107 protein-coding genes are annotated in these 114,120 nt (G+C 73.7%); 40 read left to right on the top strand and 67 right to left on the bottom strand.

Annotated elements, in window-relative coordinates:
* A partial coding sequence (locus QSK00_RS27355; protein WP_285591427.1) for an integrase core domain-containing protein occupies positions 1-107 on the top strand: 107 nt, incomplete at its 5' end.
* 21 nt (positions 108-128) lie between these two features.
* Here QSK00_RS27355 and QSK00_RS27350 read toward each other — a convergent pair.
* The 3 genes from QSK00_RS27350 to QSK00_RS27340 all read right to left on the bottom strand — a co-directional run bounded on the left by QSK00_RS27350 (position 129) and on the right by QSK00_RS27340 (position 4,063).
* Positions 129-797 (bottom strand): hypothetical protein, encoded by a 669-nt coding sequence (locus QSK00_RS27350; RefSeq protein WP_285596124.1) that lies wholly within the window; start codon positions 795-797, stop codon positions 129-131.
* A gap of 63 nt (positions 798-860) precedes the next feature.
* Positions 861-2,885, bottom strand: a complete 2,025-nt coding sequence (locus QSK00_RS27345; RefSeq protein WP_285596121.1) for an ATP-binding protein — start codon at positions 2,883-2,885, stop codon at positions 861-863.
* Positions 2,885-4,063, bottom strand: a complete 1,179-nt coding sequence (locus QSK00_RS27340) for an AfsR/SARP family transcriptional regulator (protein WP_285596120.1) — start codon at positions 4,061-4,063, stop codon at positions 2,885-2,887. The genes QSK00_RS27345 and QSK00_RS27340 overlap by 1 nt, the downstream gene beginning before the upstream one ends.
* Positions 4,064-4,186: 123 nt before the next feature.
* On the opposite strand from QSK00_RS27340, the gene iaaH reads away from it, so the two are divergent.
* Entirely contained in the window at positions 4,187-5,662 is a 1,476-nt protein-coding gene (iaaH, locus tag QSK00_RS27335; protein ID WP_285596117.1) for an indoleacetamide hydrolase, read from the top strand.
* 207 nt (positions 5,663-5,869) lie between these two features.
* Here iaaH and QSK00_RS27330 read toward each other — a convergent pair whose 3' ends face one another.
* From QSK00_RS27330 to QSK00_RS27315, 4 genes are all read right to left on the bottom strand, one after another.
* Positions 5,870-6,046 (bottom strand): YciI family protein, encoded by a 177-nt coding sequence (locus QSK00_RS27330; RefSeq protein ID WP_285596115.1) that lies wholly within the window; start codon positions 6,044-6,046, stop codon positions 5,870-5,872.
* Between the two features lie 111 nt (positions 6,047-6,157).
* Positions 6,158-9,001, bottom strand: coding sequence for a vitamin B12-dependent ribonucleotide reductase (locus QSK00_RS27325; protein WP_285596113.1), 2,844 nt, complete (start codon positions 8,999-9,001; stop codon positions 6,158-6,160).
* 62 nt (positions 9,002-9,063) lie between these two features.
* Complete coding sequence (gene nrdR, locus QSK00_RS27320; protein ID WP_285596111.1) at positions 9,064-9,564, bottom strand: transcriptional regulator NrdR; 501 nt, start codon at positions 9,562-9,564, stop codon at positions 9,064-9,066.
* A gap of 396 nt (positions 9,565-9,960) precedes the next feature.
* A complete protein-coding gene (locus tag QSK00_RS27315) occupies positions 9,961-10,548 on the bottom strand; it encodes a hypothetical protein (protein WP_285596109.1) in 588 nt (195 codons plus the stop codon).
* Between the two features lie 221 nt (positions 10,549-10,769).
* Here QSK00_RS27315 and lexA point away from each other — a divergent pair, with 221 nt between their 5' ends.
* Positions 10,770-11,552 carry a transcriptional repressor LexA gene (lexA, locus tag QSK00_RS27310; RefSeq protein ID WP_285596107.1) on the top strand — a complete coding sequence of 261 codons (783 nt, stop codon included), beginning with the start codon at positions 10,770-10,772 and terminating at the stop codon, positions 11,550-11,552.
* A gap of 19 nt (positions 11,553-11,571) precedes the next feature.
* On the opposite strand, the gene QSK00_RS27305 is transcribed toward lexA, so the two are convergent.
* From QSK00_RS27305 to miaA, 4 genes are read right to left on the bottom strand one after another with little or no spacing between them, the layout of a single operon-like run.
* Positions 11,572-12,531, bottom strand: a complete 960-nt coding sequence (locus tag QSK00_RS27305) for a hypothetical protein (RefSeq protein ID WP_285596105.1) — start codon at positions 12,529-12,531, stop codon at positions 11,572-11,574.
* A 56-nt stretch (positions 12,532-12,587) separates the two neighbouring features.
* A complete protein-coding gene (gene hflX, locus QSK00_RS27300; protein WP_285596103.1) occupies positions 12,588-14,168 on the bottom strand; it encodes a GTPase HflX in 1,581 nt (526 codons plus the stop codon).
* A gap of 56 nt (positions 14,169-14,224) precedes the next feature.
* Positions 14,225-15,088, bottom strand: coding sequence for a diaminopimelate epimerase (gene dapF / locus QSK00_RS27295; RefSeq protein WP_285596101.1), 864 nt, complete (start codon positions 15,086-15,088; stop codon positions 14,225-14,227).
* Positions 15,089-15,098: 10 nt separating this feature from the next.
* The gene (gene miaA, locus QSK00_RS27290; protein WP_285596098.1) at positions 15,099-16,010 is read right to left on the bottom strand and encodes a tRNA (adenosine(37)-N6)-dimethylallyltransferase MiaA; all 912 of its coding nucleotides are present in this window, start codon (positions 16,008-16,010) and stop codon (positions 15,099-15,101) included.
* 143 nt (positions 16,011-16,153) lie between these two features.
* On the opposite strand from miaA, the gene QSK00_RS27285 reads away from it, so the two are divergent.
* Entirely contained in the window at positions 16,154-17,923 is a 1,770-nt protein-coding gene (locus QSK00_RS27285; protein ID WP_502872085.1) for a DUF349 domain-containing protein, read from the top strand.
* On the opposite strand, the gene QSK00_RS27280 is transcribed toward QSK00_RS27285, so the two are convergent.
* A complete protein-coding gene (locus QSK00_RS27280) occupies positions 17,920-18,357 on the bottom strand; it encodes a VOC family protein (RefSeq protein WP_285596096.1) in 438 nt (145 codons plus the stop codon). The two genes, QSK00_RS27285 and QSK00_RS27280, sit on opposite strands and share 4 nt — an antisense overlap.
* Before the next feature lie 39 nt (positions 18,358-18,396).
* On the opposite strand from QSK00_RS27280, the gene QSK00_RS27275 reads away from it, so the two are divergent.
* The gene (locus QSK00_RS27275) at positions 18,397-19,134 is read left to right on the top strand and encodes an SDR family NAD(P)-dependent oxidoreductase (protein ID WP_285596095.1); all 738 of its coding nucleotides are present in this window, start codon (positions 18,397-18,399) and stop codon (positions 19,132-19,134) included.
* A gap of 150 nt (positions 19,135-19,284) precedes the next feature.
* Entirely contained in the window at positions 19,285-21,183 is a 1,899-nt protein-coding gene (locus tag QSK00_RS27270; RefSeq protein ID WP_285596093.1) for an HNH endonuclease signature motif containing protein, read from the top strand.
* A 19-nt stretch (positions 21,184-21,202) separates the two neighbouring features.
* Here QSK00_RS27270 and QSK00_RS27265 read toward each other — a convergent pair whose 3' ends face one another.
* From QSK00_RS27265 to QSK00_RS27220, 10 genes are all read right to left on the bottom strand, one after another.
* A complete protein-coding gene (locus QSK00_RS27265; RefSeq protein ID WP_285596090.1) occupies positions 21,203-21,457 on the bottom strand; it encodes an NUDIX hydrolase in 255 nt (84 codons plus the stop codon).
* A gap of 165 nt (positions 21,458-21,622) precedes the next feature.
* Entirely contained in the window at positions 21,623-22,636 is a 1,014-nt protein-coding gene (locus QSK00_RS27260; protein ID WP_285596088.1) for a D-alanine--D-alanine ligase family protein, read from the bottom strand.
* Positions 22,629-23,909: an ATP-grasp domain-containing protein gene (locus QSK00_RS27255; RefSeq protein WP_285596087.1), complete on the bottom strand. Its 1,281-nt coding sequence runs from the start codon at positions 23,907-23,909 to the stop codon at positions 22,629-22,631. The genes QSK00_RS27260 and QSK00_RS27255 overlap by 8 nt, the downstream gene beginning before the upstream one ends.
* A gap of 26 nt (positions 23,910-23,935) precedes the next feature.
* Complete coding sequence (locus tag QSK00_RS27250; RefSeq protein WP_285596085.1) at positions 23,936-24,718, bottom strand: O-methyltransferase; 783 nt, start codon at positions 24,716-24,718, stop codon at positions 23,936-23,938.
* The gene (locus tag QSK00_RS27245) at positions 24,715-25,929 is read right to left on the bottom strand and encodes a sedoheptulose 7-phosphate cyclase (RefSeq protein ID WP_285596083.1); all 1,215 of its coding nucleotides are present in this window, start codon (positions 25,927-25,929) and stop codon (positions 24,715-24,717) included. Before QSK00_RS27245 ends, QSK00_RS27250 begins: the two co-directional genes overlap by 4 nt.
* An 86-nt stretch (positions 25,930-26,015) precedes the next feature.
* On the bottom strand, positions 26,016-26,678 hold the full coding sequence (locus tag QSK00_RS27240) for an HAD family hydrolase (RefSeq protein ID WP_285596081.1): 663 nt from the start codon (positions 26,676-26,678) through the stop codon (positions 26,016-26,018).
* 127 nt (positions 26,679-26,805) lie between these two features.
* Entirely contained in the window at positions 26,806-27,072 is a 267-nt protein-coding gene (locus QSK00_RS27235) for a hypothetical protein (RefSeq protein WP_285596078.1), read from the bottom strand.
* 142 nt (positions 27,073-27,214) lie between these two features.
* Positions 27,215-28,072, bottom strand: a complete 858-nt coding sequence (locus QSK00_RS27230; RefSeq protein WP_285596076.1) for a 5-oxoprolinase subunit C family protein — start codon at positions 28,070-28,072, stop codon at positions 27,215-27,217.
* Positions 28,069-28,677, bottom strand: a complete 609-nt coding sequence (locus tag QSK00_RS27225) for a 5-oxoprolinase subunit B family protein (protein WP_285596075.1) — start codon at positions 28,675-28,677, stop codon at positions 28,069-28,071. The genes QSK00_RS27230 and QSK00_RS27225 overlap by 4 nt, the downstream gene beginning before the upstream one ends.
* Positions 28,677-29,930: an NRAMP family divalent metal transporter gene (locus QSK00_RS27220; RefSeq protein WP_285596074.1), complete on the bottom strand. Its 1,254-nt coding sequence runs from the start codon at positions 29,928-29,930 to the stop codon at positions 28,677-28,679. Before QSK00_RS27220 ends, QSK00_RS27225 begins: the two co-directional genes overlap by 1 nt.
* A gap of 92 nt (positions 29,931-30,022) precedes the next feature.
* Between QSK00_RS27220 and QSK00_RS27215 the strand changes: the two genes are divergently transcribed.
* Positions 30,023-31,966, top strand: a complete 1,944-nt coding sequence (locus tag QSK00_RS27215) for a potassium transporter Kup (protein WP_285596073.1) — start codon at positions 30,023-30,025, stop codon at positions 31,964-31,966.
* Between the two features lie 14 nt (positions 31,967-31,980).
* Here the strand turns inward: QSK00_RS27215 and QSK00_RS27210 are convergent, their stop codons facing one another.
* Positions 31,981-32,433 carry an Rv2732c family membrane protein gene (locus tag QSK00_RS27210; RefSeq protein ID WP_285596071.1) on the bottom strand — a complete coding sequence of 151 codons (453 nt, stop codon included), beginning with the start codon at positions 32,431-32,433 and terminating at the stop codon, positions 31,981-31,983.
* A complete protein-coding gene (gene miaB / locus QSK00_RS27205; protein WP_285596069.1) occupies positions 32,430-33,980 on the bottom strand; it encodes a tRNA (N6-isopentenyl adenosine(37)-C2)-methylthiotransferase MiaB in 1,551 nt (516 codons plus the stop codon). Before miaB ends, QSK00_RS27210 begins: the two co-directional genes overlap by 4 nt.
* A 40-nt stretch (positions 33,981-34,020) precedes the next feature.
* Here miaB and QSK00_RS27200 point away from each other — a divergent pair, with 40 nt between their 5' ends.
* Complete coding sequence (locus QSK00_RS27200; RefSeq protein ID WP_285596067.1) at positions 34,021-34,959, top strand: TAXI family TRAP transporter solute-binding subunit; 939 nt, start codon at positions 34,021-34,023, stop codon at positions 34,957-34,959.
* On the opposite strand, the gene QSK00_RS27195 is transcribed toward QSK00_RS27200, so the two are convergent.
* Genes QSK00_RS27195 through QSK00_RS27185 form a run of 3 tightly spaced genes read right to left on the bottom strand, consistent with a single transcriptional unit; the run spans position 34,946 to position 38,207 of the window.
* Positions 34,946-36,088 (bottom strand): PrsW family glutamic-type intramembrane protease, encoded by a 1,143-nt coding sequence (locus QSK00_RS27195; protein WP_285596065.1) that lies wholly within the window; start codon positions 36,086-36,088, stop codon positions 34,946-34,948. The genes QSK00_RS27200 and QSK00_RS27195 overlap by 14 nt on opposite strands.
* A gap of 31 nt (positions 36,089-36,119) precedes the next feature.
* Positions 36,120-37,544 (bottom strand): sensor histidine kinase, encoded by a 1,425-nt coding sequence (locus QSK00_RS27190; protein ID WP_285596063.1) that lies wholly within the window; start codon positions 37,542-37,544, stop codon positions 36,120-36,122.
* 3 nt (positions 37,545-37,547) lie between these two features.
* Positions 37,548-38,207: a response regulator transcription factor gene (locus QSK00_RS27185; RefSeq protein WP_285596061.1), complete on the bottom strand. Its 660-nt coding sequence runs from the start codon at positions 38,205-38,207 to the stop codon at positions 37,548-37,550.
* Positions 38,208-38,337: 130 nt separating this feature from the next.
* Here QSK00_RS27185 and QSK00_RS27180 point away from each other — a divergent pair, with 130 nt between their 5' ends.
* The 4 genes from QSK00_RS27180 (at position 38,338) to QSK00_RS27165 (ending at position 41,541) form a co-directional block, all read left to right on the top strand.
* Positions 38,338-39,066 (top strand): amino acid ABC transporter ATP-binding protein, encoded by a 729-nt coding sequence (locus tag QSK00_RS27180; protein ID WP_285596129.1) that lies wholly within the window; start codon positions 38,338-38,340, stop codon positions 39,064-39,066.
* A 9-nt stretch (positions 39,067-39,075) separates the two neighbouring features.
* The gene (locus QSK00_RS27175) at positions 39,076-39,963 is read left to right on the top strand and encodes a glutamate ABC transporter substrate-binding protein (RefSeq protein WP_502872084.1); all 888 of its coding nucleotides are present in this window, start codon (positions 39,076-39,078) and stop codon (positions 39,961-39,963) included.
* Positions 39,964-40,024: 61 nt separating this feature from the next.
* Entirely contained in the window at positions 40,025-40,699 is a 675-nt protein-coding gene (locus tag QSK00_RS27170) for an amino acid ABC transporter permease (RefSeq protein WP_285596058.1), read from the top strand.
* Positions 40,696-41,541, top strand: coding sequence for an amino acid ABC transporter permease (locus QSK00_RS27165; RefSeq protein ID WP_285596056.1), 846 nt, complete (start codon positions 40,696-40,698; stop codon positions 41,539-41,541). Before QSK00_RS27170 ends, QSK00_RS27165 begins: the two co-directional genes overlap by 4 nt.
* Before the next feature lies 1 nt (position 41,542).
* Here QSK00_RS27165 and QSK00_RS27160 read toward each other — a convergent pair whose 3' ends face one another.
* Positions 41,543-42,967: a wax ester/triacylglycerol synthase domain-containing protein gene (locus QSK00_RS27160; RefSeq protein WP_285596055.1), complete on the bottom strand. Its 1,425-nt coding sequence runs from the start codon at positions 42,965-42,967 to the stop codon at positions 41,543-41,545.
* Between the two features lie 134 nt (positions 42,968-43,101).
* Here QSK00_RS27160 and QSK00_RS27155 point away from each other — a divergent pair, with 134 nt between their 5' ends.
* Complete coding sequence (locus tag QSK00_RS27155) at positions 43,102-43,701, top strand: dihydrofolate reductase family protein (protein WP_285596053.1); 600 nt, start codon at positions 43,102-43,104, stop codon at positions 43,699-43,701.
* 43 nt (positions 43,702-43,744) lie between these two features.
* Here the strand turns inward: QSK00_RS27155 and QSK00_RS27150 are convergent, their stop codons facing one another.
* The 6 genes from QSK00_RS27150 to QSK00_RS27125 all read right to left on the bottom strand — a co-directional run bounded on the left by QSK00_RS27150 (position 43,745) and on the right by QSK00_RS27125 (position 49,554).
* Positions 43,745-44,599 carry a succinate dehydrogenase/fumarate reductase iron-sulfur subunit gene (locus tag QSK00_RS27150; protein WP_285596050.1) on the bottom strand — a complete coding sequence of 285 codons (855 nt, stop codon included), beginning with the start codon at positions 44,597-44,599 and terminating at the stop codon, positions 43,745-43,747.
* A gap of 3 nt (positions 44,600-44,602) precedes the next feature.
* Positions 44,603-46,525 (bottom strand): fumarate reductase/succinate dehydrogenase flavoprotein subunit, encoded by a 1,923-nt coding sequence (locus QSK00_RS27145; protein ID WP_285596048.1) that lies wholly within the window; start codon positions 46,523-46,525, stop codon positions 44,603-44,605.
* The gene (sdhC, locus tag QSK00_RS27140; RefSeq protein ID WP_285596046.1) at positions 46,525-47,361 is read right to left on the bottom strand and encodes a succinate dehydrogenase subunit SdhC; all 837 of its coding nucleotides are present in this window, start codon (positions 47,359-47,361) and stop codon (positions 46,525-46,527) included. The genes QSK00_RS27145 and sdhC overlap by 1 nt, the downstream gene beginning before the upstream one ends.
* Before the next feature lie 188 nt (positions 47,362-47,549).
* A complete protein-coding gene (locus QSK00_RS27135; protein ID WP_285596044.1) occupies positions 47,550-48,131 on the bottom strand; it encodes a regulatory protein RecX in 582 nt (193 codons plus the stop codon).
* Positions 48,131-49,177, bottom strand: coding sequence for a recombinase RecA (gene recA / locus QSK00_RS27130; protein WP_018334625.1), 1,047 nt, complete (start codon positions 49,175-49,177; stop codon positions 48,131-48,133). Before recA ends, QSK00_RS27135 begins: the two co-directional genes overlap by 1 nt.
* 182 nt (positions 49,178-49,359) lie before the next feature.
* Positions 49,360-49,554, bottom strand: a complete 195-nt coding sequence (locus QSK00_RS27125; protein WP_285596041.1) for a DUF3046 domain-containing protein — start codon at positions 49,552-49,554, stop codon at positions 49,360-49,362.
* 114 nt (positions 49,555-49,668) lie between these two features.
* On the opposite strand from QSK00_RS27125, the gene QSK00_RS27120 reads away from it, so the two are divergent.
* Entirely contained in the window at positions 49,669-49,803 is a 135-nt protein-coding gene (locus tag QSK00_RS27120) for a hypothetical protein (protein WP_285596040.1), read from the top strand.
* A 55-nt stretch (positions 49,804-49,858) separates the two neighbouring features.
* Here QSK00_RS27120 and QSK00_RS27115 read toward each other — a convergent pair whose 3' ends face one another.
* On the bottom strand, positions 49,859-51,634 hold the full coding sequence (locus tag QSK00_RS27115; RefSeq protein WP_285596039.1) for a DUF262 domain-containing protein: 1,776 nt from the start codon (positions 51,632-51,634) through the stop codon (positions 49,859-49,861).
* Between the two features lie 146 nt (positions 51,635-51,780).
* On the opposite strand from QSK00_RS27115, the gene QSK00_RS27110 reads away from it, so the two are divergent.
* A complete protein-coding gene (locus QSK00_RS27110; RefSeq protein WP_285596038.1) occupies positions 51,781-56,526 on the top strand; it encodes an ATP-dependent helicase in 4,746 nt (1,581 codons plus the stop codon).
* Between the two features lie 312 nt (positions 56,527-56,838).
* Positions 56,839-57,777 (top strand): zinc ribbon domain-containing protein, encoded by a 939-nt coding sequence (locus tag QSK00_RS27105; protein ID WP_285596036.1) that lies wholly within the window; start codon positions 56,839-56,841, stop codon positions 57,775-57,777.
* Here the strand turns inward: QSK00_RS27105 and QSK00_RS27100 are convergent.
* Positions 57,768-58,754, bottom strand: a complete 987-nt coding sequence (locus QSK00_RS27100) for an adenosine deaminase (protein WP_285596034.1) — start codon at positions 58,752-58,754, stop codon at positions 57,768-57,770. The two genes, QSK00_RS27105 and QSK00_RS27100, sit on opposite strands and share 10 nt — an antisense overlap.
* A gap of 177 nt (positions 58,755-58,931) precedes the next feature.
* Here QSK00_RS27100 and QSK00_RS27095 point away from each other — a divergent pair, with 177 nt between their 5' ends.
* Positions 58,932-59,492: a hypothetical protein gene (locus QSK00_RS27095; RefSeq protein WP_285596032.1), complete on the top strand. Its 561-nt coding sequence runs from the start codon at positions 58,932-58,934 to the stop codon at positions 59,490-59,492.
* Positions 59,493-59,501: 9 nt separating this feature from the next.
* Here the strand turns inward: QSK00_RS27095 and QSK00_RS27090 are convergent, their stop codons facing one another.
* Together QSK00_RS27090 and QSK00_RS27085 are read right to left on the bottom strand one after the other, a co-directional pair.
* Entirely contained in the window at positions 59,502-60,092 is a 591-nt protein-coding gene (locus QSK00_RS27090; protein ID WP_285596030.1) for a hypothetical protein, read from the bottom strand.
* A gap of 102 nt (positions 60,093-60,194) precedes the next feature.
* Complete coding sequence (locus tag QSK00_RS27085; RefSeq protein ID WP_285596028.1) at positions 60,195-60,992, bottom strand: IclR family transcriptional regulator; 798 nt, start codon at positions 60,990-60,992, stop codon at positions 60,195-60,197.
* Between the two features lie 141 nt (positions 60,993-61,133).
* On the opposite strand from QSK00_RS27085, the gene QSK00_RS27080 reads away from it, so the two are divergent.
* From QSK00_RS27080 to QSK00_RS27065, 4 genes are all read left to right on the top strand, one after another.
* Positions 61,134-62,999 (top strand): alpha/beta hydrolase, encoded by a 1,866-nt coding sequence (locus QSK00_RS27080; RefSeq protein ID WP_285596026.1) that lies wholly within the window; start codon positions 61,134-61,136, stop codon positions 62,997-62,999.
* Positions 63,000-63,093: 94 nt separating this feature from the next.
* Positions 63,094-63,816 carry a CPBP family intramembrane glutamic endopeptidase gene (locus QSK00_RS27075; protein ID WP_285596024.1) on the top strand — a complete coding sequence of 241 codons (723 nt, stop codon included), beginning with the start codon at positions 63,094-63,096 and terminating at the stop codon, positions 63,814-63,816.
* Positions 63,817-63,913: 97 nt separating this feature from the next.
* Positions 63,914-65,626, top strand: a complete 1,713-nt coding sequence (locus QSK00_RS27070) for an MFS transporter (protein ID WP_285596022.1) — start codon at positions 63,914-63,916, stop codon at positions 65,624-65,626.
* A gap of 78 nt (positions 65,627-65,704) precedes the next feature.
* The gene (locus tag QSK00_RS27065) at positions 65,705-66,586 is read left to right on the top strand and encodes a DNA-formamidopyrimidine glycosylase family protein (protein WP_285596020.1); all 882 of its coding nucleotides are present in this window, start codon (positions 65,705-65,707) and stop codon (positions 66,584-66,586) included.
* 31 nt (positions 66,587-66,617) lie between these two features.
* Here QSK00_RS27065 and QSK00_RS27060 read toward each other — a convergent pair whose 3' ends face one another.
* The 5 genes from QSK00_RS27060 to QSK00_RS27040 form a co-directional block, all read right to left on the bottom strand.
* Positions 66,618-68,096, bottom strand: coding sequence for a M28 family peptidase (locus tag QSK00_RS27060; RefSeq protein ID WP_285596018.1), 1,479 nt, complete (start codon positions 68,094-68,096; stop codon positions 66,618-66,620).
* A gap of 109 nt (positions 68,097-68,205) precedes the next feature.
* Entirely contained in the window at positions 68,206-69,030 is an 825-nt protein-coding gene (locus QSK00_RS27055) for a PspA/IM30 family protein (protein WP_285596016.1), read from the bottom strand.
* Positions 69,031-69,154: 124 nt separating this feature from the next.
* Positions 69,155-69,682, bottom strand: a complete 528-nt coding sequence (locus tag QSK00_RS27050; RefSeq protein ID WP_285596014.1) for a helix-turn-helix domain-containing protein — start codon at positions 69,680-69,682, stop codon at positions 69,155-69,157.
* 157 nt (positions 69,683-69,839) lie between these two features.
* Positions 69,840-70,427 (bottom strand): CDP-diacylglycerol--glycerol-3-phosphate 3-phosphatidyltransferase, encoded by a 588-nt coding sequence (gene pgsA, locus QSK00_RS27045; RefSeq protein WP_502872083.1) that lies wholly within the window; start codon positions 70,425-70,427, stop codon positions 69,840-69,842.
* On the bottom strand, positions 70,424-72,037 hold the full coding sequence (locus tag QSK00_RS27040; RefSeq protein WP_285596010.1) for a MiaB/RimO family radical SAM methylthiotransferase: 1,614 nt from the start codon (positions 72,035-72,037) through the stop codon (positions 70,424-70,426). The genes pgsA and QSK00_RS27040 overlap by 4 nt, the downstream gene beginning before the upstream one ends.
* A 118-nt stretch (positions 72,038-72,155) precedes the next feature.
* On the opposite strand from QSK00_RS27040, the gene QSK00_RS27035 reads away from it, so the two are divergent.
* Positions 72,156-72,671 carry an amino-acid N-acetyltransferase gene (locus QSK00_RS27035; RefSeq protein WP_285596007.1) on the top strand — a complete coding sequence of 172 codons (516 nt, stop codon included), beginning with the start codon at positions 72,156-72,158 and terminating at the stop codon, positions 72,669-72,671.
* Positions 72,672-72,676: 5 nt separating this feature from the next.
* On the opposite strand, the gene QSK00_RS27030 is transcribed toward QSK00_RS27035, so the two are convergent.
* The 5 genes from QSK00_RS27030 to QSK00_RS27010 form a co-directional block, all read right to left on the bottom strand.
* The gene (locus tag QSK00_RS27030; protein ID WP_285596005.1) at positions 72,677-73,978 is read right to left on the bottom strand and encodes a hypothetical protein; all 1,302 of its coding nucleotides are present in this window, start codon (positions 73,976-73,978) and stop codon (positions 72,677-72,679) included.
* Between the two features lie 87 nt (positions 73,979-74,065).
* Positions 74,066-76,726, bottom strand: a complete 2,661-nt coding sequence (locus QSK00_RS27025; RefSeq protein ID WP_285596003.1) for an FtsK/SpoIIIE family DNA translocase — start codon at positions 76,724-76,726, stop codon at positions 74,066-74,068.
* Between the two features lie 550 nt (positions 76,727-77,276).
* Complete coding sequence (locus QSK00_RS27020) at positions 77,277-78,464, bottom strand: MFS transporter (protein WP_285596001.1); 1,188 nt, start codon at positions 78,462-78,464, stop codon at positions 77,277-77,279.
* An 83-nt stretch (positions 78,465-78,547) separates the two neighbouring features.
* Positions 78,548-79,516: a LysR family transcriptional regulator gene (locus QSK00_RS27015; protein ID WP_285596000.1), complete on the bottom strand. Its 969-nt coding sequence runs from the start codon at positions 79,514-79,516 to the stop codon at positions 78,548-78,550.
* A gap of 25 nt (positions 79,517-79,541) precedes the next feature.
* Positions 79,542-80,198, bottom strand: a complete 657-nt coding sequence (locus QSK00_RS27010) for an HAD family hydrolase (RefSeq protein ID WP_285595997.1) — start codon at positions 80,196-80,198, stop codon at positions 79,542-79,544.
* Between the two features lie 77 nt (positions 80,199-80,275).
* Between QSK00_RS27010 and QSK00_RS27005 the strand changes: the two genes are divergently transcribed.
* Positions 80,276-80,839, top strand: a complete 564-nt coding sequence (locus QSK00_RS27005) for a DUF5709 domain-containing protein (protein WP_285595995.1) — start codon at positions 80,276-80,278, stop codon at positions 80,837-80,839.
* Positions 80,840-80,844: 5 nt separating this feature from the next.
* On the opposite strand, the gene QSK00_RS27000 is transcribed toward QSK00_RS27005, so the two are convergent.
* Entirely contained in the window at positions 80,845-81,201 is a 357-nt protein-coding gene (locus QSK00_RS27000) for a TraR/DksA family transcriptional regulator (protein ID WP_285595993.1), read from the bottom strand.
* Positions 81,202-81,402: 201 nt separating this feature from the next.
* Between QSK00_RS27000 and QSK00_RS26995 the strand changes: the two genes are divergently transcribed.
* From QSK00_RS26995 to QSK00_RS26965, 7 genes are all read left to right on the top strand, one after another.
* Complete coding sequence (locus tag QSK00_RS26995; protein ID WP_285595991.1) at positions 81,403-82,782, top strand: protein kinase family protein; 1,380 nt, start codon at positions 81,403-81,405, stop codon at positions 82,780-82,782.
* Between the two features lie 125 nt (positions 82,783-82,907).
* On the top strand, positions 82,908-83,852 hold the full coding sequence (locus QSK00_RS26990) for a fumarylacetoacetate hydrolase family protein (protein WP_285595989.1): 945 nt from the start codon (positions 82,908-82,910) through the stop codon (positions 83,850-83,852).
* A complete protein-coding gene (locus QSK00_RS26985) occupies positions 83,849-84,853 on the top strand; it encodes a cyclase family protein (protein WP_285595987.1) in 1,005 nt (334 codons plus the stop codon). The genes QSK00_RS26990 and QSK00_RS26985 overlap by 4 nt, the downstream gene beginning before the upstream one ends.
* A gap of 5 nt (positions 84,854-84,858) precedes the next feature.
* Positions 84,859-85,968: an FAD-dependent monooxygenase gene (locus QSK00_RS26980; RefSeq protein WP_285595985.1), complete on the top strand. Its 1,110-nt coding sequence runs from the start codon at positions 84,859-84,861 to the stop codon at positions 85,966-85,968.
* Between the two features lie 42 nt (positions 85,969-86,010).
* Positions 86,011-86,946, top strand: coding sequence for a VOC family protein (locus QSK00_RS26975; protein ID WP_285595983.1), 936 nt, complete (start codon positions 86,011-86,013; stop codon positions 86,944-86,946).
* Entirely contained in the window at positions 86,946-87,953 is a 1,008-nt protein-coding gene (locus tag QSK00_RS26970; protein WP_285595981.1) for a fumarylacetoacetate hydrolase family protein, read from the top strand. The genes QSK00_RS26975 and QSK00_RS26970 overlap by 1 nt, the downstream gene beginning before the upstream one ends.
* Positions 87,950-89,026, top strand: a complete 1,077-nt coding sequence (locus QSK00_RS26965) for an amidohydrolase family protein (protein ID WP_285595977.1) — start codon at positions 87,950-87,952, stop codon at positions 89,024-89,026. Before QSK00_RS26970 ends, QSK00_RS26965 begins: the two co-directional genes overlap by 4 nt.
* On the opposite strand, the gene QSK00_RS26960 is transcribed toward QSK00_RS26965, so the two are convergent.
* A complete protein-coding gene (locus QSK00_RS26960) occupies positions 89,023-89,277 on the bottom strand; it encodes a TetR/AcrR family transcriptional regulator C-terminal domain-containing protein (RefSeq protein ID WP_285595975.1) in 255 nt (84 codons plus the stop codon). The two genes, QSK00_RS26965 and QSK00_RS26960, sit on opposite strands and share 4 nt — an antisense overlap.
* A gap of 242 nt (positions 89,278-89,519) precedes the next feature.
* Here QSK00_RS26960 and QSK00_RS26955 point away from each other — a divergent pair, with 242 nt between their 5' ends.
* Positions 89,520-90,353, top strand: a complete 834-nt coding sequence (locus QSK00_RS26955; RefSeq protein ID WP_352231174.1) for an FAD-dependent oxidoreductase — start codon at positions 89,520-89,522, stop codon at positions 90,351-90,353.
* A 13-nt stretch (positions 90,354-90,366) separates the two neighbouring features.
* Here the strand turns inward: QSK00_RS26955 and QSK00_RS26950 are convergent, their stop codons facing one another.
* Positions 90,367-91,110 (bottom strand): trans-aconitate 2-methyltransferase, encoded by a 744-nt coding sequence (locus QSK00_RS26950; protein ID WP_285595973.1) that lies wholly within the window; start codon positions 91,108-91,110, stop codon positions 90,367-90,369.
* Positions 91,111-91,115: 5 nt separating this feature from the next.
* Positions 91,116-91,691, bottom strand: a complete 576-nt coding sequence (locus QSK00_RS26945) for a hypothetical protein (RefSeq protein WP_285595972.1) — start codon at positions 91,689-91,691, stop codon at positions 91,116-91,118.
* 142 nt (positions 91,692-91,833) lie between these two features.
* On the opposite strand from QSK00_RS26945, the gene QSK00_RS26940 reads away from it, so the two are divergent.
* Positions 91,834-92,679, top strand: coding sequence for an SAM-dependent methyltransferase (locus tag QSK00_RS26940; RefSeq protein ID WP_285595971.1), 846 nt, complete (start codon positions 91,834-91,836; stop codon positions 92,677-92,679).
* Positions 92,680-92,682: 3 nt separating this feature from the next.
* On the opposite strand, the gene QSK00_RS26935 is transcribed toward QSK00_RS26940, so the two are convergent.
* Positions 92,683-93,132 (bottom strand): anthrone oxygenase family protein, encoded by a 450-nt coding sequence (locus QSK00_RS26935; protein ID WP_285595969.1) that lies wholly within the window; start codon positions 93,130-93,132, stop codon positions 92,683-92,685.
* Positions 93,133-93,211: 79 nt separating this feature from the next.
* On the opposite strand from QSK00_RS26935, the gene QSK00_RS26930 reads away from it, so the two are divergent.
* Both QSK00_RS26930 and QSK00_RS26925 read left to right on the top strand, forming a co-directional pair.
* A complete protein-coding gene (locus QSK00_RS26930) occupies positions 93,212-93,775 on the top strand; it encodes a TetR/AcrR family transcriptional regulator (protein WP_285595967.1) in 564 nt (187 codons plus the stop codon).
* 9 nt (positions 93,776-93,784) lie between these two features.
* Positions 93,785-94,162, top strand: coding sequence for an NUDIX hydrolase (locus QSK00_RS26925; RefSeq protein WP_285595966.1), 378 nt, complete (start codon positions 93,785-93,787; stop codon positions 94,160-94,162).
* A gap of 40 nt (positions 94,163-94,202) precedes the next feature.
* Here the strand turns inward: QSK00_RS26925 and QSK00_RS26920 are convergent, their stop codons facing one another.
* The 3 genes from QSK00_RS26920 to thyX form a co-directional block, all read right to left on the bottom strand.
* Positions 94,203-95,882: a ribonuclease J gene (locus QSK00_RS26920; RefSeq protein ID WP_285596127.1), complete on the bottom strand. Its 1,680-nt coding sequence runs from the start codon at positions 95,880-95,882 to the stop codon at positions 94,203-94,205.
* 429 nt (positions 95,883-96,311) lie between these two features.
* Entirely contained in the window at positions 96,312-96,944 is a 633-nt protein-coding gene (locus QSK00_RS26915) for a TIGR03085 family metal-binding protein (protein ID WP_285595965.1), read from the bottom strand.
* Between the two features lie 44 nt (positions 96,945-96,988).
* A complete protein-coding gene (gene thyX / locus QSK00_RS26910) occupies positions 96,989-97,741 on the bottom strand; it encodes an FAD-dependent thymidylate synthase (RefSeq protein ID WP_285595963.1) in 753 nt (250 codons plus the stop codon).
* A 43-nt stretch (positions 97,742-97,784) separates the two neighbouring features.
* Here thyX and QSK00_RS26905 point away from each other — a divergent pair, with 43 nt between their 5' ends.
* The 3 genes from QSK00_RS26905 to QSK00_RS26895 all read left to right on the top strand — a co-directional run bounded on the left by QSK00_RS26905 (position 97,785) and on the right by QSK00_RS26895 (position 99,790).
* Entirely contained in the window at positions 97,785-98,114 is a 330-nt protein-coding gene (locus QSK00_RS26905) for a YrhK family protein (RefSeq protein WP_285595961.1), read from the top strand.
* Between the two features lie 69 nt (positions 98,115-98,183).
* Complete coding sequence (locus QSK00_RS26900) at positions 98,184-98,867, top strand: toxin-antitoxin system HicB family antitoxin (RefSeq protein WP_285595959.1); 684 nt, start codon at positions 98,184-98,186, stop codon at positions 98,865-98,867.
* Positions 98,864-99,790 (top strand): DUF4097 family beta strand repeat-containing protein, encoded by a 927-nt coding sequence (locus tag QSK00_RS26895; protein ID WP_285595957.1) that lies wholly within the window; start codon positions 98,864-98,866, stop codon positions 99,788-99,790. Before QSK00_RS26900 ends, QSK00_RS26895 begins: the two co-directional genes overlap by 4 nt.
* Before the next feature lie 66 nt (positions 99,791-99,856).
* Here the strand turns inward: QSK00_RS26895 and QSK00_RS26890 are convergent, their stop codons facing one another.
* From QSK00_RS26890 to QSK00_RS26880, 3 genes are read right to left on the bottom strand one after another with little or no spacing between them, the layout of a single operon-like run.
* Positions 99,857-100,612 carry a succinate dehydrogenase/fumarate reductase iron-sulfur subunit gene (locus tag QSK00_RS26890; RefSeq protein WP_285595955.1) on the bottom strand — a complete coding sequence of 252 codons (756 nt, stop codon included), beginning with the start codon at positions 100,610-100,612 and terminating at the stop codon, positions 99,857-99,859.
* Positions 100,609-102,591, bottom strand: a complete 1,983-nt coding sequence (locus QSK00_RS26885; RefSeq protein WP_285595953.1) for a fumarate reductase/succinate dehydrogenase flavoprotein subunit — start codon at positions 102,589-102,591, stop codon at positions 100,609-100,611. Before QSK00_RS26885 ends, QSK00_RS26890 begins: the two co-directional genes overlap by 4 nt.
* Positions 102,592-102,593: 2 nt before the next feature.
* Complete coding sequence (locus tag QSK00_RS26880; protein ID WP_285595952.1) at positions 102,594-103,283, bottom strand: succinate dehydrogenase cytochrome b subunit; 690 nt, start codon at positions 103,281-103,283, stop codon at positions 102,594-102,596.
* 77 nt (positions 103,284-103,360) lie between these two features.
* On the opposite strand from QSK00_RS26880, the gene QSK00_RS26875 reads away from it, so the two are divergent.
* Positions 103,361-104,332 (top strand): LysR family transcriptional regulator, encoded by a 972-nt coding sequence (locus QSK00_RS26875; protein WP_285595950.1) that lies wholly within the window; start codon positions 103,361-103,363, stop codon positions 104,330-104,332.
* Here QSK00_RS26875 and QSK00_RS26870 read toward each other — a convergent pair.
* Positions 104,329-105,648 (bottom strand): winged helix-turn-helix domain-containing protein, encoded by a 1,320-nt coding sequence (locus QSK00_RS26870; protein ID WP_285596125.1) that lies wholly within the window; start codon positions 105,646-105,648, stop codon positions 104,329-104,331. The genes QSK00_RS26875 and QSK00_RS26870 overlap by 4 nt on opposite strands.
* Before the next feature lie 107 nt (positions 105,649-105,755).
* On the opposite strand from QSK00_RS26870, the gene QSK00_RS26865 reads away from it, so the two are divergent.
* Entirely contained in the window at positions 105,756-106,022 is a 267-nt protein-coding gene (locus QSK00_RS26865; protein WP_285595948.1) for a DUF8836 family protein, read from the top strand.
* A gap of 4 nt (positions 106,023-106,026) precedes the next feature.
* Here the strand turns inward: QSK00_RS26865 and QSK00_RS26860 are convergent, their stop codons facing one another.
* Positions 106,027-106,518, bottom strand: coding sequence for a beta-class carbonic anhydrase (locus tag QSK00_RS26860; RefSeq protein ID WP_285595946.1), 492 nt, complete (start codon positions 106,516-106,518; stop codon positions 106,027-106,029).
* A 99-nt stretch (positions 106,519-106,617) separates the two neighbouring features.
* On the opposite strand from QSK00_RS26860, the gene QSK00_RS26855 reads away from it, so the two are divergent.
* Positions 106,618-107,202: a GNAT family N-acetyltransferase gene (locus tag QSK00_RS26855; RefSeq protein WP_285595944.1), complete on the top strand. Its 585-nt coding sequence runs from the start codon at positions 106,618-106,620 to the stop codon at positions 107,200-107,202.
* A gap of 77 nt (positions 107,203-107,279) precedes the next feature.
* Here QSK00_RS26855 and dapB read toward each other — a convergent pair whose 3' ends face one another.
* The 6 genes from dapB to QSK00_RS26825 form a co-directional block, all read right to left on the bottom strand.
* Positions 107,280-108,029 (bottom strand): 4-hydroxy-tetrahydrodipicolinate reductase, encoded by a 750-nt coding sequence (dapB, locus tag QSK00_RS26850; RefSeq protein WP_285595942.1) that lies wholly within the window; start codon positions 108,027-108,029, stop codon positions 107,280-107,282.
* Positions 108,026-109,318 (bottom strand): M16 family metallopeptidase, encoded by a 1,293-nt coding sequence (locus QSK00_RS26845; protein WP_285595940.1) that lies wholly within the window; start codon positions 109,316-109,318, stop codon positions 108,026-108,028. Before QSK00_RS26845 ends, dapB begins: the two co-directional genes overlap by 4 nt.
* A gap of 95 nt (positions 109,319-109,413) precedes the next feature.
* Positions 109,414-111,726, bottom strand: a complete 2,313-nt coding sequence (locus QSK00_RS26840; RefSeq protein WP_285595939.1) for a polyribonucleotide nucleotidyltransferase — start codon at positions 111,724-111,726, stop codon at positions 109,414-109,416.
* Positions 111,727-111,939: 213 nt separating this feature from the next.
* Entirely contained in the window at positions 111,940-112,209 is a 270-nt protein-coding gene (gene rpsO, locus QSK00_RS26835; RefSeq protein WP_285595937.1) for a 30S ribosomal protein S15, read from the bottom strand.
* 149 nt (positions 112,210-112,358) lie between these two features.
* Positions 112,359-112,883 carry a 2'-5' RNA ligase family protein gene (locus QSK00_RS26830; RefSeq protein WP_285595935.1) on the bottom strand — a complete coding sequence of 175 codons (525 nt, stop codon included), beginning with the start codon at positions 112,881-112,883 and terminating at the stop codon, positions 112,359-112,361.
* Positions 112,883-113,824: a bifunctional riboflavin kinase/FAD synthetase gene (locus QSK00_RS26825; RefSeq protein WP_285595933.1), complete on the bottom strand. Its 942-nt coding sequence runs from the start codon at positions 113,822-113,824 to the stop codon at positions 112,883-112,885. Before QSK00_RS26825 ends, QSK00_RS26830 begins: the two co-directional genes overlap by 1 nt.
* Positions 113,825-114,120 lie beyond the last annotated feature (296 nt).

The following is a 114,120-nucleotide window of genomic DNA, read 5'->3' as shown; positions in this document are numbered from 1 at the left end:
ACCATCAGCGGCTGGCCGCCCTGGACACCTGGGTCCACGACTACAACACTCGCCGCGCCCACTCCGCCCTCGGCGGCCAGCCACCAAACACCCGCCTCGCCTGCTAACAACGTGACGGGTCACGACATCTAGGCGCGCGAGAGTGCCGTTCGTGCGGAACGGGTCGGTCCCGAATCGACCGCGCGGGCGGCCCGGACCGCGAGGACACCCAGCCCCACGGTGCCGACGGCCTCGAACAGCTCGACCTGCAACCCGGTGAGGACGGGTGCCTCGGGCAACGGGACCAGCACGCCGAGCGCGGACAGGACGAACGCCGCCCCGATCCACCAGGGCACGCCCGACCCGCGGCGCAGCAGCGCGATCCCGGTCAGCAGCACCCCGGCGACGAAGACGAGCCCGCCCACCACCTGCAGCAGCAGGAACGAGCCCGAGGCGATGATGGAGCCGTCGTCGGGAATGGCCTGGGGCACCTCGCGCGCGACGAAGCCCTCGACGACCAGGTGCGACTGCGCGGACAGGGCGTTGCCCACGAAGTACAGCGTCAGCCCGGCGACGCCGAGCAGGCCGACCCGCGGCGCGAGCCACGCGGTGACGGCCGGGAGCCCGAGCATCAGCAGGATCGCGCCGCCGTAGAGCAGCAGGTAGGCCGGTGGACCGCCCGGCGCCGTGATCGACGCGGCCGAGTGGGACTGCCCGTCGACGACGGGGTGCAGCAGGCCGCCGGCGAGCCCGGTGATCCCGGACAGGGCGAGGGCGGTGCCGCCGAGGGTGAGCAGGTGGCGGTGGGTGACGGTCATGGTGACTCCTCGATCGGTGGACGACGGGGACGCTGCCCGCCACCACTTGCGATCGACTTGCGGTCAGCCCAGGGCCCGGGCCTCGGCGAGCCAGTGCGGGGCGTCCAGACGGCGGGCGAGCGCCGCGGCGGCGGCCGCGTGCGGCCGCGGGTCCTCCCCGAGGCAGAGCGCGGCCCGGGCCAGGACGAGGTCGACGGGGCCGAGCACGAGCTGCCCGTTCACGGTGCGGACGAGCTGACCGGCCCACGGCGCGAGGTCGTCGCGGGTGCGGCGCACGACCGACGCGTCGTCGAGCCGGCAGGCTGCGAGGCACTGGAACGCCGTCTCCAGCAGCCAGGTCGCCTCGCGGGGGTAGGGCGGGAGCGGCCACAGCGCGCGGGCCTCCTCCTCCTGCCCGGCGTCGAGTCGCGCGAGGACCCGGAGCACGGCGACGAAGCCCGCCCCACCTGCCGTCGCGATCGCCTCCAGCTCGTCGACCATGCCCGAGGAGTCGCCGGCGGCCGCGGCCGTCGTCGTCATGACCCAGGCCCGGATGAACCGGCCGTTCGGGTCCCCGGAGGCCGTGATGCGCCGGGTGAGTTCGTCGAACGCGGCGTGGGCCGCCCCGACGCGGCCGTGGACGAGGTCGAGGGTCGCGTCGAACACGGCGACCGAGAGCGCCAGGACGGGGAGCTGCCCGGCCCCGGCGGTCGCGGTCGCTCCGTCGAGGTGGGAGCGCGCCGCGTCGAGGTCGCCGGTCCCGATCGCCGCCGCGGACAGGATCAGGTGGGCGAGCGCGCGGTGGTCCCCCAGGCGGGCCCGGGTTGCGACGGCGAGCATCTCCTCGCCGACGCGGCGCTGGTAGTCGGGGTCGGCGACGCCGAAGGTGTGCAGGTGGGCGAGGTTGAGCGCCCGGCAGAGCAGGCGCGGGTCGTCGAGGGCGCGGGCCAGCGCGAGCGCCTCCTCACCCGCGGTCCGGCCGAGGTCCACCAGCCAGGGCTGGGACTCGTGCGCGAGGGCGATCCACAGCTCCGCCCGGAGCCGTCGATCGGTCGGGTCGACGGTGGCGAGCAGCTGCTGCACGCGGGCGACGGCGGCGTCCTGGTCCGCGATCGCCGGTCCGGTCGCCCACAGGGCCGCCACGTCCCACGACCACGCCCACGCCTCGTCGGTGGGGTTCCCGGTGCGCCGGGCCGCCTCGATCGCGCGCGTCCGCTCGGCCAGGGCGGCGGACAGGTCCCCGGACGCCGCGAGTGCGCGGACCAGTTCCCGCTGGGCGCGCAGCCGGCTCGCGCCGTCGCCGGCCCCGAGGTCGTGGGCGCGCAGGGCCGCCCGCCACCACCGGACGGCCTCCTCGACCGCACCCGCCTCGTGGGCCGCCGCCGCGCCGGTGACGAGGTGCGGCAGCACCCGGCCCGCGGTGGCGGCGTCGAGCGCGAGCTCGGCGTGGTGGGCGAGCGCGTGGCTGCCCGACGGGTGGCGGGTCGCGAGCGCGTCGAGCAGGGCCCGGTGCAGCCGGGCCCGGCGCAGGGGCGGCATGCGCGCCGCGACGGCGTCCCGGACGAGGGCGTGGGTGAACCGCAGGGTGCTGTCGCCCTCGAGCAGGCCCGCGACGACCCCGGAGTCGAGGTCGTCGAGCAGCTCGTCCTCGGACAGCGGGCCCCGCAGCGCGTCGACCTCGAGCATGAGGTCGACGTCGACCTCGCGGCCGAGGACCGCCGCACGCGTCAGGGTGGCGACCGCCCGGGCCGGCAGGCGCGCGATCCGCCGGCCGAGGACGTCCCCGACGCCCGCCGGGAGCTCCCGCGTCGCCACGTCGTCACCCTCGGTGCGGGCGAGGTCGCCGAGCTCCCGCAGGAAGAGCGCGTTGCCGGCGGCCCGGGCGAGCAGTGCCCGCCAGGTGCGCTCGGCGAGATCCCGCCCGGCGTGCCGCTGCAGCAGGCGCCGCCCGGACTCGGCGTCGAGCCCACCCAGCCGGAGCCGGTCGCGGGTCTGGGCCGCGAGGAGCGCCAGGGTGCCGCGGAGGTCGTCGGACACCTCGTCGTCGCGGTAGGTCGCGACGACCAGCAGGGGCGCGGCACCGCTCGCCACGAGGTGGCGCAGCACCATCAGGTTCCCCCGTCCGCGCCGTGGACGTCCTCGCACACCACGACGGCGCCTCCGACGACGGGGGCGACGGCCGCGGCCAGCGCGAAGGCGCCCGCCGGGGCCGGGGACGTGCCGGTCGCCCGCACGAGGAGATCCCGCCACGCGTGCCCCGGCGGGGCGCCGGCGACCTCCGGGCAGCGCACCCGCAGCACGTCCCTCCCCCGGTCGGCGGCCTCCTGCGCGAAACGCTCGACCAACGCCGACTTCCCCGTGCCGGCCGCTGCGGTGATCCAGACGACGCCGGCGCGGGGCCCGGCCGCCCGGTCCGCCCCGTGCAGCCGGGCGAGCTCCTCGCCGCGGCCGAGGAACCCGTCGTCCCGGTCCTCCCGGGGGCGGGCGTCGGCGGGGGCTCGCCGTCGCCCACCGCCCTCCCGGGTCGGCTGCGGACGGGAGGCGGCGGGCGGGGCGAGGACGGCGGTGTGCGCCGACCGCCACTGCGGGCCCGGGTCGAGGCCGAGCTCGTCGACGATGCGCGTCCGGACCTCGCGCAGCACGGTCAGCGCGTCGCCCGGTCGTCCGAGGGCGGCCAGGGTCCGCGCCAGCAGCGCCGCCGCGCTCTCCCGCAACGGCTCGGCCCGGACGAGGGCGTCGAGGGCGTCGAGGGCCTGCCCGGGCCGGTCGAGGGCCAGGGCGGCCTGGCCGGCGATCTCGGCGGCGGCCGCGTGCAGCTCGTCGAGCCGGGTGGCCTCCGTCGCCGCCCAGGGCTCGTCGACGTACGGCGCGAACGGGCGCCCGGTGCGCCGGGCGCGGGCCCGCAGGGCGAGCGCGAGCGCCTCGGCGGGCGGTGCGGTGCGCGCCGCCTCCACCGAACGCGCGACCTCCCAGGCGTCGACCTGCTCGACCGGGAGCACCAGCCGGTAGCCGGGAGCGACGCTGACCAGCACCGATGCCGGCGTGCGGGGCGCCCGGTCGGGTTCGAGGCGGCGCCTCAGGTGGGAGACGTAGGCCTGGAGCGCCCCGAGGGCCTTCGGGGGCGGGCTGCCCGCCCAGAGGTCCTCGACGAACCGATCGGTGGGGACCACGTGCCCACGGGCGGCGACGAGCAGGCCCAGGACGGCGCGCTGCCGGGGGCCGCCGAGATCGAGCGGCCGACCGTCGAGGGCGGCGCGCACGTCGCCGAGCACGTCGACGCGGAGCACGCCGTCAGATTAGTGGGGTTCGGGTTGCCGTCCGGTCCTTGCTCGCCGCGATCCGGTCTGCCAGGGTGACCGCGTCACCGACCGATCGTTCGGTCAGCGTCCCGGGACCCGTGGAGAAGCAGCATGGACGAGCGGCGCGCCCCCGGGGCGACGGACGACCTCTGCCGGTGGAGCGCCGTCGAGGCCGTCGCGGCCGTCCGCGCCGCGCGGATCGCCGTGTCGGACTACGTCGAGGCCCTTCTCGACCGGGCGCACGCCGAGCGGCCGTCGAACGCCTTCATCACGCTCGACGAGTCGGGGGCCCGTGCCCGCGCCGCCGACCTGGACGCACGGGTCGCCGCCGGTGACGCGCCCGAGCTGGCCGGCCTCGTGGTGGTGGTGAAGGACAACATCGACGTGGCCGGGCTGCCGACGACCGGCGGCACGCCCGCCCTCCGGTACCGCCGGGCGCACACCACCGCGCCGAGCGTGCAACGGCTCGTCGACGCCGGCGCCACCGTGCTCGGCAAGACCAACATGCACGAGCTGGCGTTCGGGGCCACCAGCACGAACCTCTCCCCCTTCGCCGGCCCCGTGCGCAACCCGCACCGCCCCGACCTCGTCGCGGGCGGGTCGTCCGGGGGCACCGCGGTCGCGGTCGCGGTGGGCGCCGCACCGGCCGGCCTCGGGACCGACACCGGGGGCTCGACCCGTGTGCCCGCTGCCCTGACCGGCATCGTGGGCTTCCGCCCCTCGGTCGGGGACGGCGGCCCCCAGCGCCGCTACCACGACGCCGGGAGCGTCGTGCCCATCAGCCGCACCAGGGACACCGTCGGGCCGATGGCCCGGACGGTGGCCGACGTGGCTCTGCTCGACGCCGTCGTCACCGGGGCGACCGAGACTCCCACGGTCGACCCCCGGACGCTGCGTCTCGGGATCCCGGCCTGCCTCTGGTCGGGGCTCGATCCCGCGCTCGAGGTCGTCGTCCATCGCCAGCTCGACCTGCTCGCGACCGCCGGGGTGACCCTGGTGGAGGCCGACCTGCCCGAGCTGTTCGAGCTCAACGGCGCGGTGTCCTTCCCCGTCGCGCTCCACGAGCCGCGCACCGACATCCCGGACTACCTGCGCGCGACCGCCGTCGACGGGACCACCCTCGACGACATCGTGCGCGGCATCGCGAGCCCGGACGTCCGCCAGGTCTTCGCCGCGGTCACGGGCGACGCCCTGGGGGCCCAGTACGACGACGCCGTCCGCGTGCACCGCCCGGCGCTCCAGGCGCTGTACGGCGACTACTTCGCCCGGCACGACGTGGCGGCGATCCTGTTCCCGACCACGGTGCTCCCGGCCTTCCCGCACGACCTCGAGGCCGGGTCCTCGACCGTGCGGGTGGGCTCGGCCGCGCCCACCGACACCTTCGGCACGGCCATCCGCAACACCGATCCGGCCAGCAACGCCGGCCTCCCGGGCCTCAGCCTCCCGGCGGGGGCGACCGCGGACCGCCTGCCCGTGGGCCTGGAGATCGACGGCCCGCTCGGGAGCGACCGGCGGCTGCTGGCCGTCGGAGCGGTGCTCGAGTCACTGCTCGAACCCACCCCGCCGGCCCCGCCGGCCTCGCGCTGACCGTCCTGATCGGCAGGAGTTCCTGACCGGCTGAGCCACGCCGGGGGCCGCAGCGACTCAGCCGTCGCCCCGCGCCCGGACCACCGCGGACACGGCAGCGGAGTCGAACGGTCCGATCCCCAGGACCTGGTGGACGTCCCACGGGAAGACGTCGTACTCACGCAGCCCGGCGCGGACGAACGGCTCGGTCGCGCACAGGGCGTCGACCTAGTCGCGCGACATGTGCCCGAACACGATGATGCCGATCTCGCCGTCCGCCGTCGGGCCCGAGGCGATGACCCGACCTGCGCGCTGCTGCTCCAGCATCCACGCCAGATGCTCGTCGAGCATCGCGCCAGCCGCGTCCCGGTCCCCGGTCCACCGGTGCCAGGTCAGGTTCCACATCGACGTCTCCCGGGTCCGACGGCCCCCGGGGGGCCCGGGTCCTCGACCGAGAACCCGAGCACCCCCGGAGTGAGCAGGAGGTGAACCTGCGGCACGCCGCCGGACCGCTCGTCAGCTGCAGCCGCTGGTGGAGCCGCAGCCCTCGCAGACGTAGCAGGAACCGGCGGGCCGCATCTTGGTCCCGCAGGTCAGGCAGAGCGGCGCGTCGGCCGCCTTGCCCTGCTGCAGCTCGAGCAGCTCGGTGGAGCTCCCGACCGAGACGTCGGCCTTGCGGACACCCGCGGGCTTCACCGGCTCGTCGGCCGCGTCGACCGTCGTCCGCAGCTCCTCGACGACCTCGACCGGGGCGGCCGGGGCCTGCCCGTAGTCGATCGCGACCTGGGCGGTGCGCTCGTCCGCCGAGAAGATGCCGAGCTGGGCACGCTTCTCGTAGGGCAGGTGGTCGAGCGCGATCCGACGGAACAGGTAGTCGACGATGCTCGTCGCCATCCGCACGTCGGGGTCGTCGGTCATGCCGGCGGGCTCGAAGCGCATGTTGACGAACTTCGACACGTAGGTCTCCAGCGGCACGCCGTACTGCAGCGCGATGGAGATCGCCATCGAGAACGCGTCCATGACGCCGGCGAGCGTGGAGCCCTGCTTGGACATCTTGACGAAGATCTCGCCGAGGCCGTCGTCGGGGTAGGACCCCGCCGTCATGTAGCCCTCGGCGCCCGCGACCGCGAACGACACCGTCTCGCTCGGGCGCTTCTTCGGGAGCCGCTTGCGCACCGGGCGGTGGTCGGTGGTCGCGACCTCCTGGCCGGTGGTCGACTCGGCCGTCGATCCGCTGGACTTGCCGGCGGACAGCGGCTGGCCGACCTTGCAGTTGTCGCGGTAGATCGCGAGCGCCTTGAGCCCCATTTTCCAGGACTCGAAGTAGATCTCCTCGACCTCCTCGACGGTGGCCCGCTCCGGCATGTTCACCGTCTTGGAGATGGCGCCGGAGATGAACGGCTGGACGGCCGCCATCATCCGCACGTGGCCCATCGGCGCGATGGCCCGCTCGCCCATGGCGCAGTCGAACACCTCGTAGTGCTCGGGACGCAGGCCCGGCGCGTCGACGACGTGCCCGTGCTCGGCGATGAACTCGACGATCGCCTCGATCTGCTCGCCCTGGTAGCCGAGGGCCTCCAGCGCGCGCGGGACCGTCTGGTTGACGATCTGCATCGAGCCGCCGCCGACCAGCTTCTTGAACTTGACCAGCGAGAAGTCCGGCTCCACCCCGGTGGTGTCGCAGTCCATCATGAAGCCGATGGTCCCGGTGGGGGCGAGCACGCTGGCCTGGGCGTTGCGCCAGCCGTTGCGGGCCCCGATCTCCAGCCCGTCCTGCCACTGCACGGTGGCGGCGTCGCGGATGCGGGCGTCCTCGCGGTGCAGCGTGCGGATCGCGTCGTTCGCGGCGGCGTGCTTGCGCATCACGCGGCGGTGGGCGTCCGCGTTGCGGGCGTAGCCGTCGTAGGGCGCGACCGCACCGGCCAGCTCGGCCGAACGACGGTAGGCGGTGCCGGTCATCAGCGAGGTGATGGCCGCGGCGAGCGCCTGGCCGCCGGCCGAGTCGTACGCGTGGCCGGTCGCCATGAGCAGCGCGCCGAGGTTCGCGTACCCGATACCCAGCTGCCGGAAGGCCCGGGTGGTGTCGCCGATCTCCGGGGTCGGGAAGTCGGCGAAGCAGATGGAGATGTCCATCGCGGTGATGACGAGCTCGACCGAGCGCGTGAAGCCCTCGACGTCGAAGCGACCGTCGTCGCCCAGGAACTTCATGAGGTTCAGCGAGGCGAGGTTGCAGCTGGAGTTGTCCAGGTGCAGGTACTCCGAGCACGGGTTGGACGCGGTGATCCGACCGGACTCCGGCGAGGTGTGCCAGTCGTTGATCGTGTCGTCGTACTGCAGACCCGGGTCGGCGCACTCCCACGCCGCCTCGGCCATCTGCCGGAACAGCCCCTTGGCGTCGACGGACTCGATGACCTCACCGGTCATCCGCGCCCGCAGCCCGAACTGCCCGCCCGACTGCACGGCGCGCATGAACTCGTCGGTGACCCGGACCGAGTTGTTGGCGTTCTGGTACTGCACGGAGGCGATGTCGGCGCCGCCGAGGTCCATGTCGAAGCCCGCGTCCCGCAGGACACGGATCTTCTTCTCCTCGTTGCGCTTGGTCTCGACGAACTCCGCGATGTCGGGGTGGTCGACGTCGAGCACGACCATCTTCGCGGCGCGACGGGTCGCCCCACCGGACTTGATCGTCCCGGCGGAGGCGTCGGCGCCGCGCATGAAGGACACCGGCCCGGAGGCCGTGCCGCCGGAGGAGAGGAGCTCCTTCGACGAGCGGATGCGCGAGAGGTTCAGGCCGGCGCCGGAGCCGCCCTTGAAGATCAGCCCTTCCTCGCGGTACCAGTTGAGGATCGACTCCATGGTGTCGTCCACGGCGAGGATGAAGCAGGCGCTGACCTGCTGCGGCGAGGCCGTGCCGACGTTGAACCAGACCGGCGAGTTGAAGCTGAAGTACTGGTGCAGGAGCATCCAGGTCAGCTCGTCGGAGAAGATCTCCGCGTCGCCCGGGCTCGCGAAGTACCCGTGGGTGCGGCCGGCCTCGGTGTAGCTGCGCACCACGCGGTCGATCAGCTGCCGCAGGCTCGACTCGCGCTGCGGGGTGCCGACGGCCCCCCGGAAGTACTTGCTGGTGACGATGTTCGTGGCGTTCACCGACCACGTCGAGGGGAACTCGACGCCGCGCTGCTCGAAGTTGATCGAGCCGTCGCGCCAGTTGGTCATGACGACGTCGCGGCGCTCCCACTCCACCCCGTCGTACGGGTGGACCCCCTCGGTGGTGTGCACGCGCGTGACCGACAGGCCGCGACGGCCCGCGCCTTCCGGCGCTCCGTCGGTGCTCGTGTCGGACCCCACGGTCTCCGTCATGCGTTCCTCGCCTCCTGCACCGGGGACGCTTCCCCACGTTCCGGTGCTCGTGTCCCCGACCTTCAACGACCGGCGCCGGTCAACCGGCCGTCGTCCTCGTCAACTGCCTCGTGCTCCGTCGAGCGTTCCCGGAGGTCCGCGATCTCGGCCTCGAAGTCGGCCACGCAGGAGAAGTTCCGGTAGACGCTGGCGAACCGGAGGTAGGCCACGGCGTCGAGCTCCCGCAGCGGTCCCAGGATCGCCATCCCGACCTCGTGGCTCGGCACCTCGGCCGTGCCCGACGCCCGCACCGTCTCCTCCACCCTGTGCGCCAGGAGCGCCAGCGCGTCCGGGTCGACCGGACGTCCCTGGCAGGCCCGGGCCACGCCGCGCATGACCTTCTCGCGGCTGAACGGCTCGGTGACCCCACTGCGCTTGACCACCGCGAGCACGGCCTCCTCGACGGTGGTGAACCGCTTCCCGCACGCGGTGCAGGAACGGCGGCGACGGATCGCCTGGCCCTCGTCGGCCTCGCGCGAGTCGACGACCCGGGAGTCGTCGTTGCGGCAGAACGGGCAGCGCACCCGGTTCTCCTTCCTCGCCCGGCCGGGACGGCCTGTGGATGAACGGCCTCCCCGTCGACTGCCTGGGGACACCGCTGTGGACCAGACGCTCCCGGGGTGTGGATTCGGGGGCGCCGCCGGTGGAGGAACCACCGACCACGGTGGAGCGATGCCGGGATCCTGTGCGGGACCCTGTGGACAACGCCTCACCTGCACACACAACCTGTGGACTAACTACATCGATGTAACCACAAGATGTTGGGGCGGGACGCTAGCGACACCCGAGGAAGCGGTGCAAGCCGGATCCCCTGGTCCGGCGACGCCCGCGACGAGCGGCGCCCTCGCGCGCCCGACGGCCGTGTGTGGTGCCGGTGAGCGCACGCGTGGGTGACACGGCGACGCCACCCCCACGGCCGCTCAGGGCGCCGCGGGGACCACGAGGGGGCGACCGGGAGTGACGAGGGACGACGAGAGGTGGTTCGCGGCGCGGATCCGCTCCGCCACCGCGGACGGCTCCGAGGCCGGCGCCACCCGCGCGGCCACGTCGAGCAGCGACTCCCCGGGCGCCACGACGGTCACGGCCGTGCCCGCGGGCACGGGCTGCTCGGGAGCGGACCCGACCAGGCCGTCCCCGAGCCGGACCGCGAGGGCCAGCAGCCCGACCAGGACCACGGCGAGGACCACCGCGGCCACGGCGCGCCGACGACGGACGACGGCCGCGGCCGCGGGAGCGACATGAATCACACTGGTGGAATTCACCCGCCCGACGGAGGGCAGCAACGGGGTCTGCGGCACCACCAGGGCGGCCGGCCGACCGGCGGGCCGACACGCGTCGCGGCGGGCCGCCGGACGGGTGGGCGCGCCGGTGACGGAGCGCCCCACGGGCCGGACACGGCCGGCGGCACGGCCGCCCCACCCGGCGTCGAGACCCTTCGTGACCTGCACGGGAGCCGTGTCGGGCCCTGCGGCCGCGGGCCGCGGCCGGACCGGAGTCGGAGAACTCATCGGGCACCTTCTTCCGTCGCACAGACGTTCGATCGAACGCCTGTGCGATGTCTAGCATCGACCCCTGACAACGTCGAAGGACCGACCGGCGTGTCCTTCGAACACGTGTTTGATCCGTTGCGCACTCGGCGCTACCTTCACGGTCGGGAGCACGCAGCGTCACCGGCCCGTCCCCACCGGTCGGGCCGCCCGGGCTCGGACGTCGAATCGAGGAGGACCCCATGTCAGGACGCGGACGCGACGGCGCACCCGACCCACCCGGGACCGACGCCGAGGCGGCCGGGGTCGCCACGGCCGTGACCGCGGAGGTGCACGCGTTCCCCGACCGGGAGCCCGAGCCGTCGGCCTCCGGGACGCCCGCGCTCACCCCGCGCCAGCGCAAGGTCCTCGAGGTCATCCGCGACTACATGGACCGGGTCGGCTACCCCCCGAGCGTCCGCGAGATCGGGGACGCCGCGGGCCTCACGTCCACCTCGTCGGTGGCGCACCAGATGAAGGTCCTCGAGAAGAAGGGGTTCCTGCGGCGCAACGCGAGCCGCCCCCGCGCCCTCGAGGTCTTCATGCCCGAGGAGCTCGACCCCGAGCTCGGCGGTGGCTCCGAGACCGAGGGGGTGCGCGCCGACCGGCCCACGCCCTCCTACGTGCCCGTGGTGGGTCGGATCGCGGCCGGTGGCCCGATCCTCGCCGAGCAGGCCGTCGAGGACGTCTTCCCCCTGCCGAAGGAGCTCGTCGGCGAGGGCTCGCTGTTCCTCCTCAAGGTCGTCGGCGACTCGATGATCGACGCCGCCATCACCGACGGCGACTGGGTGGTCGTGCGCCAGCAGCCGAACGCCGAGAACGGCGAGATCGTGGCCGCCATGCTCGACAACGAGGCCACCGTGAAGACCTACAAGCGCAAGGACGGCCACGTCTGGCTGCTCCCCGCGAACGAGGCCTACGAGCCCATCCCCGGCGACGAGGCGACGGTGCTGGGCAAGGTCACCGCAGTCCTGCGGCGGCTCTGAGGCCCGACGGCCGGTCGGGTCACCGGCGCCGGCGGACCACCAGGACGCCGCCCGCCAGCACGACGCCGGCAGCGGTGACGGCGAGGGCCGTGCCGGCGAGCAGGCCGCGGGAGGGCCCCCGATCGGTGGGTGGTCCGGCCGCGACCGCCGGCGGCGCGGACCCCGGCGTCACCGCGACCTCGTGGAGCCGTGCCGCGGGTCCACCGCGCGGCGACTCGCCCGCCGAGAGCAGCGCCCCGTCGGCGGTGAACGCCAGCGCCTCGCCCTGCGGCTCCCCCGGGAGCGGGACCTGGGTCGGTGTGCCCCGCAGGGCCGCGACCACGTCGTCCGCCGTCGGGCCGGTCACCGGGAAGAGCCACGCGTCGGTATAGGTCCGCAGGGCGGCCGTGCGACCGTCCCCGGACAGGGCGCCACCCGTGATCAGGCCCCGGCCCAGGAAGCTCACCGGCCCGCCCTCGGTGCTCGACGACGGCAGCCGCACCTCGCCGTCGGCCCGCAGCAGCAGGGGCTCGGACGCCGCGTCGGGCAGGGGCCCCTCGGTCGAGTAGACGCGTCCGAACCCGCCGCCCTCCTTCGTGACGATCACGGGCCGCCCGTCGGCGGGCAGGAGCAGCGCCTCGGCGTCGTGCGGCCCGTCCGGGTAGGACAGCCGCACGACCGCACCCGGACCCGTCGTCGGGACCCGGACCAGGGCCACGGTGGACCGCTCGCGGTCGTTGTCCCCGATGTCGGCGAGCCAGAGCGTCCCGTCGGCGCCCCGCGCGAGGTCCTCGACGTCGCGCCCCTGCACACCGACCGGCCGAGCAGTGGCGACCGTGCAGTCCGGGCGCAGCGTGTACACCACGGTCGCGTTCCCGCTGTCGTTCACGACGACGGGTCCGGCCGGGCCGACGGCCAGCCCCGACACCTCCGCCAGGCGCGGGTCGGTCAGCGCGCAGTCGATCGACGATGCGCCGGGACTGCCACTGGATGACAGCAACGACGCGTTGCTGCCGCCGGAGGCGACCACGGCCGCCGTCAGGAACAGCCCGAGGATCAGGAGACCGGTACCGGCACGGCCGCGTCGGTCACCGCCGCGGCCAGCTCCGTCGACACCCGCGCGTGCAGGACGGTGCCCTCGGCGACGTGCCGCTCGGCGAGCACCTCGCCCTCGGCGTGCACCCGGGCCACCAGCGCGCCCTCGGTGTAGGGCAGCACGACCTCCACCTCGACCTCCGGGCGCGGCAGCGCCTCGGCGATGCGGCGGCGGAGCAGGTCGATGCCCTCGCCGGTACGTGCGGAGACGAACACGGCGCCCGGGAGCGTCGCGCGCAGCTGCGCCAGCGCCATCGGGTCGGCGTCGTCGACCTTGTTCACCACGAGCAGCTCGGGCGGCGTCGGCAGGGCCTTCTGCGGGTCGTCCCCGCGCGACGGCGGACGCGGCGTGTCCGGGTCGTGGCCGATCTCGGCGATGACCTCGCGGACCGCGGCGATCTGCTCCAGCGCCGAGGGGTCGGAGCCGTCGACCACGTGCACGATGAGGTCGGCGTCGCCCACCTCCTCCAGCGTCGAGCGGAACGCCTCGACCAGCTGGTGGGGCAGGTGCCGGACGAAGCCGACGGTGTCGGTCAGCGTCGCGACCCGGCCGTCGGCGGTCTCCCACCGGCGCGTGGTGGGGTCGAGGGTGGCGAACAGCGCGTCCTCGACCAGCACGCCCGCGTCGGTGATCGCGTTGAGCAGCGACGACTTGCCCGCGTTGGTGTACCCGGCGATCGCGACGGCGGGGACGTCCCGACGACGGCGCCGGTCGCGCTGGGTGTCGCGCACCGTCTTCATGCCCTCGAGCTCGCGGCGCAGCTTCGCGATCCGCTGGTGGATGCGCCGCCGGTCGGTCTCGAGCTTGGTCTCACCGGGGCCACGGGTACCGACGCCGCCGCCGGCACCACCGCCCGCACCACCACCCTGCCGGGACATCGACTCGCCCCAGCCGCGCAGGCGGGGCAGGAAGTAGCGCAGCTGGGCGAGCTCGACCTGCGCCTTGCCCTCCCGAGAGCGCGCGTGCTGGGCGAAGATGTCGAGGATCAGCGCGGTCCGGTCGACCACCTTGACCTTGAGCTTCTCCTCGAGCTGCCGCAGCTGGCCGGGCGAGAGCTCGCCGTCGGCGATCACGGTGTCGGCGCCGGTCGACTGCACGGTCTCGCGCAGCTCGGCGACCTTGCCGGAACCCACGAACGTCGCGGGGTCGGGCGAGGAGCGCCGTTGCACCAGGCCGTCGAGGACCTCGGAGCCGGCGGTCTCGGCCAGACGCGCGAGCTCGACCATGGAGGCGTCGGCCGCCGCGGCGGTGCCGCTGGTCCACACGCCGACGAGCACGACGCGCTCCAGCCGGAGCTGCCGGTACTCGACCTCGGTGACGTCGGTGAGCTCGGTGGACGCGCCGGTCAGCCCGGGGACGCGGCGGAGCGAGGTGCGCTCCTCGAGTTCCAGCGTCCCGGTGGTGACGTCCTCGGGCCCGGACCCGACGCGGACGTCGGAGGCCTCGGAGGCGTCGGGGACGTCGCCGTCGAGACGGATCGGCCGGCCGACGGGACGGGGGTCGGGGGACGCGGGGCGACGAGCGGGTGCAGGTTCAGTCATCTTGCACTCCACTGTCCCACGAGCCGGAGCGCCTCACCACGTCTTATCGACGGCTGCTACGCGCGCGCCGCCTGAGCCACGCGGGTGGACGCGTACGGCTCGTCGTCGGAGCCGCCGAGCTCGACCTCGCCGCGGGCGATGAGCACGGCCGGACCCGTCAGCGTGGTGGTCCCGGCCTCGACCCCCACGCGCAGCACCCCGCCCGGCGTCGTGACCGTGACCGTCCCGGTGTCGAGCCCCGCCGCGCGCAGCCCGGCCACCGCACCCGCCACCGTGCCCGTGCCGCACGACCGGGTCTCGCCCGAGCCGCGCTCGTGCACGCGCAACCGGGTGCCGAGGTCGTCGGTCAGCGGGGACAGGAACTCCACGTTCACGCCGTGCGGGAAGAGCGCCGGGTCGTGGCCGGGGGCGACCGAGAGGTCGAGGGCGTCGAGGTCGGCGGTGGTCACGCAGGCGAGGTGGGGGTTGCCGACGTCCACCGCCACGCCCGGGAAGGAGGTCACCGACCCGGCGGGCCCGACGGTCGACGGGACGATCGCGGTCGACTCCGGCCCGAGGCGCGCCGGGCCCATGTCCACCGTGACCTCGCCCTGCCCCACCACCACGTGCCGCAGCCCGGCCCGCGTCGCGACGTCGAACTCGGGGCCGTCGACCAGCCCGGCCTCGACGAGGTAGCGGGCGAACACCCGGACGCCGTTGCCGCACATCTCGGCGATCGAGCCGTCGGCGTTGCGGTAGTCCATGAACCACGCCGCGCCCGGGTCCTCGGCGGGCGCCACGCGCAGGACGCCGTCGGCGCCGAGCCCGCGTCGGCGGTGGCACAGGGCGCGGACCGCGGCGGCGGTCAGGTCGAGCCCGCCGTCGGGATCGGGCAGCAGCACGAAGTCGTTCTCCGTGCCGTGGCCGAGGACGTAGTCCATGAGGTCCAGCCTACGAACCCTCGCGCAGCGCGGTGAGCACCTCGTCGACGAGAGTGGGCGACGCCGCGTCGAACCACCGCACGCGGTCGTCGCGCCGGAACCACGACCGCTGGCGGCGCACCAGTCGGCGCGTGGCGACGACGATCCGCCGCCGTGCCTCGGCGAGCCGGGCCGGGTCGTCGTCGGGAACCTCGAGGATCTCCCGGTAGCCGACCGCACGGGAGGCCGTCTCCCCCGCGCGCAGGCCGCGTGCCTCGAGCGCCCGGACCTCGGCGACGAGGCCGGCGTCGAACATCCCGTCGACCCGCGTCGCGATCCGCGCGTCGAGCTCGGCGGTGTCGCGGTCGAGACCGACGAGCAGCGTGTCGTGGCGGGGGCGGCCGGGCCGCGGGAGGCTCGCCGCGAAGGGCCGTCCGGTGATCTCCACGACCTCCAGCGCCCGCACGATCCGGCGCCCGTTGCTCGGCAGGATGCTCGCGGCCGCCTCCGGGTCGAGGGCGGCGAGCCGGCCGTGGAGCACGGCGGGCCCGACCTCCCCCAGCTCGCCCTCCAGCCGTTCGCGGACCGCGGGGTCGGTGCCCGGGAAGGCGAGGTCGTCGAGCAGGGCCTGGACGTAGAGCCCCGACCCGCCGACCGCGATCGGGGTCCGTTCCCGACGACGGGTCGCGTCGACCGCCGCCCGCGCGTCGCGCTGGTAGGCCGCGACCGTGGCGGTCTCGGTGACGTCGAGGACGTCGAGCAGGTGGTGCGGCACGCCGCGGCGTTCGGCGAGGGGGAGCTTCGCGGTCCCGATGTCCATGCCCCGGTAGAGCTGCATGGCGTCGGTGTTGACGATCTCGCCGTCCAGCCGCGCGGCCAGATCGAGGGCGAGGTCGGACTTCCCCGTGGCGGTGGGCCCGACGAGCGCGATCGGCCTGGTCATCGAGGCCATGATCTCGTGGGGTCCTGGTGGACGCGTGGGGCGGGTGGGGTGTCGGACGTCCGGGTTGTCGCAGGTCGGGGGTGCGGTACCGACGGGTCTACTGTTTGAATGCCCGCACGATCGGAGCGGGAGGTGTGCGGCGCATGGCCGACGAGCAGGCCACGGGGGTGGCCGGCGCGGTCCCGGGTGCGAGCGGGGCGACGGGCGACGTGACGGAGCAGCAGGAGTCGGAGGCGGGTCGGCTCGACGGGCAGGTCCAGGACCCGGAGCCCGACCCGCTACCGGATCCGCAGCCCGACCCGCTGCCCACGAACGGGGCGGACACGACCGGTACGACGGAGACGTCGGACGACGCGGAGGCGAGCGAGCAGGTGCAGCTCTCCCCGGCGGCGACGGCCGCGGAGGACCCGGAGTCGGTCCCGGAGTCGCCGGTCCCGGCCTCCGCCGAGCCCGTCGCCACGACCTCAGGGGACGCGGCGGTGACGGTGTCGCCGGCTGCGGTGGCCCCGGACGACGCGACCGCCGAGGACGCCGCGGTCGACGACCTCGCGCAGGCCCCGGTCGAGGCGGCACCCCCGGTGCCGGCCCCGGGGCCGCCGCCCGAGCCGGTCGCGCGCGAGTCGGAGGACGCGGCGGCGCCCGAGCAGCCCGTGCCCGCGAGCCCGGCCTCCGAGGTCGCGGAGCTGCCCACCGTCCCGGCCGCCACCGACGACCCGTCCCAGTGGGGTCGGGTGGACGCCGACGGCACCGTCTACACGGTCGCCCCCGAGGGCGAGCGGGCCGTGGGGTCGTGGCAGGCCGGAGACGCCGTCGAGGGCCTCGCCCACTACGCCCGGCGCTTCGACGACCTCCGCACGGAGGCGGACCTCCTCGTCCGGCGCCTCCACTCCGGGCGTGGCGACGCCGCGAACGTGCTGCGCAGCGCGACCGTGCTGCGCGAACGGCTCGACGTGGCCGCGGTGGTGGGGGATCTCCCCGGCCTCGTCGTGCGCCTCGACGCCGTCATCACCGCCGCCGAGCAGACCGGCCGGGCCGAGAAGTCGGCCAAGGCCGGTGCTCGCGAGCAGGCCGTCGCCCGCAAGGAGTCGCTCATCGGCGAGGCCGAGACCCTCGCCGAGGAGACGACGCGCTGGAAGCACGCGGGCGACCGGTTCTCGGCGATGCTCGAGGAGTGGAAGTCGATCCGCGGGATCGACCGGAAGACCGACGACGCGCTCTGGAAGCGCTTCGCGAAGGCCCGCGAGACCTTCACCCGTCGTCGGGGAGCGCACTTCGCCGAGCTCGACCGCGAGCGGGCGGCCGCCAAGGCCCGCAAGGAGGAGCTCGTCGTCGAGGCAGAGTCGCTGCAGTCCTCCGAGGACTGGGGCGCCACCGCCGGGCGCTACAAGGAGCTCATGACGGAGTGGAAGGCGGCCGGTCGGACGTCGAAGGACGCCGACGACGCCCTCTGGGCCCGCTTCCGCGGCGCCCAGGACGCCTTCTTCTCCCGCCGCTCGGCCACCTTCGACGCCCGGGACGCCGAGTTCACGCAGAACGCGACGGCCAAGGAGTCGCTCCTCAAGGAGGCCGCGACGATCGACCTGTCCGACACCGATGCCGCCCGTGCGGCGCTGCGGTCGGTGCAGGAGCGGTGGGACGAGATCGGCAAGGTCCCGCGCGAGCGGGTCCGCGAGTTCCAGACCCGGCTCAAGGAGGTCGAGGACCGCGTCCGCGCGGCCGTCGACAAGCGCTGGTCGCGGACCGACCCGGAGAAGGAGGCCCGCGTCGGGCAGTTCCGGGAGCGGGTCGAGGCCTACGAGGCACAGGCCGCGAAGGCCCGTGCCGCCGGGGACGAACGCCGGGCCAAGGAGGCCGAGCAGCAGGCGTCCACGTGGCGCGAGTGGCTGGCCGCCGCGGAGCGCGCGACGGGCTAGTGGCCGTCGTCCGGCGTGCCGGGCGCGACGAAGATGCAGAACGGGTGCCCGGCCGGGTCCGCGTCGACGTAGAGCGGCTCGTGCTCGTCGTCAGAGCGGTCCAGGAGCAGCGTCGCGCCGAGGTCGAGGGCGCGTCGCTGCTGGCGCTCCAGGTCCTCGGGCGTGGGCACCGTCAGGTCGAGGTGGACCCGCTGGTGACCATCAGGCCAGTCCACGGGCGGCAGGCTCGCGACGGGCTGGACGGCGAGCACGGGCATCCCGTGACGGTCGCGCAACGCCAACCACTCCTGCGCCTGCCGGTCGGGTGTGCCGTCGGGCGGGGGCTCGTCGCCGATGCGGTACCGCAGACCGAGCAGCTCCCGGTAGAACTCGGCGATACCGCGGGCGTCCACGGCGTCGAGGACCGTCTGGCGCAGGATGGGGTGGTCGACCATGTGGCCCACTGTGCCCCGGGGGTCTGACATCGTCGTCGGATGACCTCCGTCGTCGTGACCGGAGCCGCCCGCGGCGTCGGACGGGCCGTCGCCGAGCGACTCCTCGCCGAGCACGTGGTCGTGGCCGTCGATCTCGAGCGGCCCGACTGGATCGCGGGTCAGGGTGTCGCCGTGCAGGGCGATGCCACCGACGAGGAGGCGATGCGGGGCGCGGCCGCTCTCGCCGAGCGCGAGGCGCCGCTGGTCGGCTGGGTGAACAACGCCGCCATCTTCCGCGACGCGTCCCTGGTCGACGGGTCCGGCGAGGTCCTCGACCTCGTCGTCGCCAATCTCGCACCCGCCATCGTCGGGACCGCGGTCGCCGTCCGCCACTTCCGGACGGCGGCTCGAGCCGGGTCGGTCGTGACCGTCTCGAGTCACCAGGCGCAGCGGGCCGTCCGCGGTGCGCTGCCGTACGCGACGGCGAAGGCCGCGATCGAGGGTCTCGTGCGGGCGGCTGCGGTCGACCACGGACCGGACGGCATCCGGGTCAACGCCGTGGCCCTGGGGTCGATCGAGACCGAGCGCTCGGCGGCGCACCGTGCGGGGTTGCCGAATCCCGCCGCGTTCGTCCGCCAGATCGCTACCCTGCAGCCGCTCGGCCGGCTGGGTCAGGGTGCGGAGGTCGCGAACGTGGTGGCGTTCCTGTTGTCCGACGCGGCGTCGTTCGTCTCCGGGGCGGTCCTCCCGGTCGACGGCGGACGCGCCGCGCAAGGTCAGGATCCGGAGGGCCGGTGACCGCTCCTCCGACGTGCGGCCTGCCCGGCTCGGGCAAGACCGCGATCGCGCGCGGCTCGCCACCGGCCCGCGGTGCGCCTGCCGAGGGACGATTGACTCCGGGACCTCGACGGGCCGTGACTGTCGGACCTTCGTACTAGTGTTCGAATCGTGGCAGCGATCATGGGCACCGAGACCCCGGGCGGGGACCCGTTCGCGGGTGTCCCGGCCGGTCCGGCGCTCGCGGCCGCCCTGGCCCGGACCCCGGTCGCCGAGCTCCCCGGCCAGCAGGTCGCGGCATGGATGCGCGCCACGTTCCGCCAGCGCAACCACGACGACGCGGTGCTGCTGGAGGCGATCCGCGAGACCTGCCGGTCGCGAGCCGACACCTGCCGCAGGGTCCGCGACGACGGGTTCGCCCCGCGGGCCGCCGCGGCGAACCTGGGCTGGTCGGCGGTCACCGCCTCGGCCCGCTACGCGCTGGCGGTGTTCGTCCTGGACGCCCAGCCGGCCCTGGGCGCGGCGATGTACGAGGGCGTGCTCGAGGCCCGCAAGGCCGAGATCTTCGACGCCGCCACCGAGGGCCTCGACGAGAACCAGATCACCGAGGTCGTGCGGATCGTGCTCCCGGAGGCGCCGGGGCTGGCCTACCAGGCGCTGCGCGAACGGATCCTCGAGGTCGCGCGGGCACTGGACCCGCAGTGGGCCGCGGAACGGCTCGCCGCCGCGGTCGCCCGGGCGCGGGTGGCCACCCGCCCCTCCCCCTCCGGGGCGGTCGACCTGTGCGGCTACGACCTGCCCCCGGACCTGGCCCAGGACGCCAAGGCCCACCTCGACGCCCTCGCGGTCGGGGTGCAGGCGCGGCTGGCCTGGCTCGGGGTCGACTGCGGGGTCGGGTTCATCTCCGCCCGCATCTTCACCCGCCTGCTCGACGGCACCCTGGCCGGGCTCGACGACCCCGCCGTGCAGGACGCCATCGTCACCGAACTCGCCGGCGGCAACCCACCCGGTCACCGTCCCGACGGCCCGGACACCGACCCTGACAGCCCCGGCCCCGGCGATTCGAAGCCTGACGACGGCCCGGACGACCAGGGGCCGGAGGGCGACAGCGACGAAGCTGACGACGACGGGCCGGACGGCCCCGACAGTCCTGACACCTCGGGTCCCGATGACCGCCCCGGCGAAGGCGGCCCCGACGGTCCGGCCGGCGGCGATACTCGGGAGCCGGTGGTCGAGCCCCACCCGGTCGGCGTGGCGTTGCGCCTACGGCTGTCGACCCTGCTCGGGCGCGACCGGCACCCCGCCGAGCTGCCCGGGCTCGGCGGCACCCCCTCCGGGGTCGGGCACACCCGTGCCCTCGACCTCGGCGCCGCCCGCTGGCAGGTCCTCGTCCACGACCCCGACGGCCACCTGATCCACCTGCTCGCCTGGCGCGCCCCACCCGAGGCCCACCACGACCCCCGACACCGCCGACGCACCGTCGAGATCACCGCCCCGGCGGCACTGCTCGACGCCCTCGACACCCTCGACGTGTCAGGTGACCACGCCTCCTGGCTGGCCGAGCTGCTGGCCGCCTACCGACGGTCCCGCGACGCCCCACCCGAGGACCACCCCGCCACCACCACCCACGACGCGCACCGACGCCTGCCCGGCGCCGCCCTCGCGCGCTGGATCGACGCCCGCGACCCCGTGTGCGTCGCCCCCGGCTGCACCACCCAGGCCCGCCGCTGCGAACACGACCACACCCTCGACTGGCAGCACGGCGGCCGCACCCGCGCCGACGGCCTGGCCAACCTCTGCGCCGCCGACCACCGCGCCAAGCACCGGCGCGGCTGGACTTACGACCAGAACGCACCCGGCCGCTTCACGATCACCGACCCCACCGGCACCGTGCACCGCACCGGGAGCCGGGTCGTGCGCCCCCTGCCCGACCCCGTCGCCCCCGACCACCCGTTCCCGATCGACCTGCTCGGCCCACGCCGCGCCACCACCGACGTCGACCACCTCGCGGCCACCCGACCCATCCGACGCTCTACGCCGCGTCCCGACGACGACGAACCGCCGTTCTAGTCCGTCCCGAGGCGGTGCTTCACCTCGGGCGGGAGGACGAGGTCCAGCAGACAGTCGGGATAGAGGACCGCACGCCCCGACCCGACATCTGCGAGCGGGAGCCCCGCACCGGTGTGCCCTCGTCCAGGATCGGGCCCGGGGCGTCGCGCTCGGCGGACGCTCGGTCGGCGACCTCCGCCGCATAGACCACGACGATCTCGTGTCCGGGTCGGCGGCCCTCGAAGTCGAAGACGTTCTCGAGCACGCCGAGGAGCTCGACGCCCGTCAGGTTCACCGCCAACTCCTCCCGGACTCGCGGTACAGCGCCTGCTCGGACAGCCCGCCGAACTCGATCCCCCGCCGAGCGGGCGGTGGAAGGTCTGTTCCTGACCGCGTCGTGCCCGACGAGCACCCAGCAGCTCGTTGCCGCGTCGGACGACGCCGAGCACGAGCGGCCCGATCACCGCCGCCGCGCGACCGCGCACCCCAGCAGGTCGGTGAAGAGCGTCGACAGCTCGATCCCGCCGGCCGCGGCCATCGTCGCCACGACGCTCGACGGGCTGAACGAGCAGTACGGTCCGGCTTCCAGGAACCACGGGCGGCCGTCGGGGTCGATCCGGAAGTCGAAGAGCCCGTAGTCCCGGCACCCCAGGGCCGCGTAGCAGCGTCGCGACGCCTCCCACACGGCCTCGGTCCCCGGGTCGGCGACGTCGACGATCCAGGCCCGCCCCTCGCCCTTCGCGACGAGGCCCAGCTCCCCCGAGTCCGACCGCGCCAGCTTGTCGGCCTCCCCGCGGATCGGGGCGAGGTCGCCGACCGGGTACTCCTCGAGCGGCAGGCACTCCAGCCCGTGACCGCGGTCGAGGACCCCGCAGCGCACCTCACGGCCCGCCGGCACGAACCGCTGCACGAGCACCGACGCGGAGTGCTCGAACGCCGCGGCGAGCGCGTCCGGGTACTGCCCGGCCACCCGCGCGAGCGTGGTGCCGACCGAGTTGTCGGCGTCCGCGGGCTTCACGACGACGGGCGGGGGCATCGACGGCGTCTCCCCCGCCGACAGCACCTCCGACTCGGGGACGTCGACGCCCGCCGCCGCGACCAGCGCGTTCGCCCGCGGCTTGACCATCGACGCGGCCATCACCTCGGGCGTGTTCCCCACGTAGGGCACGCCGAGCACGTCGAACAGGGCCCGGTAGGACGTCATGCCGGCCGGACAGAACATCTGCGGCACCATGACGTCGGGCGCGAGGGCGGCCAGGTGCCCGACGGCGCCCGCCAGATCGACCGGGGGCGCCGCCTCCAGCGCGGCCGGCGAGAGGTCCCGCGGGAACCGCCACGAGCCGTCCGGGGAGACGTGCGCGACGGCGTCGTCCGGTCCGCCGACCGCCTCCAGGGCCCCGCGCGCGTAGAGCCGGGAGAGGTCGGCGAAGAACTCGTCGGTGGGCGACCCCACCAGGTGCAGTGCTCTAGTCACCGCCGGGCTCCACGAGCTTGCCGATGTTCACGTCGATCTTCACCCAGTCCCGTCCGCCGAGCAGGTTCTCCAGCAGCAGCGAGGGGATCTGCAGGTGGTGGACCAGCAGGAACGGGAGCGGGTCGTGCACTGAGAAGATCGCGTCGGTGCCCTCCCACAGCGTCCGGATCCGCTCGCCCGCCGACGCCGGGTCGGACAGCAGCCGCCACAGCTCCTGGTAGAGCCAGTAGGTCGGTCGGCTCTCCGGCGTGGGCCGCAGCGTGTCGCCACCGTCGGTCAGGTAGGCGCGCGACAGCGCCGCCTCCTGGTCGTAGAACATCGTGATCGCCGAGTGCGTGCGCGGGTTGCACTCGATCGCCCGCACCCCGCCGTCGGCCGCGACGATGAAGTCGAACGAGTACTGCCCCGTGAGCTTCCGGTCGGCGACGAACCGCGTCACCCACTCCTCAATGGCGGGCATCTCGACGTGGTCGTAATTCAGCTGGAACGCCGAGGACTCGCAGCAGCAGTACACGGTGAGCACCCCGTCGCGCGCGGTGCCGTGCGTGCAGTACTCCGTCCCCGGCACGAACTCCTGCAGGATCCACGGCCGCTCCGCCGACATCGGCTTCGACGCCGCGAAGGCGCGGGTCTCCTCGAGCGAGGCGCGCGGCAGCGGGGTCAGGTCCAGCCGGTTCACCGCGTCGTACGGGATCGACTTGAGGACGTAGGTCGCCCCGGCCGGGAAGTCGAACGCCGCGACCTCGTCGGCGGAAGTCACCCGGTGCGTGTCGGGCACCGGCAGCCCCGCCTCGGCGGCGGCCGCCGCGAAGGCGCCCTTGTCGTCGACCGTGCCGATGGCGTCGGCGTCGCCGTGCACCACCTCGCAGTACTGCTCGAGCAGCGGCTTCGCCAGCGCGTCGTACCAGCTCGACGCGGGGCTGCAGACCGGCACGTACACGTCGACGCCCTCGGCCCGCACCACGTCGACCAGGGCGGCGGCGTACTCCGGGTCGTCCGGCGGCGGCACGACGTGGAACGCGTCGACCGCCGTGGAGAAGCGGTGCCCGGTGAGCCGGTACTTCGCCGCCTCGACGAGCACCACGCGGTGGCCGGCAGCGTGGAACGCCCGCGCAAGCGCGAGCGCCTTCGTCATCTTCCCGCCGCTGATCATCACGGTGCGCGGCCGGTCCGGGCGCTCCCGGGACGGCTTCCCGACGACGGCGGAGTAGAGCAGGGCCCCCGCCGTCACCGCGAGGTTCGCGGGGAGCGCCGCCGCGAGGAGCGCCTGCATGCCCACGCTCCGCAGCAACCGGTTCATCAGACCGCCCGGATCAGGGTGATGCCGTCCCGCAGCGGCACCACCACCTGCTCGACGCGGGGGTCGGCCGCCACGGCCGCGTTGAACTCGGCGATCGCCCGGCCGTTCTCCGTGTCCGGCCCCGCCCACGGCTGCCCCTGCATCAGCGTGTTGTCCACCGCGACGAGCCCGCCCGGGGCGAGCAGCCCCGTCGTCAGGATCGTCTCGAGGTAATCGGCGTAGCCGGCCTTGTCCGCGTCGATGAAGACGAGGTCGAACCGCTCCCCGGCCAGCGCGGCCAGGGTCTCCCCCGCCGGGCCCACGCGGACGTCGATGCGTCCTCCGGCCGCCGCGCCCGCGAACTGCTCGCGGGCGAACGCGGCGACCTCGGGGTCGATCTCCAGGGCGACCACGCACCCGTCGTCGGGAAGGGCCTCCGCGAGGGCGAGCGCCGAGTAGCCGGTGAACATCCCGACCTCGAGCACCCGCCGGGCCCGCGTGGCGTGCGCGAGCATGGCGAGGAAGCGGCCCTCGACGTGGCCGGAGAGCATCTCCTGCTCGAGGGACCCGCCGGCGTCGCGCCAGTCGTGCTCGCCGGTGGCCCGGGCGAGAGCGGCGAGGTCGGGCGACTCCGGCGAGGTCAGCGACTCGACGTAGGGGTCGAGCCCGACGGCGAGGTCGCGCGCCGCACGCAGCTCGTCCTCGAGCCCGCTCCCGGCCGCCCGCTCGAGCAGGGACTCGAGGCGGGCGGCCAGGATCGACGCGGGCGTGACCGGGCGCGCCGCGCCCGGTGCGGTCCTCACGCCTCCTCCGGCACCACGTACATGTCCTCGCCCTCACCCTGGCGCGGGTAGGAGCGGACCACCTGGTTGTGCGTCTCGACGGTCTCGGCGAGCTCGGAGGGAGTGAGGTCGTTGATGAAGTAGCACGTCCCGATCGGCCGCGGGACCGCCGCGCGCAGCTGCCCGTTGCGGGTCTGCGTGATGGAGTCGGTGGCCTTGGCCAGCAGCTCGGGCGTGAGGTGCGGGCTCGTCAACGTCAGACCGATCCGGCTCATCAGCCAGAAGATGCGGTCGCGCTCGCTGACCGAGATGTAGCCCCGACGCTCGGCGAGAGTCGTCGAGAGCGCCATGTCGATCGAGATGGCGTGCCCGTGGAAGTACGGCGGCTCGGGCGTGAGCTCGATGGTCGGGCTCCAGGTGTGCCCGAACGCGATGACGCGGTCGAGGTCGAGCTCCCAGAGGTTCGGCACCTCGAGCTCGAGCATCGTCCGGATCGCGTCGTAGGTCAGCCGGTGCGCGATCTCACGCAGCTCCGGGGTGCCGTCGAGGTGCCCGAACCGGGTGTGGAGCAGGTCCTCGCCGTACTTCTCGAGGAGCTCGAAGATGCCGGAGTTGCCGACCGTCGAGATCTTGACGAGCTCGGCCATCCCGTTGCGCACCTGGTCGACCGGGAGCGTCTTCAGGAACGAGAAGTCGAGGATGACCTGCTGGCTGGCGTGGAAGGAGCCCAGCCGGTTCTTGTTCTTGCCGTGGTTGACCGCGACCTTGATGGCGACGCTGGCGTCGATCAGCCCGATGAGCGTCGTCGGGATGCGGATGTAGGGCGTCGAGCGCCGGAAGAGCGAGCACGCCGTGCCGGTCACGTCGGTCATCAGCCCGCCGCCGACGACGAGCACCGGCTCCGTCCGGTTGAGCCCGAAGTCGCCGAACGCGTCGACGATCTTCTCGACGGTCCTCAGCGTCTTGTCGGGCTCGCGGATGATGATCGGGAACGTCGTGAGCTCGAGACCGTGGTGGTCGAAGTAGGCGCGCATCTGCTCGCCGTAGAGCTCGTGCACGGTCCGGTCGACGACCATCAGCGCGCGACCGTAGGGCCGGTAGGTGTCGGCGAGCTGCGGGTTGGCGATGTCGAAGACGCCGTCGACGTAGACCAGCGAGTAGTCGATCTTCTCGTAGGCCTCGACGTGGAACGCGGTCTCGGTGCTGGTCAGGGTGGGCTGCGGGGCGACCATGGTCTGGACTCCTGGATTCTTCCGGGCAGGCCGAATCACGGCCCGGCGGGATCGCCGGGCCGATCGGACGAACGGGTCGGGGTCGGCTACGCCAGCGCGCGCAGCTCGGCGAGGTTCAGGGCGTCCACACGGGTGTCCGCGGCGGAGAAGTCGTGCGCGGCGGTGTTCGCGTTGGGGAAGGCGACGGTGGTGATGCCGGCGCTCTTCGCGGCGGCGACGCCACCGACGTTGTCCTCGATGGCGACGACGTCGCCGGGCTCGAGGCCGGTCTCGCGCAACGCCGTGCGGTAGACCTCCGGGTCGGGCTTGACGTTCGCCACCTGCGAGGTGTCCTCGATGACGTCGAAGTCCGCGGACCGGATGTCGGGCTCGAGCGCGTCGAGCAGCGCGCGCACGTTGTCCCGGCTGGTGGTGGTGACCAGGCCCAGCTTCAGGCCGGACTCCTTGGCTCCGCGCACGACGTCGAGGACGCCCGGGCGCGGTGCGGTCTGCTCGGTGGCGAGCGACTCCTGGAAGATGCGCGACTTGGTCGCGTGCACGGCGTCGGCGTCCACGGACTGGCCGTGCTGGGCCGCGAAATCGGCGACCCGCTGGGCGCCGCCGTTGCTCTCGAGCATCGCGAGGTAGTCCTCGCGGCTCCACTCCCAGTCCAGGTCGTGTTCGGCGAAGGCCCGGTTGAAGGCCTTGCGCTGCAGCTCGGAGGTGTCGACCACGGTCGAGATCGAGCCGAAGAAGATCGCAGAGGTCACGGGTCGGCCGCTCCTGTGATGGCGGGAGACGGTCGTCTCCGCGTCGGGTGCGTGGGATGCCGGCGCCGGTGGCCACCGGCGACGGTCGAGGTTCCTCGGTCCCAGGGCTACCCCGCCGAACTGCGCCCTAACGTCCCGAGGTTTCCGACACTCCGCGCACGAGTGCGACCGCGGCCACGGCCGCCAGCACGGCGACGGGCACCCACAGGTTCAGCGGCGCGGGCAGGAGCGCCGTGAGCACCGCGACCAGCAGGGCCGCGGTGAGGACGAGCGCCACCTGCGCGGGAGGGGGCGCATCGCCCGGCCGACGAGCGGTCCGGCGGTATCCGGTGAGGATCGCCTCGAACTCGTCCTGCTCCCGCGCGTCCAGGGGGCGCCCGCCGTCGTCGGTCACGTCGGCCTGTTCGACGGCGGGCCCGCCCTGGTTCGGGTCGTCAGACGTGCGCCGGCATCCGCTTGACCACGTGGAAGAAGTTGTCCGGCATGAGTTCCGGCTCGCCCGCCGTGATGTGCGGGGCCCGGGTGAGCACGCTCGCCTACCGGTAGACCCGCCGGAACCGGACCTGCTCCCCCGGTCGCAGCTGCCCCGCCACGTCGGTGTCCGCGTCGACCACGACGGCGATCACGGGGTAGCCCCCGGTGACCGGGTGGTCGGCGAGGAACACGGTCGGCCGCCCCGACGGCGGGACCTGCACACTGCCCCGCACCACGCCCTCGCTCGGCAGCTCGACGTCGGTGAACGCCTCCGCGCGCACCAGCTCCGGACCCTCGAGGCGCAGCCCGACGCGGTTGAGGTCGTCGGTGACGGTCCAGGCGCTGCGCAGGAACAGCGCGGGGTCGGCGAACCAGTCGTCGCGGGGCCCGAGGACGACCCGCAGGGTGCCGTCCGTGCGGGGCGGGGGCGCGAGATCGATGCCGGGCACGGGGTCCGCGGGCGCCGACCCCACCGGCAGCTCGTCGCCCTCCCCCACGACGGCGGGTCCGAGGCCCGCGACGACGTCGGTCGCCCGGCTTCCCAGCACCGGCTCCACGGCGATCCCGCCGCGCACGGCGAGGTAGGTCCGCAGGCCGGTCGGCGGCGTCCCGAGCCGCAGCTCCGAGCCGCCCGGCACGACGACGGGGCGGTGCGGGTCGGCAGGGCGGCCGTCGACGGTCACCGGTGCAGGGGCGCCCGCCAGGGCGACCACCGCCGACGTCGGGAAGGACGCGGCGAAGCCGCCGAGGGTGATCTCGAGGCCCGCGGCATCGGGGGCGTTGCCGACGAGGCGGTTGGCCAGCGCGAGCGCCCGGCGGTCGGCGGCGCCCGACACCCCGACGCCGAGGTCGGCCCGGCCGGGTCGGCCCCGGACGTCCTGGACGGTGGTCTGCGGGCCGGTGGCGAGGACGGTGATCACGCGCGCACGAACCGGACGCGGGTGCCGGGGAGCAGCACGGCGGGCGGGTCGCGGTCGAGGTCCCAGAGCACGTGGTCGGTGCGCCCGACGAGCTGCCAGCCGCCGGGCGACTCGCGCGGGTAGACCCCGCTGAACTCCCCCGCGAGGCCGACCGCCCCGGCCGGCACCCGGGTGCGCGAGGACTCCCGCCGAAGCACGTGGAGCCGGTCGTCGGCGCCGACGAGGTAGCCGAACCCGGGCGTGAACCCGGCGAAGGCGACCGTCCACGTCTGCCCGGTGTGGGCCTCGACGACCTCCTCCGGGTCGAGTCCGGTGTGCCGGGCGACGTCGTCGAGGTCCTCGCCGTCGTAGGTCACGGCGATCTCCACGACCTCGCCCTCCGCCCGCCCCCTGACGGCGCCGGGCTCCCGCGCGAGTACGTCCGTGGCCACCCCCGGGAGGTCCGCCGCCGCGGCGACCCGGACGAGCACGGTGCGCGCGGCGGGGACCAGGTCCACCGTTCCCGACGGCGGGTCCGCGGCGAGATCCGCGTGCAGCGCGAGGACCTCCTCGAGCGAGTCGAGCTCGACGAGCAGGCCGGTGTCCCCGCAGGGTCGTGTCCGCATCACCGGAAGATGGTGGGCAGTGCGGCCAGCGACTGCACGCCCGCCACGAGGGTGAACACGAAGGCGGCGAGCCCGATCAGGAGCAGCCACACCGGCTGGCGCGGGCCCACCTGCGGGGTCGAGCTCCGCTGCGCTGCGTGGCCGGCCAGCAGGTCCCGGCGTCGCCACCCGATCCAGAGCAGGATCGCGAGGCCGAACGGCAGGATCAGACCGTTGAAGGCGCCGGCGAAGACGAGCAGCGCCGACGGGGTCTGTCCGAGCAGCAGGAACGCGACCGTGCAGACGGTGATGAAGGCGGAGATCGTCAGGTTGAACCGGCGGTCGACCGTCCCGGAGAGCGTCCGCAGGAAGGTCGCCGAGGTGAACGAGGCGCCGATGGTCGACGTCATGCCCGCGGTCCACAGGACGACGCCGAACAGCTGCAGCCCGACGGGTCCGAGGGCGAACTCGAAGGCCGACCCGGCGGGGTCCGCCTTCGAGAGCTGTGCGCCCGCCGCAACCGCGCCGAGGATCCCGAGGAAGAGCAGGATGCGGAGCACGCCGGTGACGAGGATGCCGTTGACCGACCCGCGGGTGATGGTGCGGAGGTTCTCCGGCCCCGTGGTGCCGGACTCGATGAGGCGGTGCGCGCCGGCATAGGTGATGTAGCCGCCGACGGTGCCGCCGATGAGCGTGAGGATCGGCAGGAAGTCGAGGCCGACCGGCGCGACGGCGCGCAGGGCCGCCTCGCCGACGGGCGGCGCGGTGACCACCGCGACGACCGCGATCAGGGCGATCTTGAGGACGCCGAGCACGAGGACGGCCCGGTCGATCGTCCCCTCGAGCGCCTTGTAGTTGAAGATCAGGATCGCGAGGACGGCACTGAGCACGGCGCCGAGCCGGATGTCGAGCCCGAACGTGTCGGACAGGCCGAGGCCCGCGGCGCTGATGTTGCCGATGCCGAACACGAGCCCGCCGACCACCACGAGGAACGCGAGCACGTGCCCGGAGTACGGGACCACCCGGTTCGCGAGGTCCTGGGCCCGCATCCCGGAGAGCCCGATGATGCGCCAGACGTTGAGCTGGATCGCGACATCGACCAGCACGCTCGCGACGATGGCCGCGGCGAACGAGGCCCCGTACCGGGCCGTGAAGGTGCCGGTCTGGGAGATGAAGCCGGGGCCCGCCGCCGACATGGCCATGAGGAACATGGCCCCTGCGACGGCGAGTGTCCGTTTCACGTCGATGGTCGGCCGGGCCTCGTCCTCTGCCATGCGGGCAACGTAAGGATTGTTCAACAATCCGTCAACCGACGTGCCCGCGATTCGAGCCGCCGTGATCGTCCGGGCGGAGCACACTGACGCCCATGACGGAGACGGTCAGCAGCGTCGCCACCCCGCGCGGGCGCTCCACCGGCCAGGACCACCCGGCGGTCCGCGGGCGCACCGGTGCGGCCGGCCTGGCCCTCGGCGCCCTCGGCGTCGTCTTCGGCGACATCGGCACGAGCCCGCTCTACGCGATGCAGACCGTCTTCTCGATCGACAACGGCGCGGTCAGCCCCACCGCGGGCGACGTCTACGGGGTCATCTCGCTGATCTTCTGGTCCGTGCTGATCGTCGTGACGATCAAGTACGTCACCTTCATGCTGCGCGCCGACAACGACGGCGAGGGTGGCGTCATGGCGCTCGCCGCGCTCGTGCGCAGCGCGCTCACGGGGCGGGCGTCGACCTTCGCGATCGGCCTCGGCGTGCTCGGGGCGGCCCTGTTCTACGGCGACTCGCTGATCACCCCCGCGATCTCGGTGCTCTCCGCCGTCGAGGGCGTCGAGGTGGTCCGGCCCGAGCTGGCCGAGGCCGTGCTACCGATCGGGGCGGTGATCCTCGCGGCGCTGTTCGTGGTGCAGCGCGGCGGCACCGAGCGGGTGGGGCGCCTGTTCGGGCCGGTCATGGCGATCTGGTTCGTCGTGCTGGCCGTCCTCGGGCTGCCGCACATCGTCGAGCACCCGGACGTCCTCGCCGGCCTCTCCCCCACCTACATCGTCACGTTCATCGCCGACCACCCCTACACCGCGTTCATCGCCATGGGCGCGGTCGTCCTGTCGATCACCGGCGCGGAGGCGCTCTACGCCGACATGGGCCACTTCGGCCGCCGCCCGATCCGGATGGCCTGGTTCTCGGCCGTCTTCCCGGCGCTGATCATCAACTACCTGGGTCAGGGCGCGCTCGTGCTGCACGACCCGTCGGCGGTCTCGAGCCCCTTCTACCTGCTCGCGCCCGGCTGGGCCCGCATCCCGCTGATCGTGCTCGCCACCGCGGCCACGGTGATCGCCTCCCAGGCGGTGATCTCCGGGGCCTACTCGGTGTCGCTGCAGGCCATGCGCCTGGGCTACCTGCCGCGGCTCACCGTGCGGCACACGTCCGCGCGCGAGAGCGGGCAGATCTACGTGCCGGCGGTGAACTGGCTGCTCTTCGGCGGGGTACTGATCCTCGTCGCCACGTTCCGGTCGTCGTCGAGCCTCGCCACCGCCTATGGGCTCGCCGTCACCGGCACCCTGCTGATCTCCACCACCCTGTTCCTGCTGCACGCCCGCCACACCTGGCAGTGGGCCTGGTGGAAGGTGGTGGGCCTCGGCGTGCTGTTCGGCGTCGTCGAGCTGCTCTACTTCGGCGCGAACATCATCAAGATCGAGTCCGGCGGCTGGCTGCCGCTGCTCGTCGCGGTCGTCGTCGTGGTGACCATGACGACCTGGCAGAGCGGGCGCCGGGTCATCACGAAGCGGCGCACCTCGCTGGAGGGGTCGCTGCCGGAGTTCCTCGACGAGCTCGACGGCGTCACGCGCGTCCCCGGCATGGCGGTCTTCCCGCACCCCACCAACGAGACCGCGCCGCTGGCCCTGCGGGCCAACGTGGAGTTCAACCACGTGCTGCACGAGCGCGTGGTGATCGTCTCGCTGGTGTCGGTGGACGTCCCCCACATCCCCCGCGAGGAGCGGGTGACCGTCGACGACCTCGAGCACTCCCACGACGGCGTGGTCCACGTCAGCGCCCGCTTCGGGTTCCAGGACCGGCAGAACGTGCCCGACGTCCTGCGCCAGGCCGTCGAACTCGCCCCCGAGCTCGAGGGCGCCGACCCGGACTCCGCGATGTACTACATCTCGCGGCTCATGATCGAGCGCGGCGACGCCCCGGGGCTCCCGCGCTGGCGCAAGCGGCTGTTCGTGGCACTCGCGCACAACGCGGCCTCACCCGCCGGGTCGTTCAAGCTCCCGGTGGCGCGGACCGTCGTGATGGGGTCGACGCTGGAGCTCTGAGGCCAGGGGCGCACTCAGGTCCGGGAGAAGGCCCAGCCGGCCCAGCGCCCGGTCAGCACCACCATCGCGACGAGCGCGAGCACCAGGCCGATCCCGGGCCCGCCGCCGGGCACGGTGTTCTGCGACCACACGGCCCAGATGCCCGTCACCGACGTGATCGCGCAGCCGGCCGCCGTCACGAAGACGAGGACCCACCGGCGGGTCATCACCGAGGCGACCGAGAGACCGACGCCGAAGACGAGCGCGAGGACCGAGAACAGGCGCGGGAGCGCGGTGACGCCCGGGTCGCCCGAGACGACCTGCCAGCCGGTCGCGCCCGACGCGGTCCAGCGCAGGATCGCGGCGACGAGCAGGACGAAGATGGCGACCGCGACGACGAGCACCTTCGGCCCGAAGTCGACCTCGCGCGAGATCGACGGCCGGGCGGGCGGCGCCTGCTCGGTCTCGGTGTCGTCGAAGGGGTTCACGTGAGGCTCCCGACCGCGCTGCTCGGCACACTGCAACCGGTCTCCGCCGGCTGATCCTGCGGCTTACCCATGGCGGGCAGCCCCAACCCGACGCGGGGTGTCGTCGGGCGGGTGCCCGCCTCGTGCGCGTCGCCCGCGCGGGTGCGCCGGTGGTCGAGGACGTCCCCGTCGGCGACCACGTGGTGCGGGGCGCCGTAGGTGGCGCGGACCGTGACGACGTCGCCGGGACGGATCGGCCCCGCCACCCCGGTGGGCGTGAAGTGCACCAGGCGCCCGTCGCGGGCCCGGCCCGACATCCGCCGCGTCGCCGCGTCCTTGCGCCCCTCCCCGGTGGCGACGAGCAGCTCGAGCTCGCGACCCACCTGCTCCCGGTTGCCCGCGAGCGACATCTCCTCCTGCAGCGCCACCAGCCGCTCGTACCGGTCCTGGACGACGGCCTTGGGCACCTGGTCGGGCAGCGTCGCCGCCGGGGTCCCGGGACGCGGCGAGTACTGGAAGGTGAACGCCTGGGCGAAGCGCGACTCCTCGACGACGCGCAGCGTCTCGGCGAAGTCCGCCTCCGTCTCGCCCGGGAAGCCGACGATGATGTCGGTGGTCAGCGCGGCGTCCGGCATCGCCTCGCGGACCTCGGCGACGATGTCGAGGTAGCGCCGCGCCCGGTAGGAGCGCCGCATCGCCTTCAGCACGCGGTCCGAGCCGGACTGCAGCGGCATGTGCAGCTGCGGGCAGACGTTGGGGGTCTCGGCCATCGCGGTGATCACGTCGGAGGTGAAGTCCCGCGGGTGCGGGCTCGTGAAGCGCACCCGCTCGAGCCCCTCGACGTCGCCGCACGCCCGCAGCAGGTCCGCGAACGCGGTCCGGCCCGTGGCGCGGTCGTCGAAGGAGACCCCGTAGGCGTTGACGTTCTGCCCGAGCAGGGTGACCTCGAGGACGCCGTCGGCGACGAGGGCCTCGACCTCGCCCAGGATCTCCCCCGGGCGCCGGTCGACCTCCTTGCCGCGCAGCGAGGGGACGATGCAGAACGTGCACGTGTTGTTGCAGCCGACCGAGATCGACACCCAGCCCGAGTAGGCCGAGTCGCGGCGCGCCGGCAGGTGCGAGGGGAACGTCTCGAGTGCCTCGAGGATCTCGACCTGCGCCTCGCCGTTGTGCCGGGCGCGCTCGAGCAGCGTCGGCAGCGACCCGACGTTGTGGGTGCCGAACACGACGTCGACCCACGGGGCCCTCGCCGTGACCGTGGAGCGGTCCTTCTGGGCGAGGCAGCCACCGACGGCGATCTGCTGGTCGGGCCGTGCGGCCTTGACCGGGGCGAGCCGGCCGAGCTGGCCGTAGAGCTTGTTGTCCGCGTTCTCGCGCACCGCGCACGTGTTGAACACGACGAGGTCGGCGTCCTCGACGGCCTGACCCTCGGGAGCCGGCTCCCAGCCCGCCTCGACGAGCACCCCTGCCAGGCGCTCGGAGTCGTGCACGTTCATCTGGCACCCGTGGGTGCGGATGGCGAAGGTCCGCGCCCGGGCGAGCGGAGCGACGGGAGGAGACTCAAGCATCGGGGTCCAGGGTAGGCCCGTCGGCTGGGAGGATGCTCCCGTGGTCGGTCGGCGGGCGGTGCTCCTCGGCGCGGGGGCGGTGGCCCTCGGCGCCGCGGCGTGCGCCCGCGACGCCGCGGGCGTGCCGGTCACCCTCGCGAGCGGCACGCCGGCGGGGGTCTATCACCGGCTCGGCGGCGCGTTGGTCGACGTGTGGCGCTCGGACCTCGGCGCCGCGACCACGCTGCTCGGCAGCCAGGGCTCCGTGGACAACGTCGGGATGCTGGCGGCGGGCCTCGCCGACGTCGCCTTCTGCGCGCTCGACGTCGCCGCCGACGGGGCGGTCGACGGCGCCCGCCCCGACCGCCCGCTCCAGGCCCTCGCCCGGATGCACGACGACGCGATCCACGTGGTCGTCCCCGCCGACTCCGACGTCCGGCGGCTCGCCGACCTGCGCGGGCGCCGCGTCTCGGTCGGCGCCCCGAACTCCGGCGTCCTGGTCATCGCCCCGCGGCTGCTCGCCACGGTCGGGCTCTTCCCCGAGACCGGGCTCGCGGCGGTGCAGCTCGGCCTCGGCGACTCGATCACCGCCCTGCGCGAGGGCCGCATCGACGCGTTCCTCTGGTCCGGCGGGGTACCGACGGCGGGGGTGGAGGACCTGGCGCGGTCGGTCCCGCTGCGGCTGCTGGACCTCACCGCCGAGGTCGACGCGCTGCGCCGGGCCTACCCGGTCTACGACGTCACGACCGTGCCCGCCCGCACCTACGGGATCCCGGAGCCGGTCACGACGGTGGCCGTGCGCAACCTCCTGCTGGTGACCGCCGGCATGGCCGACACCACGGCGCGCGGGCTGACCCGCGTGCTGCTCGACCGGGTCGACGCCCTGGTCGCCGCCGACCCGGCGGGCCGCAGCGTCGATCCCCGCACCGCGATCGGTACGCAGCCCGTGGCGCTGCACGCCGGGGCCGCCGAGGCCTACCGGGCGCTCAAGCCCTGGTAGGGACGGCCGGCTCGGCCGACCCGGGGGCGTCGGCGGCCGTGGCCGTCGGGAGCCGGCGCGGATGCCAGCCGCGGCTGACGAGCCCGACCCGGGTCGGCGGCAGCGACCGGCGGGCGACCGCGCGCAGCACCAGGTAGAGCGCGAGGACGACGAGCGGCTGGAGGGCGCTGCGGACGCCGAGGTACGACGGCGAGCACCCCCAGCCGGCGCTGGCGTCGTTGAGCGAGTGCGCCGCCATCGCGAACAGCACGGCGCCGACGACCGGCAGCGTGAGCCGGACCCCGTGCCGGTGCCACTGGCGCCAGATCACGAGGACGACGGCGCCGGTCAGCAGCCAGTGCAGCGGCTCGACGAGCACCACGCGGTCGAGCAGCTGGCCGAGGTCCGTGCCGGCCGTCGGACGGACGAGGGCGCGGCACACGTCCGGGGCCGCACCCCGGGGGACGGTGACCGCGTACAGCGCGTTCTCGGCGACCGCGAAGCCGAACCCGGAGGCCAGCCCGAGGGCGAGGCCCGCCCGCGGGTCCCGCAGGCGGCGCAGCAGGAGGAAGACGGCGAGGGGCACCACCAGCTTGGTGAGCTCCTCGACCGGCCCGGCGAACCACAGGGCACCCTCGGTCCCGAGGAGGAACCCGGTGAGGTCGTCGAGCGGGTTCGCGACGAGCATCGTGGCGCCCGCCCCGGCCACGGCCGCGGCCAGCACCGCCCGTCCCGACACCACCTCCTCGAGGGCCGTCTGCCGGGCGACGAAGCGGTAGACGGCGAGGCAGACGAACGTCTGGGTGAGCGCGGAGAGCACCACGAGCACGACGTCGGAGCGGGTGGCGATCCACGACGCACCCCCGACGGCCGCCACGAGCAGGGCCGGCAGGGCCGCGCTCAGCCAGCCGATCCCCCAGAACCGTCCGCGGAACCACCGCCCCCGACCGTGCGGCGGCCCCCCGTCGGCGACCTCGTCGGTCCAGGCGGCGCCGTCCCAGCGGCGGAGCCGACCCGTCGTCGTGGTGGGGTCGGGGTGCAGCCCGGCGGGCGCCCCGCCGGAGCGGTCACGGGCCCACGCGGCGAGCCCGACGGCCCCGAGGGCGAGCAGCGGGGCGCCGAGCAGCGGGAACGCCACGACGAAGGTCATGACCTGCGCATCGGGGACGAGACCGACACCGTCACCCGGACGGAGCAGTACGACCGGATCGGGTGACCGTGTCCCAGCGCAGGACGACCCGCAACCCGCCGTCGTCGGGAAGCTCCAGCGAGAGCACCGCCCCGGCCCGCTCGGCGCCCCGGGCCGCGATGGCCAGGCCGAGGCCGGAGCCGCCGTCCTCCCACGACTTGCGCCAGAACCGCTCCGTGGCCCGCTCGAGCTCCTCGGGGTGCAGGCCCGGGCCGTGGTCGCGCACGGCGACCTCGACCGTCCCCTCCACCCGCGCCGTCGTCAGCTCCACCGACGAGTCCCGGGGGGCGTACTTGACGGCGTTGTCGAGGACGGCGTCGAGCACGGTCGCGACGGTGACGGGGTCCGAGTGCACGACGAGTCCCCGGGCACCGGCCCGCCGCAGGTGGAGGCCCTCGAACTCGGCGAGGACCGACCACGTCCCGACCCGCTCGTCGAGGACCCGGTCGAGCCCGACCTCGACCGGCGGCGCGACCCGGCCCTCGGTGCGGGCCAGCGCGAGCAGGGCGTCGAGGACGGCGGTGAGCCGGTCGATCTCCTCGACCGCGGCGCCGGGGCCGTCGCGGACCTCGGCGGGCACGGGCGCGTCGGCCAGGTCCTCGGCGTGGGTGACCAGGCGCAGCCGCAGCGCCGTCAGCGGGTTGCGCAGCTGGTGGCCGGCGTCGGCGACGAACGAGCGCTGCGCCTCGAGCGTCGCGGAGACCGTCGCGGCCATCGCGTCGAAGTCGCGCGTGAGCCGACGCAGCTCGGGCGGGCCGCGGTCGCCGCCGATCGGTTCCGCCGGACGGCCCGCCCGCACCGCCGCCGCGACCCGCGCGGTGCCCTCGTCGAGCTCCTCGACCGGGGAGAGGATCCACCGGACCAGCGGCAGGGCGGCGAGAGCGGCGATCGCGAGCGCGACGGCTCCGACCGCCGCCAGCACCCCCCAGACGAGCAGCACGGACGCCCGGACGTCGGCGGTCGGCGAGATCGTCACCGCCGCACCCCGGACCTCGCCCCCGACGAGGACCGGCTCGGCGAGCAGCATCGGGCGGGTGTCCCAGGGCCAGATGGTCGCGTGGGTCGGCGAACGTCGACCGGCGAGGGCCAGGGCGATCCGGGCCTCGTCGTCGGCCTCGGTGATGCTCGCGATTACGGACGGGCGGGAGGCGACGAGCAGCTCGCCCTGCCGGTCGAGGACGGCGGCGGGCGCGTCGTAGAGCTCGTCGTAGCGGGTGAGCTCCGCACCGAGCGCCGTCGTGTCGGAGTCGGTGACCGGCCGCTGCGCGAGCGCGGCGAACCGGGTGGTGTCGCCCAGCCGGTCGGTGAACATCTCCGCGGTCGACGCGCCGGCCGCCGCCATCGCGAGCGGGACGCCCAGCCCGAGCACCACCGCCACGACCAGCACCGACACGACGACGAGCAGGCGGGATCGCATCGGCTACGGCCGGCTCAGCCGGTAGCCCACCCCGCGGACGGTCGCGACGACGTCGGAGCGGCCGAGCTTGGTCCGCAGGGTCGCCACGTGGACGTCCAGCGTGCGGTTGGCCCCCGGCCAGGTCCGGCCCCACACCTCGGCGACGATGCGCTCACGCGTGCACACGGCGCCGTCCGCCCGGGCGAGCTGCGCGAGGACGGCGAACTCCTTGCGGCTCAGCGGGACGGTGGAGCCGTCGTCGCGGACCTCCCGCCGGGCGAGGTCGACGACGAGACCGGCCCCGAGGGCGACGACGTCGGCCGCCGGCTCCGGGCGCCGACGCCGCAGCACCGTGTGGATCCGGGCGAGCAGCTCCCCCGCGTCGTAGGGCTTGACCAGGTAGTCGTCGGCGCCGGAGTGCAGGCCGAGGATGCGGTCGTCCACCTCGGCGCGGGCGCTGACGACGATCACCGGGGTGTCCCCGGCGTCGCGGATCCGACGGCAGACGTCGATGCCGTCGACGTCGGGCAGGCCGAGGTCGAGCAGCACGACGTCGGTGCCCGGGAGGTGGGCGACGACGTCGCGACCCGCGGCGAGGCGGGTGACCTCGATCTGCTGGCGGGCGAGAGCGGTGCGCAGGGCGGCGGCGACGCGGTCGTCGTCCTCCACCAGCAGGATGCGCATGCGCGTCACCTCGTTTCAGACAGGTCAAGACAACCCTAAGCCTTCCTCAAGAGCACTGGGCAGCTCGTCAAGCCCCCGGCAAGGTTCTCCATCGATCGGGTCGATGTGAGGAGGACCACTGATGGCACCGATGGTGCGGCTCGCCGGGGTGAACAAACACTTCGGTGACCTCCACGTGCTGCGGGAGATCGATCTGGAGATCGCCCGCGGCGAGGTCGTCGTCGTGCTGGGGCCGTCGGGCTCCGGCAAGTCGACCCTGTGCCGGGCGATCAACCGCCTGGAGCCCATCGACGGGGGCACCGTCGAGATCGACGGCACGGAGCTGCCGGCGGAGGGCCGGGACCTCGCGGCGCTGCGCAGCGACGTGGGGATGGTGTTCCAGCAGTTCAACCTGTTCGCCCACAAGACGATCCTGGAGAACGTCACCCTCGCGCCGACGAAGGTGCGCAAGGTGTCGAAGGGCGAGGCGGAGAACCGCGCCCGCACGCTGCTCGACCGGGTCGGCATCGCCGACCAGGCCTCGAAGTACCCCGCGCAGCTCTCGGGCGGTCAGCAGCAACGCGTGGCGATCGCCCGGGCGCTCGCCATGGATCCGAAGGTCATGCTCTTCGACGAACCGACCTCGGCGCTCGACCCGGAGATGGTCGGCGAGGTCGTCGACGTGATGTCCGACCTCGCCCGCGACGGCATGACGATGGTCGTGGTCACCCACGAGATGGGCTTCGCCCGCCGCGCGGCGCACCGCGTCGTGTTCATGGCCGACGGCGAGATCGTCGAGGACTCCACCCCCGACGCCTTCTTCGCACGCCCGTCCTCGGAGCGGGCCCGCGACTTCCTCGGCAAGATCCTCACCCATTAAGGAGTGTTCATGAGGCGCGTCAGCGTCATCCTGGTCGCCCTGGCGGCCCTCGTCCTCGCCGGCTGCGGACGGGAGGGTGCGCCGGGGCAGGCCCCGGCCGAGCAGCTCTCCTACCCGGTGGCCCAGAACGTGCAGGTGCCGGGCTCCGCGACCTTCGCGAAGATCCAGCAGGCCGGCCGGATCAAGATGGGCGTCAAGAACGACCAGCCCGGTCTCGGCGTCCAGGACCCGACCAACGGCCAGTACACGGGCTTCGACATCGAGATGGGCCGCATGATCGCCGCGGGCCTCGGGGTCTCCCCCGACCGCATCGACTACGTCGTCGTCCCGTCCGCCGCGCGTGAGGACGCCATCTCCCGCGGCGACGTCGACTACTACGTGGGCACCTACACGATCAATGACAACCGCAAGCAGCGCGTCGGCTTCGCCGGGCCGTACTACCAGGCCGGGCAGGACCTGCTGGTCCGCGCCGACGACTCGTCGATCACCGGCCCGCAGACCCTGATGGGCAAGAAGGTCTGCTCGGTCACCGGCTCCACCCCGATCCAGCGGGTGCGCCAGCAGAACCTGACCCAGCCGGAGAACGTGGTCGAGTTCCAGACCTACTCGCAGTGCGTGAACCAGCTGATCGCGCGCCAGGTCGACGCCGTCACCACCGACGACGCCATCCTCAAGGGCTTCGCCGCGCAGGACCCGCAGCAGCTCAAGGTCGTCGGCCAGGTCTTCTCCGAGGAGCCCTACGGCGTCGGCGTCCCGCGGGACGACGTCGCCTTCCGCACCAAGGTCAACGACCTGATCCAGCAGGCCGAGACCGACGGCACCTGGCAGCGCATCTACGACGCGACGCTCGGCAAGTCGGGCGCCCCGGCCACCCCGCCGGCCATCCAGCGGTACTGATCGGCGACGGCGGGGCCCGGTACGCCGGGCCCCGCCGCGTCCCGTCGGGCTGGAGGCCCTGATGAACGTCCTGCTCGACAACCTCGGCGAGTTCGGCAGCCGCTTCCTCGGCACCGTCGAGCTCTTCGTCCTCTCCGCGGTCGCCTCGCTCGTGCTCGGGACCGTGCTCGCCGCCATGCGCGTGAGCCCGGTGCCCGCCATGCGGGTCGCGGCGACCGGCTACGTGACGCTGCTGCGCAACACCCCGCTGACGCTGGTGTTCTTCTTCTTCGCGTTCGGGTTCCCGCTGCTCGAGATCGCCGATCTCAGCTTCTTCACCCTCGCCGTCGTCTCGCTGTCGCTCTACACCGCGGCCTTCGTGTGCGAGACGGTCCGCGCCGGCATCACCACGGTGCCGCCGGGACAGGCCGAGGCGGCCCGGGCGCTCGGCCTCGGGTTCGGCCAGTCACTGACGCTGATCGTGCTGCCACAGGCGATCCGTGCCGTCGTCCCGCCGCTGACCAGCGTGCAGATCGCGCTGCTCAAGAACACGACGGTGGCCGCGGGCTTCTCCGTGGTCGAGGCGGGCGGCATCTACCAGGTGCTCTCCGAGCGCGGCTACTCGACGCTCGTCGGGCTGCTCTGGGTCGCGCTCGGCTTCGTCGTCCTGATCACCCCCCTCACGTTGCTGCAGCGCTCGCTGGAACGCCGCTGGTCGGCGTCCTCGGGCGGAGCGGTCAAGGCAGGTGCCCGATGAGTGCTCCCACCGCCGTCCTCTACGACGTCCCCGGCCCGAAGGCGCGGGCCCGCAACGGCGCCCTCGGCGTCGTCGCGGTGATCGTGGTGGCCGCCCTGCTCGCCTTCGTGGTCGTCCGGCTGATCGCCACCGGACAGTTCGAGGGCCGGGTCTGGGAGTGGATCCTCTACGAGAACATCCAGCTCGCCCTGCTCGAGGGGTTGCTCAACACCCTGCGGGCGTTCGCCGTCGGAGCGGTGCTGGCCCTCGCGTTCGGCGCGGTGTTCGCGCTCGGCCGCCTCTCCGACCACGCGTGGGTACGCGGGCTCTCGACCGCGGTCGTCGAGTTCTTCCGCGCCGTCCCGCTCGTCGTGCTGATGTTCATCTTCTACTTCGGCATGCCGTCGGTCGGGGTGACGGTCTCGACCTTCACCGCCGTCGTCGTGGCGCTCACGCTCTACAACGGCTCCGTGCTCGCGGAGATCTTCCGGTCCGGCGTGCAGGCCGTCCCGCGCGGTCAGTCCGAGGCCGCCTACGCGCTGGGGATGCGGAAGTCGGCGGTGATGCGGTTCGTGCTGCTGCCGCAGGCGGTCCGCTCGATGCTGCCGACGATCGTCAGCCAGCTCGTGGTGCTGCTGAAGGACTCCGCGCTCGGGTTCCTCATCCTCTACCCCGAGCTGCTCTACCAGGCCCGGGTGCTCGGCTCCTCCGGTCAGCTCGGTCGACCGCTGCTCCCGGTCGCGTTCGTGGTGGCGCTCGCCTACATCACGCTGTGCCTGCTGCTCACCGCCCTCGCGGGCTACCTGGAGCGACGGACCCGCCGCGTGGCGCCCGCCCCGGCGGTCGTCGACGAGGGGGCCTGACTCACGCGAGGTCCAGGACCTCGCCGAAACCGTCGGCGAGGTCCCGGGCGAAGCCGTCGAGGTCGGTGACGGCCGCGGCGTCCAGGTTCGCGGCGACACAGCAGACGTCGCCGTGGGTGATCATGGCGATCATCGCCGCGCACCCGGGCAGCGGCGCGAACGGGTAGGCACGCCCGATGCGGGCCCCGGCGAGGAAGTGCTCGCCCGGCAGCCCCGGGACGCTGCTGGCCTGCAGGTCGTTGCCTCCGGTGGTGGCACCGCCGAACCGGGTGATGAGCGCCCCCGGCACCCGGGCCAGCACGGGCGTGACCAGTTCGACGCTCTCCAGGGCCGGCTCGTCACGGGCGGCCCGCACCCGGCGGTGCACGTCGGCGATCCTCGCGGCCGGGTCCGGGAGGCCCACCGGCGCGGAGAGACGCGCGGGCGCGAAGCGGTTGCCGCCCGCCTCGTCCGCCGCGTCCCGCACCGAGATCGGCATGGTCACGGGCATGAGCCGGTCGGACGGCAGCGGGTCGCCGCAGCGGGCGCTGTAGCGCCGGAAGGCGCCGAGGAGCGCGGCGACGAAGGCGCTGTTGACCGACCCGTCGCCCGCCTTCCCGGCCGCGCGCAGGCGGTCGAACGGCACGTCGAGGGTACGGAAGCGCCACGACGGGCTCCGGTCCGCGAGGACCGGCAGCGGCGGGGCGGGAGGCGGCGAGAGGACCCGGACCGCGGAGGCCACGTACGCCGCCGCGTCCCGCACCGCCCGGTCGGGGCGCAGGAGCGCGCCCGCCGCCCCGAGGACACCCCGCGCGGCCCCGCCGAGCAGGCCGAGGTCGGCCCGGAGCTGCCGCACGACGTCGTCGACCGGCCCGGTCGGCGTCGGCGACGGGGCCGGCGGCTGGGGCTTGTCCGGCGTGGGTTCGCGGGTGCGCGAGTGCAACCCGGCGAGGAGCTGGGTGAGGCCGAGGCCGTCGGAGAGCACGTGGCTGAGCTTGAACAGCAACGCGGCGCCGCCGTCGGGCAGCCCGGCGACGACGGTCGCCTCCCACAACGGCCGGGCCGGGTCGAGGGGCGTCATGGCGACCTGCTCGGCCAGCGTGAACAGGTCGGCGGTCCCGGCGCCGTCGGGCAGGCGCAGGCGGCGCAGGTGGTAGTGCAGGTCGAAGTGCGGATCCACCGCCCAGTACGGGGTCCCGGCCCCGAGGAACGGCGTGACGATCCGTTCCCGCAGCCGCGGCGCCACCCGCGAGGCCCAGTCGGTGGCCGCGACCATCCGGTCCCAGTCCGGCTCGCGGTCGAGCGTCTCGACGACGAGCACGGTGGACCGCATCCGCGGGTCGGCCTCGACGCGCCACATCAGGGCCTCGAACCCGGTGAGCTCCGGCGACCGGGCCCACAGCAGCCGTCCGTCCGGAGCACGCGGGGGTGTGGGATCGACCGACACGGGGACCTCCCTCCGCCGGCCCGGTGCTCAGCTTCGCAGGACGGCGCCGCGCTCGTCGAGCGTGACAAAACCTTGGTCCTCTAGTAGGACTACCGATGTCGGAAACAGGACGGTGAGACTCGGGGAGATCGTTGATGGCGCGCGTCGTGATGCAGGCCGTCGTGTCCGTGGACGGGTTCATCGCCCGCCCGGACGACTCGGTCGGACCGCTGTTCGACTGGTACTTCAACGGCGACACCGACGTGGTGGCCCGCCCTAGCGACTGGCACTTCTCGGTGACGGCGGCGTCCGCCGACTACGTCCAGCCGTTCTGGGACGCGGTCGACGTCACGGTGATCGGCCGGCATCTGTTCGACACGACGAACGGGTGGGACGGCCGACCCGCGGCCGGCGACCAGCTCGTCGTCGTGACCCACCGGCCCCTGCCCGACGAGTGGCGCGCCGCCCACCCGGACGCTCCGTTCCACGTCGCCGGGTCGGTCGAGGAGGGCATCGGGCGGGCGGAGGAGCTCGCCGGGGACGACGGGCTCGTCTGCGTCACCGCCGGCGACCTCGGCGGCCAGGCCTTCACGGCGGGCCTGGTCGACGAGGTGGCCATGGACGTCGTCCCGGTCGTCCTCGGCGAGGGCGTGCGGTTCTTCGGCCGACACACCGGGACCGTGCTGCTCGGCGATCCCGAGCAGGTCGTCCAGGGCGACCGCGTGCTGCACCTGCGCTACACCGTGCAGCGCTGAGCCGTTCCGTCGGCAGGTCGGGTCGACCTGCCGACGAGAAGGGTCAGCCGCCGACCGGGCCGATCGAGTCGGCCGGCAGCGGCGAGCCGTTGCCGGGCCCGGCGTCGTCGAGCGATCGCCGCCCGGTGGCGTGCCTGGCCTCCAGGTCCTCCCGCTTGAAGATCTTGCGCCCGAGCCACACGAGCGGGTCGTACTTCGTGTCGACGACGCGCTCCTTCATCGGGATCAGCGCGTTGTCGGTGATCTTGATGTGCTCCGGGCAGACCTCGGTGCAGCACTTGGTGATGTTGCAGTAGCCGAGGCCGTGGTCCTCCTGGGCGGCGTCCTTGCGGTCGCGGACGTCGAGCGGGTGCATGTCGAGCTCGGAGACCCGCATCAGGTAGCGCGGGCCGGCGAACTCCTCCTTGTTCTCCTCGTGGTCGCGCACCGCGTGGCAGGTGTTCTGGCACAGGTAGCACTCGATGCACTTGCGGAACTCCTGCGGCCGCTCCACGTCGATCTGGCTCATCCGGTACTCGCCCGGCGCCAGGTCCTCCGGCGGCGCGAAGGACGGGATCTCGCGCGCCTTGACGTAGTTGAAGTCGACGTCGGTGACGAGGTCACGGATCACCGGGAACGTCCGCAGCGGGGTGATCGTGACCGTCTCGTGCTCGTCGAACGTCGACATCCGCGTCATGCACATCAGCCGCGGACGGCCGTTGACCTCGGCCGAGCAGCTGCCGCACTTGCCGGCCTTGCAGTTCCAGCGCACGGCCAGGTCGCCCGCCTGCGTCGCCTGCAGCCGGTGCACGATGTCGAGGACGACCTCGCCCTCGTTGACGTCCACCTCGAACGGCTGCAGCGCGCCCTCCCCGGAGGAGTCGCCGCGCCAGACCTCGAACTTCGCCCGGTAACCCATGGCTCACATCCCCCGATCCGCGCGGTGCCCGCCGAGTTCGTCGCCGGTGTAGTACTTCTTCAGCTCGTCGAGCTCGAAGAGGTCGAACAGGTCCGGTCGCATCGCCGGCTGCGGCTGGTGGTTCAGCTGCACCTCCGGGCCGTCGGGGCCGTCGGCGAGCGAGCAGTTCAGCAGCTCCCGCCGCCAGTTCTCGTCCATCGCCGGGTAGTCGTCCCGCGTGTGGCCGCCGCGGCTCTCCTGGCGTTCCAGGGCCGCCATCGCGATGCACTGGCTGACCATGAGCATGTTGCGCAGGTCCATCGCGAGGTGCCAGCCCGGGTTGTAGGCGCGGCCACCGGTCACGCCGACGCGCGGGATACGGTCGCGCAGCTCGGCGAGCCGCTTGAGCGCCATCTCCATCTCGTCGGCCCGCCGGATGATGCCGACGAGGTCGTTCATCGTCTGCTGCAGTTCCTGGTGCAGCGTGTACGCGTTCTCCTCGCCGCGGACCGAGAACGGCTTCTCGGCCTCGGCGAGCGCCGCGTCGACGGCCTCGTTCCCGACGGCGGGTGCGGTGCCGAGGCCGTCGAGGTAGTCGGCCGCCCCGGCGCCGGCGCGGCAGCCGAACACCAGCAGGTCGGACAGCGAGTTGCCGCCCAGCCGGTTGGAGCCGTGCATCCCGCCGGCGACCTCACCGGCCGCGAAGAGCCCGGGGACCACCGTCGACGCCGTGTCCGGGTCGACCTCGACGCCGCCCATCACGTAGTGGCAGGTCGGGCCGACCTCCATCGGCTCGGCGGTGATGTCGACGTCGGCCAGCTCCTTGAACTGGTGGTACATCGACGGCAGGCGCTTGCGGATGAACTCGGTGGTGCGGCGGCTCGCGATGTCGAGGTAGACCCCGCCCGCGGGCGACCCGCGACCCTCCTTGACCTCGTTGTTGATGGCCCGGGCGACCTCGTCGCGAGGCAGCAGCTCCGGGGGCCGCCGGTTGTTGTCGGCGTCGTCGTACCAGCGGTCGCCCTCGTCCTCGCTGGTGGCGTACTGCTCGCGGAACACGTCGGGGATGTAGCGGAACATGAACCGCTCGCCCTCGGAGTTCTTGAGGACGCCGCCGTCGCCGCGCACCGACTCGGTCACGAGGATGCCCTTGACACTGGGCGGCCAGACCATCCCCGTGGGGTGGAACTGCACGAACTCCATGTTGATCAGCCGCGCCCCGGCCCGGAGTGCGAGGGCGTGACCGTCGCCGGTGTACTCCCAGGAGTTGCTGGTGACCTTGAACGACTTGCCGATCCCGCCCGTCGCGAGCACCACCGCGGGGGCGTGGAAGCAGAGGTACTCCCCCGTCGGCCGGCGGTAGCCGAAGGCACCGGCGATGCGGTCGCCGTCCTTGAACAGCTCGGTGACCGTGAACTCGTGGAAGACCTTGAGGTCGGACTCGTAGTCGCCGGTCCGGGCGTGGTCCTCCTGCTGCAGCGAGACGATCTTCTGCTGCAGGGTGCGGATGAGCTCGAGCCCGGTGCGGTCGCCGACGTGCGCGAGACGGGGGAACTGGTGCCCGCCGAAGTTGCGCTGGCTGATCTTGCCCTCGGGCGTGCGGTCGAACAGTGCGCCGTAGGTCTCGAGCTCCCAGACCCGCTGCGGCGCCTCCTTGGCGTGCAGTTCGGCCATGCGCCAGTTGTTGAGGAACTTCCCGCCGCGCATCGTGTCGCGGTAGTGGACCTCCCAGTTGTCGCGGGGGTTCGCGTTCCCCATCGACGCGGCGATCCCGCCCTCGGCCATGACCGTGTGCGCCTTGCCGAACAGCGACTTCGACAGGATCGCGACCCGCTTGCCGCGCATCCGTGCCTCGATCGCCGCGCGCAGACCCGCCCCGCCAGCGCCGATGACGAGGACGTCGTAGGAATGGTGGCTGACGGCGGTGCCGTCCGCTTCGTCGGCCATCAGTTCACGATCCTCAGGTCGGAGATGGTGCCGCTCGCGACGAGCATGATGTAGAGGTCGGTGAGGATCAGCGTCCCGATGGTGATCCACGCGAAGAGCATGTGCCGCGTGTTCAGCGACGAGATCGCCGTCCAGATCCGGTAGCGCACCGGGTGCCTCGAGAAGTGCTTGAGCCGGCCGCCGGTCACGTGGCGGCAGGAATGGCACGAGAGCGTGTAGAGCCAGAGCCCGATCACGTTGGCGAGCAGGATGATGTTGCCGAGCCCGATCCCGAAGCGGCTCGAGCCGTCCGGGGCGTCGCTCTGGAACGCCACCACCATGTCGTAGGTGTTGATCAGCGAGATCAGGAACGCGACGTAGAAGAAGTACCGGTGCGCGTTCTGCAGGATCAGCGGGAACCGCGTCTCCCCGGTGTACTTCCCGTGCGGCTCGGACACCGCGCACGCCGGCGGCGACATCCAGAACGCCCGGTAGTAGGACTTCCGGTAGTAGTAGCAGGTCAGCCGGAAGCCGAGCAGGAACGGCAGCGACAGGATCGCGAGCGGGATCCACGGCGGGAACGCCGGCAGGAACGCGCCGAAGTGGCTCGACCCCGGTACGCAGCTCGCCGAGAAGCACGGCGAGTAGAACGGCGACAGGTAGTGGTACTCCGGGACGTAGTACGCCGACCCCCAGAACGACCGGATCGTCGCGTAGACGACGAACGTGGCCAGTCCGAGCGCGTTCACCAGCGGCGCGAGCCACCAGCGGTCACGGCGGAGGGTTCTCGCGCGGATGTCCGCCCGACCGGGATTGTCGGGTGAAGGCGCTCCGGGGTCGTGCGCTGTGGTGGTCACTCGCACCGGTCCTCGTCGACGGGGCTCGCGTGACGACCGGTGCCGCGTCTCCGTGGTGGTGAACCGCAGCCGACCACGGCGTCACGCCGTGTGTGGTGCGGAGCACACTACGACTGCGTGTTCCCGGCTGTCGTCCGGATCACAGGTGATGTTGAAGTGATCCGCATCACCTGACCCGGGACGGGCCGTCAGACGAGCTCGTCGTCGTCGGGAGCGGCGCCCTCGAGCTCGGCGCCGCGGGACGCCATCTCCTCGCGGACGACCTCGTAGGCCAGGCCCGCGCCATAGCCCTTGCGGGCGAGCATGCCGACCAGACGCCGGGCGGCAGCCTGCGGCTCGACGCGGTCGAGGGAGGGCAGGCGACGGCGGACGAGTTCGACGGCCTTCGCCCGCTCCGACTCCGGGTCGAGCTCGTCGAGGGCGGCGTTCGCGACCTCCGCCTCGACGCCCTTGCGCCGCAGTTCCTGGGAGAGCGCCCGCTTGCCGAGGCCCCGGTGGCGGTGCCGCGAGTCGACCCACTGCTCCGCGAAGGCGGAGTCGTCGAGCAGGCGCACCTCCTCCAGCCGGTCGAGCACCACGACGGCGACGTCGTCGTCGACGTCGCGCCGGGCCAGTTCCGCGGCGAGCTCGGACCGCGTCCGCGCCCGCGCGGTGAGCAGGTTCAGGCAGATGGTGCGGGCCACCGACTCGGGGTCGGCCGACGGGTCGGGCGGCGCGTCCCGCTCCGGTTCCTCCCGGGCGCGGCGCCGTGGCCGCTGCCCGAGGGCCATCAGAAGTCGACCGGGGCCGGCGCCGGCTGGGTCTCGTCGGCGTCGAGCTTCGGCCCGATCCCGAGCTTCTCCTTGATCCGCTTCTCGATCTCGCCGGCGACGTCCGGGTTCTCCCGCAGGAACTTCCGGGCGTTCTCCTTGCCCTGGCCGAGCTGGTCGCCGTCGTAGGTGTACCAGGCACCGGACTTCCGGACGAAGCCCTGCTCGACACCCACGTCGATCAGCGACCCCTCCTTGGAGATGCCGTGGCCGTAGATCATGTCGAACTCGGCCTGCTTGAACGGCGGCGCGACCTTGTTCTTCACGACCTTGACGCGCGTCCGGTTGCCGACCGCGTCGGTGCCGTCCTTGAGCGTCTCGATGCGGCGGATGTCCAGGCGCACCGACGAGTAGAACTTCAGCGCGCGACCACCGGTGGTGGTCTCCGGCGAGCCGAACATGACGCCGACCTTCTCGCGCAGCTGGTTGATGAAGATCGCCGTGGTGCCGGAGTGGTTCAGCGCACCGGTGATCTTGCGCAGGGCCTGGCTCATGAGGCGGGCCTGCAGACCCACGTGGCTGTCGCCCATGTCGCCCTCGATCTCGGCGCGGGGCACGAGCGCGGCGACGGAGTCGACGACGATGATGTCGAGGGCGTTCGACCGGATCAGCATGTCCATGATCTCGAGCGCCTGCTCACCGGTGTCCGGCTGGGCGACCAGCAGCGCGTCGGTGTCGACGCCGAGCGCCTTGGCGTACTCCGGGTCCAGCGCGTGCTCGGCGTCGATGAACGCGGCGACGCCGCCCTGGGCCTGCGCCTGGGCGACGGCGTGCAGCGTGACGGTCGTCTTCCCGGAGGACTCCGGACCGTAGATCTCGACGACGCGGCCACGCGGCAGACCGCCGACGCCGAGCGCGACGTCCAGGGCGATCGAGCCGGTGGGGATGACGCTGATCGGCGCGCGACCCTCGTCGCCCAGCCGCATCACCGAGCCCTTGCCGAACTGCTTGTCGATCTGCGCCAGGGCGAGCTCGAGCGCCTTGTCGCGATCCGGGGCCTGAGGCATGCGGGGTTCCCCCTCGGGACGGGTGTGGTGTTCGGCAGCGACGGTAGGACAGGGGTCCGACAACATCGCACGAGCTGGTCTTCGGCTGTGGACAACTCGGGCGGCCGGTACCGGTGGGGACAACCGCCTGCGACGTTCAGACTAGACGAACACGTGTTCGATCCAGGAGGGGGACACGCCGGTCACCTCCGGGTGGCCGGGACGTCGAACTCCGCGCAGACCGCACGCCAGACCTCGCGCGGTTCCTCGCCCTCCTCGAGGGCCTGCTCCACCGTCCGCCCGTCGAGGGCGGAGAACACGTGGTCCCGGGCGATCGAGGAGGCGCGCACGGCGCCGAACTCGTCCTCCATCAGCTGCCGGAAGTGGGTCAGGCGCACGCCTCGAGGGTAGGTGCGGCCGGTGGACCGACCCGACCCCACCCGCCGTCGGGACCGGAGCCCGGCCCGTGACGTGGGACCGGCGGCGCCCGGCCGGTCGGTAGCCTCGACGTGGTGGACGTCCTCCTCGCCCAGATCGGCCTCCCGACGCCCGCCGGCTACGAGTGGCTCGGGCCGGTGCTCTCGGTCCTGGGCCTGGTCGCGGCGCTCGTGGTGCTGCTGCGCTGGTGGTTCTCCCAGCGTCGGTGAGCGGCGGCCTAGGGACTGCAGGGCGGAGGCCGCACCAAGGGCCGAACCCGCCTCGCTAATGGATCGGCTGCGACTCGACCCCTAGTACGGCGTGGAGCTTTTCGCGGAGCCGCTCCTTCCTCTGCTCGTAGAACTCCTCGAATCCAGACAGCGTGCCAGGCAGGCCTTGAAGATCGTTCCGGTCGACATACTCTGCCCGCTGCGCAGCTTCGCCCTGGAATCTTTCGTCGAGCCAGTCTCCCGGCAGTCTTGTCTGCTTCTCCACATTCTGAAGGCCGCCCAGCAGCTGGAGGTTAGGAAGCCGGTCTGCGAGGTCCCGATACCGACCGACGGCCTCAGGATCCAGACCTGCCGCGCTTAACTCTCGACGACGCGTGAAGCGCGCTTTCGGGAAGATGTGGTCCTCGTGGAACTGCTGTGCGAGGTCAAGGCCCGGATAGAGCAGCGCCAGCACCGGGAAGGTCCGTTGACCTCCGTATTTCAGTTCGAGCAGCTCATCCACTTCCGTCGCATCGACACTTAAGGACTTTCCAGCTCGCGCCATCTCCCTCTCGATCTCCATCAAGGGGAACCCGTCGGAACCACGCTCGTTGATCGCGCCGCGAAGGCGCGCCAGCAAGGTGTCCAACCCTGAGCCCCAGATTCCCCGCTTCACAAGAGACCTTGTGACCCACGTCTGGATCGTTCGACGGTCGGCCGCCGTCGCGCCCGAAGTTAGATAGTTGTCGCCCAGTTCCCGATGCGCCAGGTAGTACGCGATGGGCTCGACCGCACTGTGGGCGGTCAGCGTGCGGGCGTTGAATCCAAACGAGGCAAGAAGCGTCGCCGCCCGGATCAGCGCTTTCTTGGTCTCTGGCCACGACTGCTCGACCTTCCTCATATTCTCCGTCGTGAAATTCGAGACACGGAAGCGCAGATCGACGCCAGCCACCATCAATGCAGTCTTGAGGACGTTGTCCTTCGTGAACGAGAAGACCCTCGCCCCGTCCGTGTTGAGTTCATGCACGAGACGACGTACCTCTTCCCGAGCATCCAGACCTTCCCACTGGTTCGTCGCCATCGACAACAGTAGGTCGGAATAAGAGAGGGTGGTTCCGCCGCTGTTGACTCGGACGAAGATGTCGAGAACCTTGTCCGAATCCTGCGAAGACTCCAGGAAATAATTGACCGGACGGAGCTCGCGCACCGCTTGGTGAAGCGAGTGCAGCCGTTTGTGAGCGGAGAGCCCGCGATTCAGATCGATTCCACGCTTCTGCAGGACCTCAAGCGCACTGGGACCGGTATCTGCGAGTCCGAGCACGTGCGACACCGGGTACCAGCCATCGGGTTCTCCCGACTCCGGCAGAGCTTCGTCTGAGCTCAGGAACTGAAGGTCGTACTGGAGCCCGAGATCGTCGGACTCGGCGTCGCGCAGGAGGTTCAGATATAGGCGCCGAGTAGGAAAGGCATCCGGACTGTTCCACCAAGCGTACTTCTTCTTGACTGCATAGCTGCCGTAGAAGGCGATGTTGAGGGCGGTGAGACGTTGTTGACCGTCCAGCACGGCGAGTGTCCCGGAGCCGCTCGGCACCGTTGCCTTACTAGCATAAGGGTCGTCGCGCTCGTGATAGTTGGTGAGGAAGTCGTAGAAGGTGTAGCTACTCGCCGTCCCGGGTTCGACCTCCCACACGAGGAAGGAACCGATTGGATAACCTCGGAGGAGGCTGTCGACAAGAGCACGGATTTGGTCGCTGCCCCATACGAACTCTCGCTGAATAGCTGGAAGCAGGTACTTCTTCTCATGAATACCTCGAAGCATCGCCTCGACGGTCAGCGGCGCCTGAAACGCCATCGTGGCCCCCCTCGACCGCGGATGGAGGCCGCGGCCCTAGTCCTCCTGGCTCGCGCTGCATCGTGCCGCACGGTCGGAGACGTGCGGCAGGCACCTCGGAACGCTTGTCTTCCCGGTGACGACGGTGGCTGTCGGACCCGACGGGTATGCATGACGCTGTGACCGTCCTCGACCGCTTCTCCCCCGCCACGCGGGACTGGTTCACCGGCGCCTTCGGTGAACCCACCGCCGCGCAGGCGGGCGCGTGGGACGCGGTCGCCGACGGCGAGCACGCCCTCGTCGTCGCCCCCACGGGCTCCGGCAAGACGCTCGCCGCGTTCCTCTGGGCGCTCGACCGGCTCGCGTCCGCCCCCCTGCCCGAGGAGCCGCAGCGGCGCTGCCGGGTCCTCTACGTCTCACCGATGAAGGCGCTGACCGTCGACGTGCAGCGCAACCTGCGCTCGCCGCTCGCCGGGCTGCGCCAGGCCACGCACCGGCTGGGGCTGCCCGAACCCGACATCACCGTGGGATCGCGCACCGGCGACACCCCGGCCGACGAGCGCCGCACCTTCAACCGCATTCCGCCGGACGTCCTCGTGACCACGCCGGAATCGCTGTTCCTGCTGCTCACCTCGGCCGCGCGGGAGTCGCTGCGCGGGGTCGACACGGTGATCGTGGACGAGGTCCACGCCGTGCTCGCGTCGAAGCGCGGGGCGCACCTGGCCCTCTCCCTGGAGCGGCTCGACGCCCTGCTCGACGCACCCGCGCAGCGGATCGGCCTCTCGGCGACGGTGCGGCCGGTCGAGGAGGTGTCCACGTTCCTCGCGGGCGGCCGCCCGGTGCGCGTGGTGCAGCCGGAGTCGAGCAAGGTCGTCCAGGTCAGCGTCGTGGTGCCGGTCGAGGACATGAGCGCGCTCGACGCGGGGGACAACCAGAGTGGCCCGGGGGTCGAGGAGGAGGTCGAGGGCTCGGCGGCCGGCGCCGCGCAGCGCGCCTCCATCTGGCCCGCGGTGCAGGAGAAGGTGCTCGACCTCGTCGAGGAGCACCGCTCCACGATCGTGTTCGCGAACTCGCGGCGGCTCGCCGAACGGCTGACCGCCCGGATCAACGAGCTCGCCACCGAACGCGCGGCGCTCGCCCAGGCGGAGGCGGAGCCGGTCGACCTCGACGACGACACCGAGGACGCCGACGACGGGGATGACGAGGCACCCGCCGTCGTCGCGAGGGGGCCGTTCCCCGCAGAGGCGGTCGGGCAGTCGGGCGTGGCCGAGCCCGCCGAGGTGATCGTCGCGCGGGCGCACCACGGGTCGATGAGCCGGACCCAGCGCACCCTGGTGGAGGAGGCGCTGAAGTCCGGCCAGCTGCCGTGCGTGGTGGCGACCTCCAGCCTGGAGCTGGGCATCGACATGGGCGCGGTCGACCTCGTGGTGCAGGTCGAGGCGCCGCCGTCGGTCGCGAGCGGGCTGCAGCGCGTCGGGCGCGCGGGCCACCAAGTCGGCGCGGTGTCCGAGGGGGTCGTGTTCCCGAAGTACCGGGGCGACCTCGTCTCGTGCGCGGTCGTGGCCGAGCGGATGGCGGGCGGGAAGATCGAGGCGATGCGCTACCCGCGCAACCCGCTCGACGTCCTGGCCCAGCACGTCGTGGCGATGACCGCGATGGAGAACTGGTCGCTGACCGACCTCACGGCGCTCGTCCGCCGGGCGGCCCCGTTCAGCGGCCTGCCCGACTCGGCGATGACCTCGGTGCTCGACATGCTCGCCGGCCGGTACCCGAGCGAGGAGTTCGGCGAGCTGCGGCCGCGCATCACCTGGGACCGTGTCACCGACGAGCTCGCGGGCCGGCCGGGCGCGCAACGGCTCGCCGTCACCTCCGGCGGCACGATCCCCGACCGCGGGCTCTACACCGTCGTCACGCCCGGGTCCGGCGAGAACGGCACGGGCGGATCGCGGGTCGGTGAGCTCGACGAGGAGATGGTCTACGAGTCCCGGGCGGGCGACACGTTCCTGCTCGGGTCGACCACGTGGCGGGTCCTCGACATCACCCGCGACCGCGTGATCGCCGAGCCCGCGCCCGGGGTGCCGGGCCGGATGCCGTTCTGGAAGGGCGACGCGCTGGGTCGCCCGCTCGAGCTCGGGCGGGCGCTGGGGGCGTTCGTGCGCGAGATCGCGGGTGCCGACGACGCGGCGGCGCGCGAACGGGCCGCCGCGGCCGGCCTCGACGCGTGGGCCGTCGACAACCTCGTCGGCTACCTCGGCGAGCAGCGCGACGCGACCCGGCACGTCCCGAGCGACCGGACGATCGTCGTCGAGCGGTTCCGCGACGAGCTGGGCGACTGGCGCATCGTGGTGCACTCCCCGTTCGGCGCGCAGGTCAACGCCCCGTGGGCGCTGGCGATCGCGGCGCGGTTCCGCGAGCAGCGGGGCCTGGAGGTCTCGGCGGCGTCCGCCGACGACGGCATCGTGCTGCGCCTCCCCGACACCCTCGACGACACGGGCGCGGAGATCCTGCCCGGTGCCGAGGACGTGCTCCTCGACCCCGACGAGGTCGACCAGCTCGTGACGGCGGAGGTGAGCGGGTCCGCCCTGTTCGCCGCACGCTTCCGCGAGTGCGCGGCGCGCTCGCTGCTGCTCCCCCGGCGCGACCCCACCCGGCGCACGCCGTTGTGGCAGCAGCGCCAGAAGGCCGCGCAGCTGATGAGCGTCGCCTCGAAGTACGAGCAGTTCCCGGTGGTGCTCGAGACCTACCGGGAGTGCCTGCAGGACGTGTACGACGTCCCGGGCCTGGTCGAGCTGATGCGCGACGTCCGGTCGCGCGCGGTGCAGGTGGTCGACGTGGCGACCCCGTCGGCGTCGCCGTTCGCCCGGACGTTGATGTTCGGCTACGTCGGGATGTTCCTCTACGAGATGGACGCCCCGCTGGCGGAGCGGCGCGCGGCGGCCCTCTCGCTGGACTCGACGTTGCTCGCCGAGCTGCTCGGGTCGGAGGCGATCCGCGAACTGCTCGACGTCGAGGTGCTCGCCGAGGTCGAGTCGGGCCTGCAGCGCACCGACCCGGAGCGGCACGTGCGCGACGTCGAGGGCACGGCCGACCTGCTGCGGTTCGTCGGCGACCTGACCACGGCCGAGGCCGCCGAGCGCGGGGTGCGCGAGGAGTGGCTGGAGACGCTCGAGTCGTCCCGTCGCGCGCTGCGGGTGAAGATCGCGGGCGAGCGTCGGTGGGTCGCGATCGAGGACGCCGGGCGGCTGCGCGACGCCCTCGGTGCCGGTCTGCCCGTCGGGGTCCCCGAGGCGTTCACCGAACCAGTGGCCGACCCGCTGGGCGACCTCCTGGCCCGCTACGCCCGCACCCGCGGTCCGTTCCCGGCCTCCGCCGCGGCCCGGAGGTTCGGGCTCGGGCCGGCGGTGGTGTCCTCGGTGCTGGAGCGGATGGCCGGCGCCGGGCGCCTGGTGCGCGGCGAGCTCCGGCCGACCGACGCGCCCCCGGTGCCCGGCGACTCCGGGGTGCCCGACGGCGGGATCGACTTCTGCGACGCCGAGGTCCTGCGGCGCATCCGGCGTGGGTCGCTGGCGCGGTTGCGGGCCGAGGTCGAGCCGGTGGAGCCCGCGGCGCTGGGACGGTTTCTGCCGTCGTGGCACGGCATCGGTGGTCGGCGCCGCCGGGCGCCCAGCCCCGACGACGTCCTCAACGTCATCGAGCAGCTCGCGGGCGCGCCGGTGCCCGCGAGCGCGTGGGAGTCGCTCGTGCTGCCGACCCGGCTGCCCGGGTACACGACGGCCCTGCTCGACGAGCTCACCAGCGCCGGCGAGGTCACCTGGACCGGGTGCGGCACGCTCTCCGGCGGCGACGGCTGGCTCGCGGTCGCCCCGGCCGACGTCGCCGACCTGATGCTGCCCGAGCCCGACGACGGGCTGGTCGAGTCGCCGCTGCACCGCGCGTTGCTGGAGGCCCTCGACGGCGGGGGCGCCCTGTTCTTCCGCACGCTGTCCGACCGCGCGGGCGCGATCCTGCGCGACGCCGGCGAGTCGATCCCCGACGACCCGACCACGGTCGAGGCGCTCTGGGACCTCGTCTGGGCCGGGCACGCCACGAACGACACGCTCGCCCCGGTCCGGGCCCTGGTCTCGGGCGGGGGCGGACGGTCGAAGGCGGCCCACAAACAGCGCCGCGCCCCGTCACGGGGCCGGTACGCGCGGGTCGGGCGGCCGCAGATGCCGTCGCGGACCGGGCCGCCGACGGTCGCGGGGCGGTGGTCGGCCGTGCCCGAGCGGGAGCCGGACGCGACACGGCGGGCCCAGGCCCGGACGGAGTCGTTCCTCGAACGGCACGGGGTGCTCACGCGGGGCGCGCTCGACACGGAGCGGATCAGCGGCGGCTTCACGGGCATCTACCCGGTGCTGCGCGCGATGGAGGAGTCCGGTCGGTGTCGGCGCGGCTACGTCGTCGAGGGCCTCGGCGCCGCGCAGTTCGCGGTACCGGGGGCGATCGACCGCCTGCGCGCGACCTCGCGGGACGACGACGCGTCCGCCCGGGGCCAGCAGGCCCTGGTGCTCGCCGCGACCGACCCTGCGCAGCCGTGGGGTGCGGCGCTGGAGTGGCCGCCGACGCGCGCGGCGCAGGACGGCACCACGAACCACCGGCCCGGCCGGAAGGCGGGCGCGCTCGTGGTGCTCACCGACGGGGAGCCGACGATCTACGTCGAGCGCGGCGGCAAGTCGCTGCTGTCGTTCACCGACGACCTGGAGCGGCTCACCGAGGCGGCGAACGCCCTGACGGCCGCGGTGCGGGACGGGTCGCTCGGCGGATTGTCGGTCGAACGCACCGACGGGTCGAGCGCGATGGACGGGGTGCTCGCCGAGGCGCTGGGCGAGGCCGGGTTCCGCAACAGCCCGAAGGGGCTGCGCATCCGGGCGTGAGCCGGTCCGCGAGCGGTACATGAGGCAGGTCCGGACGCCCGAGAACCTGCCTCACGGACACCTCGCGGCAGGCCCCGACCCGGATGCGCCGCGAAGATGACACCAGGCAGCCCTCGCGGCCCACGGACCTGCTTCACGTGCACCTCGCAGCAGCCCCCCGACCCCGACGCGCCGCGAAGATGACACCAGGCAGCCCCCGCGGCCCCCGGACCTGCCTCACGGACACACCTCACGGCACACAGCGGGGCCGGGCGCGGGCCGGAGCGGCGGCAGGCAAGATGGGCACGGCATCGTCTGCGAGGAGGGAGTCCGATGGCGCTGGCGTGTCCGAGCTGCGAGGTCGGGGCGGCGGAGTACGTCGGGATGGCGGACGACGGCCGCAACGAGATGCGGTGCACGTCGTGCGGCCACCACTGGATGCACGGCGCCCGGCCGGTGTCGCCGCGCGCGGTGGTCCCGAAGTCGACGCCGGCCCCGCGGGCGCGGGCGACGGCCGCGAGGTCGAGCAGCCCCCGCACGACGACCACCACGACCCGCTCCGCGCCGGCTCCGGCCGCGGCGCCGGTCGTCCGGAGGTTCCCCACGCTGGACGACGTGCCCGGCGAGGCCCTCCAGCGGCTGGCCGCCCTGAAGGCGGCGTGGCCCCGGCAGCGGCCGCGGCCCGACTCCTACGCCGCCGACTTCCGGCGCCTCTACGAGCTGATGTTCAGCCGGGCCGGGCTCCCGCACGCCGAACCCGGCCAGCTCAAGGACTTCGTCACCAGCGACGTCCTGGCTTTGTCGGGCAACACGTCGTCGTTCTCCCGCGAGTGGCGCAAGCTCGGTGACCGGGACGCCTCGCAGCGCTTCCGCGACGCCGTCGAGTACCTGCTGCGTGGCGAGAGCGGCGACGACGAGCAGTCCCCGGACGACCCGCCCCTCGAGGACCGGTTCACCGCGCTGGTCGACCAGACGAGCCCGCACGCCATGGGCGGCGCGCGGGAGTCGGTGCTCACCCACGTCCTCGTCGTGGCGCGCCCGGAGCGGTTCCTGCCGATCCTCACCGTCGACGGCGGGTCGGGCGGCGAGGGCAAGCGGGAGATCGTCGCGTCGCTGCTCGGCGTCGAGCTCCCGCCGGTCGACCGCAGCCGGCACACGATCGGTCGGGTGGCGTGCGGCTCGAACGACCTGCTCGTGGACGCGCTGGGCGCCGGATTCGCCGACCTCGACGACGCGGCCGCGTTCCTGCTCTGGGCGCACGGTCAGGCCTGAGCCCAGGCGGCGACCTCCGCCCGCAGCTCGGCCCGGCGCGCGTCGTCGACGAACGCCGCGTCGACGGCATGGTCCGCCAGCGCGCGGACCTGCACGCGGTCGAGGTCCAGCGCCGCCGCGACCGCCCGGTGGTTGTCGTCGACGTAGCCCCCGAAGTACGCCGGGTCGTCGGAGTGCACGCTGACCGCGAGCCCGGCGTCGAGCATCGTCCGCAGCGGATGGTCCGCGAGCGTGTCCACGCCGCGCAGCCGCACGTTCGACAGGGGACAGACCGTCAGCGGGACCGCCTGCTCGACGAGCCGGGCGACCAGCGCCGGGTCCTCCAGGCTGCGGATGCCGTGGTCGACCCGCTCGACGCCGAGCACGTCGAGGGCCTCCCACACGTACGCGGCGGGCCCCTCCTCCCCCGCGTGCGCCACCAGCCGCAGTCCCTCGGCCCGCGCCCGGGCGTACACGTCCGCGAACAGTGACGGCGGGTTCCCGACCTCGGCCGAGTCCAGCCCGATCCCGAGCACGGGCGTCCCGCTCGCCACCAGCGCGTCGAGCACGTCGACGGCCTCCGCGGCGGGCCGGTCGCGCAGGAAGCACGGGATGAGACCGGTCGTCATCCCGGCCGGGGCCGCAGCGAGGGCTCCGGCGACACCCTCGAGGACCGCCTCGACCGCCACCCCGCGGGCCAGGTGCGCCTGCGGGTCGACGAACAGCTCGACGTGACGCACCCCGGCCGAGGCGGCCCGTGTCAGGTAGGCCGTCGTCATCGCCGCGAAGTCCGCCGGCTCCCGCAGCACCGCCATGTTGGCGTAGTAGAGGTCGAGGAAGTGCTGCAGGTCGTCGAACGCATAGCGGGCGCGCAGGTCCTCGAGGTCGGCGTAGGGCAGCGACACCCGGTTCCGCTCCGCGAGCTCCATGATCAGCTCGGGCTCGAGGGTGCCCTCGACGTGGACGTGGAGCTCGACGGCGGGCGGGGTGTCGGTCATGGGCTCATTCTCTCGACGCCGGTGGCGTGCCCGAGAGGCAGCCGACGATCAGACATGCCGTCCGTTCGGCCTTTCGCCGGCCACCCGAACAGCTCATAACGGACCTCCTGATCGTCGCGATGGAGGGCGAGGGACGGCAGTGACCGTCCCTCGACCGACAGCCGAGCGAGGACGACCATGACCGACCCGATCACCGCCCCCATCCCCCGCCACCGGCGGCCCGTCCGCCGCTGGCCCTGGATCGCCGCCTTCACGGTCACGGCGGTCGCCTTCCTCGTCTCCGTCCTCATGCCGTCCGGAACGCCCGCGGTGGCGGCGGTCGCGAGCACCGCACCGGCGCCCGCACCGGTCACGATCACGTCCTTCGTCACGTCACCGCCGTCGACCGTGTACGCCACCCGCACCGAGACCGTCACCGCGAGCGCGGCTGCCACGTCGACGGCTGCATCCGCCGGAGCGACGGGGGCCACCGGCTACGTCTACAAGGTCTTCGGCGCCTCTCGCGGCAGCATCACCTACTCCAGCGCAGGCGGCGGCAGTTCACAGGCCACGAACGCCAAGCTTCCGTGGACGAAGACCGTCGAGAGCCCCGGCTACGGCGGGATGACGTTCGCCTACGTCTCGGCGCAGAACGGCGGGGGCGGGACCATCCGCTGCCAGATCATCGGCCCGTCCGGGCAGGTCATCGCCGAGAACAGCGCCGAGGGCGAGTACGCGATCGTCACCTGCTCGCCCTGACCGGGACGCCTACGGAACGGCCTCGGGATCGAGCGACGACGCCACGGGTTCCATGGAGGCCATCCCGAGCCGCGCAGGATCGCACCCGACGCGGTAGAGCCGCGCGGTGACCGCGCCCGGCGTCCGGGCGAAGCGGTCGGCGAGCTCGTCGAGCAGCACCGTGCGGGGTGTCCCGGGGTCCGCGGCGAGCCACGCCGCGCGCAGCGCCGCGTCGTCCTCCGCCGACCACGGGAGCCCCCCGTTCGCGGGCCGGGGCGGACGACGGGGGAACGGCACCACCTGGCCGTCGGGCCCGTCCCAGGCCTCCGGCCAGTCCTCCCGCCACCCGAAGAGGAGCCGCTCCTCGGCGTACGGGTCGTCGTCCGGGGGCTCGGCCGGCCAGAGCGGCGGGTCCATCGGCCCGCCGATGCCGAACTGGTCGTCCGCCCACGCGGCGCGCAGGAGGGCGTGCAGCCGGCGGGCCGGGAGCGACACGGTCGTCCCGGGCCCCTCGGGGTCGATCTCCGCCCCGACGGGCACGATCGCGACGTACGCCCGGGCGTCGACGACCTGGATCCGCAGTTCGTGGTCCGCCTCGCGGACCGTGATCATCTCGCGCATGCGGCCAGGGTCGGCGCCCACCGGGCGCCCCGGCAACGACCCGCCCGGGGCCTGTGGACAACCGTGATCATCCACAGGTCGCCCTGCGCCGAACGGCAGGATCTACGACTGCCCGCTCGGCTCCACCCAGCCGAGCTTGGCCGAGAGCTCGCGCGCCGCGTCGCGCATGTCGCCCACGATCGCGCGGGCCCGCCGGCGCGGGAGTCGGTAGGCGGGGCCGGACGCCGAGAGCGCGGCGACCACCGACCCGTCGTGCGCCCAGACCGGCACCGCGACCGCGTGCATGCCGACCTCGAGCTCCTCGAACGACCGCGCGTAGCCCTCGTCGAGCACGCGGGCGAGCTCGGTGCGCAGGGCCGCCGGCTCGGTGATCGTGGCCTCGGTGAACCGCGGCAGCCGGCGGCGGAGCAGGGTGCGCTGCTCCGCGTCGTCCATGTGCGCGAGCAGCACCTTGCCGGCCGACGTCGCGTGCAGCGGGGTCCGGCGGCCGACCCAGTTCTGCGTGCTCACCGAGGAGGTGCCGAACTCCTGCGCCACGTTGATCGCCGCCTCGCCGTCGGAGACCGCGATGTTCACCGTCTCGCCCACGAGCTCGGCGAGGGCCTGGCAGGTCGGCTGCCCGAGGCGGGCGAGGTCCATGCGCCCGGTGGTGGCCGCGGCGAGGCGCACGATCCCGAAGCTCAGCGCGAACTTGCCCCGGTCGCCGAGCTGCTCGAGCAGTCCCCGCCGCTGCAGCGCGGACACCAGCCGCGAGGCCGTCGACTTGTGGACGCCGAGCTCCTCGGCGATCTCGGTGATCCCGGCCTCGCCACGGGCCGCGAGGATCTCGAGGATCGTGACGGCCCGGTCCACGGACTGGACGGAGGATCGGTCGCCCCGGTCCCCGTCCGCCCTCGACACGCCCCGCAGTGTAACGACCCCGAACGGCGCAGTGCGGACACACGACGATCTCGTCGGCCCGGGAACGAACCGGACGAGATCTCTCCGCACATCCGGAGGGTCCACCGTTCGGCGCAGCCGGAGAGGGTCCAGACTGGACGGGTGGCGAGGGTCGAGACCGACGAGCCCGGCGCCGGCGCGCGTCCGTCGTCGGGAACGGGGACGGACAGCAGGGACGGTACGGGCAGCACCGACACCGGCCCGCTGCACGGCACCCGGCCCCGGCCGCCCGCCGCACACGTGGTGCACCGCGGGCCCGGGCCGCTGGACCGGACCGGGCTGCGCTGGCTGCGCGTCGACGCCCTCGGCCTCGCCGTGGCCGTTGCCTTCGGCTCGCTGGCCATGACGCCGTCGCTCATCCCGCGCGACTGGATGGTCCAGGGCCTCGCGACGGGGCTGTCGGCGGCGGCGGGGTACGGGGTCGGGACGACGCTCTGGTTCCTGGTCCGCCGGACCCGCACCGGCGTGCGGCTCGTCGCCCACGCCCGCCTGTGGGTGCCGCGCGAGGTGCGGTTGGTGGCGTGGCCGATCCTGCTCGTCGCGGCGGCGGTCGTCGTGCTGATCGCCCTGGTCGCGGGGGTGCACTGGCAGCGGGAGCTGGCGACGCTGGTGGGGATCGAGCCCCCGACGCTGCTTGGGTACTCCCGCGCGGTCCCGCTCGGCGTCCTGGTGGCCGTCGTGCCGATCGCGGTGGTCCGGCTCGTCCGCCACGCCGACCACGTGCTCGTCCGCGGCCTGCGCCGCTACGCCCACCTCCCACGGCGGATCGCCGCGGCCGTGGCCGTCGTCGTGCTGGTGGTCCTGCTCGCGGCCTTCCTCAACCAGGTGGTGCTGGCCGGGAGCCTCGCCGTCGTCGACCAGGCCTTCTCCGGGGTCAACGACGACTCCTACCCGGGGTTCGAGCAACCGACGAGCCCCACGCGGTCGGGTTCGCCGAGCTCGCTCGTGCCGTGGCAGACCCTCGGCAAGGAGGGCCGTCGCTTCGTCGCGGCGGGCCTCGACCCCCGCCTCCTGTCCCGCGCCGGCAACCGTCCCGCCGTCGATCCGGTCCGCGCCTACGTCGGCCTGGAGTCGGCGCCGGACCCGCAGGCCCGCGCCGACCTCGCCGTCGCCGAACTGGACCGCGCCGGTGCCTTCGCGCGCCCCGTCATCGCGGTCATCACGACGACGGGCACGGGCTGGGTCGACGACCCGGTGTCCAACTCGCTCGAGGCCATGTACGGCGGGGACACGGCCATCGTCGCCACCCAGTACTCCTACCTGCCGAGCTGGCTCTCCTTCCTGTTCGACGGGCCACGCGCCGAGGAGGCCGGTCGGCTGCTGATCGACGCGGTGCACGCGCGGATCGAGGCCATCCCGCCCGGCCAGCCGCGGCCGCGGATGCTGGTGTTCGGCGAGAGCCTGGGCTCGCAGGGCTCGGAGGCGGCGTTCTCCTCGCTCGCGGACGTGCGCGCGAACACCGACGGCGCGCTGTGGGTCGGGCCGCCGAACTCGAACCGGCTGTGGTCGCAGATCGTGACCCGCCGCGACCCGGGGACACCCGAGATCCTGCCGACCTACGCCGACGGGCTGGTGGTCCGCTTCGCGGCCGGCCCCGGGGCGGCGACCGTGGCGCAGGATCCGCCGACGCCGTGGATCCGACCGCACGTGCTCTACCTGCAGCACGCCTCCGACCCGGTCGTCTGGTGGTCACCGCGCCTGCTCTGGGAGCGCCCGGACTGGCTCGTCGAGCCCCGCGGTGCCGACGTGCTCGGCGCCATGAGCTGGTATCCGGTGATCACGTTCTGGCAGGTGACGATCGACCTCGTCAACGCCGTCGACGTGCCGCCGGGGCACGGGCACGTGTACGCCGGCGAGGTGCTGGACGGCTGGGTGGCGATCGGTGCCCCGCAGGGGTGGACGGCGGCCGACACCGCCCGGGTGCGCCAGGCCCTCGTCGGCACCTCGGCGAGCACGGCCGCCGGCTGAACCCGGGGCGGGCACCGGTGTGCGGGCCCTCACGGCTCGCACACGGGCGGGGATGGCACCGTGGAGGGGTCCGAGTCCGCTGCCTCGAGGTGACATGACCGCCGCCCTCCCCGCTCCGCGCCGCGTCCCCGCGGCCCTCGTCCTGTCCGCCGTCGTCGCGGCGGTGGCCGTGGCCCTGGTCGCGTGGAACAACCTCCTCGTGCCGGCGCTGCCCGCCGACCCGGTCGTCCGCATGATCGCGAACGTCGCCGGCGTGCTCGTGCTGGTGCTGGCGGCCCGCGCGGGTGGTCTGACGTGGCGTGACCTCGGGCTCTGCCCGACGACGTGGCGGACGGGTCTGCGCTGGGGCGGGGCCGCCGTCGGGGTGGCCGCCCTCGGCTACGGGGTCGCGTTCCTGCTGCCCGCGACCCGGCCGCTGCTCGAGAACCCGGGCGTGGAGTCCAGCTCGTCCTCCCAGCTCGTGCTGCGGGCCCTGCTGCTGATCCCGGTCGGCACCGTGCTCTGCGAGGAGCTGGCGTTCCGCGGCGTGCTGCACGGCCTCACCGAGCGCGCGTGGGCCGGCCGGCTGTGGGCCGGGCGCGGCGTGATCTTCATGGTGGCGTCGGCGTTCGCGGTCTGGCACCTCGCGGGCGCGCTGGCCTCCCCCGCCGGCGGGATCCCCGTGCTGGGCGTGGTCGTGGTCCTGCTGGTCACCGCCCTCGGCGGCGTCGTGATGTCGGTGGTGCGACGCCGGACCGGGTCGCTGTTCGCCTCCATCGGCATCCACCTGGGCACCAACGTCGTCGGGCTCGTCGCGGTCCTGCTCGCCACCCGCTGATCGTGAGCTAGGGAATATTCGGAACCCTGACGACGTTCCGGGCGTCTAGTGTTTCGTTGCGCAATACACGGAACGGCACAGGCGGATCGGAGGACGGGTGGCGCAGGCTGACGTCGGAACGCGGCCGGGGGCCTCACCCGCGCTGGTCGTCGCGGTGCTCTCCTCGGTGGGCCTGATCGCCTCGTTGTGCATGACGCTGGTGGTGCCGATCGTGCCCCAGCTCCCCGCCCTGCTCTCCACGACGCCGGCGAACGCCTCGTGGGTGATCACCGCGACGCTGCTCGGCGGCGCCGTCGCGACACCCATCGCCGGCCGGCTCGGCGACATGATCGGCAAGCGCCGGGTGCTCGTCGCCACCCTCGCCCTGCTCGTCGTCGGGGCACTGATCTGCGCGCTGACCTCCTCGCTCGTCCCCGTGCTCGTCGGGCGCTCGCTGCAGGGCGTCGCGGTCAGTGCCGTGCCGCTCGGGATCAGCCTGATGCGCGACGCGCTCCCCCCGGAACGGCTCGGCTCCGGCATCGCGCTGATGAGCGCGACCCTCGGCATCGGTGGCGGCCTCGGGCTGCCCCTCTCGGCGCTGATCGTGCAGATCGCCGACTGGCACGCCCTGTTCTGGACCGCCGCCGTGCTCGGCGCCGCGGGCATCCTGCTGATCCTCGCGATCATCCCCGAGTCCGCCCAGCGCTCGGGCGGACGGTTCGACGGCGTCGGCGCGGTCGCGCTCACCGTCGGCCTGGTGCTCGGCCTGCTCGCCGTCTCCAAGGGCGCCGAGTGGGGCTGGGGCAGCGCGACGACCCTCGGCTCCGCGATCGGCGCCGTGGTCGTGCTGCTCGCCTGGGGCCTCTGGGAGCTCCGCACGCGCGACCCGATCGTCGACCTGCGCGTCACCGTCCGCCGGGCCGTGCTCGTGCCGAACCTGGTCTCGGTGCCGGTCGGCGTCGCGATGTTCACCGGCATGGTGACCTTCCCGCAGCTGCTGCAGGCCCCGACGTCGTCGGGCTTCGGCCTCGGCCTCTCGCTGCTCGCCGCGGGGCTCGTCCTCGCGCCCAACGGCGTCGTCATGATGCTGATGTCGCCGGTCACCGCACGGGTCTCGGCGCGCTTCGGGCCGCGGACCTCGCTGCAGGCCGGGCTCGTGATCATCGTGACCGCGTATGCGCTCGGCACGATGCTGCTCTCCGAGCCCTGGCACATCGCGCTGGTCATCGCGCTGGTCGGCGCGGGGGTCGCCCTCGCGTACGGCTCGCTGCCCGACCTGATCATGCGGGCCGTCCCCACCGACAAGACCGCCGCCGCGAACGGGCTCAACACGCTCATGCGCTCGGTCGGCACGTCGACCGCCTCGGCCGTGGCCGCGGTGGTGCTCTCGGCGATGATCGTCCGGACCCCGACCTACACCGGCCCCTCGCTCGCCGGCCTGCAGACCACCCTGTGGATCGCCGCGGGCTGCGGCCTCGTGGCGCTGGTGGCGACGACGCTGATCCCGGTCCTGCCACGCTCGCGGTCGATCGACTCCACGGTCGTCGAGACCGAGGCCGGCGTTCCCGACGGCGGCCACGGTCCCGCCGTGCACGGACACGTCCGGCTCGCCGGCGGCGCCCCGGCGTCCGAGGCGCACGTGACCCTGGTGGACCTGCACGGCCGCCAGCTGGCCGTCGTCCCGGTGGAGCCCGACGGCACCTTCCGCGCGCCGGTCGACCACCCGGAGACGGTGCTCGTCATCGCCAGTGGCCCGGGCGGCCGGCCGATCGCCCAGCACGTGTCGCCGGAGGAGCGCTCCGCCCCCCGGGACCTGGTCCTGGCGCGGTAGTCCCCCGCCTCCGCGGATGGAGTCGCCGTCCGCGGGGCACCATGAAGGGGCGAGCGACGCGACGGGAGGTGGGACGCCGTGCCCGAGGGTGACACCGTGTTCCTCGCCGGCCGGCGCCTCGACGACGCGCTCGCCGGGAAGGAACTGGCCCGCGGCGAGCTGCGACACCCCCGGCTCATCGGTCACGACCTCGCGGGGCGGACCGTCGAGAACGTGGTCAGTGTCGGCAAGCACCTGTTCACGCGGTTCGACGACGGCCGCAGCCTGCACAGCCACTTCCGCATGGACGGCTCGTGGCACCTCTACCGGCCGGGTCGTCCGTGGCGGGGCGCCGACCACGAGATCCGGGCGATCCTCGCGGTCGAGGACCGGGTCGCGGTCGGCTTCCGGCTGCACGACCTCGAACTGCTCCCCACCGACGAGGAGGACCGCTTCGTCGGCCACCTCGGGCCCGACCTCCTCGGCGACGACTGGGACGACGAGACGTCGGCTGCGGAAGTCCTACGCCTCCTCCGGGCCGACCCCGACCGCGAACTGGGGACGGCGCTGCTCGACCAGCGGGTGGCCTGCGGCGTGGGCAACCTCTACAAGGCCGAGATCTGCTTCCTGCTCAAGGTGTCGCCGTGGACGAAGGTCGGCGACCTCACCGACCGGCAGACCGCGGACGCCGTGAGCTGGTCGCGCAAGCTCCTGCTGCGCAACGCGTGGCGCCCGGAGCAGTCGACGACCGGCGACCTCGGCGAGGGCGCCCAGCACTGGGTCTTCGAGCGCGGCGGCCGCAACTGCCGGCGCTGCCGCGACGTGGTGCGGGTGGCCCGGCAGGACGACGGCACGAAGGACGCCGAGGACCGGGTCGCCTACTGGTGCCCGACCTGCCAGCCCGGGCCGCACCCGGAGGTCCCCCGCAGCCGGGGCGGACGCCGTCCCCAGCAGCAGACGGGCCGGCGCGCGCGGTACTGATCCGGCACCCGTTCGTTCCCGACGGGGGCGCCTACCGCGGCTGGCGCTGCGCCCGCGGCGGGACGCCGTCGGGGCCGGAGAGGTCGAGCGCGTAGCCGCCGATCACCCCGGCGAGAGCGCGGACGTTGCGGTCCAGGGCGACGCGGTCGAGGTTGGCCAGGTCGTCGCGCGGAGAGTGGTAGTTCGGGTCGAACGACTCCCCCGCCCGGCCGCCCCACCGGGCCGCCTGCTCCGCGGTCTTCTGCTCCTCCGCGCCGGTGAACAGCCCGCCCGCCGGGATGCCCGCCTCGATGAAGGGGCCGTAGTCCGACCGGCCGTCGAAGTCGGTGCCCTGCCCCTGCACCCCGACCTGCCCGAGCGCGGCGAGCAGGCGACGCTCGACGGCATCCGACCCGGGCGGACCCGCCGGGGCGCCCACCCGGTCGGAGTCGTCGCCGTCGTAGGCGAAGTAGCCGGCGTTCGGCGAGGCCACCATGTCGACGTTCAGCAGCAGCGCGATGTCCCGCTTCCGCTCGACGTCGAGACCCGCCACGTAGGCCTCCGACCCGAGCAGCCCGAGCTCCTCCGCGCCCCACCACCCCAAGCGCACGGCGTTGGTCACGGCGGGCGCCCCGCCGAGCCGGAGCGCGGTCTCCAGCAGGGCCGCCGAGCCGGAGCCGTCGTCGTTGATGCCCGGGCCCTCGGCGACGCTGTCGAGGTGGGCGCCGGCCATGACCACCTCGTCGGGGCGGCCGGTGGTCGTCTGGGCGACGACGTTGCGGGTCTGCCGCGTCTCGGACCGGGTCTCGAGCACGAGCGTCGCGGGCGTGCCGGAGCGTGCGAACAGCGGGTCGCCGGCGGCCTTGGCCAGGCCCGCCGTCGGGAGCCGGGCCTCGGCGACGGAGCCGAGCGTGCCGTTCAGCGGCCCGTTCTCGGTGTTCACGACGACGAGCGCTGCCGCTCCGGCGTCCGCCGCGAGCTGCTGCTTCTGCGTGAACGGGCACACGCCGCGGCGGGCCAGGACGATCGCGCCGCGCACGGTCGGCGGGAAGTCGGTGGCCTCGCACGCCGGGGTGGGGTCGGCCGGGGTGTCGGCGAGGGCGACCAGCGGCGCGGTGAGGCCCCCGGGCGGGGTGGCGCGGGAGTAGGTCAGCGCGACGGCGCCGGCCACGGGGGTCCCGCCGACGGCGAGGCTCTGCGCGCCGGGCGTGAACAGGTCGAAGGAGAAGGTCGGCGTCTCCACCTGCCAGCCGGCCGCCCGCAGCCGGTCGGCCACGTAGTCCACGCTCTGCTCGTGGCCCGGCGAGCCGGAGGCGCGGTTGCCGCCGTTGCGGGTCGCGATGTCCTGGAACTGCTGCAGGTGAGCGAAGGCGCCGTCGCCCGTGACCTCGGCGGCCAGCCGGGCGGGCAGACCCGGATCGGGCGCCGCCGGCGCTGCCGGAGCAGTGGCGTTCGGTGCCGGCGCACCCCCGCACGCCGCCGTCACGAGGACGACCAGCAGGGACAGCGTGACCAACCCCGAGCGCAGCATCCCCCGTGACTCTAGAGCCGATCAGACATTCCGGCACGAAATGCACGAAGGGCCCCCTCGCTCGGTCTGCTCGAGCGAAGGGGCCCTCCGGTCAGGACGTGCGTGCCGCTCAGTTCTGCTGCGGCGGCGCGTACTGCTGGGTCGGCTGCGCCGGAGCGGGCTGCGCCGGCTGCGTCTGACCCGCCGCGGGCTGGCCCTGCGTGACCTGCCCGGGACCCGACATCGACGCCCGGATCTGCTCCAGACGACTCTGCCCGGCGAAGTCGGTGGACGCCTGCTGCACCTCGAGCATCCGGCCCTGCACGCTGTTCTGCGCCAGCTCCGCCTGCCCGAGGGCGGTGGTGTACCGCTTCTCGATCTTGTCGCGGACCTCGTCCAGCGACGGCGTGTTGCCCGGTGCCGCGACCTCGCTCATCTGGCGCAGCGAGTTCGACACCTGCTCCTGCATCTTGGCCTGCTCGAGCTGGCTGAGCAGCTTAGTGCGCTCGGACAGCTTCTGCTGCAGGACCATGGCGTTGCGCTCGACGGCCGCCTTGGCCTGCTGCGCCGCGCCGATCGACTGGTCGTGCAGCGTCTTGAGGTCCTCGACGTTCTGCTCGGCGGTCACCAGCTGGGTGGCGAACGCCTGCGCCGACTGCTCGTACTGCGACGCGGCCTGCTCGTCGCCCTTGGCGCGAGCCTGGTCCGCCATCGTCAGCGCCTGCCGCGCCGACGACTGCAGCTTCTCGATGTCACCCAGCTGACGGTTCAGCTTCATCTCCAGCTGCCGCTGGTTGCCGATCACCGAGGCCGCCTGCTGCGACAGCGCCTGGTGCTGGCGCTGGGCGTCCTCGATCGCCTGCTGGATCTGCACCTTGGGGTCCGCGTGCTCGTCGATCTTCGACGAGAACGCCGCCAGGAAGTACTTCCAGGCCTTCACGAAGGGGTTGGCCATCTGCTCCCGCCCAACTCGTCACCGTCCGCACAGGCCGCTGACGCTGACCTGGTCCCTACCCATCGTGTCAGCTCCGCCCGCGGGCTTCCACCGAGGTCCCGCCCGGGCGTGGCGGACGGCGGACTCAGGCCGCCGACCGCACCGTGTCGGGGCGACCGAGCGTCACCAGTTCGACCAGCCGGAGCTCACCCGTCGGCTCGTCGGCCAGCTCGTCGACCACGGCCCCGTCGTCGGCCTCGGTGGCCGCGTCCGCGGTCTCCACCAGGTCGACCACCTCGGCCGACGGCGTCTCCGCCGGGGCCGCCTCGGCACCCTCGGCCGGGGCGCCCTCGAAGGCCTCCTCGACCGCCGAGCGGAGCGCGGGGTCCACCGTCAGGCGACGGTCGGCCAGCCGCGCCGGGCGACGGGGCTCCGCCGGCTCCGGCCGCATCGTGGCCGCGACGTCGTCGAGCAGGTCGGGCAGCGGGAGGGCGAGGGCGTCGCAGATCGCGGCGAGCAGCTCGCTCGACGGTTCCTTGCGGCCGCGCTCGATCTCCGACAGGTAGCCCAGGCTCACCCGCGCGTCCCGCGAGACGTCCCGCAGGGTCCGCCGACGCTCGGTGCGGGCGCGACGGATCGTCCCGCCGATCGCCTCGCGCAACAACAGCGCCATGTGAGCACCTCCCGGCCGTACCCGCCGTCGGGAACCCAGCGGCCCCGCGGAGAGCCCGGCATCGATGACCGTTCCGACCACGGTACCGACTCCCGCGCTCCCGCGTCGGGGCGCACGACCACGTTCACCGTGGGCGAACTGGGAGCCTCGGGGCGGCTCAGCGCAGCGCGGCCCGCCGCAGCCGGACCGCCTGGGCGACGTAGTCGAGGCCCGTCACCACCGTGACCACCACCGCGAGCAGGAACAACACGGCCACGCCGGGGGCCGCCCACGCCGGCAGCGGCATGATCGCGAGACCGAGCGCGAAGGTCTGCAGCACCGTCTTGAGCTTGCCGCCGCGACTCGCCGGAATCACTCCGTGGCGCAGCACCCAGAAGCGCAGGCCGGTCACCCCCAGCTCGCGGACGGCGATGACGAGGGTCACCCACCACCCCAGCTCGCCCAGCACCGACAGCCCGATCAGGGCCGCGCCGACCAGCGCCTTGTCGGCGATCGGGTCGGCGATCTTGCCGAAGTCGGTGACGAGACCCCAGCGTCGGGCGAACTCACCGTCGAAGGAGTCGGTGACCGAGGCGAGGGCGAAGACGCCGAACGCCGCCCAGCGCCATCCGGCGTCGTGCCCCCCGGCGGTGAAGAGCGCGACGAGGAACACCGGCACCAGCACCAGCCGCGCCACGGTGAGCGCGTTGGCGATGTTGACCAGCGGAACCGGACGATCCACCGGGCCCACCGCCTGCTGGGTCACCGGGCGCCCGTCGCGGCGGGCTCGCGGTCGGCCGTGGGCGAGAGCAGCTCGAGCACCTCGAGCGCCTCGACGACGAGGTCGACGCCGTCGGAGGCGACCACGCGGGCCCGCACCATGGCCCCGCGGTGGAGGTCGGCGAGGAGGTCCTCGTCGCCGGTGAGCAGGCACTCGCCGTCGACGTCCGGGCCCTGGTGGGCGGCGCGGCCGATCCAGACGAGGTCGCCCGGCGCGGTGTCCTCCACCTCGGCCTCGTCGTCCGGCTCGTCGGGCAGGTCGGTCATCTCCGGCTCGGCGTCCAGACCGAGCTCGGCGAGGTCGAGGTCCTCGACGTCGGCGAGGTCGGGGTAGGCGGCGGCCAGGTCGGCCTCGGCGGCCGCGGAGAGCTCCTGGCGCTCGACGAGCACCTCGACCTCGGTGCCGACGCGGCGCGCGGCGCGGTCGGCCGAGACCACCTCGACCAGCGAGGTGATCCGCTCGACGCGCGCGGCGACCCCGGCCGGGTCGATCTTGTCGGGCAGGTCGGCGGCCTCGGTGCCGTCCTCGTCGGAGTAGCCGAAGACCCCGACGGCGTCGAGCTCGGCCGCGGAGAGGAACGCCTCGAGCTCGGCGAGGTCCTCCTCGGTCTCGCCGGGGAAGCCGACGATGACGTTGGACCGGATGCCGGCCTCGGGGGCCAGCGCGCGGATCTCGGCGCACAGGGCGAGGAACGACTCCCGCGACCCGAACCGGCGCATCCGGCGCAGCAGCGGCCCGGAGGCGTGCTGGAAGGAGAGGTCGAAGTAGTCGGCGACCCGCTCGGTGCGGGCGATCGCGGCCAGCAGCGGCGGGCGGACCTCGGCGGGCTGCAGGTAGGAGACGCGGACCCGACGCAGACCGGGGACCTCCGCGAGCGAGCCCAGGAGCCGCTCGAGCGCTCCCCCGGCCGCGCCGCGCGCGTCGATGTCCTTGCCGTAGGAGGTCGAGTTCTCGCTGACCAGCGTCACCTCGGCGACGCCGTGGTCGGCGAGCCAGGCGGCCTCGGCGACGACGTCGTCCGCGGCCCGCGAGACGAACGCCCCGCGGAAGGACGGGATGGCGCAGAAGGCGCAGCGCCGGTCGCACCCGGAGGCGAGCTTGAGCGGGGCCACCGGCGCGTCGTCGAGCCGCTTGCGGGGCACCTCGGGCAGCCAGTCGTGGCCGGGGATGCTGCCGTCGCGGACCGCCTCCGGGCGCTTCACCGGGCTGATCGGCAACAGCGTGCGGCGGTCGGCGGGCTGGTGCGAGGCGAGCGGCCGGCCGGCCAGCACGTCGTCGAGGCGCTCGCCGATCGCGCCGTAGTGGTCGAAGCCCAGCACCGCGGTCGCCTCGGGGAGGGCCTCGGCGAGCTCCGCGCCGTAGCGCTCGGCCATGCAGCCGACCGCGACGACCTTGGAGTCCGGCCCGCCGGCGGCGAGCACCGCGTCGACCGAGTCCTTCTTGGCCTGCTCCACGAAGGTGCAGGTGTTGACGAGGACGACGTCGGCGCTGCCGTCGTCGTCGGCCGAGATCTCCCAGCCCTCGGCGGCGAGCCGGCCGGCGAGTTCCTCGGAGTCGACGTCGTTGCGCGCGCACCCCAGGGTCACGAGCGCCACACGGCCCCGGGCTTGCTCCTGGGATGCGCCCGCGTGGATATCCCCAGGCGATGGCACCCGTCCAGGGTAGACGCACCCGCACCGCCGCCCGGTGCTCCGGTGCCTACAGTGGCACCCCGTGTCATCGTCGCCGTCGTCCCCGGTCCTGTTGCGACGCGCCCGGACGGCCGACGTCCGCGGGATCAAGGCCCTCGTCGACTCGTTCGCCGACGACAACATCCTGCTGCGCAAACCGCTGGTCACCCTGTACGAGACCGTCCAGGAGTTCCGGGTCGCGGTGCGCGGCCGGGAGGTCGTGGGCTGCGGCGCGCTGCACGTGCTGTGGGAGAACCTCGGCGAGGTCCGCACCATCGCGGTGCACCCCTCGACCCAGGGCGGTGGTGTCGGACACACCCTCGTCGACGAGCTGATCGGTGAGGCGCGTGCCCTCGGCCTCGCGAGCCTGTTCGTCCTCACCTTCGAGGTCGAGTTCTTCCTGCGCCACGGGTTCCGGGAGATCGACGGCTCACCGGTGACGCAGGAGATCTACCTCGAGATGATGCAGTCGGCCGACGAGGGCGTCGCGGAGTTCCTCGACCTCGCCTACGTCAAGCCGAACACCCTCGGCAACACGCGGATGCTGCTCGACCTGTAGACGGCTCAGGCCGCCTGCGCGGGTCCGGTCTCGGGGAGGGCCCGCGGGATCGGGGTGACCTCGGCCGTCGCGCCCGTGGGCAGCACGACCCGCACCGAGACCGCGCCGCTCGTCGCGGTCACCTCGACGGTGCCGCCGAGCACGGCGGCGCGCTCGGCGAGAGCGGGCGAGAGCTCCGCGGCGCGTCGCCCCCGGCCGGAGGCGACCTCCAGGGTGACCGCGTCCGCGCGGTGCTCGACCGACACGCTCGCCGGGACCGGCCCCGGGCAGGAGGCGACGTCGGTGACCAGGTCGGCGAGCAGTCGGGCGGCGAGCAGGCCCACCTCGGGGCGGTCGGTCGCCGGCACGCCGCACACCACCACCGACGGCGGGCGACCGGAACGGCGCGCCTCGGCGTGCGCGGCCTGCTGGGCGTCGGCGACGAGCATCGCGACCCGCCCGGTGTCGAGGGTCCCGTCGACCACGGTCTGCGGGCGCGGCGCGAGGTCGACGGCGGTCAGGGCCGGCAGCACCCCGGCGAGCCGGTGCCGGGCGACGCGACCGCGCCGGGGCTCGGTCGCGTCCGACGCCAGCACCGCGAGCTCGTGGACGAGTGTCCGGTGGACAACCGCGGCGAGGCCGAGCCGGCCGTGCGCGTCGCACCGGCCGAGCGCGTCCACCGCGCCGAGCCAGCGGCGGCGCCGGGCGGCCACGGCGGACCGGCGCCGGTGCAGCCCGATCCCCCACGACGCGGCGAGCGCCACCCCGAGCAGCAGGCACGCGCCGGACTGGGGCGCCGTCCCGGTCGGCAGGTGGACCGCCCCGGCGACCATGCCGGCCGCGGGAGCGGCCGTCGTCGCGAACGGCGCGGCGACGGCCAGGACACCGAGCACCGCGGCGAGTCCGAGGGCGGACGCGATCGGGGGCGCGTGCCGGGCGGTGAGGGCCATGAGCACCACGAGGGAGACGACCAGCAGCGGGCCGGCCGCGACCGACGCGGGCAGCAGGACGGCCACGAGCGCGAGGAGCGCGAGCACCGCGGCACCGATCGCGGTCCCGACGACGAGCCACGGCCAGCGGCTCGGTCCGGTCGCGGTCAGGTCGTCCACGGTGGGCAGCCCGCCGAGCGCGGCGGCCCGCCCGGTGGCGTCCAGGGCGGCGGCCGCGTGGCGCGGGACCTCGTCGTCGGGGGCGGACTCGAGTCGGTGCAGGTGCTCGACGACGACGGCCCGCAGGTCGGCCGCGACGCGATCGCGCTCCCGGGCCACCGCGCCCGGCACGTCCGCGACGATCGCGTGCGCCGCGTCCTTCTCCTCGTCACCGATCATGATCCGCCACTCCCGACCCCCGGAGGAACCAGCCGCGGGCAGCCTGACAGAACACCCTGAGCGACCTGACAGGACACGCGGAGGACTTCAGGCGTCCACCCGATCCGGGTCCCCCAGGTCCGTCGCGCCGTCGTCGGCGACGGGTGCGGGAGCGGGCTCGCCGCGGATCGACGCGAGGAGGTCCGGGAGCTCGTCGGGCTTGAACAGCACGTCACGGGCCTTGGAGCCCTCGCTCGGGCCGACCACGCCCCGCGTCTCGAGCAGGTCCATGAGGCGCCCGGCCTTCGCGAACCCGACGCGGAGCTTGCGCTGCAGCATCGACGTCGAGCCGAACTGACTGGTCACGATGAGTTCCGCCGCCTGCAGCAGGACCTCGAGGTCGTCCCCGATGTCCGGGTCGATCTCCTTCTTCTCGCCGGCGGCCTCGGTGGTGACGGAGTCGTCGTAGTCCGGCTCGGCCTGCTCCTTGCAGAAGTCGACCATCGCGGCGATCTCGTCGTCGCCGACGAACGCGCCCTGCAGCCGGTTCGTCTTGCCCGCGCCCATGGGCAGGAACAGCGCGTCGCCCATGCCGATCAGCTTCTCCGCGCCCGGCTGGTCGAGGATGACGCGCGAGTCGGTGAGCGAGCTGGTGGCGAACGCCAGCCGCGACGGCACGTTGGTCTTGATCAGACCGGTGACGACGTCCACCGACGGCCGCTGCGTCGCGAGCACCAGGTGGATGCCGGCCGCACGGGCCTTCTGGGTGATGCGGACGATCGCGTCCTCGACGTCGCGGGGCGCGGTCATCATGAGGTCGGCGAGCTCGTCGACGATCGCCATGATGTACGGGTAGGGCCGGTAGACCCGCTCGGAGCCGGGCGGCGCCTGGATCTTGCCCGAGCGCACGTGCTCGTTGAACACGTCGATGTGGCGCACCCGGTTGGCCTGCATGTCCGCGTAGCGCTGCTCCATCTCCTCGACGAGCCACGCCAGCGCGGTCGCGGCCTTCTTCGGCGAGGTGATGATCGGCGTGATCAGGTGCGGGATGCCCTCGTAGGGCGTCAGCTCGACCATCTTCGGGTCGATGAGGATCATCCGGACCTCGTCCGGCGTGGCCCGCGCCAGCAGCGAGACCAGCATGGAGTTGACGAAGCTGGACTTACCGGAACCGGTCGAACCGGCGACCAGCAGGTGGGGCATCTTCGCGAGGTTCGCCAGCACCATCTGGCCCTCGATGTCCTTGCCCAGGCCGATGACCATCGGGTGCGTCTCGCGCCGCGCCGTGTTCGACGACAGCACGTCGGCGAGCCGGACCATCTCACGGTCGGAGTTCGGCACCTCGATGCCGACCGCCGACTTGCCCGGGATGGGCGCGAGCAGACGGACGTTGTCGGTCGCCGCGGCGTAGGCCAGGTTGCGGTGCAGCTGGGTGATCTTCTCGACCTTCACGCCGTGGCCGAGCTCCACCTCGTAGCGCGTGACCGTCGGCCCGCGCACGAAGCCGGTGACCTGCGCGTCGATCTTGAACTGCTCCAGCACGCCGGTGATCGCGTCGATCATCGCGTCGTTCGCGGCGGAGCGGGCCTTCGGCGGGTCGCCCGCGACCAGCAGGTCCGGCGGCGGCAGGTGGTAGTCCTGCTCGCCCTCGGGCGGCTCGCGGTGGCTGGAGAACGACTGCGCGGCCTGCGGGTCGGTCTCGGAGTCCTCGACGACGGGCGGGGTCTCGGGGATCTCCGCGGCGGGCTTGCGCTTCTTCGCGGGCTCCTTCGCGACGGCGGGTTCGGGGGCCTTCTCGACGGCGGGCGGTTCGGGCGCGGGGGTCCGGTCGATCGGCTCCGAGAGATGGTCGCGGTGACGGGCCGGGTGGGCGTCGGCGTCGAGGAGGTCGGCCTGCTCCTCGTCCTCCGCGACCTTCTTCTTCCGGCGCCGCGGCTTCTCGATGACCTCGGTCTCGGCGGCCCCCTCGGTGTCCTCGACGTCCTCCGGGCTGCCCCACTCGTCGTCGTACTCGTCGTCGTCGAAGGCCTCGCCCGTGATCAGGCAGCGGACGCGACGCGGCACGTCGCGGACCGGCGTGCCGGTGAGCACGAGCAGCCCGAACGCGGCGACGAGCACCAGGACCGGCATGGCGAGCCAGACCGTGACGCCGGCGGTCAGCGGGTCGGCCAGCCACGCGCCGATCACCCCTCCCCCGGCCTGTCGCCCGGCGAGGAGCTCCGGCGCGCCGACCGAGAGGTGCCAGGCCCCGAGCACGCCGACGGTGAGCAACAGGGCCCCGACGACGGTGCGGGGCCGGGTCTCCGGGTTCGGGTCGGTGCGCATGAGCAGCACGGCGATGCCGATCAGCACGACCGGCAGCGCGAGGGCGACGGAACCGAGCACGGTCCGGAGGGCGATCTGGATGCCCGCGCCGATCGGTCCGCCGGCACCGAGCCAGAGCCCGGCCGCGGTGACCAGCGCGAGGACGACCAGTGCCAGCGCGATGCCGTCCCGCCGGTGCGCGGCGTCGATCTCCCGGCCGCGGCCGATGGTGCGGGCCACCGACCCGAGCCCCCGCGCGGTGAGCGTCCACGCCCCGCGCATCCCGCGGACGAGCGGGCCGGGTCCGGTCCGGCGCCGCGCGGGCTTCCGGGCGGCCGGCTTCCGGGCGGGCGCCCGGCGACCGGACCCGGACCGCGACGGCTGCGCGGTCGCGACCGTGCGCCCCGGCGTCCGCCCACCGGTGAGCGGGCGGCTGCGCTGCGAACGCGTCTCGGTACGGGCCATGTCGGACACGGTAACCGCGGCGCCCCACACGTCCCGGGAGCCACACGCGACCGGCCGGGTGTCCTCTGCGTCCCACCCGACGACGAGACGTCACCGGTCGGGCTGCGGCGGATGGGGTGACGTCTGGGCCCGCCGTCGGACGGGCCGGCCCGGATTCAGTGGCACCGGGGCCACCTGAGTGCACCCCGTGCCACTGAAGTCGCCGGAGCACCGACCCGCACCACCCGCCGTCGTTCAGGGCCGGCGCTGCTTTCAGTGGCAACGAGGCACCGTCAGGGCTCCCCGTGCCACTGACATTCGAGCGGCACTACGGCCCATACGTCGCTGGTCGGGCTCCGGCACCGTTCAACGGGCCGATGAGTGACGTCTCGACCCGTCGTCGGCAAGGGCCCGCCCGGAATCAGTGGCACCGGGGCGACCTGAGTGCACCGCGTGCCACTGAATTCACCGACCCGCCGTCGGGAAGGGCCGGCGCTGCTTTCAGTGGCACTGCGGCACCGTCAGGGCTCCCCGTGCCACTGAATGCACCGACCCGCCGTCGGGAAGGAGATCAGGCGAGCCGGGCCGCCCAGCGACGGACGACCAGCGGCGCCACGCCGGCGACCACCGCGGTGAGCACCCCGAGCGCGAGCACCGCCGGGGAGAGGCCGCCGAGCGGGGCGGACGCGGCGAGCAGTACGAGCGGGCAGAAGAACTGGCCGATGAACATCGCGGCGGTCCACAGCCCGGTGCCGCGGCCGCGCTCGGCGAAGTCGAGGCCGGAGAGGGCCCAGGTGAGCAGGGTCGGGAGCAGGAGGCCGGTCCCCGCCGAGGCGATCACCGCACCGACGGCGATCACCACCACCGAGGAGGTCAGCCCGACCACGACGAGGCCGACCGCCGCCAGCCCCAGCGCGACCGGCAGCAACGCCCGGACGCCCCGGCCCGAGACGCGGCCGAAGGTGAACCCACCGGCGGCCGTCGCCAGCGACGCGACCGCACTGACCAGCCCGATCGTCGCGGTCGAGGTGACCCCGACGGAGGCCAGCACGAGCGAGAGCTCGGCGATCGGCGTGTAGAAGACGATCCCGCCGAACAGGGTGACCAGGCAGGGCACCGCGACGAGACGCCACGGCACCGGGGGCAGCGCGGCGGAGGGGGTCCGGCCGGTGGAGCGCACGAACACGGCGGCGAGCACCGCGATGACCAGGCTGCAGACGTAGAGGACGAACGGTGCCCGCCAGCTCACGGCGCCGAGCGCCCCGCCGAGGGCGAAGAAGGCGGTGGCGGCGAGGGTGGTCGCGATCGTCTGCCGGGCGAACCAGCGGTCCCGGACGGTGCCGGAGAAGAGGTCGGCGAGCAGGGTGGTGCAGGCGGTCATGATCGCGGCCTCGCAGATGCCCACCCCCACGCGGCTGGCGACGATCGCCCCGAGCGAGTCCAGGTAGAGCGGCGCGGTGCCGAACAGCGCGTAGACCACGAGCGCGACGACGAGCACCCGCTTGCGCCCGGCCGCGTCGACCAGCCGGCCGGCGATCGGGGCGAGCAGGCCGATCATCAGCGCCGGCGCGGTGAGGACGACGGGGACGAGGATCTCCACCCCGGCCGTCGTCGCGAAGGCCTCCATCATCCGCGGCAGCACCGGCGCGAGGAGCACCGAGCCGAGGATCGGCAGGCAGCTCCCGGCCAGCAGGATCGCGCCCTGCCCGGTCGCCCGACCCGTCGTCGGGGGCGCCCCCTGCTGCTGTGTGACCGTCACGGCCGACCTCCATGTCGCGCTCCGAGCGGGGCCGTGATCGGCACCACAGCGGAGTCTCGGGGCGCGGCGGGACTGATCGGAAATCACTCCGGTTGGGGGCGACCATCCACGCGGTCGATGCCGGGCAGCGTCCCGCACACCTCGGCGAGCAGGGCCCGCAGCCAACGGTGGGCGGGGTCGGCGTCGTACATCGGGTGCCACCAGAACGCCTCGACCAGGGGCGTCGTCGTGAAGGGGCAGGGCAGCGCCCGCACCCCGTCGTCGGGGCGCAGCCGCGCCGCGAGCCGCCCCTGCACGAGGGCGACGCGGTCGGTCCCGGCGACCAGCTCCGGGATCGGGTGGAACGACTCCACGACCACCTGGGCGCGCGGCTCGATGCCGTGCGCGCGGAGCTGCTGCGCGGCCGGGGTGAAGGCGGTCGGGCGGTGGTAGACGGTGACCCACGGCAGCGCGGCGAGGTCGTCGAGCGTCACGGTGTCGCCGACGCGGGGGTTGGACGCGGCGACCAGCACCACCCAGTGGTCCTCGTAGAGGTCGAGGAACGGCAGGTCGTCGATGAACCCGTGCGGGATGAACAGGCCGTCGACCGCCCGCAGCCGGTCGGCCGCGCCGACGATGTCCTCCGGGCGGTGGGGGCACAGGCGCAGCCGGGCGGCGGGCGCGGCGCGCGCGAACGTCGCGGCCAGCGGGGCACCGAGCACCGTCGTCGCGTAGTCGGAGACGAGCAGCGTGAACTCGCGGGTCGTGGCCGCGGGGTCGAAGTCGGGGGCCGCCGAGAACACCCGCTCGATGCCCGCGACGGCGGCCTCGGTGCGGTCGACGAGGCGGACCGCGAGCGGGGTCAGCTCGTAGCGGTTGCCGACCCGCGTGAGCAGCTCGTCGCCGAAGTGGCGGCGCAGCCGGGCCAGCGCCGCGCTGACGGCGGGCTGGGAGAGCCCGAGCGCGGCGGCCGCCCGCGTGACGTTGCGCTCGGCGAGCAGCGCGCGCAGCGACAGCAGCAGGTTGAGGTCGAGGTTGACCAGGCGGGTCACCGTCGACCGTTCCACCGTCACGGCACAGGCATACCGCATCCGCCCCCTACTGCGGGCTGGACACCTGCCCGCGCACGTGGTCGAGGAGCTCGGTCAGGTCGTGCGCGACGAACTCCGCGCCGGCCTCGGTGAGCTCGTCGGCCGAGAACCCGCCGGTGCGGACGGCGAGGAACGGCACCCCGGCGCGGACCCCGGCCTGCCCGTCCCACACCGAGTCGCCGACGAGCACCGCGTCGCGGCTGTTCTCCCGCTCGAGGGCGAGCTCGACGAGGTCCGGGGCCGGCTTGCTGGCCTCCACGTCACTCGAGGTGATCACGTCGTCGGCGTACGAGCGCCCGTCGATGAGGTCGAGGAAGTGCTCGGCGTGCTTGCTGCCGCCGGAGGTGGCGAGGACGATCTTCAGGCCCTGCTCGCGCAGCCCGCGCAGGAGCTGCTCGGTCTCGGCGAACGGGGCGACCTCGCCGATGAGACGGTCGAACTCCTCGGAGTGCTCGGCGCGCAGGTCGTCGCCGTGCGCGTCCTCGATCTCCTGGCTCGACACGTGCGCGACGAGCTGGTCACCGCCCATGCCGATGGCGCGGTGCAGGTGCCAGAGGGGCACGGTGACGTCGTGGCGGCGGAACGCCCGGTACCAGGCCACGGCGTGGTGGTAGTTGGAGTCGACGAGGGTGCCGTCGACGTCGAGGATCACGGTGTCCGCCATGGTCGCGGGGCTTCCCGACGGCGGGTCGGGCTCAATCGGGCACATCGGCGCGACCCGGTCGCGGGTAGCCGGGGCGGATGACGCACCCCGGAGAGCAGGACGACGCCGTGCCCGAGGAGCCCGATCTCGGCTCGGCCATCCAGCTGGAGAGCGGCGACACCCTCGACGGGCCGCCCGGAACCGACGCGATGGACGCGCTGACGGTGGCCCCGAACCGCCCCTTCGGCCTCGACGACCCCGACACCACCCCCGCCGGCCAACGCCACCGGGAGACCGTGGACGAGCGGCTCGCTCGTGAGATCCCCGACGACACCGTGGGGGTCGACGGGGTCTCCGCGGCTCCCGACCCGACCGCCGACGACCTCGGCAGCGAGGCCGGCGACGAGCGCGCCGGTCGGCTCGTGGCCGACGACACCGCCCCGGACACCCGCGCCACCGACGTCCTCGACGCCGACGACGCCGGGATGTCGGGCGGCGTGGCGGCCGCCGAGGAGGCCGCGGTGCACGAGATCGACGAGGACGAGCTCACCGCCCCCGGCGACCGGTCGGCCGACGGCGCCGGCGACGACCCCGGGACGGCCGGACCGGCCGCCCGGCTGCGCGACGACGAGATCGACCCGGGGTACCGCCCGTCGTCGTGAACCGGTCACCGGGAGGAGCGTTCGAGCTCCTCCTGGTGCTCGCGGCAGCGCTCGGCCTGCGGGCGGGCCTCGAGCCGCTCGGCGTCGATCTCGCGGCTGCAGACGACGCAACGCCCCCAGGACCCGTCGTCGATCCGGCGCAGGGCCGCGTCGATCTCCTCGATCTGACGGCGGGTGAAGTCGTCCATGGCGTCGGCGTCCATGAACTCCTCGACCTCGGTGCCGTAGTCCCCGGGGTGCTGCCCCATCGCACCCTCCTGCTCGACGGCGGGCTCGGGCTGCTGCTCCCGGTTGAAGTCGCCGACCTCGACGAGGCGTCGGCGCTCCTCGGTCAGCGTGCGTCGGGCCTCTTCGGCGTCCATGCGTGGCTCCCTCGGACTGGTGACGGGGGCCCCGGATACCAGCGACGGGCGGTGGCCACACGCCCTCTCGAATCGGTCGACGTGCGGACGGTTGGGCGCGATTCGACCGGGTTATCCGGCCGTCGGGTCCACGAGCGCGGCCGTCGTCCGCCGGGTCACGCCGCCCGGCCTCCCCCGCCGAGGAAGGCCGTCCCACCCCAGATGAGCGCCGTCGAGCCCTGCCACGACCACCCCGCCGAGATCCTCGGCCGCTACCACCTGGGCCCCGTGCTGCGGCGGTCACCGGGCTGTTGCTCCCACCGCGCGGTGGACCGCCTGCTGCGCCGGACCGTCTCGGTCACCATGATCGACCGTGCCGGGTCGCAGGACCTGACCTTGCCCGGGCAGTCGTGGCTCGACCGCTCGTCCGAGACCGCGGAGGTCTACGACGGCGGGTCGTGGCGCGGGCGGACGTTCCTGGTCACCCAGCACCCCGAGGCACGGACGCTCGCCGAGACGACGCCGCCGGCCGGACTGGACGTCGCCGAGGTCCGCGAACTCGGACTCGCCGTGGCCGGCGCCCTGGTTCCGCTGCACCGGCGTGGCCGCTCGCACGGCGGGCTCGGCCCGGGCACGGTGGCGTTCTCCGAGCGCGGCGCCGCGCTGTCCGACGTCGGGCTGCTGCCGTGGCTCGCGCAGTGGTCCGACCTGCGGCTGGACCCGCCGTACCCCGCCCCCGGGTCCGGGTCGGCCCCGGCGGCCGACGTGTACGCCCTCGGGCGGCTGCTCGCCGAACTCGGCCCGCCCCGCGTGCCCGCCGCCCTGCGTGCGCTGCTCGACGCCATGACGGCCGCCTCGCCGGCCGCCCGCCCCACCGTCGAGGACGTCCTGGAGCGCCTGCGGACCCTGCCGGTCCGGTCCCGACGACGGGGCGGCGCGGCCGCCGCCCGCGGCCGCCGGGCCGTGGTGGTCGCCGCCGCGGCCCTGCTGCTCGCGGGTGGCGCCGGACTGGGCGCGCTGGTCAACGCCTCGGGCGCGGGCTCCGCCGCGGCGTACGCCGCCGCCGTCGGGTCGACGCCCGTGCCGGGGCTGCCGCTGCCCCCCGCCGTCGCGACGGTGCCCCCGCTCCCGGAGCCCGCCCCTGAGCCGGTCCCGCAACCGGTCCCGCAGCCGATCCCGGAGCCCGTCGAGGCGGCCGCGCCGCGGGCGGCGGAGCCGGTGGGCTCGCAGGAGACCTCGGACGGCGCTGGCGGGCACGCGGCCGAGGCACGGGCCGCGCGCCTCGAGCACCGGTCGGACTCCGACGGTCCGGAGTCCCGGGTCCGGACCGACTCCGACCATGACGACCAGGCTTCCGACGACTCGGCCTCCGGCGACTCGGCCTCCGACGACTCGGCCTCCGACGACTCGGCCTCCGACGACTCGGCCTCCGACGACCGGACCCGGTCGGGCGACTCCGACCGTCGCGACGCCCCGGGGTCCGCCGGGGAGCGGCCCGACCACTCCGTCGGCCACCGGGCGGTCCGCCTCCTGGACCGGGTGTCGGAGTCCCTCTCCGACCACGCCCGGACGCACCGCGACCAGGACGACGACTCGGCCTGACGCGGGCGCCCGACCAGCGGGGATCGGTCCCGTCGATGCCCACCATCAGCACTTCGGCCTTCCGGGGCTCCTGAACCCGCGCGCAGAGTCGGGTGCACCACACCGACTCTCACCGCGGAGGGCCCATGATCAGGCTGGGGACGTTCTCGCGCCCCGGGGACGACCGCCGGTTCGCCGGGCTCGTCACCGAGGCGGACGAGGTGGTCGACCTCGCCACCACCACGGTGGCCCTGCTCGCCGACTGGGACGCGGCGCTCCCCGCGCTCGACGCCCGCGCGGACGAGCGCGGCACCCCGCTCGCGGACCTCGCCGTGCACGCGCCGGTCGAGCCCGGGCAGGTGCTGCAGTCGGGCGCGAACTACCGCACGCACGTCATCGACCTCGCGGCCGCGCACCACGCCGAGCGCGGCACGCGGCCGGACGCCGAGATCCGCGCCGAGGTCGCGGCCCTGATGGACCGGCGCGCCGCGGAGGGCACGCCGTACCTCTTCGTCGGGCTGCCGAGCGCGGTCACGGGCCCGACCGACGACGTCCCGATCCCGCCGTGGACGCAGCAGTTCGACTGGGAGCTCGAACTCGCCGCCGTCATCGGACGCGAGGCGTTCCGGGTCGGCCGCGCCGACGCCCTCGACCACGTCGCCGCGTACACGATCGCCAACGACCTCACCGCCCGGGACCAGGTGTTCCGCCGCGACATGCCCGAGATCGGCACCGACTGGTTCCGCGCGAAGAACGGCCCCGGCTTCACCCCGCTCGGCCCCTGGCTCGTCCCTGCCCGGGACGTCGACCCCGCCGACCTGCGCATCCGCCTCGAGCTCGACGGCGGGGACACGCACGAGGTGATGCAGGACGAGACGACGAAGGACATGCTCTTCGACGTCGCCGCCCTGGTCGCGGCCGCCGCCGAGATCACCCCGCTGCGCCCCGGCGACCTGGTGCTCACCGGCAGCCCCGCCGGCAACGGCATGGCGCGCGGCCGGCTGCTGCGCGACGGCGACGTGATGACCGGCTCGATCACCGGCCCCGGCGTCGACCTCGGCACCCAGCGCACCCGGGTGGTCGCGCCGTGACCGCCACCGTCGGCTCCACCGACCGCGCCGCGGTCCTCGCCGCCGGGTACGACCCGGCCGACCCCGAGGCGGCCGTCGCCGCCGTCGTCGCCCGCGTCTCCCGCTGGGGCCGCTGGGGTGCCGACGACGTCCTCGGCTCGCTCAACCTGCTGACCCCGGCCAAGCGGCTCGAGGGCGCAGCGTGCGTGCGCACCGGCGAGACGTTCTCGCTCTCCCAGCCGTTCGACGAGGCCGGCCCGCAGCACGGCTGGAAGAAGCGCACCAACCCGGTGCACACGATGCTCGGTACCGGCCACGAGGCCCTCGACGGGGAGTTCCCGCACGGCATCGGCGGCGCCGACGACGTGATCGCCATGCCCCTGCAGTGCTCCACCCAGTGGGACGGGCTCGGCCACATCTTCGACCACGGCAAGGCCTGGAACGGCCGCGACGCCGCCGAGGTCGTGCGGGTCGAGGGCGACCGCGTCACCGGCATCGAGACGGCCGCCGCCCACCTCGCCGGCCGCGGGGTCCTGCTCGACGTCGGGCGCGTGCTCGGCGACGAGCGCGGCGAGCTGCCCGACTCCTTCCCGATCACCGCCGACGACCTCGAGACCACCCGGGTCGCGCACGGCGTGGTGATCCGGCCCGGCGACATCGTCTGCGTCCGCACCGGCCAGTACGCCCGGACCCGTCGCGAGGGCTGGGGCACCTACGCGGGCGGGCCCGCCCCCGGGCTGTCGTTCACCACGCTCGACTGGCTGCACGACTCCGACGTCGCGGCGATCGCCACCGACACCTGGGGCGTCGAGGTCCGGCCGAACGAGTTCGACGTCGCCTTCCAGCCGCTGCACCAGGTCGCGATCCCGCACCTGGGCCTGTTCCTCGGCGAGATGTGGGACCTCGACGGCCTCGCCGAGGCCTGCGCCGCCGACGGCCGGTACGCGTTCTTCCTGACGGCGGCCCCGCTGCGGATCACGGGCGCCGTCGGCTCCCCCGTCAACCCGATCGCGGTGCGGTGACCATGATGATCGGCTCAGCACTCGTCGTCGGCGGCGGGGCCGCCGGGGCGGCCGCCGCCATCCTGCTCGCCCGCGCGGGCGTGGCCGTCGACCTCGTCGAGGCCACCGCCGACGTCGGGTCCGCCGGCTCCGGCATCACCCTGCAGGGCAACGCGCTGCGGGTGTTCCGCGAGCTCGGCGTCCTCGACGCGATCCTCGCCCACGGGTACGCCTTCGACGAGGTCGGCCTGCGCACGCCCGACGGGACCGTCCTCGCCGTCATCCCCGACGCCCGCACCGGAGGGCCGGACCTGCCGGCGACGGTCGGGATGCCCCGCGCCGTCATGGCCACGCTGCTGCTGGAGCAGGCCGGCGCCGCCGGCGCGAAGGTGCGGACGGGCACACGGGTCACGCAGGTCGCGCCCGACGGAGGTGCGACCCTGGACGACGGGACCCGCGGGACCTGGGACCTCGTCGTCGCCGCCGACGGCCTCAACTCCCGCATCCGCGCCCGCCTCGGCATCACGACGACGCCGGAACCGGTCGGCATGGGCATCTGGCGGGTCTTCACGACGCGGCCCGAGAGCATCACCCGCACCGACCTCACCTACGGCGGCGCCGCCCACATCGCCGGGTACTGCCCGACCGGCGACGACTCGATCTACGCGTACCTCGTCGAGGACGCCACCGACCGGACCGACCTCGGCCCGGAGGACCGCCTGGCGACGATGCGGGAACTCGCCGCGCAGTACGGCGGGCCGTGGACCGAGATCCGCGAGCGCATGACCGACGCCGACCGGGTCAACTACACGTGGTTCACCCACCACCTCGTCGACGGGCCGTGGCATCGCGGGCGGGTCGTGCTGGTCGGCGACGCCGCCCACTCCTGCCCGCCCACCCTGGCCCAGGGCGCGGCGATGGCCCTGGAGGACGCGAGCGTCCTGGTCGACGAGCTGACCGGCCACGAGGAACTCGACGCCGCGCTCGCGGCCTACGCCACCCGCCGTCGGGAACGGGCCGGAGCGGTGGTGAGCGGGTCGGTGCAGCTGGCGCGCTGGCTGCTCGACGCCGACCCGCACGCCGACGTCCCCGGCCTCATGGGCCGCACCTCCGCGCTGCTCGCGCAGCGCCCCTGAGTTCGATCCCCCGTCGCTTCGCTCGCCCTTCCCGGAGCCCCCATGGACCGCCTGATCACCCACCTCCGGCACGTCGACCTCGGCGTGCCCGACTTCGACCGCCAGCTCGCCTTCTACACCGACCTCTGGCAGCTCGTGCCCGAGACGACCGACACCGGGATCGCCTTCCTCGCGGCGCAGGGCTCGCCGGAGCAGTACCAGGTGCGGCTGCGCGCCGACGCCGAGAAGCGGGTCGACCTCATCGCGTTCGGCGCGGAGACCCCGGCCGACGTCGACGCGCTCGCCGAGAAGCTCGGCCGCGAGGGCGTCACCCTCGTCTCCACCCCGGACAAGCTCCAGACGCCGGGCGGGGGCTACGGCTTCCGGTTCTTCGACCTCGAGGGCCGGACGATCGAGGTGTCCGCCGACGTCGCGCTCCGGGCCCACCGGAAGATCGAGGAGGGCGAGTCGGTCCCGGTGAAGCTCTCCCACGTGGTGATCAACTCGCCGCAGCCGGAGGCGCTGGTCGCCTGGTACGACCGCCACCTCGACTTCACGCTCTCCGACACGCTGTTCTCCCCGCACATGGGCGAGATGATGTATTTCCTGCGCTGCAACCCCCAGCACCACTCGCTGGCGATCGCGCGCTGCCCGCACGTGTCGCTGCACCACGCGTCGTTCGAGCTGCGCGGCATCGACGAGTACATGCGCGGCACCGGGCGGCTGCTGCGCGCGGGGGTGGAGAAGGTGTGGGGCCCGGGCCGGCACCTGGCCGGGAACAACACGTTCTCCTACTTCCTCGACCCGCAGGGCAACACCGTCGAGTACACGACCGAGCTGGAGTGCCTCGACGAGGACACCTGGCACCCGTCGCTGCACGACTTCACCGACCCGATGGTCTCCGACCAGTGGGGTACGGCGAACCCGATGAGCGAGTTCGTCGCGAAGAAGTCGTTCAACGACCCCGACCGCGGCGTCTTCGTCGCCCCCCCGGTCTGATGCGGATCGCCACGGTCCTCCTTCCCGACGCCGGGGCGGTGCGGGTCGGGCGGGTCGTCGACGACGCCGTGCACGTGCTGGACGCCGCGGACTCGGTCCTGGACCTGCTGCGCGCGGGGACCCTGCTCGAGGCGGGCGAGGCCGCGCTGTCGGCGCCGGCCGTGGCCCTCGACGACGTGCGGCTGCTCGCCCCGCTGCAGCCGCCCACCGTGCGGGACTTCGTGACGTTCGAGGAGCACGTCGAGGGCATGCGGCAGCTCGCCGGTGTCCCCGACGCCTGGTACGCCGCGCCCGCGTTCTACTTCTCCAACCCGTACGCCACGCTCGGCCCGGCGGACGACGTCCCGATGCCGCCGGGCTCGGCCGTCCTCGACTTCGAGCTCGAGGTGGCCGCGGTGGTCGGCCGCACCGGTCGCGACCTCACCCCGGAGCAGGGGGCGGCCGCGATCGCGGGGTTCACGATCATGAACGACTGGTCGGCGCGGGACCTGCAGGCCGCGGAGATGCAGGTCGGGCTCGGGCCGGCGAAGGGCAAGGACACCGCGACCACCCTGGGACCGTGGCTGGTCACCGCCGACGAGTTCAGCGACCTCGACCTGGCACTGGAGGCGCGGGTCGACGGTCGGGTCGTCGGGACCGACCGGCTCTCGAACATGGGCTGGACGTTCGGTGACCTGGTCGCGTACGCCTCGCGGGGCACCGAGGTCCGCCCCGGCGACGTGCTGGGCTCGGGCACCTGCGGACACGGCGGGTGCCTCGGCGAGCTCTGGGGCCGCGGGGTGTCGCACGACGAGCTCCCGCCGCTGCGGCCGGGCAGCGTGGTCTCCCTGTCGGTCGAGGGCATCGGCACCCTGACCAGCCGCGTGGTCCCGGGCGTCGAGCCGACCCCGATCCCGCGGGCCCGTCCTCAGCCCCGTGGCCCCTCCCCTCGTGGCAGGAAAGCGTCGTTGCTGCCACCGGACGACAGCAACGACGCTTTCCTGCCACCGGAGAGGGCACACCGATGAGCGCCGCCAGCCCTGCCAGCCCCACCAGCCCCGCCAGCCCTGCCAGTCCCACCACGGACGTCCACGCGCACCTGCTCGTGCCGGCCGCTGAGGCGCTGGTGGCCGACCGGCCCGAGCTCGGGGCGGCCCGTGCCGTCGAGGGCCGGGCGGCCGGGGCGGCGAGCAGTCGGGTCAACCGCGAGCAGATCGCGGCGCTCGGCCTCGCCCTGACGCGCCTCGACCACCGGCTCGCGGCCATGGACGCGGCGGGCGTCGAGCGGCAGCTCGTCAGCCCGATGCCGATCCACCACCCGTGGGCCGACCGTGACCTCGCGCTCGCCTACGCGGACGCCGTCAACACCGGCGTGCTCGAGCACTGCGCCGGCGCCCCCGACCGCCTCCTCGGCCTCGGCACCGCCCCGCTGCAGCACCCCGACCTCGCCGTCGACGTGCTGCGGTCGGCCGTCCGCGACGGGCTGCGCGGCGTCGAGGTCTCCACCCACGTGACGGGACCCGACGCCCGCCGTCGGGAACTCGACGATCCCGACCTCGCCGGCTTCTGGGCCGCGGCGGCCGAGCTCGAGGCGGTCGTCTTCGTGCACCCGTGGGGCTGCACCCTCGGAGAGCGGCTCGACGTCGGCTACCTGTCGAACACGGTCGGGAACCCCGTCGAGACGACGGTGGCCCTCTCCCGGCTGGTCGCTGCCGGTCTTCTCCCGACAGAAGGGCAGCACGCCGATAGGGGGGTGCGGTTGCTCGCCGCGCACGGCGGCGGCTTCTTCCCGTCCGGCACGGCCCGGCAGGACCACGCCTGGCACGCCCGGCCCGACGACCGGGCCGCGCCCGCGCCGCCGAGCACGGCGCTGCGGCGGATGTGGTTCGACGCGCTCGTCTACACCCCGGAGGCGCTGCGGCACCTCGTCGCGACGGCGGGCGCGGACCGGGTGCTGCTCGGGACCGACTACCCGTTCGACATGGCCGTGACCGACCCGCTGGACCGGCTCGCCGCCGCCGGGCTGGACCCGGCCGACGCCGAGGCGATCCGGGGCGGGAACGCGGTCGAACTGCTGGCCCCGGCGCGGGTGGAGGCCTAGCGCCGATCACCGTGGAGGGCGGCGACGCCGGTCAGGATGAGGTCGACGCCGGCGAGGAACTGCGCGCGGTCGTCGGGCTCCGCGAGCGCGGACGCCGCCCGGTTCAGGCGCGGGTACCGGGCCGGGTCGAGCCGTTCCCACTCGGTGGCGACCATCGCGAGGAACGTCTCCTGGCCCTCCTGCCGCTCGGCGAGGAGCCGGGCGTCGGCGGCGTTCTGACCGGCGACCCCGAGGACGTAGTTGACGGCCACCGACGACGTGCTCGCCCGCGCCCTGGACGGGGTCGCCGGTCCCGACCCGCGGCAGACCCTCCGGGCGCTCGCCCTCGCCCTGTTCGACGCGATCGCCGCGCACCCCTGGGCCGGCGGCCGCCGGACTGGGCGACGCGTTCGCCGACCTCGTCCTGCCCGGGCGCGAGGCCTACCGCATCCTCGACCGGTCGGGGACCGTCCTGCTCGACCTGCCCGACGAGAACCGCGGCGAGAACCCCGAGGTGCAGCGCGGGGAGCTGCGGTCGGTCCTGCTCGACGCGCTCCCGGCCGGCACGGTGCGTTGGGGACACCGGGTCCGCGCCGTGCGGGACCGGGGCGCGGGCCGCCACGAGCTGACCCTCGCCGACGGCGCGACGCGGGACACGGACGTCCTGGTCGGCGCCGACGGCGCGTGGTCGCGGATCCGCCCGCTGCTCTCCGACGCGACGCCGACCTATGCGGGCGTGACGATGGTCGAGACCTATCTCGACCGCGACGGCGAGCAGCACCGGGCGGCCGCCGCCCTCGTCGGCGGCGGCACGACGCTCGCCCTCGCCCCCGGCCGCGGGATCATGGTCCACCGCGAACGCTTCGGCCGACTGCACGCCTGGGCCCAGATGCTGGTGCCGCCGGACTGGGCCGACGGCCTCGACGGCACCGACCCCGCCGCCACGACGGCCCGCGTCGCGCGCGAGTACGACGGCTGGGACACGGCGCTCACGGCCCTGATCACCGGACGGGGCACGCCGCCGGTGGTGCGTCGCATCCACACCCTGCCGGCCGGGCACCGCTGGGAACGCACGCCGGGCGTGACACTGCTCGGCGACGCGGCCCATCTGCAGCCGCCCAACGGCGAGGGCGCCAACGTCGCGATGCTCGACGGCGCCGAGCTCGGCCGTGCCCTGGCCGCGCACCCGGACGACCCCGAGGCCGCCCTGACCGAGTACGAGCGGGACCTCTTCCCCCGGGCGGCCGCCGCGGCGACCGAGTCCGACAACTACCGGCGCCTCTTCGGCGACGACGCGCCGCACGGGCTGATCGCCGACTTCGACGCGGCGCACCGGGCCGCGGCGTGAGGGCGTCCGAGGGCTACCGGCGGGCGACCAGGAAGATCCGGCGGAACGGGAACCAGGTGGAGCCGTCGGGGTTCGCCGGGTAGGCCTCCCGCAGCCGGGGCGCGAGGACCTCGACGAAGTCGCGGTACGCCGCATCGGACAGGGCGTCGCGCACCGGGCGCAGCGCCGTCCCGGAGATCCAGCGCAGCACCGGGTCCTCCCCGGTGAGGCGCTGCAGGTAGGTGGTCTCCCAGACGTCGACCGCGGACGCGCCCGCCAGGTCCCCGGCGTACTCCGCGGGCTCGGCGACCGTGGCGGCGTCGCGCAGCGGCACGTCGAACCGGTCGGCGACCTCGCGGGCGAGCACGTGCGACGGCGCGGTGAAGTTGCCGGGGACCTGCACGGCGAGCCACCCGGCGTCGGGAAGGGCGTCGACCCAGCGACGCAGCAGCGCCCGGTGGCCGGGCACCCACTGCAGGACGGCGTTGGAGACGATCACGTCACCCTCCGGCGACCAGCTCCCGACGTCCTGGCGGGTGGCGTCGACGCCGCGCTCCCGGGCGGCGGCGACCATGTCGGGCGAGGAGTCGAAGGCGGTCACGCGGGCGTCGGGCCAGCGCGCCGCGAGCACGGCGGTGAGGTGGCCCGGCCCGCACCCGGCGTCGACCACGTGCCGGGGTGAGCGGGCCCCGACCCGGGCGAGGAGGTCGACGAACGGACGGGAGCGGTGGTCGTCGAAGTCGAGGTAGAGCGCGGGATCCCAGGAGGTGCTCGCCACGCGACTCACGCTACGCCCGCGATGATCAGCACCAGCCCGCTCACGCCCGCCCCGAGCACCCCGCCGACGATCACCTGGGCGAGCGTGTGCGCGGTCAGCCGCAGCCGGGCCCACCCGACGACGGGGACGGCGAGCCAGGCGAGCGCCCACCAGCCACCGCCGAGCAGCGTGAGGACGGCGGCCGCCGCAGCCACGACCGCCGTGTGGAAGCTGACCTTCCACCACAGCGTGACCGTGGTGGCCACCAGGACCGTGACCAGCACCGCGACCTGCAGCGCCACGATCGCCCGCGGCGCGCCGGCCAGCCACAGCACGCCGAGGCCGACGAGCACCGACAGCGCCGCGAACCCGAGCGGGACGGCCCGCTGCTCACGGCGGGAGAGGTGGTGGTCGGTGTAGCGGCCGCGGCGCACCCCGACGTCGACGATCGCGGCCGGGATCACCACCGTGAACACCATCCCGAGCAACGACCACGCGATGCCGGGCGGCCCGGCCGCGAGGGCCCCGACCACCGGGTAGAGCACGGCGAGCAGGAGGGTCGGTGAGCTCACCGCGCTGACCCGGGTGGCGAGGACGGTCACCCCACCAGTGTCGGTCAGATGCTCACGGTCGGGGCCGGAGCAGCCCCTCGGGCGACATCGTCGCCCGAATTCACTCGTTCGTGGGCTCACGACTCGACGTGTCGTGGCGACATCGTCGGTGAGCACGTCCGAAGGAGTGAGCATGCAGGTCGAGTACTTCCCCGCGCCGCCGCCGCCCGGCCCCCGTGACCCGCGGAGCCTCCCGCACGACGCCGGCCTGGAGCTGGACTCGATCGTCTCCACCGCCGCCGACCTGGAGCTGCCGAACTTCGCGCGCACCGTCGACGTCCTGCTGGGCGGGAGCGCCAACTTCGCGGTCGACCGGGAGGCCGCCGCCACGCTGCTGCGGATCGACCCCCTGGTGGAGGCCCGCGTCCGGGCCAACCGCGCGTTCGTGCGCCGGGCCGTGCGGTACGCCCACGCGCAGGGCATCGACCAGTTCCTCGACCTCGGCTGCGGCATCCCGTCGAACCAGTCGGTGCACGGGTTCGTGCACGCGGTGAACCCGGCCGCCCGCGTCGCCTACGTCGACCTCGACCCGGTGGTCGTGGCGCACGCCCGCGAGCTGGTCGCCGGCACGCCGGAGGTCAGCGTGACCTGGGGCGACCTGCGCGCACCCGACTGCGTCCTCGCCGCCCCCGAGATCGACGGCTCGCTCGACCCGACCCGTCCGATCGCCCTGCTCGTCTGCGGGGTGCTGCACTTCGTGCACGACGACGTCGCGGCTCTCCTGCGTCGGTGGCGGGATCTGCTCGCCCCGGGGAGCCTGATCGCGGCGACGCACGCCGCCCCCGTCCACCCCCGGGCGGCCGCCGTGCTCGACGGCACCTACAGCCGGGGCCTCGCCGGGTTGACCACCCGCAGTCGCCGCGCGATCCACGAGGCGCTGCAGGTCGTCGGACCCGTCGTCGACGTGGTCGACTGGCCGCGGGGCGGCGCGGGCGGGCGCTACGCGCTCGACCACCTCGGCGCCGTCGGCGCGGTCTAGCCCTCAGAGCGCGAGCAGCCCGATCGCGACCGCGGCGAAGGCCGCGACGAGCAGGGCCGTCCGCAGCACGTGCAGCCGGTCCCAGCGCGCGAGCTGGTCCCGCCAGTCGGCCGGCGCCCCGCCCTCGCTCCAGGTCCGAGCCCGGTCGTTGATCGGCACGAGGAACACGACCGAGAGCACGACGGCGACGACGAGGAGACCGGCCCCCACCCCGACCGGGGCCACGGCCGCACTCCCCCACGCCAGGACGATCCACGCGACACCGAGCAGCAGCGCGCCGACGTACCAGAACGGCATCACCCGCCCCAGGACCCGCGCCCCGTCGCTGCGTGCCGCGAGCCCGGCCGTGCCGGGCATCCGGTCCATGATCGGGTTGACGAACACGGCGACCGCGAACTCGACACCCACGAGCACGCCGACCACCACCACCGTCAGCACGGCGAGTACGTCCATGCGAGCCTCCGCCTTTCTAGCACTGCTAGGAACACGGGCGACGCTACAACACTTCTACTAGCACTGCTAGATTCGCCTGGTGACGACGCAGGAACGCAGGGCGCGCGAGCGGGCGGACCGACACGGGCGGATCATCGCCACGGCCCGCGAGCTCGCCGAGGAACAGGGCTGGGACGCCGTCACCACCCGTCGCCTCGCCGACCGCATCGAGTACAGCCAACCGGTGCTCTACGGCCACTTCCCTGGTGGGAAGGACGAGATCGTCGCCGCCGTGGCGCTGGAGGGGTTCGACGAGCTGGCCCGGACGCTGACCACCGCCGTCGGGGGTCGGTCCGGCCGCGACGGGGTCGCCGCCCTCACCGACGCCTACCTCGACTTCGCCGCGTCCCGCCCGGCGGTCTACACGGCGATGTTCGACCTCGCCGCCCTGCCCTTCGCCGCCGACGAGACCCCCGCCGTCCTGCGGGCGGGCTTCGAGGCGGTGCGCGCCGCGCTCGGGGGCGACGACGAGCTCGCCGAGGTCGGGTGGGCGACGCTGCACGGGCTCGCGACCCTGCGCCGGGCCGGGCGCGTGCCCGCGGCGACCGAGACCCATCGTCGGGAACGGGTGGTGGACCTCCTCGATCCGGCCCGGGCGCGGTAGGAAGGCCGCATGAGCCGGGCCAACCACCTCGTCCTCGCGGTGGTGGTCGCCCGCCCCGGCCTGCTGTTGCTGCACCGGCCCGGCGAGACGCCGCCGGCGGTGCTGCCGGGCGGACGCCCCGAGGCCCGGGAGTCGGTGGGCGCGACGGCCGAGCGCGGGTGCCTGGAGGAGACCCGCGTGCGCATCCGTGCCGGGAAGGTCCTCGGGCGCGACGTCGTCGACGGGATCGCGACCACCTACGTGGCCGCGCGACCTCTCGTCGAGCCACCGGCGGACCAGGTCGCCGTGAGCCTGCACGTCGCCTGGTACCGCCCGGAGCAGGTCGACCTGGTGCTGCCGGACCTGCCGTCGTTCGTCCGAGGTGCGCTCCGCGCTCGTGAGCACTAATCCGTGCCCTGGCACGGATGAGTGCTCACCTGAGCGAAGCTCACACGGGCAGCACCGTCGGCACGATCATCGGGCGACGGCGGTAGGTCTCGCCGACCCACTTGCCGACGACCCGGCGGACCGCCTGGGCGATGCGGTGGGTGTCGGTGATGCCCTCGGCCTCGGTGCGCGAGAGCTCCATCTCGACGAGCGAGACCACGTTCTCGAGCGCCTTCGGGTCGTCGGAGAACCCGCGGCCGGAGATCCGCGGCGGGGCGACGGCCCGGCCCGTGGCGGCCTCGACGGCGACGGTGATGGCGATGAAGCCGCCCTCGCCGAGCACGAGGCGGTCGGAGAGCGTCGACTCGCCCACGTCACCGACCTGGTTGCCGTCGACGTAGACGTGCCCGACCTCGACGCGGCCGACGATGGCCGCGTTCTTCTCGACGAGGTCGACCACGACGCCGTCCTCGGCGATGACGACCCGCTCCGCCGGCACGCCCGTGCGCCGGGCGATCGCGGCGTTGGCCCGCAGGTGGCGCCACTCGCCGTGCACCGGCATGACGTTGCGGGGGCGCAGCGCGTTGTAGAGGAAGAGCAGCTCACCGGCGCTGGCGTGCCCGGAGACGTGCACCTTCGCGACGCCGGAGTGGATCACCTCGGCGCCCAGGCGGGTCAGGCCGTTGATCACCGCGAACACGGCGGTCTCGTTGCCCGGGATCAGCGACGACAGCAGCACGACCGTGTCGCCGGGCGTGATCGTGATCTGCCGGTGGTCGCCGCGGGCCATCCGACCCAGGGCCGAGAGCGGCTCGCCCTGCGACCCGGTGGAGACGAGCACGACGTCGCGCTCGGGCATCGCCAGGGCGTCGTCGAGGTCGACGAGCAGGCCCTCGGGGATGTCGAGCAGGCCGAGGTCGGCGGCGATGCCCATGTTGCGCACCATCGAGCGGCCGGTGAAGCAGACCTTGCGCCTGTGCTGCTGCGCCGCGGTGAGCACCTGCTGGACGCGGTGCACGTGGCTCGCAAAGCAGGCGACGATGAGGCGGCTCGGGGCCTTGCGGAACACGTCGTCGATCACCGGCGCGATGTCGCGCTCCGGGGTGACGAAGCCCGGGACCTCGGCGTTCGTGGAGTCGATCAGCAGCAGGTCGACGCCCTCGTCGCCCAGCCGGGAGAAGCCGGCGAGGTCGGTGAGCCGCCCGTCGAGGGGCAGCTGGTCGAGCTTGATGTCCCCGGTGTGCAGCACGGTGCCGCCCGGGGTGCGGACCGCGACGGCCAGCGCGTCCGGGATCGAGTGGTTCACCGCGAAGAACTCGCAGTCGAACGTCCCGTAGTGGCTGCGCTCGCCCTCGCGCACCTCGAGCAGGTGCGGGGTGAGACGGTGCTCGCGGCACTTCGCCTCGACCAGCGCCAGGGTGAACCGCGACCCGACGATCAGCAGGTCGGGCTTCTGACGCAGCAGGAACGGCACCGCGCCGATGTGGTCCTCGTGCCCGTGCGTGAGCACCAGGGCGTCGACGTCGTCGAGCCGGTCCTCGATGGCGCGGAAGTCGGGCAGGATCAGGTCGACGCCGGGCGAGTCCTCCGAGGGGAAGAGCACGCCGCAGTCGACGATCAGCATGCGGCCGCCGTACTCCAGCACCGTCATGTTGCGGCCGACCTCGCCGACACCGCCGAGCGCGACGACGCGCAGGGCCCCCTGGGCGAGCGGCTTCGGGTGGGCGTCGGGGGCGGGCACCGACTGGGTCGGGGTCCCGGTCGCGCCGCAGTCGTGGTCGTGCTTCGGGGCCTGCGTCTGCTGCGTCTGCTGCTGTTGTTGCTGTTGTTGCTGGCCGCCGCCGTTGCGGCGGCGCTGCGCGGTCGATCGACTCACCGGGCGACCTCGGTCATGGCGTGGGAGATGGGTTCCTCCTAATCGGGGGGCGGCTCCCGGCAGGCGTGTTCACGACGCCGGGCGCGCGGGCAGCCGCCCGCGGGTGCGGCTGCTCGGCAGCCGCGGGACGTGTGTGGTGGCGATGACCGGCGTCGCGCCTCGTCGGCCGCCTCGGGCCGGGGTCCACGTTCGCAGTCATGCCGATCTCACCGTACCGCGAGGAGCCCTGCCGTGCGGCGCACCGGTCGGGCCTGCGCGGTGAGGTCGGCGACCGTCACCCGTCCGGAGGCGTCGTCAGAACCCGCGGTCGGTGCCCTTCACGGCCGCCACGTCGGCGGGCTCGCCGGAGAACGACACCACGGCCTGCTCCCGGCCGGCGGTGAACAGCAGCAGCTCGCCGGGCTCGCCGAGGATCGTCACGGTGCGCGGGCCGCTCTTCACGGCGTGCTCCGCCCCGTCCGGGCGCTGCAGCGTCACCCCCACCGGGCTCGACCGGTAGGCCATCCGTCCCAGGAGTCCGAGCTGCGACCAGAGGATGCCGTCCCGCTCGTCGTCGGCGGGCCGGGGCGACCAGCCCTCCTGGGCACGCCGCACGTCCTCGTGGTGGATGAAGTACTCCTGCACGTCCACGCCGACGAGGAAGGGGATCGCCAGCGGGCTCCACAGCGGCGGGCCGCTGCGGATCGCGGCGATGTTCGTCCCGTAGTCCTGGGCCGCCGCGCGGGCCTGGACCCGCTCGGTCCAGAACGACAGCGGCTTGATGAGGATGCCGGGCGCGGCGTCGGGCCGGCGCTCACGGATCACCAGGTGGGCGAGGAGGTCGCGGGTGGTCCAGTCCCCGCAGAGGGTCGGCGCGTCGGGTCCCTCACGCAGCAGCGAGTCGGCGAGGGCGTTGCGCTCGGCGGCCGCGGCTGATGCTCCACTCATGCGCGTTCCCTACCCGGTCCGCCGGGCGGTCTACCCCTCGGCGCCTACCCCTCGGCGACGAAGGGGCTGGACGCGACGCGCGACCCGCCGGGCAGCTCGCTGACGACGAAGTCGGCGAACACGTTGGGCACCTCGGCCTGGAGCGCCTCGAGGCACGCGATCGCGAGGTCTCGGATCTCGACGTCGGCGTGCTCCGAGGCACGCATCGCGATGAAGTGCCGCCAGGCGCGGTAGTTGCCGGTGACGACGATGCGGGTCTCGGTGGCGTTCGGCAGCACCGCGCGGGCGGCCTGCCGGGCCTGCTTGCGGCGCAGGGTGCGGTTGGGCTCGTCGGCGAACCGCTCCTCCAGCCCGGCCAGCAGCTTCTCGTAGGAGGCGAGCGCGGCCGCCGAGGCCTCCTCGAACAGCGCGTGCAGCTCGGGGTCCTCCGCGATGACGGCGGGCTCGACCATCGCCGCGTCCGACTCCGGCACGTAGCGCTGCGAGAGCTGCGAGTACGAGAAGTGCCGGTGGCGGATGAGCTCGTGGGTGAGGCTCCGCGACATCCCGGTGAGGTAGAAGCTCACCGTGCCGTGCTCGAGCACCGAGAGGTGCCCCACCTCGAGGATGTGGCGCAGGTAGCCCGCGTTGGTGGCCGTCGCCGGGTTCGGCTTGCTCCACGACTGGTAGCAGGCCCGCCCCGCGAACTCCGCCAGCGCCTGACCGCCGTCGGTGTCGGTCTCCCACGGCACGTCGGCCGGCGGGACGAACTCGGTCTTGGCGATCAACTGCACCCGGGGCGTCACGGTCTGGGCCACGGGCCCACGGTAACCGGCCCCCGTGATCGGGCGTTACCCGCACATGGCGACGCCCCCGGTGCCCGACGACCCGAACGACCCGAACATCACGATCTCGCTCGCGGGACGCGAGATCACCATCCGCGACCGCTACGAGACGGCGAGCATCGTCAACGACGTCCTCATCGCGATCGAGTTCTTCGTCGGCTCGTTCTTCTTCTTCTCGTGGTTCGAGGAGATCGCGCCCAAGGACGTCGGGGTGTGGCTGTTCGTCGTGGGCAGTGCCCAGCTGATGATCCGTCCGGCGATCCGTCTCGCGCGCCGCGTCTCGCTCCGTCGGATGGCGGCCTCCTCGGGGTCCGGGGGCTACCACGCGGACCCGCAGGACTTCTGACACCACCCGTGGTGTCCGCCGACGGCGGAATCGCTTGTGGTGGTGTCGCTCTGGTGTCACTGTGGTGGCATGGACCTCACGCCCTACGTCACCGCGTTGCGGGACGACCTCGCCGCGGCGGCCTCCGTGGGCGACGAGCAGACCGCCCGGGCCGGCACCGCGCTGGCCGGGGCCCTCGAGCCCGCCGTCCGCCTCGCCCTGCAGAACGCCCTGTCCGACCTCACCACCGAGATCTCGGAGAAGCTCGGCGACCGCTCCGTCTCGCTGCGCCTGCGCGGCCGCGAGGTGGAGGTGGTCGTCGACCGCGAGGAGGGCGGGCCCGAGGCCGCGGAGGAGCCCGCGTCCGGGTTCTTCGCCGGCCCGTCCGCGAGCCCGTTCGCCGGGCCCGGCGGCCCGTTCCGCCGCCCCGGTTTCGACGCCCCCGGTGCCGCAGGCCGGGGTGCCGACATGGGCGACATCTCCCGCATGACCCTGCGCCTGGTCGACCAGATCAAGGGCCAGGCCGAGCAGGCCGCCGCCGCCCAGGGCATGTCGCTGAACTCCTGGATCTCCCAGGCCGTCCAGGGCGCGCTGCGCGACAACCTCGGCCAGCACGGCCGCCGCCGCTGGGAGGGCGCCTGGGACCCGCAGCGCCGGTCCGGCGAGGCACCCGAGCCGCCGCCGGCCCCGGACGCCGGCTCCGGTCCCGGGGAGAAGCCGGACGACGGTCCCGACGACGGCGGCTCGGGCGTCTCCGGGTGGGTGCGGGGATGAGCACGCGTCAGGAACGCTTCATCGCCGCGGGTCCGGCCGAGCTGCTGGTGGAGATCGACGCCGGGCGCGTGGACGTCCGGCTGGATGCGGCCGGGGAGGTGCGCGTCGAGGTCGTGGCCGATCGCGAGGGCGCGCCCGGCTGGGTGCAGGGCCTCGCGGGTCTGGTCGACGCCGCCGGCGGGCTGGAGCGCCGCTTCGGGTTCGACCTGGGTGCGATCTCGGGCCTCGGGGTGCGCCGCGACGAGACACCCGAGGAGCGGGCCGAACGGGCCGTGGCCGAGACGACCGTGGAATGGGTCGACGGACGGCTGCACGTCCGTTCGCCCCGGGAGGTCGCGCTGCGCACCGTCCCGCTGGCCGTGACGGTGCACGCGCCGGAGACGTCGGCGGTGACGGTGCGGGCGGGCGCGGCACCGGTCGACGTCGCGGGCCGGCCCGGCGCCGTGGAGATCGGGACCACCGGCGCGGTCTCGCTCGACCGCGTCACCACACGCTCGCGGGTCAAGTGCGGCGCCGGGGACGTGACGGTCGGGCGGGTCGAGGGCTCGCTGCGCGTCACCGGCGGCGCCGGTGACGTGTTCCTCGACGAGGTGCACGCGGGCGTCGAGGTCGTGACCGGCAGCGGCTCGGTCACCGCCGGCCGGGTCGCGGCCGACCTCGCCGTGCGCTGCGGCAGCGGGGACATCACCGTCCGGGACGCCTCGTCCGGCGACCTCGACCTGACGACCGGTGCGGGCTCGGTGCGGGTGGGCGTCCACGCCGGGGTCGACGCCTCGGTCGACCTCCGCTCGGCGGCGGGCACGGCGGCGTCGGACCTGCCGGTGACCGCCACCCGACCGGAGGCGGACCCGTCGTCGGGAACGGTGCACATCCGCGGCCGCGCCGCGGCGGGCGACACCCGCGTGGTCCGCGCGGGCGCCTGAACGCGCGAACGGCACTCTCGCAGCATCGATGTGCGCGAGAGTGCCGTTCGTTCACAGCGGGTCGAGCTAGTCCGCGCGCGCCCCCGCGAGGGTGGCACCGAGGACGTCGTGGTTCAGCCGCGAGATCGAGGCCAGCGGAATGCCCTTCGGGCAGACCTCCGCGCAGGCGCCGACGTTGGTGCAACCACCGAAGTCGAGCTCGTCCTGCTTGGCCAGCATCGAGATCGCGCGGGTCTGGCGCTCGGGCTGCCCCTGCGGGAGCAGGCCGAGGTGCGTGACCTTCGCCGAGGTGAACAGCATCGAGCTGCCGTTCGGGCACGCCGCGACGCAGGCGCCGCAGCCGATGCAGGTCGCGGCGTCGAACGCGTCGTCCGCCGAGACCTTGTCGACCGGGGTCGCGTGCGCCTCGGGCGCCGAGCCGGTGTTGACGCTGACGTAGCCGCCGGCCTGGATGATCTGGTCGAAGGCCGACCGGTCGGTCACCAGGTCCTTGATCACCGGGAACGCCCGGGCCCGCCACGGCTCGACGTCGATCGTGTCGCCGTCCTTGAAGTGCCGCATGTGCAGCTGGCACGTCGTGGTGTTCTTCTGCGGGCCGTGCGGGGTCCCGTTGATGACCATCGCGCACGAACCGCAGATGCCCTCGCGGCAGTCGTGGTCGAACGAGACCGGGTCCTCGCCGGCGAGGATCAGCTTCTCGTTCAGCACGTCGAGCATCTCGAGGAAGGACATGTCCTCCTCGACGTCGTCGAGCTTGTACTTCTCCATCTTGCCCTTGGCGTCGGCGTTCTTCTGACGCCAGACGCGCAGCGTGATTCTCACTTGTAGCTCCGCTGGCTCGGGTGGACGTAGGAGAACTCGAGGTCCTCCTTGTGCAGGATCGGCTTGGAGCCGGGCTTCTCGCCGCCGTACTCCCAGGCCGCGACGTACGCGAAGTTCTCGTCGTCGCGCTGCGCCTCGCCGTCCTCGGTCTGGTGCTCGACCCGGAAGTGACCGCCGCACGACTCCTCGCGGTGGAGGGCGTCGGTGCACATGAGCTCACCGAGCTCGAGGAAGTCGGCGACGCGACCGGCCTTCTCCAGCGACTGGTTGAACCCGTCGCCGGTGCCCACGATCTTGACGTCGCGCCAGAACTCCTCGCGCAGCGACGGCAGCCGGTCGAGGGCCTTCTCCAGCCCCTCTTTGCTGCGCGCCATGCCGCACTGGTCCCAGATGAGCTGGCCCAGCTCGCGGTGGAACGAGTCGACGGTGCGGTTGCCGTTCGCCGAGAGCAGCTTGTCGATGCGGCCCTTGGTGGACTCGACGGCCTCGACGACGGCGGGGTGGCTCTCGTCGATCGGGTCGAAGGGCCCGTCGGCGAGGTAGTTCGGGACCGTCGTCGGGAGCACGAAGTACCCGTCGGCGAGGCCCTGCATCAGCGCCGAGGCGCCGAGGCGGTTCGCGCCGTGGTCGGAGAAGTTGGCCTCCCCGCCCACGAACAGGCCCGGGATGGTCGAGCGCAGGTCGTAGTCGACCCACAGCCCGCCCATCGTGTAGTGGATCGCCGGGTAGATGCGCATCGGGACCTCGTACGGGTCGTCCCCGGTGATGCGCTGGTACATCTCGAAGAGGTTGCCGTACTTGGCCTCGACCGCGTGGCGGCCGAGACGCCCGATGGCGTCCTTGAAGTCGAGGTAGACGCCGAGGCCGCCCGGGCCGACACCCTGCTCGGCGTCGCACATGTTCTTCGCGGCGCGCGAGGCGATGTCGCGCGGGACCAGGTTCCCGAACGCCGGGTACTGGCGCTCGAGGTAGTAATCCCGCTCCTCCTCGGGGATGGAGTTCGGCGGACGGCTGTCGCCGCGCTCCTTCGGCACCCAGACGCGGCCGTCGTTGCGCAGCGACTCCGACATCAGGGTCAGCTTCGACTGGTAGTCGCCGGAGACCGGGATGCAGGTCGGGTGGATCTGCGTGTAGCAGGGGTTCGCGAAGAGCGCGCCCCGCTTGTGCGCCCGCCAGGCCGCCGTGACGTTCGAGCCCTTGGCGTTCGTCGACAGGTAGTAGACGTTGCCGTAGCCGCCCGTGCAGAGCACGACGACGTCGGCCAGGTGCGTCTCGATCTTCCCGGTCAGGATGCTGCGCGTGACGATCCCGCGGGCGCGACCGTCGGCGACGATCAGGTCCAGCATCTCCGTGCGCGGGTGCATCTCGACGGTGCCGGCCGCGATCTGCCGCTCGAGGGCGGAGTAGGCGCCGATGAGCAGCTGCTGCCCCGTCTGGCCGCGGGCGTAGAACGTGCGCGACACCTGCGTGCCACCGAAGGAGCGGGTGTCGAGCAGGCCCGAGTACTCGCGGGCGAACGGCACGCCCTGGGCGACGCACTGGTCGATGATGTTGACGCTGGCCTCGGCCAGGCGGTGCACGTTCGACTCGCGGGAGCGGAAGTCGCCGCCCTTGACCGTGTCGTAGAACAGCCGGTGCACCGAGTCGCCGTCGTTGCGGTAGTTCTTCGCGGCGTTGATCCCGCCCTGCGCGGCGATCGAGTGCGCGCGCCGCGGCGAGTCCTGGAAGCAGAACGACTTGACGTGGTAGCCGGCCTCGCCGAGCGTCGCGGCGGCGGCGCCGCCCGCGAGCCCCGTGCCGACGATGATCGCCGTCATCTTGCGGCGGTTGGCCGGGTTCACCAGCCGGGCGGAGAACTTGCGGTCGCTCCACCGGTCGCCGATCGGGCTGTCGGGCGCGCGGTCGTCGGCGATCGGGTCGCCGAGCAACCAGCGGCCCTCGCCCTGCACCGCTGTCGGCTCCTGCTGCAGCTCTGACATGGTCACCTCACCAGACCGAACATGACGGACACCGGGATGATCGCGAACCCGACGGCGATCACGACGCCGACGACGATCGAGAACGTCTTCAATGCGTGCTGCTTGACGGCGCTGTTGCCGCCCAACGTCTGGATGCCCGACCACAAACCATGGGAAATGTGGAAGCTCAGGGCGACCATCGCGAGGATGTAGAAGATCGCGACGATCGGCCGGTCGAAGCTCGCCACCAGGCGGCCGTAGGCGCCGCCCGCCGGGTCCGGGTTCACCGTCCCCGTCGTCAGGTCGAGGATGTGCCAGATCACGAACAGCGCGATGATCACGCCGCCCCAGCGCATGGTGCGGGCCGCGTAGCTGCCCTGGTGCCCCTTGTGCTGGTACCCGACCGGCCGCGCGCGCTTCGCCTTGTACCAGAGGCTGAAGGCCGCAACCATGTGCAGCGCGACGGACGCGAGCAGGACGACGCGGATGATCCACAGGACGCCGGAGTAGCCGAAGATCTCGGCGCCGAGCGTCCGGAGGTGTTCGGAGTACGCGTCGAACGTCTCCTGCCCGAAGAAGATCTTCAGGTTGCCGATCATGTGGGCGATCACGAACAGCAAGAAGATGACGCCCGTCACGGCCATGACGAACTTCTTGCCGACGGAGGAACCCCACGTCCTCGTCACGATGTTGCGCTGCTGGGTCAGGACCACGGCGACACGCTAAGCCCCCGAACACGCCGACTGCCAATGCATGCAAGTCGGTTCAGCGATGCACCTAAGCTATTGAGGTGACCCTCAAACAGCTCATCTACTTCCTCGCTGTGGCGGACACGGGACGGTTCGTGCAGGCAGCGGCGGAGACGCGGGTCGCGCAGCCCACGCTGAGCCGACAGGTCCAGGCCCTGGAAGATGATCTCGGTGAGACCTTGTTCACGCGGGGTAGGGACCACGTCACACTCACATCGGCGGGCGAGACCCTCCTGCCGCTCGCGCGGCGCATCGTGGCCGACGTCGAGACCGCCCGGTTGGAGATCGCCGAACTCGCCGATCTCCGCCGTGGACGCCTGCGGCTGGGGGCCACGCCGTCCCTCTGCGTGAGCGTCGTCGCCGACGTCCTCGCGGTCTTCCACGACTCCTACCCGGGCATCTCGCTGCAGATCTCCGAGGGCGGCTCGCGGGACCTCGTCGGCGACCTGGAGGACGGGCAGCTGGATCTCGCGCTGGTCATCCACCAGGCCGACGGGTTCCCGACGACCGGTCCTGCCGGGGTCCCGCTCGCGCTCACCCCGGTGCTGCGCGAGGAGCTGGTGGCGGTCTCCGCCACCGCGGGGCGGGCCCCCCTCGACGAGGTGCTCGGCGACCACGCCGGGATCGCCGAGATCGCCCGGCACCCGCTGGTGCTCAACCGGCCGGGCTACGAGCTGCGGGAGGCGGTGCTCTCCGCGTGCGCCGCGGCCGGGGTGACGCCACGGGTCGCCGTGGAGGGCGGGGAGATGGACGCCGTGCTGCGCATGGTCGAGCGCGGCCTCGGCGTGGCGATCGTGCCCAGCCTCGTGCTCACCGGCCGCACGGGGCTGCACACCACCCGGCTCGACGGCAGCGGCTGGACCCACCGCACGATCGTGCTGGCCCACCGCACCGACGTCGCCCCCACACGCGCGGCCGAGGCGTTCCGCGAGACCCTCCTCGCCGTGCTCGCCCGCACCTCGCGGACCGGTGGCCTGCCCACCGGCGTCCGCTTCATCCACCCGACCTCCTAGGGCTCACCGGGCTCGGCCGGCAGCGCCGCGAGCACCCCGCCGCGGCGCGACACGGGAGGAGCACCCCCGACGGCGTCGTCGCGCAGCAGGGCCCGGCTCAGCGCGGGCGCGAGCGGACCACCCTCGACCACGACGTCGTCCACCCCGAGCCAACCCGCCATGTCGCGCAGCGCCCCGGCCAGTTCCGCCGCCACCCGGTCCTCGTCGGCCCCGCGCTCGGCGCACTCCGGCTCGGCGAACGCGGCCGGCACCCGCAGGACGCCCGCCGCCCGGTCGGTCTTGAGGTCGACGCGCCCGACCAGCTGCCCGTCGAGCAGGAACGGGAAGACGTAGTAGCCGTGCGTGCGCTGCTCGGCCGGGGTGTAGATGCCGATCCGGTAGGTGAACCCGAAGATGCGTTCGGTGCGGGGCCGGAACCAGATCAGCGGGTCGAACGGCGCGAGCAGCGCCCGCCCGGTGACCCTCCGCGGCACCCGCGTCCCGGGCAGCCGGTAGGCAGGAGCGCCCCACCCGGCGACCTCGACCTCCTCGAGCTCCCCGGCGTCGACCAGCTCGGTGACCGCCACCCGGCTCTCCGCGGGCGGCAGCCGGTAGTGGTCGCGCAGGTCGGGCTCCGTGGCCACGCCGTGCGCCGCGGCGGCCCGGAGGGTGAGCTGCCGCATCGACTCCGCACGGTCGGGATGCTCCGCGAGCACCTCGGGCGGGATGACGTCCTCGCTGACCGCGTAGGCCCGGCGGAAGCCGCGCCGCGTCCCCGTCGTCAGGACCCCCGTCGCGAAGAGGTGCTCGCAGGCGACCTTGACGTCCGAGCGGTGCCACCAGCCGCCGTGCGCGCGGGCGCGGCGTTCCCCGCCGTCGCCGAGCACGGCCTCGACCTCCCGGGCCTCGAGCGGGCCGTGCGCGGCGACCACGTCGTGCACGGCGTCGAGGATGTCCGGCCGGTGGTCCATCGCGTTGCCGAGCCAGCGGCTGGTGCGCGCGGTGTTGTCCCGCATCCGCCAGCGAAGCAGCGGCCAGTCCTCCACCGGGACGAGGCTCGCCTCGTGGGCCCAGAACTCGACGAGCGCCCGGCGCCGCCGGTCGGCCGCCGTCTGCGGCCAGGCGAGCGCGTCGAGGGTGTCCCGGTCGTAGCTCCCCAGGCGTGCGAACACCGGCGCGTAGTGCGCCCGCACGGCGACATTCACCGAGTCGAGCTGGAGCAGCCCGAGGTGGCGGACGAGGCGCGTCAGCGCCCCGCGGTTCGGGGGGCCGGGGCGCGGCGGGGCGTCGAGCCCCTGTGCCCCCAGCACCGCCCGTCGCGCCGCAGCCGCCCCCATCCGCTCCGGTGATCGCACGCCCGCGATCCTGCCAGCCACCCCCGACAACCACCGGAATGGAGCTGCCCGCACCGGCGTTGACCAGGGAGAACGCTGAAGGAGGACCCATGATCGGAGATCGCGTCGAGATCGTCGTGGACGCCGGCGGCACGACCCGCAGCTGGGACGTGCAGGCCACCCGCGCCGGCCGTCGGGTGGAGGTCGCGCACGGGCGCGGCGTCGTCGAGGTCAGCGAGGTGACCCGCGGCGGCACGCCGGTGCGCACCGCCCGGTTCATGTCCTCGCGCGTGCTCGCCCTCGTCGAGCACCCCGCCGCGGCGGTGCGGCTCGCCGACGACGAGCCGCCCGCCCTGCCGCTGCCGCGCCCGGCGTGACGCCCTACGAGACCTCGGTGAGCGTCCCGGCGTCGACGTCGTAGACGAAGCCGCGCACCGCGTCGGTGTGCAGGAGGAAGGGACAGGAGCGGACCGCGGCCATAGAGTCGCGCAGGTCCTGCTCGGTGTCGGCGAAGGCGCCCGGCGCCCAGGACGGCTTCTGCCCGCACTCGTTCTCGAGCTCGCCGACGAACTCGTCGTCGTCGAAGGTCGCCATGCCGCACTTCGTGTGGTGGACCAGGACGACCTCGGTGGTCTTCAGCTTGCGCTGGCTGATCGTCAGCGAGCGCAGGACGTCGTCGGTGACGACCCCGCCCGCGTTGCGGATGACGTGCGCCTCGCCCGGACCGAGTCCGAGGGTGCGGTAGACGTCGAGGCGGGCGTCCATGCAGGCGACCACGGCGACGTGGCGCGACGGCGGCCCGGGCTGCCCGCCGTCGCTGAAACCCGCAGCGAACGACTCGTTGGCGGCCAGCATCTCGTCGGTGACGGACACGGTGTCTCCCTGTCTCTCGGCGGTATGCGTCATTCGTGATCATTCCGGACGGCGGGTGGGGTCGCCGTCGGGGCGTGATGCGCGTCCTAGTGTCGTGTCATGGCGATCGCGCACGTCCGCCCGGCCACCCCCGACGACGCCGCCGCCGTCACCGCGGTGCAGCGGGAGGTCTGGACGACCGCCTGGGCCGGCTTCCTGCCGACCGGGCTCACCGAGGGGTTCGACGACGAGGCCGTCACCGCCGCGTGGGAGCGCGCCGTCGACGGCCTGCTCGTGGCCACCGAGGGGGACGCGGTCGCCGGGTTCGCCCTGGCCGGGCCGGCGTCGCCCGACGACCTCGCCGACGCCGTCGGCACGGTTCCCGACGACGCCGGGTCGGTCGGCCTGGTCGCGACGCTGCTCGTCTCGCCGCGGTGGGGCCGCCGCGGCCACGGGGGGCGCCTGCTGGTCACCGCGGCCGACGCCCTGCGCGCCGCGGGCGCGACCCGGGGCGTCACCTGGGTGCCCGAGCGGGACGCGGCGTCGCGGGCGTTCTACGCGCGGGCCGGGTGGGAGCCCGACGGCACGGTGCGCACCCTCGACGCCGGCGGTCGCCCGTTGCGCGAGGTGCGGATCGGCGGCCCGCTGGACCTGGAGTTCGCCGTCCGCCCGACCGCCGAGGACCTGGGCCTGCCGCTGCTCTGAACGGCGGCACCCCCTTCTGCACGAACGGCACTCTCGCAGTGTCTACGTGCGCGAGAGTGCCGTTCGTTCAGTGGGGACTAGTCCAGGTCGAGCACCGACTCCAGCCCGATCGTCAGGCCGGGCCGGGAGACCACCGAGCGCACCGCGAGCAGCACGCCCGGCATGAAGGACGCGCGGTCGAACGAGTCGTGCCGGATCGTCAGGGTCTCGCCCTCCGAGCCGAGCAGGACCTCCTGGTGCGCGACCAGGCCGGCCATCCGCACCGCGTGCACGTGCACGCCGTCCACGGTGGCGCCCCGGGCGTGGTCGGGATCGTGGGTGGTGGCGTCCGGCCCCGGCCCGAGTCCGGCCGCCGTCCGCGCCTCACCGATCATCTGCGCGGTCCGGGTCGCCGTGCCCGACGGGGCGTCGGCCTTCTTCGGGTGGTGCAGCTCGACGATCTCGACCGAGTCGTAGAACCGCGCCGCCTGCGCCGCGAACCGCATCATCAGCACGGCGCCGATCCCGAAGTTCGGGACGACCATGAGACCCAGGCCCGACGCGCCGTCGAGACGCCCGCGCAGGTCGTCGAGGACCTCCGTCGTCATGCCGCTGGTGCCGACGACACCGTGGATGCCGTGGTCGATCAGGAAACGCACGTTGTCGGCCACCGCCGACGGGTGGGTGAAGTCGACCGCGACCTGGGCGCCGGAGTCGGCGAGCGCCGAGATCGGGTCGCCCTCGTCGACGGTCGCCACCAGCTCGAGGTCGTCCGCCTCCTCGACGACCCGGCAGACCTCGGACCCCATACGTCCCCGGGCCCCCAGCACGCCCACACGGACCGTCACGTACCCACCTCACGCACCTCGTCGGGAAGATCGTCGACGTCAGCGTAGGGCCCGACGACGGCCGCGGTGACCGGCGTGGTGAACAGCTCGGAGGCCACCGCGGCGACGTCGTCGACGGTCACGGCCTGCACCCGGGCCAGGGCCTCGCCGAGGTCGAGCGGGGCGGCGGGACCGTCGAGCTCGCGGCGGCCGAGCCAGCTCATCCGCGACGGCGTGTCCTCCAGCCCGAGGACGTACTCGCCCCGCAGCTGCCCCTGCGCGCGGATGAGCTCGGCCTCGGTGATCCCGTGCCGGGCGAGCTCGGCCAGCTGGGTGCGCAGCACGCCCGCCGCCGTCCCGAGGCGTTCGGGCGCACAGCCGACGTAGACGTTGAGCACGCCCAGGTCGGAGTAGCCGGTGGCCGCCGAGTACACCGAGTAGGCCAACCCGCGGCGTTCCCGGACCTCCTGGAACAGCCGGGAGCTCGTCCCGCCGCCGAGGACGGTCGACGCCACCAGCTGCGCCTCCCACCGCGGGTCGCCGCGCCGCAGCGACGGCACGCCCAGCATCAGGTGGGACTGCTCGGTGTCGTCCTCCCGCACGGAGAGCCGGTCCGGTGGCGCCAGCACGACGGCGGGTGCGCCCGGCCGGGCGGCCGCCGCGGCGGCCTGCCCGGTCAGGCGGTCGCCGAACGCCGCCGCGACCGCCTCGAGCACCTCGGCGTGCGACACGTTGCCCGCGACGGCCAGCACCGACCGCGACGGTACGTAGTGCGCGCCGTGGAAGCGGGCGAGGACGTCGCGGGTCATGTCGCCGACCGACTCCTCCGAGCCCACCACCGGCCCACCCAACGGATGGTCGCCCAGCAGGAGGTCGTCGAAGTCGTCGGCGAGCAGATCCTCGGGGTCGTCGTCCCGCCCCGCGATCTCGGAGAGGACGACGTCGCGCTCGAGCTCCACGTCCGCCGGGTCCATCACGCCGTTGAGCACGACGTCGCACACCACGTCGACCGCCAACGCCAGGTCCGAGTCGAGCACGTGCGCGTAGAAGCAGGTGTGCTCCTTGGAGGTGAACGCGTTGAGGTCACCGCCGACGGCGTCGATCGCCTCCGCGATCTCCCGGGCGGTGCGCCGCGGCGTCCCCTTGAACAGCAGGTGCTCGAGGAAGTGCGCGGCGCCGCGCGCGGCCGGGTCGAACCCCGGCTCGTCGCGCGACCCCACGTCCACCCAGAGGCCGACCGCGGCCGACCGGGCCCCGGCGACGTGCTCGGTGACCACCCGCAGGCCCCCGGGCAGCACCGTGCGTGCCACGCCGGGACCCGGGTGCTCGGTGGTCGCGAGCCCGCCGTCGGGACCGAGCAGACCCGACGAGTGGTCGAGCTCCGCTCGGCTCCGTCTCCCGCCGGTCAGGAGCGACCGCCGATCGCGCCGGAGGAGGCCTCCTCGGCCGGGGCCGCGCCGGCGCCCTCGGCGCCGGTGCCCTGCGGGGCGCCGTTCGACTCGGCGGCGGCATCCTCCTCCTTGACCGGGAGCAGGCTGATCTTGCCGCGGTTGTCGATGTCGGTGATCTCGACGCGGATCTTGTCGCCGACGTTGACCACGTCCTCGACCTTGCCGATCCGCTTGCCGCCACCCAGCTTCGAGATGTGGACGAGGCCGTCGCGGCCCGGCACCAGCGAGACGAACGCGCCGAAGGCGGCCGTCTTGACGACGGTGCCGAGGTAGCGCTCGCCGATCTTCGGCATCTGCGGGTTCGCGATGGCGTTGATCCGGTCGACCGCCGCCTGGGCGCTCGGCCCGTCGGCCGCGCCGACGTAGATCGTGCCGTCGTCCTCGATGGAGATGTCGGCGCCGGTCTCCTCGGTGATCGAGTTGATCATCTTGCCCTTCGGGCCGATGACCTCGCCGATCTTGTCGACCGGCACCTTCACCGTGGTGATGCGCGGGGCGAACTCGCTCATCTCGTCCGGCGTGTCGATGGCCTCGGCCATGACGTCGAGGATCGCGAGGCGGGCGCCGCGGGCCTGGGTGAGGGCCTTCGCGAGGACCTCCGAGGGGATGCCGTCGAGCTTCGTGTCGAGCTGCAGCGCCGTCACGAAGTCCTTGGTGCCGGCGACCTTGAAGTCCATGTCACCGAACGCGTCCTCGGCGCCGAGGATGTCGGTGAGGGCGACGAAGGTCTCCTGGCCGTCGACCTCGCCGGAGACGAGGCCCATGGCGATCCCCGCGACCGGGGCCTTCAGCGGCACGCCGGCGTTGAGCAGCGACATCGTCGAGGCGCAGACCGAGCCCATCGACGTCGAGCCGTTGGAGCCGAGGGCCTCGGAGACCTGCCGGATCGCGTAGGGGAACTCCTCGCGGGTCGGCAGGACCGGGACCAGCGCGCGCTCGGCGAGCGCGCCGTGGCCGATCTCGCGGCGCTTCGGCGAGCCGACGCGCCCGGTCTCGCCGGTGGAGAACGGCGGGAAGTTGTAGTGGTGCATGTAGCGCTTCGTCGTCTCCGGCGTGAGGGAGTCGATCGACTGCTCCATGCGCAGCATGTTCAGCGTGGTGACGCCCAGGATCTGGGTCTCACCGCGCTCGAACAGTGCCGAGCCGTGCGCCCGCGGGATGACCTCGACCTCGGCGGCCAGCGGCCGGATGTCGGTGACGCCGCGGCCGTCGATGCGGAAGCCCTCGGTGAGGATCTTCTTCCGGACGGTCGACTTCGTCAGCGACCGGAACGCCTCGCCGATCTCCTTCTCGCGGCCCTCGAACTTCGGGGCGAGCTCGGTGACCAGACGCTCCTTGACCGCGTCCTGGGCGGCGTCGCGCTCCTGCTTGCCCGCGATCGCGAGGGCCTTGTCCAGCTCGTCGCCGGCGGCGGAGGTGACGGCGTCGAGCACGTCGGACTGGTACGGCGGGAAGGTCGGGTAGTCCTTCGTCGTCGTCCCGAGCGAGGTGTAGAGGTTCTGCTGCGCCTCGCAGAGCGTGCGCAGGAACGGCTTCGCGGCCTCCATGCCGGCGGCCACGATCTCCTCGGTGGGCGCCTGGGCGCCCCCGGCGACGAGCGCGACGGCCTTGTCGGTGGCCTCGGCCTCGACCATGGAGATCGCGACGTCGGTGCCGTCCGAGGTGATCGAGCCCGCGATCACCATGTCGAACACGGCGTTCTCGAGCTGCTCCCACGTGGGGAACGCGACCCACTGCCCGTCGATCAGGGCGACGCGGGTGGCGCCGACCGGACCCTCGAAGGGCAGGCCGGAGATCTGGGTGGAGGCCGACGCGGCGTTGATCGCGAGGACGTCGTACGGGTCGTTCGGGTCCAGGCTCTGGACCGTGACGACGACCTGGACCTCGTTGCGCAGGTTCGCGGCGAACGTCGGGCGCAGGGGGCGGTCGATCAGACGGCAGGTGAGGATCGCGTCGGTCGACGGGCGGCCCTCGCGACGGAAGAACGATCCGGGGATGCGCCCGACGGCGTACATCCGCTCCTCGACGTCCACGGTCAGCGGGAAGAAGTCGAAGTTGTCCTTCGGCCGCTTCGACGCCGTGGTGGCCGAGAGGAGCATCGTCTCCTCGTCGAGGTACGCGACGACGGCGCCCGCGGCCTGCCGGGCCAGGCGGCCCGACTCGAAGCGGATCGTGCGGCTGCCGTAGGTGCCGTTGTCGAGGACGGCGGTGGTCTCGTGGACCCCGGTCTCGGTGTCGACGACGGCAGGGGTGGCGGAATTCGCCATGGGTGGGTTCCTCCAGAGGGAACGGTGAGGCGAGTCCCGCGCCTCCCACCTGGTGACGTGACCGGTCTTCGATCGAAGCGCCCGGACGCTCGTTCCGGGAGCCACTGTCGAGGACCGGGTCCTCCCCGGGTGGGGCGACGGCGGCGGGGCTCGTGTTCAGGTGTGGAAATGCAGATCGGGCCGCCCGCGACGTGTCGCGGGCGGCCCGGGAGATCAGCGGCGCAGGCCGAGGCGCTCGATGAGCGACCGGTAGCGCGAGATGTCCACCGAGGCCACGTACTTCAGCAGCCGGCGGCGACGGCCCACCAGCAGCAGCAGGCCGCGGCGGGAGTGGTGGTCGTGCTTGTGCATCTTCAGGTGCTCGGTGAGCTGGGTGATCCGCTTCGTCAGCAGCGCCACCTGGGCCTCGGGAGACCCCGTGTCGGTGGTGTGCACGCCGTACTCGGAGAGGATCGACTTCTTCTGCTCGGTGGTCAGGGCCACGTCGGTGGTGCTCCTCGTGTCTACGTCGTCGTACCCGGGACTCCGCCCGGTACCGTGTGTCTTCCCGACGGCGGGTGCGGCGGATGGCCGCGTTCTCCCGCGCTCTCGGTGCCCGGCCGCCACGGACCGCAGCCGGAACGAGGATGAGTCTACCGGTGACCTCCGACAGCCTCGTCGGCGCCCGTCGCGCCGACCAGCGGGAACCGTTCGAGCACCCGGTACGGCGTCCCGCTCGCCACGAGGGCGACCGCGTCCGGGCGCCATCGCGGACCGTGGTGGTCATGCAGCGCGTCGGGCACCGGGCCGCTCCCCCGCGCCACGGTCAGGTGGGCGACGTGCTCGGCGGGGTCGGTGCCGACGGCCCGGAGCAGGTCGGCCCAGGTCGACCCCCTGTCGGCGTGCTGCTCCGGATCCCTGTCGGGACGGACCCCGAGCCACAGCGCCGTCCCGAAGACGCCGGCCCCGGCGCAGTGCAGGTCGGTGGTGGCCGCGCCGTCGAGTCCCCGGCGCAGGTCGTCCGCGACCTCGTCGGGGTCGGCGTCGGGGAGGAACCGCAGGGTCACGTGTCGGCGCGCGCGTGCGACCGGTCGCCAGGCGTCGTCGAGACCCGCGACCACCCCGTCGACGGCGACGTTCACCGCCTCGTCCGGGAACACCGCGACGAACAGACGCACTAGATCCCGAGGAGCTTGCGGGTGTTCGCGACGTCGCCGTCCATGGCCGTGATGAGCTCCTCGATCGAGTCGAAGCGCTCCTGGCCCCGCACCCGGGCGACGAACTCGACGCCGACCCGCTGCCCGTAGAAGTCCTCGGTGTGGTCGAGGACGAACGCCTCCACGGTCCGGTGCTGGCCGGAGAAGGTGGGGTTGGTCCCGACCGACACCGCGGTCGGCAGCTTCTCGTCACCGCGGATGAACCAGCCGGCGTAGACGCCGTCGGCCGGGATCGCGGCGTGGGCCGTGGCGGCGACGTTCGCGGTGGGGTAGCCGAGGTCGCGACCGCGCTGGTCGCCCTTGACCACGACGCCCTCGACGCGGTGCGGGCGCCCGAGCGCGTCGGCGGCGGCCTCGACGTCGCCCGCGGCGATGCAGCTGCGGATGTAGGTCGACGAGTAGGTCACGGTCCGTCCCCGATCTCCGTCGGCGACCAGGTCCAGTCCGATCGCCTCGAACCCGAACCGCTGGCCGAGCCGCTCCAGCTCCGGGACGTCCCCGGCCGCGCGGTAGCCGTAGGTGAAGTTCTTCCCGACCACCACCGCCGACGCGTGCAGCCGGTCCACCAGCAGCTCGTGGACGAACTCGTCGGCCTCGACCCGCGCGAAGTCGGTGGTGAACGGCAGCACCCAGAACGCGTCGACACCGAGCCCCGCGACCAGGTCGGCGCGGCGCGCGAGCGTCGTGAGCTGCGCCGGGTGCGAGCCGGGGCGCAGCACCTCGCTGGGGTGCGGGTCGAAGGTGATGAGCGTGGTCGGCAGGCCCCCGAGCTCCCGGGCCCGCTCGACCGCGTGGCCGATGAGCAGTTGGTGACCGCGGTGCACCCCGTCGAACACGCCGATGGTCACTACGCAGCGACCCCAGCCCGGGGGCACGCCGTCACGGCCGCGCCAGCGTTGCACGTACCTCGGGCCTCCCCGCGCGGTGCGATGTCGTCGGATCGCGCTCAGCCTACGGGCGCGCCCCGTGGGCTTCCCGCCGACGGGGGCGGCGTCACCTGCTCCGGGGCGGGGCCGGCCCGAGCACGAGAGGCACACCAGGCAGGCCGCGCGGCCCCGGGACCTGCCCCACGTGACCCTCAGTGTCAGGGTCGGTGGTGCCGCTGTTGCGGTGGTCGGGATCCTGGTCGTCGGTGCTCTGGCTCTCCATGTGACTGCCCCTGATGGGCCAGCGCGAGCTGTGCCGGGCACCGGCGGCC

The sequence above is a fragment of the Actinomycetospora sp. NBRC 106378 genome (genome assembly GCF_030269685.1).
Taxonomy (GTDB): domain Bacteria; phylum Actinomycetota; class Actinomycetes; order Mycobacteriales; family Pseudonocardiaceae; genus Actinomycetospora.
This window is presented reverse-complemented; position numbering and strand designations above follow the sequence as displayed.

Coding starts and splice junctions, on each gene's coding strand:
- QSK00_RS27280 (WP_285596096.1), bottom strand. CDS start 18,357: ATGGTCGACCACCCCATCCTGCGCCAGACGGTCCTCGACGCCGTGGAC.
- QSK00_RS27190 (WP_285596063.1), bottom strand. CDS start 37,544: ATGCGATCCCGCCTGCTCGTCGTCGTGTCGGTGCTGGTCGTGGCGGTG.
- QSK00_RS26895 (WP_285595957.1), top strand. CDS start 98,864: ATGAGCACGCGTCAGGAACGCTTCATCGCCGCGGGTCCGGCCGAGCTG.
- QSK00_RS27185 (WP_285596061.1), bottom strand. CDS start 38,207: ATGCGCATCCTGCTGGTGGAGGACGACGACCGCGTCGCCGCCGCCCTG.
- QSK00_RS27325 (WP_285596113.1), bottom strand. CDS start 9,001: ATGACGGAGACCGTGGGGTCCGACACGAGCACCGACGGAGCGCCGGAA.
- QSK00_RS27050 (WP_285596014.1), bottom strand. CDS start 69,682: ATGGCGCTGTTGTTGCGCGAGGCGATCGGCGGGACGATCCGTCGCGCC.
- QSK00_RS27075 (WP_285596024.1), top strand. CDS start 63,094: ATGACCGCCGCCCTCCCCGCTCCGCGCCGCGTCCCCGCGGCCCTCGTC.
- QSK00_RS27000 (WP_285595993.1), bottom strand. CDS start 81,201: ATGGACGCCGAAGAGGCCCGACGCACGCTGACCGAGGAGCGCCGACGC.
- QSK00_RS27275 (WP_285596095.1), top strand. CDS start 18,397: ATGACCTCCGTCGTCGTGACCGGAGCCGCCCGCGGCGTCGGACGGGCC.
- lexA (WP_285596107.1), top strand. CDS start 10,770: ATGTCAGGACGCGGACGCGACGGCGCACCCGACCCACCCGGGACCGAC.
- QSK00_RS26905 (WP_285595961.1), top strand. CDS start 97,785: ATGGCGACGCCCCCGGTGCCCGACGACCCGAACGACCCGAACATCACG.
- QSK00_RS27010 (WP_285595997.1), bottom strand. CDS start 80,198: ATGGCGGACACCGTGATCCTCGACGTCGACGGCACCCTCGTCGACTCC.
- QSK00_RS27155 (WP_285596053.1), top strand. CDS start 43,102: ATGGCGCGCGTCGTGATGCAGGCCGTCGTGTCCGTGGACGGGTTCATC.
- QSK00_RS27225 (WP_285596075.1), bottom strand. CDS start 28,677: ATGCGGACACGACCCTGCGGGGACACCGGCCTGCTCGTCGAGCTCGAC.
- QSK00_RS26885 (WP_285595953.1), bottom strand. CDS start 102,591: ATGTCAGAGCTGCAGCAGGAGCCGACAGCGGTGCAGGGCGAGGGCCGC.
- QSK00_RS27175 (WP_502872084.1), top strand. CDS start 39,076: ATGAGGCGCGTCAGCGTCATCCTGGTCGCCCTGGCGGCCCTCGTCCTC.
- dapF (WP_285596101.1), bottom strand. CDS start 15,088: ATGGACTACGTCCTCGGCCACGGCACGGAGAACGACTTCGTGCTGCTG.
- QSK00_RS27095 (WP_285596032.1), top strand. CDS start 58,932: ATGACCGACCCGATCACCGCCCCCATCCCCCGCCACCGGCGGCCCGTC.
- QSK00_RS27195 (WP_285596065.1), bottom strand. CDS start 36,088: ATGACCTTCGTCGTGGCGTTCCCGCTGCTCGGCGCCCCGCTGCTCGCC.
- QSK00_RS27105 (WP_285596036.1), top strand. CDS start 56,839: ATGGCGCTGGCGTGTCCGAGCTGCGAGGTCGGGGCGGCGGAGTACGTC.
- QSK00_RS27150 (WP_285596050.1), bottom strand. CDS start 44,599: ATGGGTTACCGGGCGAAGTTCGAGGTCTGGCGCGGCGACTCCTCCGGG.
- QSK00_RS26915 (WP_285595965.1), bottom strand. CDS start 96,944: ATGAGTGGAGCATCAGCCGCGGCCGCCGAGCGCAACGCCCTCGCCGAC.
- QSK00_RS26965 (WP_285595977.1), top strand. CDS start 87,950: ATGAGCGCCGCCAGCCCTGCCAGCCCCACCAGCCCCGCCAGCCCTGCC.
- QSK00_RS27110 (WP_285596038.1), top strand. CDS start 51,781: ATGCATGACGCTGTGACCGTCCTCGACCGCTTCTCCCCCGCCACGCGG.
- QSK00_RS26995 (WP_285595991.1), top strand. CDS start 81,403: ATGAGCGCCGTCGAGCCCTGCCACGACCACCCCGCCGAGATCCTCGGC.
- QSK00_RS27350 (WP_285596124.1), bottom strand. CDS start 797: ATGACCGTCACCCACCGCCACCTGCTCACCCTCGGCGGCACCGCCCTC.
- QSK00_RS27055 (WP_285596016.1), bottom strand. CDS start 69,030: ATGGCCAACCCCTTCGTGAAGGCCTGGAAGTACTTCCTGGCGGCGTTC.
- QSK00_RS27145 (WP_285596048.1), bottom strand. CDS start 46,525: ATGGCCGACGAAGCGGACGGCACCGCCGTCAGCCACCATTCCTACGAC.
- hflX (WP_285596103.1), bottom strand. CDS start 14,168: ATGACTGAACCTGCACCCGCTCGTCGCCCCGCGTCCCCCGACCCCCGT.
- QSK00_RS27245 (WP_285596083.1), bottom strand. CDS start 25,929: ATGGTCGCCCCGCAGCCCACCCTGACCAGCACCGAGACCGCGTTCCAC.
- QSK00_RS27135 (WP_285596044.1), bottom strand. CDS start 48,131: ATGGCCCTCGGGCAGCGGCCACGGCGCCGCGCCCGGGAGGAACCGGAG.
- QSK00_RS26900 (WP_285595959.1), top strand. CDS start 98,184: ATGGACCTCACGCCCTACGTCACCGCGTTGCGGGACGACCTCGCCGCG.
- QSK00_RS27180 (WP_285596129.1), top strand. CDS start 38,338: ATGGTGCGGCTCGCCGGGGTGAACAAACACTTCGGTGACCTCCACGTG.
- QSK00_RS27090 (WP_285596030.1), bottom strand. CDS start 60,092: ATGCGCGAGATGATCACGGTCCGCGAGGCGGACCACGAACTGCGGATC.
- QSK00_RS27215 (WP_285596073.1), top strand. CDS start 30,023: ATGACGGAGACGGTCAGCAGCGTCGCCACCCCGCGCGGGCGCTCCACC.
- QSK00_RS27170 (WP_285596058.1), top strand. CDS start 40,025: ATGAACGTCCTGCTCGACAACCTCGGCGAGTTCGGCAGCCGCTTCCTC.
- iaaH (WP_285596117.1), top strand. CDS start 4,187: ATGGACGAGCGGCGCGCCCCCGGGGCGACGGACGACCTCTGCCGGTGG.
- QSK00_RS26980 (WP_285595985.1), top strand. CDS start 84,859: ATGATCGGCTCAGCACTCGTCGTCGGCGGCGGGGCCGCCGGGGCGGCC.
- QSK00_RS27330 (WP_285596115.1), bottom strand. CDS start 6,046: ATGTGGAACCTGACCTGGCACCGGTGGACCGGGGACCGGGACGCGGCT.
- QSK00_RS27005 (WP_285595995.1), top strand. CDS start 80,276: ATGACGCACCCCGGAGAGCAGGACGACGCCGTGCCCGAGGAGCCCGAT.
- QSK00_RS26990 (WP_285595989.1), top strand. CDS start 82,908: ATGATCAGGCTGGGGACGTTCTCGCGCCCCGGGGACGACCGCCGGTTC.
- QSK00_RS27025 (WP_285596003.1), bottom strand. CDS start 76,726: ATGGCCCGTACCGAGACGCGTTCGCAGCGCAGCCGCCCGCTCACCGGT.
- QSK00_RS27315 (WP_285596109.1), bottom strand. CDS start 10,548: ATGAGTTCTCCGACTCCGGTCCGGCCGCGGCCCGCGGCCGCAGGGCCC.
- QSK00_RS26855 (WP_285595944.1), top strand. CDS start 106,618: ATGGCGATCGCGCACGTCCGCCCGGCCACCCCCGACGACGCCGCCGCC.
- QSK00_RS27165 (WP_285596056.1), top strand. CDS start 40,696: ATGAGTGCTCCCACCGCCGTCCTCTACGACGTCCCCGGCCCGAAGGCG.
- recA (WP_018334625.1), bottom strand. CDS start 49,177: ATGCCTCAGGCCCCGGATCGCGACAAGGCGCTCGAGCTCGCCCTGGCG.
- QSK00_RS27255 (WP_285596087.1), bottom strand. CDS start 23,909: ATGCAGGCGCTCCTCGCGGCGGCGCTCCCCGCGAACCTCGCGGTGACG.
- QSK00_RS26935 (WP_285595969.1), bottom strand. CDS start 93,132: ATGGACGTACTCGCCGTGCTGACGGTGGTGGTGGTCGGCGTGCTCGTG.
- QSK00_RS26940 (WP_285595971.1), top strand. CDS start 91,834: ATGCAGGTCGAGTACTTCCCCGCGCCGCCGCCGCCCGGCCCCCGTGAC.
- QSK00_RS27030 (WP_285596005.1), bottom strand. CDS start 73,978: ATGATCGGTGACGAGGAGAAGGACGCGGCGCACGCGATCGTCGCGGAC.
- miaB (WP_285596069.1), bottom strand. CDS start 33,980: ATGCTTGAGTCTCCTCCCGTCGCTCCGCTCGCCCGGGCGCGGACCTTC.
- QSK00_RS26970 (WP_285595981.1), top strand. CDS start 86,946: ATGCGGATCGCCACGGTCCTCCTTCCCGACGCCGGGGCGGTGCGGGTC.
- QSK00_RS27345 (WP_285596121.1), bottom strand. CDS start 2,885: ATGGTGCTGCGCCACCTCGTGGCGAGCGGTGCCGCGCCCCTGCTGGTC.
- QSK00_RS26870 (WP_285596125.1), bottom strand. CDS start 105,648: ATGGGGGCGGCTGCGGCGCGACGGGCGGTGCTGGGGGCACAGGGGCTC.
- QSK00_RS26865 (WP_285595948.1), top strand. CDS start 105,756: ATGATCGGAGATCGCGTCGAGATCGTCGTGGACGCCGGCGGCACGACC.
- miaA (WP_285596098.1), bottom strand. CDS start 16,010: ATGACCAGGCCGATCGCGCTCGTCGGGCCCACCGCCACGGGGAAGTCC.
- QSK00_RS27100 (WP_285596034.1), bottom strand. CDS start 58,754: ATGACCGACACCCCGCCCGCCGTCGAGCTCCACGTCCACGTCGAGGGC.
- QSK00_RS26925 (WP_285595966.1), top strand. CDS start 93,785: ATGAGCCGGGCCAACCACCTCGTCCTCGCGGTGGTGGTCGCCCGCCCC.
- QSK00_RS26975 (WP_285595983.1), top strand. CDS start 86,011: ATGGACCGCCTGATCACCCACCTCCGGCACGTCGACCTCGGCGTGCCC.
- QSK00_RS27285 (WP_502872085.1), top strand. CDS start 16,154: ATGGCCGACGAGCAGGCCACGGGGGTGGCCGGCGCGGTCCCGGGTGCG.
- QSK00_RS27060 (WP_285596018.1), bottom strand. CDS start 68,096: ATGCTGCGCTCGGGGTTGGTCACGCTGTCCCTGCTGGTCGTCCTCGTG.
- QSK00_RS27220 (WP_285596074.1), bottom strand. CDS start 29,930: ATGGCAGAGGACGAGGCCCGGCCGACCATCGACGTGAAACGGACACTC.
- QSK00_RS27115 (WP_285596039.1), bottom strand. CDS start 51,634: ATGGCGTTTCAGGCGCCGCTGACCGTCGAGGCGATGCTTCGAGGTATT.
- QSK00_RS26840 (WP_285595939.1), bottom strand. CDS start 111,726: ATGGCGAATTCCGCCACCCCTGCCGTCGTCGACACCGAGACCGGGGTC.